A 111,936-nucleotide genomic window follows, 5' to 3' on the forward strand; every position below is an offset into this window, starting at 1 on the left:
GAGACCGTCGTCACCCCGGGCCTCTACGTCGACCGCGTGGTCTCCGTGGGTGAGCGTCGGTGGCTCCGCGAGGGAGCTTTCGTCGGCGGCGTCGACATCGAGGGTCGGGCTCTGGCCGAAGAAGGGGCAGCACAGTGACCACCCGCATCTCCCGCACGGATCTCGCCGCGCGCGTGGCATCCGACATCCCCGAAGGCGCCGTGGTGAACCTCGGCATCGGGGCGCCCACCCTCGTGGCCGACTACCTGCCCGCGGGTCTCGAGATCGTGCTGCACACCGAGAACGGCATGCTCGGAATGGGCCCCGCGCCCGAGCGTGGACGCGTCGACCCCGACCTCATCAACGCGGGCAAGCAGCCCGTGACCGCCCTCGCGGGGGCGGCGTACTTCCACCACGCCGACTCGTTCGCGATGATGCGCGGCGGCCACCTCGACGTCTGCGTGCTCGGTGCCTTCCAGGTGTCGGCGGGGGGAGACCTCGCCAACTGGTCGACGGGTGAGCCCGGGGCGATCCCCGCGGTCGGCGGGGCGATGGATCTCGCCATCGGCGCGAAGGACGTCTTCGTGATGACCGACCTGCTCACCAAGTCCGGCGATCCCAAGCTCGTCGCCGCGTGCACCTATCCGCTCACCGGCGTGGGCTGCGTCTCGCGCGTCTACACCGACCACGGCGTCTTCGACGTCACCGCCGAGGGCTTCCGCGTACGGGAGCTCTTCGGCGACAACACGCACGCCGAGATCGAGACCCTGCTCGGTCTCACCCTCATCGAACAGGACGCCTGACATGCCCGCTTCGTTCGTCTACGACGCCGTGCGCACCCCCTTCGCGCGCCACGGCAAGGCCTTCGCCGACGTGCGCCCCGACGATCTCGCGGCGACCGTCATGGCATCCGTCGTCGAGCGCACGGGAATCGACCCGGCCCGCATCGAGGACATCGTCTTCGGCGACGCCAATCAGGCCGGCGAAGACAACCGCAACGTGGCGCGCTTCGGTGCGCTGCTCGCGGGCTTCCCCTCGTCGGTGCCCGGCACGACCATCAACCGCCTGTGCGGTTCGTCTCTGGATGCCGTGATCCAGGGCTCGCGCGCGATCGAGGCCGGCGATGCCGAGGTGATCCTCGCGGGCGGCGTCGAGTCGATGACCCGCGCGCCCTTCGTGGTCGAGAAGAGCCCGCGGCCCTTCCCCGCCGCGAATCAGACGATGTGGAACACCTCGATCGGCTGGCGCATGACCAACCCGCGCCTGCGCACGGACTGGACGATCTCGAACGGCGAGAGCGCCGAGAAGCTCGCCGAGATCTACGACATCTCGCGCCAGCAGCAGGACGCCTTCGCCGCCCGCAGCCACCGTCTCGCGGCGGCCGCCTGGGCCGAGGGGCGCTTCGACGACGAGATCGTGCAGGTCGAGGGTCACGCGCTCGCCCGCGACGAGGGCATCCGCGACGACTCCACCGCCGACGTGCTCGCCGGGCTCCGCCCGGCGTTCCAGAAGGACGGCACGGTGACGGCGGGCAACTCCTCGCCCATCAACGACGGCGCTTCGGCCGTGCTGTTGGGCGCGGAAGGGGCACTGGATGCCGAGCCCCTGGCGCGCATCGCGGGCCGCGCCGCGTTCGGCAACGATCCCGACGTCTTCGGCATCGCGCCCGTCGAAGCGGCCAACCGCGCGGTCGCCCGCGCGGGCCGCACGTGGGCCGACGTGACCTTCGTCGAGCTGAACGAGGCATTCGCGTCGCAGTCGCTCGCGTGCGCGAAGCTCTGGACCGAGCTCGACCCGGAGCTGCTCAACGAGACCGGCGGCGCGATCGCCATCGGGCACCCGCTCGGCGCTTCGGGCGGACGCCTCATCGCCCGCGCCGCCCACGAGCTGAAGCGCCGCGGCGGCGGTGTCGCGGTGACGGCGATCTGCATCGGCGTGGGTCAGGGCCTCGCGGTGGTACTGGAGCGGTAGGGCCGCGCGCCTCGCTCGGGGTCGAGGGCGGTTCAGCCCGTCATGACTCGTCGGCCCAGCGGTCCCGCGGGCGATCGTCGTCACCGCACGGGGAACCGGGCTCGGACCACTCCAACTGAAAACCGCACTCCCGGCATTCATCGGCCCCGCCGCCCTCTTCGAGCAGCGGATGCATCGTCACGCCGCACGAGGGGCAGATCGGCTGCGCGCCGTCGTCGTAGGGGTCTCTGTAGGTCATGACCGTTCCGCTCGTCACCGTGGGTCGCGGGCATCGCCCGGCGTCGAGGATCACAACCCCGTCGCCCTTCGGCTTGTTCCTCGTCCACCGGGGTGTCGGTGGTCGCCGCTACGGTCGTCACATGGACGACCTCCCCGCCGCGCGACTCGGCCTCGGTCTCGCCGCCGTCGGCCGCCCGGCCTACATCACCACCGGGCGCGACGACGACCTGGGCGACCCGGCCGACCGCTCCGTCGAGGCCCTGCAGCAGCGCGCGCACGCGCTGCTCGACGAGGCGTGGTCCCTCGGCATCCGCGTCGTCGATGCGGCGCGGTCGTACGGCTACGCCGAGCGGTTCCTCGGCGCGTGGCTCGCGCGGCATCCCGAGCGGCGTGCCGAGCTCACCGTCGGATCGAAGTGGGGATACGCCTACGTCGGCGGGTGGCGAATGGATGCCGCCGTGCACGAGCGCAAAGAGCACTCGGTCGCGATGTTCGACCGGCAGTGGCCCGAGACCCTCGAGGCACTGGGATCGGCCCCCGATCTGTACCTCGTCCACTCCGTGACGCCCGAGAGCCCGGCGCTGAGCGACGCCGTCCTGCTCGGCCGACTGCGCGGGCTGGCGGGCAGCGGCGTGCGCGTGGGGCTGTCGACGAGCGGTCCGCATCAGTCACGCGTCGTCGATGCGGCCAGGGATCTGCCCGATTCGCCGTTCTCGGCCGTGCAGGCCACGTGGAACCTGTTCGAGCAGTCGGCGGCTCCCGGCCTCGCGCGCGCCCACGATGCGGGATGGACCGTGGTGGTGAAGGAGGCCCTGGCCAACGGCGAGCTCGCGACGACTCCCGCCGACCCCGACCGCGTGGTGGCGGCATCCGGAGTCTCTCCCGATGCCTTCGCGCTCGGCGTGGCACGGGCACAGCCGTGGGCCGACATCGTGCTGAGCGGGGCGAGCACGCCGGAGCAGCTCCGCCGCGGCGTCGCCGCGCGCCCGGTCGTTATCGACGAGGCCACGCGCCGAAGATGGGCGGTCGAGCCCGACGAGTACTGGCGACGCCGGTCGGAGCGCCCCTGGCGCTGATCACGGCGTGCTCCGGTCGCTGCCCGGGGCGTCGGACGGCGAGGGCGCGGCGCGGGTCGTGCGCGGCGGAGGGCCGGGCTCAGTCGGCGTCGACGATCATGTTGGTGATGCGGGCCGTGGCGACGAGCCGATCGTCGTCGTCGGTAACGCGGATGTCGTACGTCGCGACCCGACGACCCCGGTGCGCGGGCGTGGCGACCGCGTGGAGGGAACCGGACCGCACCCCGCGGTGATGCGTGATGTTCAGGTCGACGCCGACGCACACCTTGCCCAGGGTGCTCGCGTGGATCATCGCGGCCCACGAGCCGACGGCCTCGGCCAGGGCGGCGGTGGCGCCCCCGTGCAGACGCCCGAGTGATTGGGTGTTGCCGCGGACGGGCATGTCGGCCGCCACCCGTTCCGCCGACTGCGCGGTGATCGTGATGCCGAGGCGCTCGTCGAGCGCGCCGGGGACGATGGTCCAGGGGGTCATCGTTGTCTCCTTCCGCGTCGCCCTTGCTCGGGTCGCGCACCTCTGACACTATTACTGAACGCTCGGTTGGTAATAGTGCTGATCGAGTCTTCCCGCCCCTGCCCCACAGAACGATGGAGTTCTCATGGCCTCGCAGACCGCCGCAACCGTCCCCGCCACCGGGTTGAAACGCGAGGAACGGCGCGTCCTCGCCGGCACCCTCGTGGGCACCTCGATCGAGTGGTACGACTTCTTCATCTACGCCCAGGCGGCGGGCCTCGTGCTCGCGCCCCTGTTCCTGGCGCCCCTCGCGCAGTCCGATCCCGGACTCGCGCAGGTGCTGTCGTGGGCGACGATCGGCATCTCGTTCCTCTTCCGCCCCCTCGGCGCCGTCGTCGCGGGCTACCTCGGCGACCGCCTGGGGCGCAAGAAGATGCTCGTGCTGACCCTCATCATGATGGGTGTGTCGACGGCCCTCATCGGAGTGCTGCCCACGTATGCGGCCATCGGCATCGGCGCCCCCATCCTGCTCATCCTGCTGCGTGTGCTGCAGGGCTTCTCGGCCGGTGGCGAGTGGGGCGGCGCGGCTCTGCTCTCGGTCGAGCACGCGCCGGTGAACCGTCGCGGCTACTTCGGCGCCTATCCGCAGATCGGCGTCCCGATCGGCATGATCCTCGCCACGGCCACCCTGTGGATCCTCACCTCGTCGATGTCGGCCGAAGCCTTCCTCGCCTGGGGTTGGCGCGTGCCGTTCCTCTTCTCGATCGTGCTGATCGTCGTGGGCTACGTCATCCGCCGCTCAGTCGAGGAGAGCCCCGTCTTCGAAGACCTCGTGCGTCGCCGCAAGGAATCGTCGGCCCCGCTCGGCCAGCTGTTCCGCAAGAACTGGCGCCAGGTCGCCCTGACAGCTTTCGTCTTCATCGGCAACAACGCCGCCGGCTACCTGCTGATCGCCTTCTTCGCGACCTACGCGGTCACGGCGCTCGGACTCGAACGCCCCACCGTCCTGTTGGCGACGACCCTGGCATCCTTCGGCTGGCTCGTCTTCACCCTGTGGGGCGGCCGGCTCTCGGACCGCCTCGGACGCGTGCGCACCTTCCAGATCGGCTACCTGATCCTCGCGGTCTGGGCGGTGCCGATGTGGTTCCTCATCGACACCGGGAACATCGTCTGGTACTTCGTCGCCCTGTTCGTCATGACGCTCGGCCTCGGCCTGTCGTACGGTCCCCAGGCGGCGCTGTACGCCGAGATGTTCCCCGCGAACGTGCGGTACTCGGGCGTCTCGATCGGGTACGCCCTGGGGGCGATCATGGGCGGCGCCTTCGCCCCGATGATCGCCGAGGCGCTGTTGCGCTCCACCGGAGCGTCGTGGACCATCGGCCTCTACATCGCGGTGGCGGCCCTCGTCTCGCTCGCCGCGGTCTCGCTCATCAAAGAGACCAAGGGCGTCGACCTGCGGGCCTGACCCCGGATGCCGATCGAGGGGCCTCGCGCGCGGCGCGGGGCCCCTCCGGCGTGCGGTCTCAGTCCGTGCGCAGGCCGTCGAGGGCGATGCGCACGATGTCGGCGCCGAGACGGTCGCCGTCGACGCTCCCGCCGGGTCGGTACCACTCGACGACCGAGTTGATCATGCCGAACAGCAGTCGGGCGGCGACCGCGGCATCGACGTCGTCGCGCACCCCGCCCTCGGCTTGCGCGGCGGCGACGAGATCGGTGACGCGGTGGTCGAAGACGCGGCGGCGCTCGAGAGCGGCCCGCTCGACGTCGCCGTTGCCGCGCACCCGCAGCAGCAGGGTGACCGCGGGCAACTGCGCGACCAGCACGTCGGTGGCCCCCGTCAGAACGAAGCGCAGGCGATCGGATGCCGCGCCCTCGCGGGCGCCGGGCTGCTCGAGTACGGCCTCCAGCGCACCGAGAGCGGCGTCGAGGGCGACCGCCAAAAGCTCCTGCTTCGACGAGAAGTGGTGGTACAGCGCCGATTTCGTCAGGCCCAGGCGGCGTGCGATGTCGGCGACGCTCGTGGCGTCGTACCCCTGCTCGTTGAACAGCTGCACGGCGACGGCGAGAAGACCCTCGCGGTCGTAACCCGGGCGGCCGCGACGCGCGGGGGCGTCGGTGGACGCGGGGGTCGTCACGGGCTCGGCAGCGGTCACGGTTTCAGTGTGTCACTCCAGCAGGGCGGGGGAGTCCGCGTGCAGCAGGGCGCGAGCGGCGTTTCCGATCACGGCGCTGTAGGTGGGATAGGCGAAACGCACGCCCGCGAGGGTGGCGACGTCGATCCCCGCCGCCATCGCGGTCGTGACCGACTGGATGACCTCGACGGCGTTCTCGCCCACCGCGTGCGCACCCAGGATCAGCTCACGACGACGGTCGGCGATCAGCATGAGGAAGCCGCGCTCGCGGTCGTCGATCACCGCGCGGTCGAGGTCGGCGAAGTCCACGGTCGCCACGACGCACGCGGGGTCGCGATCGCGCACCTGCTCCTCGGTGAGACCGACGCCGGCGTAGTCGGGGTCGGTGAACCCGCCCGCCGGCAACAGGTGGTGAGGGGTACGCCGGTTGGCGCCGAGCACGGCGTTCTCGGCCGCGGCCTCGCCCTCGAACTGCGCCGCCTGCACGAGCATGTCGCGGCCGTTGGCGTCGCCGACGGCGAGGATGTGCGGCACGATCGTGCGGAAGTACCGGTCCACCGGGATCGCCGAGCGCTCGATGTCGACGCCGGCGTTCTCGAGCCCGAGGTCTTCCACGTCGGCCGGCCAGCCGGTGGCCATGATGACGACGTCGACCTCCAGCGAGTGCGATCCGTCGGCTTCGCGCCAGGTGAGCGCGAGGGACCCCTGGTCGGTGCGGTCGATCCGCTCGACCGTGTCGATCCCCGTTCGCACGTCGACGCCGTGGTCGGTGAGCGAGGCCGCGATGGCCTCGGAGATGCGCGCATCCGAGGCGACCAGCACGCGCGGAGCGACGTCGAGCAGCGTGACGTCCGAGCCGAAGGATCGGAACACCGTCACCAGCTGCGCTCCGGTGTTGCCGGCGCCGATGACGGCGACCCGGCGGGGGAGCTCGGCGAGCGAGAGCACGTCTTCCGGTACCGTGGCCAGCTCCGCGCCGGGGATCGGCAGTCGACGGGAGTGCCCGCCGACGCACACGAGGATGTTCTCGGCGCGGATGCGGCGACCGCTGTCGAGCACGAGCGTGTGCTCGTCGGCGAAGCGCGCGCGCCCCTCGTGCACGAGGTCGACACCGGCGGCGGCGAAGCGTTCGGCCTCGCGTTTGATGGAGCGCACGGCATCCACCCGCTCGTGCACGCGCGCCACCACGGCGGGCCAATCCACGCGCGGCTCATCGATGACGATGCCGTAGTCGTCGGCCGCGCGCGTCTCGCGCATGAGCCGCGCGGCCTTGGCGAGCACGCGGGTGGGGACGCACCCGGTGTTGACGCACGTGCCGCCCACGCGCCCGGCCTCGAGCACGACGACCGAGGCGCCCAGTTCGGCCGCACGCAGCGCCGCCGCGGTTCCCGCGGGACCGGCGCCGATCACGGCGATGTCGTAAGAGTCGGGCTCGTGGTCCACGGCATCCCCCGTCGGTGAGTGAGAGCACCAGTCAAGTGCGATCGACCCGGACGACGGTGGGGGTTGCGCGCGGGCTCAGAACCTTTCGTACAGATCGGTGGCGGTCAGGCCCGTTCCGCCGATCGCGCGCACGCCCGGAGCCGGGTGCAGTTCGAACGTCTCGCCGTCATGCAGCAGGACGGCGGTGTAGTCGCCACGGGTGTCGAGCTTGACCTCGAAGCGGCCGGTGTCCATGAGCCGCAGGGTGACCACCGCGCCGCTCCGGGCGAGGAAGTTCACTTCTTTCTCGTGCGCCGTCGGAAGGGGGATGATCGGCTCGTCGGCGTCCATGGTGCGAGTCTGACACGCGCCCGCCGGGCGGGGGCCAGACTCGCGCAGTCCCAGACCGTCGTGCTCACGTGGCCGCTGTCGGGCGGCGGCATCCCACCCTCCGGTGCGCTGCGCCGCCGTTCCCCCGGCCGCCGGCGACGCCCCCTCGAGGCGCCGCGCGGCGGTCGACCCGCCTCAGCGGTGGTCGCGCCAGGAGTGCTGCGGGTCGTACCCGAGCAGTCGCCGGGCCTTGTCGATCGACAGCAGCGTCGTGTTCTCGCCCAGGTCGCCGCGCGTTTCGACGCCGGGGAAGACCTCGTCGACGAGTTCGCCGTTGGGGCGGGTCATGACGGTGTCGGCCGCGGCGATGATGAACGTGTCGAAGCCGGCGGGCGCGTTCTCGAGCGCGCGCTGCACGGCCTGTGCGCCGTCGCGGGCGTCGATGTACCCCCACAGGTTCCACTTGCGGGTGCGGGCGTCGGCGTCGAAGGGGAACTCGGCGTAGTCGTCGGGGACCATGACGTTCGAGAACCGCAGCGCGGTGATCGAGAGCTCGGGGTGCCACCGCACGAGCTCGGTCGCCAGGTGCTCTTCGAGCGTCTTGACCAGCGAGTACACCGACTCGGGACGCGCCGGGTACTGCTCGTCGACGGGGATGTAGGGCGGCGGAACATCGAAGGGGAGTCCCAGCACGGTCTCGCTGGAGGCGTAGACGATCCTCTGGATGCCGAGCCGCAAGGCCGCCCAGAACACGTTGAACGTGCTCGTCATGTTGTTGTGGAACGTCGCGATGTCGGAGCGGATGCCGGGGGCGGGGATCGCGCCGAGGTGCACGAGCGCATCGAAGCCGTCGTGCTGGTCGTTCACCCCCGCGAGGGCGTCGATGACCTGGCCGTAGTCGGTCAGCTCGACCTGCACGAAGCCGGGACCGCGCTCGCCGCGCACGTCGAGACCGATGACCTCGTGGCCGGCGGCACGCAGTTCACGGGCGACGACGGTACCGAGTTTTCCGGATGAACCGGTGAGGGCGATGCGCATGGGGATCCTTCGTATCGGGAGACGGTGTCGCCCAAGGTAACGGCATCCGCCGACATCGACACGGGGGTGGCCGAGACGCGCGACGATGCGTAGGGCCCGCGAGCGATGCGCTCGCGGGCCCGTGGTGGCGTCAGTTGACGCGCGCCTCTTCCTGCTCGTCCTCGTCGTCGCCGGGGATGAACACGTCGACGACGGTCACGTTGACCTCGACCGCCTTCATGCCGACGATCTCGGTGATGGCCTGCTGCACGGCAGAACGCACGTTCGCGGCCACGCGCTGGATGCGCTCGGGGTAGTCGACCTGGATGGAGATGTCGGCGGCGACCTCGGTCTCGCCCACCTCGACGCTCACTCCCTGCGCGTAGTCCTTCGCGCCGACGGCCTGGCGGATGTTGCCGATGACACGGGCAGCGCCACCGCCGAGGGCGTGGACGCCCGGAACCTGCGCCGCGGCGATGCCGGCGACCTTGGCGACGACGGGGTCGACGATGACGGTGGTACCGCCGTCGCGGCGGGCGTCGGTGCGGGTGGCGGGCGTGGGGGTGTCGGTGCTTGCCATGAGGAACATCCTTTCGTCAAGATCACGGACCGAATCGGGTCCGGGGTGTTTCGCTATGGGGACGCGCTCGGTTCGGGAAACGTCACGAACATGAGGCTGAAAGTCTGCTGACAGGAACCGCGATGCCCTCTTTGTCTTCCGCCTCCGACGCGTTCCTCGCGTCACGCGCGGCCGACGGCGACCAGCTCGCCTTCGGGGTTCTCGTGCGTCGCCATGCGCCCTTCCTCGTCGCGTTCGCGACGCGCCTGACGCGCTCCCGGGCCGACGCCGACGATTGCGTGCAGGAAGCACTGATCACCGCATGGCGGCGCCTGCCCGACCTCACCGAGCCCGAGAAGGTGCGTAGCTGGCTGACCACGATCGTGTCGCGCAAGGTGACCGACCGCATGCGTTCACGCAAGATCTCGGAGCAGATCGACGAAGAGATGGTGTCGGCGGCAGACGACCCGGAGCGCGCAGTTGTGGCATCGTCGCAGATGGACGCGCTGAAGAAGGTGCTGGCGGATCTACCCGAAGAACTGCGCGTCGTGTGGGTGCTGCGCGAGATCGGCGGCCACAGTTACGACGAGATCGCCATCGAGGTGGGGCAGCCCGCGGCAACCGTGCGCGGCCGACTCGCCCGGGCGCGCAAGACCGTGTTGGACCGCATGCAGGAGTGGAGGTGACCGGATGAACGAGCACAGCGACGACATCGGGGGTTCGGGCTATTCGCTCGAGGACCTCTCCGCGTACCTGGATCGCGGCCGAGTGCCGCGGATCAACGCCATCGAACGGAACGCGGAGTGCCAGGCCATCCTGGCCTCCATGCAGCGCATGGGGCAGCTCTCGCGCGCGATCGTCGACGAGCAGGCCGCGGAACCGCTCGCGGAGTCCTGGTACGACGGCATCATGCGCGAGGTGATGCGGGAGTTCCGCGCCGGCCGCGACATCCCTCTGGCGCAGTCCGACGAGGGCGTCGAACTGGTGGTCACCGAGGGCGCGATCTACGAGCTCATCCGCTCGGTGGGCGACGGCATCGAGGGGCTCCTGGTGGGCCGCGTGCGTCTCGACCACGTCGAGCCCGGGGCGCCTCTCGACGTGCGGGTCACCGTGAGCGTGCGGTTCGGACGCGCGATGACCGAGGCCGTCGACGAGATGCGCGACGGCATCCGCTCGGCCATCGAACGGCACGGCGACCTGCGGGTCGGTCGTGTGGACGTCACCGTCGGCGACGTGCACCTCGACGAGGGAGAAGACGAATGACCGGGATCTCCGCCGCGGAACTCGCGCCGCGCATCGACCTCGCCGTCACGGCCGTCGAGGGCGTGCGGGAGAGCTATTCCGCACGTCCCGTGGTGACGCGGGCCTACGAGCACGTCGCCGACGTCGAGGGGTCTCTCGCCGAGGTCGAACAGGCCGGTGGGGCCCGGGCCATCACCGTCTGCGTCGGCGTCTCCGCCGACGACGACGCCGGAGCCGTGGCATCCGCCGTCGCGATCGCGGCGCGGGGGGCCGCGCGCGACGAGGTGCCCTCGACCGTCCGCGTGCGCGTCGCGCGACTCGTGGCGCCCGCTTCGTAGGACGTTCGCGGCCGCGTGTCGGCGGAGCGGCCTACGCTGGGGGGACCGCTCACACCTCCCGGAGGCCGTATGTCCACGCCGCCCCTCATCGCCGTCACCGGATCCACCGGAGCCGTGGGAGGTCGCGTCGCCCGCGACCTCGCCGCCCGCGGGATCCCGCAACGTCTGCTGGTGCGCGACGCCTCGCGCGCCCCCGCCCTGGCGGGCGCCGAGGTGCACGTGGCCCGGTATTCCGATGCGGATGCCGCCCGCGCGGCGCTGCAGGGCGTCGAAACGCTCTTCATGGTCTCGGCCTCCGAGACCGCCGACCGGGTCGAGCACCACCGCACCTTCGTTGAGGCCGCCGCGGCCGCGGGGGTCGGCTCGATCGTCTACACCTCGTTCTTCGCCGCCGCTCCCGACGCCGTGTTCACCCTCGGGCGGGACCACGCGGCGACCGAAGACATCATCCGCGCCTCCGGCATGCGGTGGACGTTCCTGCGCGACAACTTCTACATGGACATGATGGAGCTCTTCGCCGGCGACGACGGGGTCATCCGGGGTCCCGCGGGCGAGGGGCGATGCTCGCTCGTCTCGCGCGCCGACGTCGCGGCCACCGCGGTGTCGGTGCTGCTCGATCCCGCCGCCCACGCCGATGTCTCGTACGACCTGACCGGCCCCGAGGCGCTGACGATGGCCGAGGTGGCCGAGAAGATCTCGGCGGTCCGCGGGCACCCGGTGCGCTTCGTCGACGAGACGATCGACGAGGCGTACGCCTCGCGAGCCGCGTTCGGTGCGCCCCGCTGGCAGGTCGATGCCTGGGTGAGCACGTACACCTCGATCGCCGGCGGCGACCAGGCCGGGGTGTCCGGCGATGTCGAGCGGGTCACCGGCCGGCCGGCGCAGAGTTTCGAGGAGTTCCTCGGCGCCGTCTCCTGACGACGTGCGGGTCGGCTATGCTGGCCGCGTGCTGACCTGTCGCTGTTGTCGCTGAACGCCCTCGCGTTCTCTTTTCGACGACCCCGTCAGCCGCGCCCCCGGGCGCATCGACCCACCAGGACCCCACCGTGCGTTACGCCCAGAGCGTCGCCGACCTCGTCGGCAACACCCCCCTCGTCCGTCTGACCCGCGTCACCGAGGGCATCGCCGCCACCGTGCTGGCGAAGATCGAGTACTTCAATCCCGGCGGTTCGGCGAAAGACCGCATCGCCGCGAACATCGTCGACGCCGCCGAGCGCGACGGCTCGCTCCGCCCGGGCGGGGTGATCGTCGAACCGACCAGCGGCAACACCGGGGTCGGCCTGGCACTGGTCGCCCAGCAGCGCGGGTATCGCTGCGTGTTCGTGGTTCCCGACAAGGTCGCCGAAGACAAGCGCGCCGTGCTGCGGGCGTACGGCGCCGAGGTCGTGGTCACTCCCACGAACGTCGAGCCGGAGGACCCCCGCTCCTACTACAGCGTCTCCGACCGCCTGGTCCGCGAGATCCCGGGCGCCTTCAAGCCCAACCAGTACGGCAACCCGAACGGCCCGCGCAGCCACTACGAGACCACCGGTCCCGAGATCTGGCGCGACACCGACGGGCAGCTGACCCACTTCGTCGCCGGAGTCGGCACGGGCGGCACGATCAGCGGGTCGGGTCGGTACCTGCGCGAGGTCGCCGGCGACGGCGTGCGGATCGTCGGGGTTGACCCGGTGGGCTCGATCTACTCGGGCGGCGACATCCACGGCTACGACGTCGAGGGGGTCGGCGAGGACTTCTGGCCGACGGCCTTCGACCCCACCCTGGTCGACGCGTACGAGCGCGTCTCCGACGCCGAGTCGTTCGCGATGACGCGGCGCCTCGCCCGAGAAGAGGGACTTCTCGTCGGCGGCTCCAGCGGCATGGCCGTCGTCGGCGCCCTCCGCGTCGCGCGCGATCTCCCCGCCGATGCCGTGGTCGTCGTGATCCTCCCCGACCACGGACGCGGGTATCTCAGCAAGATCTTCGACGACGACTGGATGATCGAGCGCGGTTACGACGTTGCACCCGTGGCATCCCTTCTTCCGACCCCCACCGAGGAGCACTCCGCATGAGCACCCACGACGCCGCCCGCGGCTTCGACAGTCTCGCCGTCCACGCGGGCCAGGCGCCCGACGAGACCACGGGAGCGGTTATCCCGCCCCTCCACGTCTCGACCACTTTCGCCCAGGACGGCATCGGCGGACTCCGCGGCGGCTACGAGTACGGCCGCAGCGGCAACCCCACGCGCACGGCGCTCGAGACGCAGATCGCCGCCCTCGAGGGCGCGACCCGGGCCCTGTCGTTCGCCTCGGGTCTCGCCGGCGAAGACGCCCTGCTGCGCGCGGCCCTCGTGCCCGGCGACGAGGTGCTGCTCGGCAACGACGTCTACGGCGGCACGTACCGGCTGCTCGCCCGCGTGCTCGGGCCGTGGGGCGTGAAGCTGCGCGTGGTCGACATGAGCGACCTGGATGCCGTGGCGGCAGCGATCGAGGAACGCGCGCCGCGCATGGTCTGGGTCGAGACCCCCAGCAACCCGATGCTGCGCATCACCGACATCGCGGGTCTCGCCCGCCTCGGCCACGCGGCCGGCGCGCTCGTCGTCGTCGACAACACCTTCGCCTCGCCCGCGCTGCAGCGCCCGCTCTCGCTCGGCGCCGACGTCGTGGTGCACTCCGCGACCAAGTACCTCGGCGGGCACAGCGACGTCGTGGGCGGGGCCCTCGCCTTCGCCGATGCCGCCCTGGCCGAGAAGGTGCAGTTCCTGCAGTTCGCCGCCGGCGCGGTCTCGGGCCCGTTCGACGCGTACCTGACCACCCGCGGCATCAAGACCCTCGCCGTGCGTATGCAGCGTCACAGCTCCAACGCGCAGGCGGTGGCCGAGCACCTCGCCGGCCACGACCGCGTCGCGAAGGTGTACTACCCCGGACTCCCGTCGCACCCCGGGCACGAGCTCGCGGCGCGGCAGATGAGCGGCTTCGGGGGCATCGTGTCACTGGCCCTGGCCGACGGTGCGGCTGCTCGCCGCTTCGCCGAGTCCACGCGTCTGTTCACGCTCGCGGAGTCGCTGGGCGGGGTCGAGTCGCTGGTGAACTACCCGGATGCCATGACCCACGCCTCGGTGCGCGGAACCGAACTCGCCGTGCCCGACACGATCGTGCGGTTGTCGGTCGGCATCGAGTCGGTCGAGGACCTCGTGGCCGACGTGGATCGAGCGCTCGCCGCGCTCTGACCCCTGTGCGGTGCGTGAGGTGCCCATGTACGTCGTCGAAGCGACGAACATGGGCACCTCACGCGCGTGGGTGGCGGGGTCAGCGCTCGGCGCGGGCGAGGTTCTGCGTCAGCTTCTCTGCGGTCTGGCGCACGACGTACGCCGGCTGGTCGCGCTCGACGCGCCAGCTCTCGCTGAGCGGTCCGACGTTGACGGTGTCGAAGCCGAACTCGTCGTAGATGCGGGTCACGAGCGCGACCGCCTCGTCGGAGTCACCCGAGGTGGCGAGGGCGCGGCGCCCCTCGGTGCCGGCGGGGGAGCCGTCGGTGAGGATGTCGGCCGCGCGGATGTGGTTGAACGCCTTCACGACGGTCGACTGGGGAAGGTGCTCCTGAAGCATCTGCGAGGTCGTCGTCTGCTTGTCGTCGAGAGCCGCGATGTGGCCGTCGCGCTCGAAGTAGTAGTTGTTGGTGTCGAGCACGGTCTTGCCGGCCAGGGGAGCGACGGGCACGTCGGTGTACGCCTTCAGCGGGACGGTCACCACGACGATGTCGCCGGCCTCGGCCGCTTCCTGGGCGGTCGCGGCGCGCGCGCGGTCGCCGACGGTGGCGACGAGGTCGGTGAGGGTCTCGGGACCGCGCGAGTTGGCGATGACGACGTCGTAGCCGTTCTTCGCGAAGCCCTTCGCGAGGGCCGAGCCGATGTGTCCTGCTCCGATGATTCCTACTGTTGTCATGCACATCGGCAACGGGTCGACCGCCGAGCGCATTCCCGGACGGGGATCGCCTGACCATCAGCGGACTAAATAATTAGCAGTTCTAGATATTCGTGTCAACCGGTCGTCGTGCCGACATGCGGCCCAATAACGTCCTTCTTGTCGCACCCTCGCGAAAGAGGTCGCCGGCCGGTGTTCGGGTCACCGTCCTGCTGGACCTGCGAGGGCGACGGCCCCCGGTGGACGCGGCTTCGGACCACCGGGGGCCGCTTTCTTTCCCGGTGACGGTCGTCGGCGACCTACCCATGAGGTGGAAGACTGGTGCGTCGGCGAGGGTCCCCTCCCTCCCGTCCCGTTCGAGGAGCCGCATCCGTGACCACCGCCACGCGCCCACCGCACACCGCCCGTTTCTTCGCCGTGTGCATCGGGGTCGGTCTTCTCGCGGGCCTCATGTCGGGCCTGTTCGGTGTCGGCGGCGGCACGGTCATCGTGCCCCTGCTCGTGCTGCTGCTCGGCTTCGACCAACGCCTCGCCGCCGGCACTTCTCTCGCGGCCATCGTGCCGACCGCTTCGGTCGGCGTGATCACCTACGCGGTCGACGGGCACGTCGCGTGGCTGCCGGCGCTGATCCTCGCCGCGGGCGCCGTGGTCGGTGCGCAGATCGGCACGTGGCTCCTGCCGAAGCTGTCGCAGACGGCTCTGCGATGGTCGTTCGTGGTGTTCCTCCTCGCCGTGATCGTCAGCCTGTACTTCGTCATCCCCTCGCGCGACGCCGAGCTGGTGCTCACCTGGGTCACCGGGCCCGGGCTCGTCGTCCTGGGTGTGGTCACCGGCATCCTGGCCGGACTGCTCGGGGTGGGGGGCGGCATCATCGTCGTCCCCGCGCTGTTGCTGCTGTTCGGCACGAGCGACCTGATCGCGAAGGGCACCTCGCTGCTCATGATGATCCCGACCGCGATCTCGGGCACCGTCGGCAACCTGCGCCGTCGCAACGTCGATCTCGTCGCCGCCGTGTGCGTCGGTGCCGCCGCGTGCGCGACGACCGCCGTGGGGGCGCAGATCGCGAAGGCCGTCGACCCCTTCGTCGCCAACGTGCTGTTCTCGATCTTCCTCGTCTTCATCGCCTCGCAGATCGCGGTCAAGGCCGTGCGCGGGCGTCACCAGCGCTGAGCTCGATCGACCGCTCCGAGCGGGACGTTCGCCGAGCGCAGCCGACGCCCCGCCGTAGACTTGCCCCGTGCCCGTGAACCCCGAACTCGTCGGTCGAGCCTTCGCGCCGACCGCTCCCTATCTGGTCGGCCGTGAGAAGGTGCGCGAGTTCGCGCGTGCCGTTTTCGCCGACGCCCCGCAGCACTCCGACCCCGACGCCGCGCGCGCGCTCGGCTACGCCGACGTGGTCGCGCCGCCGACGTTCGCGATGGTCGTGCAGGACCTCACTCTCCAGCAGCTGCTCGGCGACCCCGACTCCGGCATCGAGCTGTCGCGCCTCGTGCACGCGGAACAGCGATTCCGCTACACGCGCCCGATCGTCGCGGGCGACGAGCTCGTCGCGACGCTGTCGGTCACCGGCATCCGTTCGATGGGGGGCAACGCCATGATCACCAGCGAGGCCGAGATCGTGGATGCCGCGGGCGCTCACGTGGTGACCACGACCAGCATCCTTCTCGCCGGGGAGGCCGGAGCATGAGCGGCTTCACCGTCGGCGAGGTCGTCGCCGAACGCTCGGTCCACCTCACGCGCGAGTCGCTCGTGCGCTACGCGGGGGCGTCGGGCGACTTCAACCCCATCCACTACCGAGACGATGTCGCCACCGCCGTCGGGCTCCCGGGCGTGCTCGCGCACGGCATGCTCACGATGGGGATCGCCGTCGGCACGCTCGCCGAGGCTCTGGGCGACAGCGGACGCATCGCCGACTACGGCGTGCGCTTCACGCGTCCCGTCGTCGTCGACCCCGAGACCGGCGCCGACCTGCACATCAGCGCCAAGGTGGGCGCCGTCGACGACGAGATCGCCCGCATCGACCTCACCGTGACGTTCGCCGAGACCACCGTGCTCGGCAAGGCGCAGGTGCGGGTGCGGGTGTCCTGATGCCCGACGTCGTTCCGATCCCCCTGTCGCAGCTCACGACGCTGCGCACCGGCGGTGCCCCCGCCCGCATGATCGAGGCGACCACCGCAGAAGAGCTCATCGCCAGCCTGCGTGCGGTGTGGGCCGATCGTGAGGCGTGGTTCGTGATCGGCGGCGGGTCGAACCTGTTCGTCGGCGACGACGCGTTCGAGGGCACCGTCATCCGCGTGCGCACCACCGGCGTCGAGGAGCTCCCCGGTTCGGGTCCCGACACGGTGCGCGTGCGCGTGCAGGCGGGCCATGACTGGGACGCGCTGGTCGCCGAGACCGTGGAGCGGGGTCTCGCGGGCATCGAGGCGATGTCGGGCATCCCCGGCACGGTCGGTGCCGCCCCCGTGCAGAACATCGGTGCCTACGGTCAGGAGATCGTGCAGACCCTCGTCGAGGTCGAGCTGATCGACGAGGCGACGGGTGAGGTGTCGGTCGTTCCCGCGTCCGAGCTGGAGCTCGGTTTTCGCACCTCGGTGCTGAAGCAGCACTACGGGTCGGTGCCGGATCGTTCCGCGGTGATCCTGTCGGTGACCCTCGAGCTCGAGCGCGTCGGCGACGGCGAGCGACCGATCACCGGTGAGCAGTTGCGCAACGCCCTGGGGCTCGAGGAGCGCGACGCGGTGTCGTTGCGCTGGATCCGCGATCACGTGCTCGCGACCCGTGCTCGCAAGGGCATGGTGCTCGACGCCGAAGACCCCGACACCTGGAGCGCGGGCTCGTTCTTCCAGAATGCGATCGTGTCGCAGTCCTTCGCGCGGACGCTCCCCGCGGCGTGCCCCCGGTGGCCGATGACCCCGGTGCTCGACCCGGTGACCGTGATCCCGCTCGCCGCGTTCGACGGCATCCTGCCCCCGCCGCCCGTGGAGCGGCACGAGGTCAAGGTGAGCGCGGCGTGGCTGATCGAGAACGCAGGTCTCGGCCGCGGGTTCCGCTTCCCGCGCTCGCGCGCCGGCCTGTCGACCAAGCACACGCTGGCGCTCACGAACCGTGGCGAGGCGACGGCCGCCGAGATCGCGGAGCTCGCCCGTTTCGTGCAGGGCCGCGTGCAGTCCGAGTTCGGACTGCTGCTGCAGCCCGAGCCGGTGCTGGTGAACGTCGAGCTGTAGCCGGCTCGGTGGCGCGAGGTCGGTATCGGCTGGCCCCGGGGTGAGTGACGGAGGGAGGAGCGGGGACGAGGGGAGGACGGATCGCGCGGTGCGATCCTCCGCCGGTCCCTGCTCCTCCGCTCGTCACGCCCGACGGCGCGCGGACGTCAGGAGAACAGGCGCTGGAGGCGCTGGACGCCCTCGAGCAGCTGCTCGTCGCCGAGCGCGTACGACAGGCGCAGGTAGCCGCTGGGGCCGAAGGCCTCGCCGGGCACCACGGCCACCTCGGCCTGCTCGAGGATGAGGTCGGCCAGCTCGAGCGAGGTGGTCGGGGTGACCCCGCCCCACTCGCGGTTCAGCAGTCCCTGCACGTCGGGGTAGACGTAGAACGCGCCGAGCGGGTTGGGCACCTCGACGCCGTCGATTTTCGACAGCTCCGACACGATCAGCCGACGACGACGGTCGAACGCCGCGCGGAACTGCTCGACCTCGTCCTGAGGACCGTTGAGGGCCGCGGCGGCCGCGCGCTGGGCGACGTTGTTGACGTTGCTCGACAGGTGCGACTGCAGGTTGGCGGCGAGCTTGATGGCATCGGCCGGTCCGACCATCCAGCCCACGCGCCACCCGGTCATGGCATAGGTCTTGGCGACGCCGTTGAGCATGATCGTCTGCTCGGCGAGCTCGGGCACGGCCTCGACGATCGAGACCGCGCGGACGCCCTCGTACGTGAGGTTCTGGTAGATCTCGTCGGTGATCACCCAGATGCCGTGCTCGAGAGCCCAGCGGCCGATCTCGGCGGTCTCTTCGGGCGTGTAGACCGAACCGGTCGGGTTCGACGGCGACACGAAGACGAGCACCGTCGTCTTGTCGGTGCGGGCGGCCTCGAGCTGGGCGACCGTGACCTTGTAGTCCTGGTCGGCTCCGGCGAACACCTCGACGGGCGTGCCGTCGGCCAGCGCGATGGCCTCGGGGTACGTGGTCCAGTACGGCGCGGGCAGCAGCACCTCGTCGCCGGGGTTCACCACGGTCTGAAACGCCTGGTACACGGCCTGCTTGCCGCCGTTGGTCACGACGACCTGCGTGGGGGCGACCTGCAGCCCCGAGTCGCGCAGCGTCTTGGCCGCGATGGCCTCGCGCAGCACCGGGAGCCCGGCGGCGGGGGTGTAGCGGTAGTTCGCGGGGTTCTGCAGCGCCTCGGCCGCGGCATCGACGATGAACGAGGGGGTGGCGAAGTCGGGCTCGCCCGCGGCATACGAGATGACCGGTCGGCCGGCGGCCTGGAGGGCCTTGGCCTTCGCGTCGACCTTGAGGGTCGCGGACTCGGCGATGGCGGACAGCTTGCGAGAGAGCGGGGCGCGGGAAGTCACGGTCCGAGCCTACTGTTCGCGCCCGCGCCCGACGAGAGGTGTGACGGCCCGCGAAGGTCGTCTCCGCCGGGAGCGGGGCCGCATCGCCGGAGTCCGGATGCCGAGCCGCCGACGCCCGCGCACAGGCCGACCCCGCGCACGGTCCGGCGCGGGCGCGCGCGTGGGCTAGCGTGGCGGGCGTGACAGCAGAACCCCTGGCGCCCCCGCGTATCCACCGTCGCGCGATCGGGGCCCTGCTGAAGCTGGGCCTGGCCAGCCTCATCGTCGGCGTCGCCACCGGTCTCGCCGTGCTCCTTCTCGTGTGGATCGTGCACACGATCGAGCACCTCGTCTGGGGCCACGAAGAGGGACCGTTCCTCGACGGTCTGGCGATGCCCGCCGTGTGGTGGCTGCCGATCGTCACGGTCGGCGGGGCCGGGGTCGTGGCGGCGCTCGGGTGGTACCTGCTCCGTCGCTTCGGACGCCGGCTCGCCACCGTCGAGCAGGGCGTCGACGGCGCGCACATGCCGTGGTGGGAAACGCTCGCCGACACGGTCATCCAGGTGACCTCGGTGGCCCTGGGCGCCTCGATCGGCAAAGAAGTCGCCCCCCGTGAGCTCTCGGCGATGGCGGGCTCGAAGGTGGTCCGCTGGTTCGGTCTCGATGCCCGGTGGGCCCGTATCCTCATCGCCGCCGCCGCCGGTGCGGGCCTCGCCGCCGTCTACAACGTGCCGCTGGCGGGGGCGCTGTTCACGCTCGAGATCCTGCTCGCGCAGTTCAGCGTCGGAGCGGCGGTCGTCGCCCTGTCGGTCAGTGCGATCGCGACCTTCGTGGCTCGTCCGCTCGTGGGCGACGAGTCGCTCTACCACGTGGCATCCGTCGAAGTGAACCCCTCGCTCGTGGTCGCGGCCCTGCTCATCGGCCCGCTGATGGGGTGGGGGGCGACGAGCTTCGCGACGGTCACGAAGAAGCTCGCGCGCTTCCGTCCCACCGGCTGGAAGCTGCTGGTCGTCCTGCCCCTGACCTTCGCCGCGGTCGGCGCGGTGGGGGCGTTCTTCCCGTTGATCCTCGGCAACGGTCGCGCGCTCGCCACGGCGGGGTTCGACCTGTCGCAGCCCGCGCTGATCCTGCTGCTGCTCGCCCTGCTCAAGTACGTCGCCACGACCGTGTCGCTCGGCTCGGGCGCGATCGGCGGCACCCTTCAGCCCTCCGTGGCGATCGGGGCGGCGCTGGGGGCCGCGGCCGCGGCCGGGTGGGCGTTCGTCTGGCCCGGAGCCGACGGCACGGCGCTGGCGATCGTCGCGGCGGCGGCGTTCCTGGCATCCAACATGCGCGCCCCCTTCACCGCGATCGCGCTGGTGATCGAGTTCACCGACACGGGTTTCACCCTGCTGCTGCCGATCTTCCTCGCGGTCGCGGGGTCTCTCGCCGCGTCGCGCCTGTCGTCGCGTGCGGGGCTGCGCCGCTTCGCGCCGATCGACCCGGCGCGTCCCTGAACCCGCGCGTCGCGCCGCGTCCGTCTCCACCGGTGCACGGCGATGCGCCCCTCCCGCGTGGGCGGAAGGGGCGCATGAACCCGGGCGTCAGTCGAGGTACTTCGCGTACGCCGGCAGGGTGAGGAACGCCGGGAACTCCGCGCGCAGCGCCACCTCGCGGAACACCTCGGCGGCGTCGTCGAAGCGGTCGCCGTCGAGGCGGTGCGCATCGTCGAGCACCTCGGTCACCAGCTGCTCGACGAACGACCGGGTGATCGCCGTGCCGTCGTCGGTCACGCGGTCCTGGTGGATCCACTGCCAGATCTGCGAGCGTGAGATCTCGGCGGTGGCGGCGTCTTCCATGAGGTCGTCGATCGCGACGGCCCCGAGGCCCCGCAGCCACGCCTCGATGTAGCGGATGGCCACCGAGACGTTGCCCCGCACCCCCGCCGTGGTGATGGGCAGGCCGATGCGCAGGTCGAGCAGATCGGCGGGCTCGACCTCCACGTCCTCGCGCAGGCGGTGCAGCTGATTCGATCCGTCGCCGAACGCGGCGTCGAACTCGGCGCGCGCCACCGGGATGAGGTCGGGGTGCGCCACCCACGTGCCGTCGAAGCCGTCTGCGGCTTCGCGACGCTTGTCGGCGGCGACCTTCTCGAACGCAGCCTCGGTCACCTCGGGGCGACGCCGGTTGGGGATGAACGCGCTCATGCCGCCGATCGCGTACGCGCCCCGCTTGTGGCAGGTCTGCACGAGCAGCTCGGTGTAGGCGCGCATGAACGGCACCGTCATGGTCACGTCGCTCCGCCCCGGGAGCACGAAGCGCGCCCCGCGGCCGCGGTAGGTCTTGATGATCGAGAAGATGTAGTCCCATCGCCCGGCGTTCAGGCCCGCGCAGTGGTCGCGGAGCGCGAACAGGATCTCCTCCATCTCGAACGCCGCCGGCAGGGTCTCGATGAGCACCGTGGCGCGGATGGTGCCGTGCGCGAGGCCCAGTCGCTGCTCGGTGAACGTGAACACGTCGTCCCAGAGCCGGGCCTCCTCGGCCGACTCGATCTTCGGCAGGTAGAAGTACGGTCCCCGGCCCGCGGCGATCAGCGCGTGGGCGTTGTGGAACACGTACAGGCCGTAGTCGACGAGAGAACCGGATGCCGGCAGCTCGCGGCCGGAGCGGTCGATGAACGTCACGTGCTTCTCGGGCAGGTGCCACCCGCGCGGGCGCATCACGATCGTCGGCGTGTGTGCGGCGGTGACCTCGTAGCGCTTGCCCTCGACGCTGGTGAACGACAGCTGTCCGCGGATCGCGTCGAACAGCGAGAGCTGCCCCCCGATGACGTTCCGCCAGGTGGGGCTGGTGGCGTCCTCCTGGTCGGCGAGCCAGACGCGGGCGCCGGAGTTGAGCGCGTTGATCGTCATCTTCGGGTCGGTGGGTCCGGTGATCTCGACGCGGCGGTCTTCGAGTCCCGGTCCCGCCCCGGCCACGCGCCACGACGGGTCGTCGCGGATGTGCGCGGTGTCGGCGCGGAAGTGGGGGTCGTCGCCCGTGCCGATCTCGAAGCGGCGACGCAGGCGCGCCGCGAGCCGGTCGTGACGACGGCGCGCGAAGCGGTCGTGCAGCTCGGTGAGGAAGGCGAGGGCGGCGGGGGTGAGGATCTCGCCGTCGCGTCCGTCGAGGGGCCGCTCGAGGCGCAGGTGCGGGGCGGATTCCGGAGGGTTCGGCATCCGGGATTCTTCGGTCATGGGCGGGGGAGAGGTGATCAGGGTCATGGTCCTGGCTTTCTGTGCGTTCCCCCGTCGCCCCTCTCCGCTGTCCTTCTCCACCGTCCCTCTCGGGTCGGTGAAGCCGTTGAGTGTCCAGGACACGCCGCAAAGGACGCGGCCGTTACGGCGGGTCTTGGACACTCAACGGGGATGGGGGACGGGGGATGGGGACGGGAGGCGAAGGGGCGGGGGTCAGTGGAACTGGGCGGTCTCGGTGGAGCCCGCGAGGGCGAGGGTGGCGCTGTCGGGGTTGAGCGCGGTGGAGACGACGTCGAAGTAGCCGGTCCCGGCTTCGCGCTGGTGGCGCGTAGCCGTGTACCCGTGGGCTTCGGCGGCGAACTCGGCCTCCTGCAGCTCGACGTACGCGCTCATGGCGCGTTCGGCGTAACCGCGGGCGAGGTCGAACATCGAGTGGTTGACGGCGTGGAAGCCGGCCAGCGTGATGAACTGGAAGGCGTAGCCGAGAGCGGCCAGGTCGGCCTGGAACGTGGCGATCTGCTCGTCGTCGAGGTGGCGCTTCCAGTTGAAGCTCGGCGAGCAGTTGTAGGCGAGCTTCTTGCCCGGGTAGCGGGCGTGGATCGCCTCGGCGAAGCTACGCGCGAGCTCGATGTCGGGCTCGCCCGTCTCGACCCAGATGAGGTCGGCGTAGGGCGCGAAGGCGAGGCCGCGCGCGATGACCGACTCGAGCCCCGGTCGCACCCGGTAGAAGCCCTCGCTCGTGCGCTCGCCGGTGAGGAACTCCGCGTCGCGCGGGTCGACGTCGCTGGTGAGCAGGTCGGCGGCCAACGCGTCGGTGCGTGCGATGATCACGGTCGACACTCCGGCGACATCGGCGGCCAGACGCGCGGCGTTCAGGGTGCGGATGTGCTGCTGGATCGGCACGAGCACCTTGCCGCCGAGGTGGCCGCACTTCTTCTCGCTCGCGAGCTGGTCCTCCCAGTGGATGCCGGCGGCCCCCGCCTGGATCAGCGACTGCGCGAGCTCGTAGGCGTTCAGCGGGCCGCCGAAGCCGGCCTCGGCGTCGGCGACGATCGGCGCGAGCCAGTCCTGGGTGATCTCCCCCTCGGCGCGCTCGATCTGGTCCTGTCGCAGCAGCGCGTTGTTGATGCGCCGCACGACCGCGGGCACGCTGTTGGCGGGGTAGAGGCTCTGGTCGGGGTAGGTCTGGCCCGCGAGGTTGCCATCGGCGGCGACCTGCCAGCCCGACAGGTAGATGGCCTTGAGGCCGGCGCGCACCTGCTGCACGGCCTGTCCGCCGGTGTAGGCGCCGAGGGCGCGGACGTACTCCTCGGTGTGGATGAGGTTCCAGAGGTTCTCGGCTCCGCGGCGGGCGAGGGTGGACTCCTCGCGGACGCTTCCGCGGAGGCGGACGACGTCCTCCGCCGAGAACGTGCGCTCGATGCCGTCCCAGCGGGGATCGTTCTCCCACGCGGTGCGGATCTCGTCGGCGGTCTCGGTCTGGTCGCCGGGGCGCAGGGGCTGCGGGGCGGGGGTGGCCTGGATCGTCATGAGCGTTCTCCTTCGGATGCCGGGGCTGCGGTGCCCCGTGGAGACCACTGTCCGCGAAGAACAACCCCGCCAATCGGAGTTTCTCGTGTGAAGATCGCGCGATCTTCTGTTCCAGTGAGAACATGGCGCATGGACACCGGCGTCTCCGCTTCTTCGGCATCCCTCCCATTCGACGATGACGAGGTGGACACCCTCACCATCGGTCGGCGCATCCGGCAGCTGCGCACCGCTCGCGGCATGACGCTCGACGACCTGGCCGCCGCGGTCGGTCGCGCGCCGAGTCAGATGTCGATGATCGAGAACGGCCGCCGCGAGGCGAAGGTCACGCTGCTGCAGGCGATCGCGCGGGCAGTGGGATGCACGCTCGACCAGATCCTGGATGCCGAGCCGCTGGACCCGCGCGCGACGCTGGAGCTGTCGGTGGAGCGCGCGATGCGCGGGCCCACCTTCCAGGCGCTGGGCATCGCCCCCTTTCGCGTCGCACGCGCGGTTCCCGACGAGGTGCTCGCGGCGATGCTGACGCTTCAGGGCGAGATCGAACGCCTCCGCGAGGAGCGGTCGGCGACGCCCGAGGAGGCGCGTCGGGCGAACGTGGCTCTTCGTCGTCTCATGCGCACGCAGGACAACCATTTCCCCGAGCTGGAGCGGGTGGCATCCGAGATGCTCGAGGCGATCGAGCACCCCGGCGGACCCCTCACGCAGCGCGGCGCGAGCGACATCGCCGCGCACCTCGGCTTCTCGCTGCACTACGTGCCCGACCTGCCGTCGTCGACGCGGAGCATCGCGGATGCCAAGAACGGGCGGCTCTACCTCTCGACCACCGTCGCGAAGGGCGACCCGCGGGCGGCGGTGCTGCAGGCACTGTCGAGCCGCATGCTCGGCCACGGCGAGCCGACGAGCTACGACGAGTTCCTCCGCCAGCGCGTCGAGACGAACTACCTCACCGGGGCGCTGCTCATGCCCGAGGCGCACGTCGTACCGGCGCTGCGCGAGGCGAAGGAGCGGCGCACGATCAGCATCGAAGACCTGCGCGACGCCTACTCGATGTCGTACGAGACCGCCGCGCACCGCTTCACCAACCTCGCGACGGTGCACCTCGACATCCGGGTGCACTTCTTGAAGGTGCACGAGTCGGGCACGATCACGAAGGCCTACGAGAACGACGACGTGAACTTCCCCACCGACCGGCTGGGCTCGATCGAGGGGCAGATGTGCTGCCGGCGGTGGACGAGCCGCGTCGTGTTCGACGAAGACGACCTCTTCAACCCGTACTACCAGTACACCGACACCGGCAACGGCACGTACTGGTGCACCGCGCGCGTGGAGCAGTCGAGCGAGGGCGCGCACTCGGTCAGCGTGGGCGTGCGCTTCGACGACACGAAATGGTTCCGCGGACGAGACACCCCCAACCGCGGGGTCTCGCGGCACGCGGTCGAGACGTGCTGCCGCCGCGCGCCCGCCGACCTCGAGGCTGCGTGGCGCGACAAGGCCTGGCCGAACGTGCGCACCCCGCGGACGCTGCTGGCGACCCTGCCGACCGGAGCGTTCCCCGGCGTCGACACGACGGAGTTGTACGAGTTCCTGGAGGCGCACGCGCCGCGCACGTGAGCGGGTGTGCACTGCACAGACTGAGGGCCATGCGGGGCGACATGCTCATGTCGCGCGCCGAGGGTCGGCGAGAGCGTCTGGACGGAAGGGGTTGAGATAAAACCTGCCAAGTGTATGGTTTTAGCTCAACGAGCTCCGTCCCCCCGGAGCGCTTTCGATGAGGAGAGCAGTCATGAAGCACACCCTCGCGGCCTCCGCCGCGATCGTCGGACTCGTCCTGGGCGGCCTCGCCGCCTCCGCGCCCGCGTTCGCCACTCCGCCCGACAAACCCGGTTCGCCCGGACACTCCGACCCGCCCGGTCACGCCGGTCCGCCGTCGCACGCCGGGCCCGGCGCCCGCGACCTCGCCCGTTACGCCGCCGACACGTGGACCTCCCTCGCCGCGATGGCCCACGAGAACACCGGCCTGCCCGACGACAACATCGGCGGCGCGCTCGATGCGGCCACGGCATCCGGATACACCTCGCCGACCAACATCGGCGGCTATCTCTGGTCGACGGTGACCGCCCGCGACCTCGGGGTCATCGGCGCCGACGAAGCGCGCGAACGCCTGACCGCCACCGTGTCGACGCTCGAGACGATGGAGCGCAACGACGGCAGCGGCATGTACTACAACTGGTACGCGCCCGACACCGGGGCCAAGCTCGAGATCTTCCCCACCTCGGGCGAGGTCATCCACCCCTTCCTCAGCACGGTCGACAACGGGTGGCTCGCCGCGGGCCTGCGGATCGTCCGCGAGGCCGAGCCGACGCTCGCCGGCCGCGCAGATGCGCTGTACCGCTCGATGGACTTCTCGGCGTTCTTCGATGCCGCGGGTGCCGCGGGACTCCCCGCGGGAACCAATCGCGGCGGCTTCTGGGAGGCCCCTCCCGGAGACGGCTGCGCCGTCGAGGCCCCCATGTACAACGACAGCGGCGAGCAGGCGTTCTACACCTGCCACCACTACGACACGACCGTGAGCGAGAGCCGCATCGCGACCTATCTCGGCATCTCCGAGGGCTCGATCCCGGCATCCGGTCTCTTCGGCACCCACCGCACGATGCCCGCCGGCTGCGACTGGGCGTGGCAGGAGCAACTGCCCACCGGCGAGACCCGCACCTACGACGGCGTCGACGTGTACGAGGGCGTGTACGCGTACGACGGCATGTCGTTCGTGCCGAGCTGGGGTGGCAGCATGTTCGAGGCGCTGATGCCCGACCTCCTCATCCCCGAAGCCGAGTGGGGTCCGCAATCCTGGGGCCTGAACCACCCGATCACCGTCGAGGTGCAGAAGCGTCACGGCCTGAACGAGGCCGGCTACGGCTCCTGGGGCTTCTCGCCCGCCAGCAACCCCTTCGGCGGTTATTCCGAATACGGTGTCGACATCGCCGGCATCCGCTCGGACGGATACACCTCGGACGCCGAGAAGACCGACGTCGACGTCGACCGTCCGGGCTGCGCGGAGGGGACGAACCCCGACCCGACCTTCGGTGACGGCGTCGTCACCCCGCACGCGGCCTTCCTCGCGCTGCCGTACGACCGCCCGGGCGTGCTGAAGAACCTGCGCGGCCTCGAGAAGATGGGCGCCTATGGCCCCGGCGGTTTCTTCGACGCGGTGGCGGTCGAGAGCGGAACGGTCGCCGAGCGGTACCTCTCGCTCGATCAGTCGATGATCATGGCGGCCATCGGCAACGCCCTGACCGGCGACAGCCTCAAGGACTACATGGTCGATGACAGGATGGAGCAGAACCTCACGCCCGCCATCGAACAGCAGGTCTTCGGCTCGTCGTGGGGCGATCGACGCCCCTGACGACGGACACGACCGCTGCCCGGTGCCCTGCGGAGGTGCCGGGCAGCGGTGCGTCCGGACAGGGGAGGGGATGCCGATGACCGACGCAGCAGCTCCGCGCGCGCGTCGCGGTAGTTACCCCAAGGGTCAACAGACCCGCCAGCGCATCGTCGACGAGGCCGTCGTGGTGTTCGGGCGTTCCGGTGTCACCGCGGGGTCGTTGCGCGAGGTCGCCACGCGCGTGGGCGTGACGCCCGCGGGACTCATGCACCACTTCGCCTCGAAGGAGGAGCTGTTCGCCGAGGTGCTGCGCCAGCGTGACGAGCGCGTCCGCGCCGCCGCCGGCGATCCGCGAGAGCACACCCTCGTCGAGCAGATGCAGAAGGTCGTCGCGCACAACGCCACGACCCGCGGGCTGACGTCCCTGTACACGCTTGTCGTCGCCGAGGCGGGCGACCCCGCCCATCCCTCCCACGAGGCGTTCGCCGAACGGTATCGCCGCAGTGCCGAGACCGCGGCCGACCTGTTGCGTGCGGGTCAGGCCGCCGGAGAGGTGAGGTCGGACATCGACCCCGCGCGGGCGGCGAGGTTGCTGAGCGCCGTCATGGACGGGCTGCAGCAGCAGTGGCTTCTCGATGACTCCGTCGACATGTCGGCGCTGTTCGCGGAGTTCGTGCGCGGGTATCTCCGGCCGCCCGCCTGAAAGCCGGCATCCGACGTCTGGTGATTCCGGCGGGCGCTGCCGCCGGGCCGCACCACCGCCCGTCCGCGTCTTGCGCAGCGCAGGTTATGCGCTTAAACTCACGGCAGACGTTCACACGAGCACCCGATGGAGGGTGCCTGGTTCGAGGAGGAACACGATGAAGAAGTCCCGATGGAGCGCAGTGGCCGTGGTGGCCGCGGCCGCGATCGTCCTCACCGGTTGCGGGCGCACCTCCGACACCGGTTCCGGTGCCGCCGAGGCCTCGACGATCGGCGACGCCGAGGCCCAGGGCACGCTCACGATGTGGGCGATGGGTGCCGAGGGCGAGGCGCTCCCGGAGTTCGTGAAGAGCTTCGAAGAGGCCAACCCCGGTGTGACCGTCGAGGTCACCCCCGTGCCGTGGGATGCCGCCTACAGCAAGTTCCAGACCGCCATCGCCGGCGGAAACACTCCCGACCTCGCGATGGTCGGCTCGACCTGGATGGCCGACTTCGGCGACGCCCTGCAGACGGTGCCCACCGACCTGTCGACCGACGGCATCTTCCCCGGGGCGATCGACTCGACCATGATCGACGACCGTGCGACCGGTGTGCCCTGGTACGTCGACACGCGCGTGCTCTACTACCGCACCGACATCGCGGCCCAGGCCGGCTGGACCACGGCTCCCTCCACCTGGGACGACCTGAAGAAGATGGCCGCCGACATGCAGTCGAAGGGCGGCGCCGACTACGGCATCCGTTTCCCCGCGGGCAACGACTCCTTCCAGGGCAATCTCTGGATGCCGTGGTCCAACGGCGCCGAGCTCGAAGACGGCGCGAAGTGGACTCTCGACACCCCCGAGACCGCCGAGGCCCTCGACTACTACCAGAGCTTCTACACCGATGGCATCGCCAACCCGGCCGCCGACCGCTCGGCCGGGGCGCAGGAGGCGGACTTCGTCTCGGGTGCGACGCCGATGCTCATCGACGGTCCCTTCCTCATCGGTCAGCTCGAAGAGCTCGGCGGAGCGGGCTTCAGCGACAAGTTCTCCACCGCCGTCCTGCCGAAGAAGGAGTCGTCGACCTCGTTCAGCGGTGGGGCCAACCTCGCCGTCTTCGACAACTCCGACAATGCCGCCAGCGCGTGGAAGCTCGTCGAGTGGTTGACCGAGCCCGAGACCCAGGCCGCCTGGTACGACGCCACCGGCGACCTCCCCGCCGTCCAGGCCGCCTGGGAGGCCGATGCCCTCGCCTCGTCCGAGACGCTCGCCGCATTCGGGACGCAGCTCGAGACCGCCAAGTCGGTCCCGGCCGTGACCACCTGGGTCCAGGTCGCCGCCGCCGGAGACGCCATGCTCGAGAAGATCCGTCTCGGCCAGCAGGCGCCGGCCGATGGCCTCTCAGAGCTCCAGGCGACCGCCGATCAGTTGGGCCTGGGCTGAGATCATGACGCAGGCAGTCGTGGGTGCGACCGGGCGGGCTCCGGCCCCCGGTCGCGCCCGCGCCGGTGGGGCGTCGAGTCGCCGCCGGCGTCAGGGATGGGTCGCGTGGGGCTTCGCCCTGCCGTTCGTCGCGGTCTTCGCGGTTTTCATGGTCGTGCCGATCGTGGGCTCCTTCGCCATGTCGTTCACCGACTTCACGGCGCGCGACATCCGCTCGCCGTTCGCGGTGAACTTCGTCGGGCTCGAGCAGTACGCGGGCGTCCTCTCGGACCCCGTCTTCCTCACGTCGCTGGGCGTGACCGCCACGTTCGTCCTCGTCGGCATCCCGGTGACCATGGCGGTCGCTCTCGCCCTCGCCCTCGCGCTGAACGCGAGCACGGGTCGCTTCGTCTCGGTGCTCCGCGTCGGCTTCTACGCGCCGGTCGTGACGAGCATCGTGGCCGTGGCCGTGGTCTGGCGCTACATCCTGCAGCCCGAGGGACTGCTCAACTCCGCGCTCGCGATCATCGGCATCCAGGGCCCCGACTGGCTCAATGACACGCGTACCGCCCTTCCCTCGCTCATCGCGATGGCGGTGTGGCGCAACGTGGGCACGCTCATGGTGATCTTCCTCGCCGGGCTCCAGGCCATCCCCACCGACGTCAAGGAGGCCGCCCTCATGGACGGCGCCTCGTCGTGGCGGCGTCTGACCTCGGTGACGCTCCCGCTGCTGCGTCCGACCCTGCTGCTGGGGGCGGTGCTCATCTCGGTGGGGTTCCTGCAGTTCTTCGAGGAGGCCTTCGTGATGACGCAGGGCGGCCCGCTCAACTCCACCCTCTCGGTGGCCTATTACACGTTCAAGCAGTTCGGTTTCGGACAGTACGGCGCGGCCTCGGCCGCCAGCTACCTGCTGTTCCTCGCGATCGCCCTGCTCAGCCTGGTGCAGTTCCGCGTGCTGCGCGCGAAGGACTGAAGGAGGATGCCATGACACTCACGTCTCCCGCGGCGCCGGCCGCCGTCGCCGAAGCGACTCGGCCGCCGCGCCGCCGCCGCGCTGACAAGCGCGTCACGCCCGGGCGCGCGCTCACGTACACGGTGCTGCTCGTCGGCCTGATCGTCTGGATCCTGCCCTTCGCGTGGATGCTGCTGGGGTCGGTCAAGACGCAGCGCGAGATCCTGCAGCGCCCGCCGACGTGGTGGCCCGAGCAGTTCACCTGGGACAACTTCGCCACCTGGTTCGGCCAGCTGAACTTCGGGCAGTTCTTCGGCAACAGTGTCCTCGTGGCACTGGTCACCGTCGCCGGCAACCTCGTGTTCTGCTCGATGGTCGGCTACGCGCTGGCGAAGATGGACTTCCCGGGCAAGAAGGCGCTGTTCGCCGTGGTCATGGTGACCCTGATGGTCCCGGGCGTCGTCACCTTCGTGCCGCTGTTCGTGATGGTGTCGTCGCTCGGTCTCGTCGACAGCTACGCCGCGCTCATCCTCCCGTTCGTCACCACTCCGCTGGGCGTGTTCCTCATGCGGCAGTTCATGCTCGGCATCCCGGATCCGCTGCTCGAGGCCGCGCGCATCGACGGCGCGGGCGAACTGCGGATCTTCGCCCGCATCGTCATGCCGCTGTGCGGGCCGCCGCTGGCGACCCTCGGCATCCTGACCTTCCTCGCCTCGTGGAACAACTTCCTCTGGCCGCTGGTCGCGGCCCAGACGGAGGCGAAGTACACCCTCCCCGTCGCGCTGTCGCTGTACTCGACGGGGCAGAACGCCACCGACTACGGCCTGCTGCTGGCGGGGTCGGTGCTGGTCATCGCGCCGATCATCCTGCTGTTCGTCTTCCTGCAGCGCTACTTCATCCAGGGCATCGCCTCGACCGGTCTCAAGTGATCCGGGGCCGCGCGCCCCGCCCGTGAGACCCGAGCCCTCGAAAGGACTCCCATGACCTCCCCCCGTTTCCTCACCGCGCCCGACGGAACGCGTTTCCGCGACCTCAACCACAACGGCGTGATGGACCCCTACGAGAATCCGCGCCTCGGCGTCGAGGAACGCGTCGACGACCTCCTCGGTCGCCTCAGCCTCGAGGAGAAGGCGGGGCTGATGTTCCAGACCGTCATCGAGGTCGGCGACGACGGCGAGGTGCTCGAGGCGCCCGGCAAGATCTCGAAGTCCCCGACGACCACGGTGGTCGTGCACAAGCACATGAACCACTTCAACGTGCACGCGATCCGCACCGCGCGTCAGGCTGCGACCTGGAACAACACCCTCCAGGCGCTCGCCGAGACGACGCCGCACGGCATCCCGGTCACCGTCAGTACCGACCCGCGGCACGCCTTCGTCGAGAACACCGGCGTGGCCTTCTCGGCCGGTCCCTTCTCGCAGTGGCCCGAGGGGCTCGGGCTCGCGGCCCTCGACGACGTCGACACCGTGCGCGCGTTCGCCGAGGTGGCACGCCGCGAGTACGTCGCGGTCGGCATCCGCGCCGCCCTCCACCCGCAGATCGATCTCGCCACCGAGCCGCGATGGGGTCGTCAGGCCCAGACCCTGGGTCAGGATGCCGAGCGGGTCACCGCCTTCACCGCGGCGTACCTGCAGGGCTTCCAGGGCGACGAGCTCGGACCCGGCAGCGTCGCCTGCACGACGAAGCACTTCCCGGGCGGCGGCCCGCAGCTCGGCGGTGAGGACGCGCACTTCCCGTACGGCCGCGAGCAGGTGTACCCGGGCGGGATGTTCGACTACCACCTCGAGCCGTTCCGCGAGGCCATCCGCCGGGGGACCGCCGCGATGATGCCGTACTACGGCATGCCGGTCGGACTCGAGCTCGATGGCGAGGGGATCGAGGAGGTCGGCTTCGGCTACAACCGCCAGATCGTCACCGGCCTGCTGCGCGAACAGCTCGGCTACGACGGCGTCGTCGTCACCGACTGGGAGCTCGTCAACGACAACCACGTGGGCGACCAGGTGCTGCCCGCCCGCGCCTGGGGCGTCGAGCACCTCACCGCGAGCGAGCGCATGGAGAAGATCCTGGATGCCGGCAGCGACCAGTTCGGCGGAGAGGAGTGCGTCGAGATGCTCCTGGATCTCGTGCGCTCGGGCCGGGTGAGCGAGGAGCGCCTCGACGACTCGGCGCGGCGTCTGCTGCGGGTGAAGTTCCAACTCGGGCTCTTCGATGACCCTTACGTCGACGTCGACGAGGCCGAACGCATCGTCGGCAACGCCGAGTTCCGTGCCCTCGGCGAGCAGGCGCAGGCTCGATCGCTGACGGTGCTCGTGAACGATGAGCGGGACGGCCGACCCGTCCTGCCGCTCGAGCCCGTGGGCGCCGTGTACGTCGAGGGCTTCCGCGCCGACGAGGTCGCCGAACTCGGTCGCACGGTGGCCGACCCCGCCCAGGCGGATCTCGCCCTCGTCCGCATCGGCGCCCCGTTCGACCCGCGCGACGACCTCTTCCTCGAAGCGTGGTTCCACCAGGGCTCGCTCGAGTTCGCGCCGGGGCTGGTGTACCGGTTGACCCGGATCGCGGCATCCTGCCCCCTGGTGATCGTGGTGAACCTCGACCGGCCCGCGATCCTCACGCCGTTCGTGGGTCACGCCGCGGCCATCGTCGCCGACTACGGCAGCTCGTCGACGGCGGTGCTCGACGCACTCACCGGCCGTGTCGCCCCCCGCGGTCGACTGCCGATCGAGATCCCCCGATCGATGGATGCCGTGCGTTCCTCCCGCGAGGATGTACCGTCGGACACCGGCGATCCCGTCTTCCCCGTGCACCATGGGCTGGACCTGGCGGGCGCGATGGCGACGGTGTCGCAGAGGGGGTAGGGCCGATCCGATGCCGGAGGAGCAACCGACGCGGCGGCCGACGGTGTACGACGTCGCGCAGGAGGCGAACGTCTCGATCGCGTCGGTGTCGTTCGCATTCCGCCGCCCCGACAAGCTCAGCGAGGCCACGCGCCAGCGCGTGCTCGACGCGGCACGGCGGCTGGGGTACGCGCCCAGCGGTGCCGCCCGCGGCCTCGCGCGCGGGCGCACCGGCATCCTCGGCCTGCACGCCTTCGACCTCCTGCTCGAGCGCGCCGACCCGCTGGCACAGCCGCTGAGCGGCATGCAGTCGCCGGCGCTCGACACCGGGGGAGTGATCGCCTGGGACCAGACCGACGACGACGTGCTGTCGGACCCGCGGGCGTTCCCCCTCTACGTCGACGAGGTGCAGCGCGGTTTCGAGCTGGAGTGCTGGGCTCTCGGGCGGCCGGTGATGCTCAGCAGTGGATCGGATGCCGATGTCTCGGTCGCCGACACGGTCGGTCGCGTCGACGGGCTGGCCATCTTCCCCTCGCCGCAGACCGCGCCGACTCTCGCACGTCACACGCCGAGCATTCCCATCGTGCTCTTCAGTGCCGCCCCGGCCGACGACCGGCACCACCGGGTGCGCGTCGACAACACCCTCGGCATGCGTTCGCTCGTCTCCCATTTGGTCGAGGAGCACGCGGCGACCGACCTCGCCTTCGTGGGGCGCCTCGAGGCGGAGGATGCCGTCGAGCGACGCGGTGCGATGAGCGCGGAGCTGCAGGCCCGCGGCATCCGTCCCCGCCCCGACTCCATCGACGCGACCGTGCGCGGCGAGGACGAGCTCGTGCCGCAGGTACGGGCGCTCCTGGCCGAGGGGCGCATGCCGCAGGCGTTCGTCTGCGCGACCGACCAGAACGCCTTCACCCTGCTCGACGTGCTTGCCGCCGAGGGGGTGCGCGTGCCCGACGAGGTGATCGTCACCGGCTTCGACGGCACGCTCGGCTCGCGCCTGACGATCCCGCCGCTGACCACGGTCCGCCAGCCGATGGAGGCGATGGGACGCGCCGCCGCGCGGATCCTCGCCGGCACCGCCGGTTCGCCGCCCGCGGGCGGGGTCTTCGACGTGGTGTTCGAGCCCCGCGTGCTCGTGCGGGCGAGCTGCGGCTGCTGATCGATCTGTCGGACGCCCGGGAGCGGACGCTTCGCCCGTGCGCGCACGCCCCGGGCCGCGCCGATCGCGTGGTCTCGCCACGATCGGGTGAGCTCTCGCGCACGGCGGGGGTCAGGCAGCGTTCCACCGCAGCCGCGGGGCGCCGAGTCCCGACCGCAGGGCGGCGGGGTCGGCGACGGGGAACATCGTGACGATGAGACCGTCGACCGCGTAGGCCAGGGCGGCGGCACCGTCGGGGAGCGGGTCGCCGAGAGCGATGCGGGTCGAGCGGCCCTCGACGGCCTCGTCGATCGCGTCGGCGCGGGAGAGAAGGGATGCCGCGGCGGCGGTGACGCGTGAGAGCAACGAGCCCGACGGGTCCCAGGGTGAGAACGCCCCGCCCTCGAGGCCGCAGGCGAGAGCCAGGTCGTCGGTGAGCCACCGTTCGCGCTTGAGGCCGTAGGGGGTGGGCGTGGTCGACAGCAGGTAGCCGTAAACGTGCAGCAGGCCGGCGTTACCGACGGGCCACGAGGCCTCGAGCTCTGCCCGCAGGTGCAGCTCGTCGAACAGTGCCCGGGAGAGCACCGCCTCCCCGACGTTCTCGTCGACCACCGTCGAGCGGCCCCACGCGGCGAACCGGCCCGCGGCGGCGTCCTCGGCGAGGGATGCCGCGAGCCACGGCAGAGACGAGATCGCCGACGAGGGGTCGAGGGCACCGAGCGCCGCGGCGGTGTCGAGAGCGGGGGAGGAGGTCACCGCTTCACGCTAAGCCGTGAGCCGGGGCGCACAGGAGCCGTTCATCCAGCGTTTACACGGCGTGGACATAGCGTCCATATTTGAGGTGCACCATGGACGCAACGTCCACGACAGGAGTTCCCCCGTGCCCCGCCCCGTCCTCATCTTCGACTTCGACGGTACCGTCGCCCTCGGCGACGGCCCCCTGTTGGCCTACGCCCGCGCGGTCGCCGTGCACACGGCATCCGCCGCCGACTTCGTCTCCACCGTCTCGGCCCACCTCGCCGCGCCCTCGGCCGACGTCATCGACGGGTACGATGCGGTCCGACGCCTCGCGCTCGACGCGGGGGTCGACGACGCCGCGCTGGCCTCGGCCTACTCGACGAGCCGCGCGCAGCTGGCGGGCCCCGATGCGCCCGTGTCGACCGCCGCCGAACTGGCCGGGTTCCTCGCCGAGGTGGATGCCGAGCGCCTGCTCGTCACGAACGCCCCGGCGACGCGACTCGACGAGGCGCTGGCCGCCATGGGCCTGAACGGCCTGTTCGACCGGATCGTCACGGACGCCGCGAAGCCCGCCGGTCTCGAACTGCTTCTCGATCAGCTCGCCGCCGGCACCCCGGTCCTCGCCATCGGTGACGTCTGGCGCAACGACCTCGCCCCCGCCCACGCCCGCAGTCTCGCCACCGCCCTGGTCGGCGGCTACGCCGATCCGGCCGCGGACCCCACCTTCCGTGCCGACACCCTCGATGAGCTGCTGCCCGCGCTCGCCGAGTGGGTCGGCGCCGCCCACGTCGACGCTCCCCCCGCCGATCACCTCCCCTCCCACGCCTGAACCCCACCCGAATCGCAGAGGAATCATGAACACTCGTCGCATCCGTCTCGCCGCGGCCTTCGCCACCGCCGCTCTCGCCTCGATCGCCCTGGCCGGCTGCTCCGGTACCGCGGGCGCCGCCTCCGAACCCGCCGCCGACCCCAGCTCGTTGGTGCTCGCCCTCGTCCCCTCTCAGGACCAGGCCAACCTCGTCGACACCGCGAAGCCCCTCACCGACATGCTCACCGAGAAGCTCGGCATCCCGGTCAGCGGTGTCGTGTCAAAGGACTACCAGGCCGCCGTCGAGGCGATGGGCGCGGGTCAGGCCCAGATCGGCTTCCTGCCCTCGCTGCAGCTGTGGCAGGCGAACGACCGATACGGTGCCTCGGTCGTGCTGCAGACCGAGCGCAACGGCAACATCACCTATCCGGGCCAGTTCATGACGAACGACCCCGACAAGTACTGCGACACCCCCGTGGTCGAGCGCGACGGCATGTCGTTCTGCAACGGCGCCGACGCACTGCAGGGACCCGCCGGTCTCGACAGCATCACCAAGATCGCCGGAGCCAAGGTCGCCGTCCTCGGCCCGGGATCGCCCGCCGGCTACATCTACCCGATGCTCGCGCTGAAAGAGGCCGGCGTCGACATCGACAGCGGCTTCCAGCAGGTGCCCGTCACGGCCAACGACGCCTCAGTGCTCGCGGTCTACAACGGCGACGCCGAGGTCGGGTTCAGCTTCTGGGACGCCCGCACCCTGGTGAAGAAGGACAAGCCCGACGTGGGCCAGAAGGTCGTCGTCTTCGGCCTCACCGCCGAGATCCCCAACGACGGCGTAGCCGTCTCGAAGGACCTCTCGCCCGAGCTGCAGCAGAAGATCTCGTCGGCGCTCGCCGAGTACTCCACCACCGACGAGGGCTCGGCGGCTCTGAAGGCCGTCTACTCGATCACCAAGCTCGCTCCGGCAGACCCCGCCTCGCTCGACGTCGTCGCCCGCGCCGCTCAGCAGCTCGGACTCCAGTGACGACCGGTTCGCTCACCCCGGGCGTCGAGGCGCAGGCCTCGGCGCCCTGGGGCATCCGTCTCGACGGCGTCTCGGTGCGCTACCCCAACGGCACCATGGGGCTGCGCGACGTGAGCGTCGACATCGCGCCCGGCGAGCTCATCGCCGTCGTGGGTCTCTCGGGCTCGGGTAAGTCCACGCTCATCCGCACGATCAACGGTCTGGTGCCCGCGACCTCCGGCGTCGTCGAGGTCGGCGGTCGCCGCGTCGACGGGGCCTCCGGTCGGCGCCTGCGCGAACTCCGTGGGCACATCGGCATGGTGTTCCAGAGCTTCAACCTCGCCGGGCGCACGAGCGTGCTCAACAACGTGCTGGTCGGGCGCCTCGCGCACACCCCGCTGTGGCGCACGCTCCTCGGCGCGTATCGCGAAGACGACCGACGCCTCGCCTTCGAGGCCCTCGACCGGGTCGGCCTGCTGCCCAAGGTGTGGGACCGCGCCTCGGCGCTGTCGGGCGGCCAGCAGCAGCGCGTCGCGATCGCCCGCGCGCTCACCCAGCAGCCCCGCATCGTGCTCGCCGACGAACCGGTCGCGAGCCTCGACCCGCCCACCGCCCGCGGCGTCATGGACGACCTGCGTCGCATCAACGTCGACCTCGGCATCACGGTGCTGGTCAACCTGCACCTGCTCGACCTCGCCCGCGAGTACGGCACGCGCATGATCGGCATGCGGGCCGGGGAGATCGTCTACGACGGGCCGGCGGCATCCGCCACCGACGCAGATTTCGCCCAGATCTACGGTCGCTCGGTGACCGCCGCCGACAGGCTCGAGCGATGACGGCGTTGAGCGTCCCCACCCGCCCGAAGGGCCGATGGATGCCGTGGACCGCCGCGGGCGTCGTCGTCGCGGTGACCGTCTTCATGTGCCTGCCGGTGGTCGGGGTGGGCCTCGACGTCGGGGCCATCGCCCGCAACTGGCAGCAGGGTGCTCTGCGGGTGGGCGAACTGCTCACGCCCGACTGGTCGTTCTTCCCGCGGACGGTCGGCCCCATCCTCGAGACGCTGCAGATGGCCGTCATCGGCACGGCGGTGGGGGCCGCGGTGTCGCTGCCCCTGAGCTTCTGGGCCGCTCGACCCACCAACCCCACGGGGTGGACGCGGTCGCTGGTGCGCGGCATCCTGAACGTCATCCGCGCCGTGCCGGAGCTCGTGTACGCCGCCGTGCTCGTCGCGATGGTCGGAGTCGGGGCTCTTCCCGGCATCCTGGCGCTGGTGCTGTTCAACGTCGGCATCATCGTCAAGCTCGTGTCGGAGTCGATCGATGCGAGCGACATCGGCCCGCTCGAGGCGGGACGGGCCGCGGGGGCGACGCAGACGCAGATCAACCGCGCGATCGCCCTGGCCGACACCTGGCCCGCGTTCGTGTCGCAGACGCTCTACGTCTTCGAGCTCAACGTCCGTGCCTCCACCGTGCTGGGCCTGGTCGGCGCGGGCGGCATCGGCCTGCTCATCGACGCCGTGCGCACCTTCTACCGCTACGACCAGCTGTCGCTCGTCATCGTCGAGATCCTCGTGATCGTCGTCGTGCTCGACGCCGTCAGCGACGCGATCCGCCGGAGACTCGTATGACCGCCCTCGCCCCCGCCCGCCCCGCGGCCCTCGACCTACCGCCCCGCCGTCGACGGCCCCTGCGCACCCTGTCGTGGCTGGTGGTCGGCGTCATCGTCGTCGCCGCGTTCTGGTCCGCCGACATCACGTGGTCGCGGCTCGGTGAACTGCCCGCCGAGATCGCGCGCTACCTCGGGCTCATGTTCGTCTCGCCGAACTGGGCCAAGCTCCCCGAGGCCCTCTGGCAGACCTGGCGCAGCGTCGAGATGGCGTGGATCGGCACCGTCCTCGGCATCCTGATCGCGACGCCCCTGTCGTTGATCTCGGCGCGCGGTTTCGGTCCGGCGCCGGTGCGCGCCGTGCTGCGCTTCGTCTTCTCGCTCGTGCGGGCCGTCCCCGAGCTCGTCTTCGCGATCATCATCCTCTCGGTGACGGGTCTCACCCCTCTCACCGGCGCTCTCGCCCTCGCGATCGGCGGGGTCGGAACCCTGGGCAAGTGGGGCTACGAAGCCGTCGAGAACGTCACCCCGGGGCCGATCGAGGCCGCCCGCGCGGCGGGGGGATCCACCGCGCAGGTGCTGCGGTGGGGTGTGTGGCCCCAGGCTGCTCCCACCTTCCTGTCCTTCTGGCTCTACCGCTTCGAGATCAACGTGCGCGCCTCGGCCGTGCTCGGGCTCATCGGAGTGGGTGGCATCGGCGACATGCTCACCTCGTACACCCAGTACCGTGAGTGGTCGACGGTCGGCATGCTCCTGATCGTCGTGGTCATCGTCACCGTCGCGATCGACGCGGTCTCGGCCCGCATCCGCCGCCGCATCATGGAGGGTCCTCGTGTCCGCAGCTGAGGTGCCCACGACCGCGCGGATCGCCGCGGTGCGCAACTCCCTGCAGCCCAGCGAACGCCGTGTCGCCGACCTCATCGTCGACGACCCGGATGCCGTGATCGAGCTGACCGCGCAGCAGCTCGCCGACCGCGTCGGGGTGGGACGGTCCACGGTCGTGCGCGCCTGCCAGACGTTCGGGTACCGCGGGTATCCGCAGCTGCGCGTGGCCCTCGCCGCCGAGCGCGGGCGTCGACCGGCGCCGACGACCGACGCGGGCGACGGCGCCCTGGGCGGCATCCGCTCGGCCATCGATCGCATCGCCGACGACCTTCGCGCGGCCACGAGCCTGCTGGATGCCGACGGGGTCGACGCCGCCGTCGAGGCGGTCGTGGGTGCGCGACGGCTGCTGGTGGTGGCGAGCGGCCTGTCGGCTCCGGTCGCGACCGATCTCGCGATGCGCCTGACCGCGGTGGGTCGCCCCGCCGAGACCCTCGGTGACCCGATCGGTCAGCAGATCGCCGCGCGGCACCTCTCGGCCGACGACGTGTGCGTCGTGATCAGCGGGTCGGGGGCAAACGAGGCGAGCCTCCGCGCGGCTCAGGCGGCGCGCGCCGCGGGCGCTCGAGTGATCGCGGTGACCTCGTTCATGGCGTCGCCCCTCACGGAGCGCGCCGATCTCTCGCTGGTGCTCGCCTCGGGCGGAACCTTCCGCGACGAGCTCGAACACACCTCGCGCATCGCGCACGCGGTCTTCGCCGAGGCCTTCGTCGACGCCGTGGCGCGCGCGCGGGCGGGGGAGGCCGATCTCTCGCGCGAGCGTGTGCTCGAGATCCTCTCCGACAACCTCGGCGACGCCGGCTGACCGCCGGTGCGGGGCATTCGTCCGGCCGACGTGACCCCGCGATCCGGGCGCCGGTGTACCGGCCGTCGGCGCCGCTACTCGGCCAGACGCAACGCCGTCCAGGTCTCCGCCCGCGCCGCGAACGACGACAGGTCGCGCCCGAGCACCCGTTCGGCCTGCGCGATGCGCGCGCGCACGGTGTGGCGATGGATGCCGAGAGCCTGAGCGGTCGCCTCGTGCGAGCAGTCGTGGGTGAGCCAGGCGTCGACGGTCTCGAGCAGTGCGGAGCCCTGCGCCTCGTCGTGCGCACGCAGGGGCGTCAGCACCCCCGCGGCGACGCTCCGGGCGGCTTCGGAGCCGAGCGCGGCGAGAAGTCCCGCCCGCGCCGTGTCGGCGAAGTCGGCGACCCCGGGGGTCGAGAGCCGCTCGCGCGCGGTCCGAGCCTGCGCGAGAGCGCTCGAGAACGCCTCGTACCCGGTCGGGGCGGAGCATCCGACGACGATCTCGAAGCGATCCGCGATCTCGTCGAGCAGTCCTCGAGCCGCGGCGGGCACGACCACGACGAACCCGTCGTCGCCCCGGCCGAAGAACAGCTCCCCCCGCCGTTCCGACGCACGCATCTCGAGCCACTCGGCCAGCGCACCGGAGCGCGCGGCCGTGGCGGGGGTGAGCGCCACCACCACGGGGGCCGTGGGAAGGGGGCCGAACAGATCCCGCGACGCGCGGCGGGCGAGAGCGGGGTCGTCGGTGCACAGCGACTGCACGAGTCCCGCGCGGAAGGTGCCGATCGCGCGGCCCAGCCCATCCTGCTGCTCGAGGACGAGGGCGGCCATCGCCACCACGGCCGTCACCACGCTGCGGGCCTCGTGGTCGAGGTCGTCGGCGGCGATCGCGAGAGCGCCGCGCAGATGCCCGCCCCGGCCGAGGGTCTGCAGGCTCACCGCGGTCCCGTCGATCCGCAGCGTCGACGCGGCGCGCGTGCCGCGGTGCAGCATCGTCGTCACCTCCGCCGTCACCGCGTCGAGCGCCGCAGGGGCGAGGGCGTCGACGGGGTACTCGGTGCGCACGGCCCCGGCCGCGTCGAAGAGGCCGACCCAGCAGTCGAGCTGTCGCGAGAGCTCGGCGAGGGTGGCGGCCAGACCGTCGGGGCGCAGCGCCGCCAGCGAGACGGCCCGCTGGGCGGCGAGCGACCAGCTGCGGCGGGCGTAGGCGTCGGCGGCGATCGCCTCGGCTCCGGCGCGGGCCACGGCGATGAACGGCGTGCGGTAGGGCACCTCGAACAGGGGCATCCCCGCCGCGAGGCAGGCGGCGGTCAGCCCCGCGGGGATGCCGTCGCGCACGACCTCGGTGCCGAATCCCAGCGCCCGCACCCCGCGGGCGAGCAGCCGCCCGACGTAGGCCTCGTAGTCGGCGGGGGTCACGTCGGCGAACTGGGTGCCGGTGGTCAGCAGCACCAGCCCCTCGCTGAGGAACGGAGTGGGATCGGCGAGGTCGCTGGAGTGCACCCATCGCACGGGGCGGTCCACGCTGCCGGCGGGAAGGGCGGCCTCGTCGACGATCAGGCCCAGGCCCAGGTCGGCTCGAGCCAGGAGGGCGCGCAGGCTCGGTGGGGCGACGGCGGTGTCGACCATGAGTCCTCCTGTACAAGACGTATACGACAGTGCCTGCGACTGTACAGGGGGGAGAGTGCGGGCCGAGACGCCGCGTCCGTAGCATCGCCGCCATGAGCCTCGACACCCTCCCCACCGTCGGCGGTCCGTCCCTCGTCCAGGAGCGCCGCCTCGTCACCGCCATCCCCGGCCCCCGCTCGCAGGAGCTCCTCGACCGCAAGGCCGCGGCCGTGGCATCCGGTGTCGGCCACACCGTCCCCATCCACGCGGTCGCCGCGGGCGGCGGAGTCGTCGTCGACGCCGACGGCAACTCCCTCATCGACCTCGGTGCGGGCATCGCGGTCACGAGCGTCGGCAACGCCCACCCCGCCGTCGTCAAGGCCGTCCAGGATCAGGTCGCCGCCTTCACCCACACGTGCTTCATGGTGTCGCCGTACGACTCGTACGTCGCCGTCGCCGAGGCGCTCAACCGGCTCACCCCCGGCGACCACGAGAAGAAGAGCGCGCTGTTCAACTCCGGCGCCGAGGCCGTCGAGAACGCGGTCAAGATCGCGCGCAAGCACACCGGCCGCCAGGCCGTCGTCGCCTTCGACCACGCGTACCACGGCCGCACCAACCTCACGATGGCGCTCACCGCCAAGAACATGCCGTACAAGAGCGGCTTCGGCCCCTTCGCCGCCGAGGTCTACCGCGCGCCCCTGTCGTACCCCTTCCGCGACGGATTGACGGGCCCCGAGGCCGCGGCCAAGGCCATCTCGCTCATCGAGAAGCAGGTCGGCGCCGAGAATCTCGCCGCCGTCATCATCGAGCCCATCCAGGGCGAGGGTGGCTTCATCGTCCCCGCCGACGGATTCCTCAACGCGATCGTCGACTGGTGCCACGACAACGGCGTCGTCTTCATCGCCGACGAGGTGCAGTCGGGCTTCGCCCGCACCGGCGCGATGTTCGCGAGCGAGCTGTTCGGCATCGTCCCCGACCTCGTCACCACCGCCAAGGGCATCGCCGGCGGGCTGCCGCTGGCGGCCGTCACCGGTCGCGCCGACATCATGGATGCCACCCACACGGGCGGTCTCGGAGGCACCTACGGCGGCAACCCGATCGCCTGCGCCGCGGCCCTGGCCTCCATCGACGCCTTCGAGAACGAGGGGTTCCTCGAGCGCGCGCAGCAGATCGGCGAGCTGCTCACGCGCCGTCTGCACGAGCTGCAGGCGAACGACCCGCGCGTCGGCGACGTGCGCGGCCACGGCGCGATGATCGCGGCCGAGTTCGTCGACCCCACCACCGGAGCACCCGACGCCGCCCTCACCTCGGCCGTGGCGAAGGCCGCGATCGCCGAGGGGGTGATCGTGCTCACGTGCGGTACTTACGGGAACGTCATCCGGTTCCTGCCGCCGCTGTCGATCGGCGACGAGCTGCTGAACGAGGGCCTCGACGTCGTCGCGGCCGCCCTGTCGCGCAACTGACACTCGTCCCGGCGGTGGCGCGGAGCAGCATGCACACACCCGCCGCCGTCGGGACCACCCACGACATTCCCGAGCGAACGACAAGTAAGGAAGCTTCCATGGACGAGATCACCCGAGACGTCGTCGTCATCGGAGCCGGCGCCGCCGGTCTCACCGCCGCCAACGACCTGCGCAAGGCCGGCCTCTCGGTCGCCGTCCTCGAGGCGCGCGACCGCGTGGGCGGGCGACTGTGGACCGACGTGGTCGAGGGCGCGATGCTCGAGCTCGGCGGTCAGTGGGTCTCGCCCGACCAGCAGGCGCTCATCGACACCGTCGAGGAGCTAGGGCTCACGACCTACAGCCGCTACCGCGAGGGCGACAGCGTGTACGTCGGAGCCGACGGCGAAGCGAAGCGCTTCACCGGCGAGATGTTCCCGGTGGCCGCCTCGACCGAGAAGATCATCGACGAGATCACCGTGCGCCTGGACGCCATGGTCGCCGAGATCGACCCCGACCGTCCCTGGGAGCACCCGAACGCCGCCGAGTGGGACACGGTCTCGTGGGACGCATGGCTGCGTCAGCAGACCGACGACGACGAGGCCGTCCGCAACCTCGCCTTCGCCACCGGCTCGGCGATGCTCACCAAGCCGACCCACACCTTCTCGCTGCTGCAGTCGCTGCTCATGGCGGCATCGGCGGGCTCGTACTCGAACCTCGTCGACGCCGACTTCATCCTCGACAAGCGCGTCGCCGGTGGCCTGCAGGCGGTGCCCGAACTGCTCGCCGAGCGTCTCGGCGACGACGTCTTCCTCAACCAGCCGGTGCGCCGCATCATCTGGGGTGCCGATTCGGCCACGCCCGACCGCGCTGCGGACTCGGCGACGGGGCAGCGGGTCGACGAGCTGCGCGCTCTGACCGCTCGCGTCGAGGCCACGAAGGCCTCCGCCGCGGGAGTCACCGTCATCGCCGACGGCCTGACCGTGCGCGCACGCTTCGCCATCCTGGCGCTCGCGCCCGTGCTCTACCCCCGCATCTCGTTCGAGCCGCCCCTGCCCCGGCTCCAGCACCAGATGCACCAGCACATCTCGATGGGCTTCGTCATCAAGGTGCACGCCGTCTACGAGACGCCGTTCTGGCGCGCGCAGGGTCAGTCGGGCACCGCGTTCAGCCCCTACGAGCTGGTGCACGAGGCCTACGACAACACCAACCACGGTGACGAGCGCGGCACGCTGGTGGGCTTCGTGTCCGACCAGAACGCCGACGACCTGTTCCGTCTGGGCGCCGAGGAGCGCAAGGAGCGCATCCTCGAGTCGCTCTCGCACTACTACGGGCCCGAGGCGAAGAACACGGTCGTCTACTACGAGAGCGACTGGGGCACCGAGGAGTGGACGCGCGGCGCCTACGCCGCGAGCTTCGACCTCGGCGGTCTCCACCGCTACGGCGCCGACCTGCGGGAGCCCGTCGGCGCGATCCACGTCGCGTGCAGCGACATGGCCGGCGCGGGCTACCAGCACGTCGACGGCGCGATCCGCCAGGGTCACCGCGCGGCGCAGGAGATCCTCGAGCGGACGCGCGGATGAGTTCCGCGATCGTCGTCGGCTACACCGCCACCGAGGCGGGTGCCGACGCCCTCGCCCTCGCGGCGCGGCTCGGGAACGCCCTCGACGCGCCCGTCCACGCGGTGATCGTGCTGCCCGCGGCCGAGAACAACGTCTCGATCCCCGCCGACGCCGGTTACGACCGGCTCGTCGCCGACACGGCACGCGACTGGCTGCGCGACGGTCTCGCGCGGGTCGGGGGATCCGGCATCCGGGGGCACGTGCGTCCCGCGCACGGGGTGGCAGCCGGACTCGTCGCCGCCGCCGAGGAGTTCGACGCGGGCCTCATCGTCGTCGGCACCGGAGGTGGGGGACCGCGCGGTCGGCACCGCCTCGGCACCACCGCCGAGGAGCTCGTGCACGCCGCTCCCGTCCCGGTGGCCCTGGCCCCCGAGGGCGCGCGCGACATCGCCGTCGACGCGGGTCTTCCGCGCATCACCGCGGCGATCGGCACGCGGCCGGGTGCCGACGTGCTGCTCGAGTCCTCGGCATCCCTGTCGGCCCGCGCGCAGGCACCGCTCCGGCTGCTCTCGCTCGCGGGCGTCGACCTCCCCGCCCGCGTCGACGCGGGGCTGACCCGTCTGACCGGACAGGCCCACGCCGAGGAGGTGCTCGAGACCGTTCGCGCCGCGCTCCCGCCCGAGATCGAGGCCCACGCGGTGGTGGGCGCCGGCTCCGACATCGAAGACGCCGTCGGGCGCATCGAGTGGATGCCGGGCGAGATCGCCCTGGTCGGCTCCAGCCGGCTCGCCCAGCCCCGGCGCCTGTTCCTCGGATCCACCGCAGGACGCATCCTGCGGGCCCTTCCCGTTCCCATGATCGTGGTGCCCCGCACCTCGGAGGCCCCATGACCACCTCTCGCAACGGCGCGAGCCCCGCACCCGACAGCCCCGTCACCACCGGCATCTCCAACAAGGGCCTGCGCGTCGGCTCGATCGGGATGATCGGCGCCGTCGTCATCGGCATCTCCACCATCGCCCCGGCGTACACGCTCACCGGGGCACTCGGTCCGACGGTCTCGGCGGTCGGGTTCCAGGTTCCCGCGATCATCCTCGTCGGCTTCATCCCGATGCTGCTGGTGGCCCTCGGCTACCGCGAACTGAACTCCCGGATGCCGGATGCCGGCACCTCGTTCACCTGGGCGGCGCGGGCCTTCGGCCCCTGGGTGGGCTGGATGGCCGGATGGGGTCTGGTGGCCGCCACCGTCATCGTGCTCTCCAACCTCGCCGGCATCGCGGTGGACTTCCTCTTCCTGCTGATCGCGCAGCTCAGCGGCAACGCCGAGATCGCGGAGCTCACCCGCGTCGTCCCGATCAACATCGCGGTGTGCCTGGTGTTCATGTTCCTGGCCACGGTGGTGTCGTACCGCGACCTGCAGACCACCCAGCGCCTGCAGTACGGCCTCGTCGGCTTCCAGATCCTCGTGCTGCTCGTCTTCGCGGGCGCGGCGGTCGTCGAGACGATGAACGGCAACGCCGTCGACCCCAGCCCCGTGCAGCTGTCGTGGTTCAACCCCTTCGAGGTGCCCTCGTTCAGCGCCTTCGCCGCCGGTCTGTCGCTGTCGATCTTCATCTTCTGGGGATGGGACGTCATCCTCACCATGAACGAAGAGACGAAGGACCCCGACCGCACCCCGGGCCGCGCGGCCACCGTCACGGTCTTCCTCATCGTGGCGCTGTACCTGGTGATCGCCGTCGCCCTGCTGATGTTCGCGGGAAACGGCACGGGGGAGCTGGGCCTGGGCAACCCCGACATCCAGGAGAACGTCTTCTTCCACCTCTCGGGACCCATCCTCGGGCCCCTCGCGTTCCTCGTGTCTCTCGCGGTCCTCACCAGCTCGGCATCCTCGCTCCAGGCCACCTTCGTGGGGCCCGCCCGGACCCTGCTGGCCATGGCGCACTACGACGCCCTGCCGAAGAAGTTCGCGAAGGTGAGCCCGCGGTTCTTCACCCCGGGCTACGCCACGATCGTCTCGGCGGTCGTCGCCTCGGCGTTCTACGCGATCATGCGCGTGCTCAGCGAGAACGTGCTGACCGACACCATCACGGCCCTCGGCGCGATGATCTGCTTCTACTACGGGCTCACCGCCTTCGCGTGCGTCTGGTACTTCCGCAAGCAGTGGTTCGACTCGGTGCGCAACGTCCTGCTGACGCTGCTGGCCCCGCTCGTGGGCGGGGGAATCCTCGCGGTGCTGTTCGTCACCACCCTCATCGACAGCGCGAGCCCCGACTACGGCTCGGGCTCGCAGATCGCCGGCGTCGGACTGGTCTTCGTCATCACCGTCGTGATCATCGTGGTCGGCGTGGTCCTGATGATCGCCCAGCGCATCGCCAGCCCCGCCTTCTTCCGCGGTGAGACGCTGGGACGCGAGGCGCCCGCCAGCGCCCGCCGTCAACGAAACGAAAAGGAGCACCATGAGCGACTACGCCGTCGTCAATCCCGCCACCGGTGAGACCCTCGCCGAGTACGACACGCTGTCCGACGAAGGAGTGCAGAGCGCGATCGCCTCCGCTCACGACGGTTACCGCGCGTGGTCGCGCACGGCCCCGGCCGAGCGCGCCGACGCCCTTCGCCGCGCGGCGCAGCTGCACCGCGACCGCCGCGACGACCTCGCCGCGATCATCGTGCGCGAGATGGGCAAGCCCCTCGAGGCGGCGCTCGGCGAGGTCGACTTCGCGGCCGACATCACCGAGTACTACGCCGACAACATCGACAAGATCACCGGCGACACCCCCATCGACATCCTCGGCGAGGGCTCCGCGGTCATCCGGCGCTCCGGTCTCGGCGTGCTGCTCGGCATCATGCCGTGGAACTTCCCGTACTACCAGGTCGCCCGTTTCGCCGCCCCGAACCTCGCGGTCGGAAACACCATCCTGCTCAAGCACGCCCCCCAGTGCCCCGAGTCGGCCGAAGCCCTGCAGTCGATCTACACCGACGCGGGCTTCCCCGAGGGCGCCTACGTCAACATCCGCGCGACCAACGATCAGGCGGCGACGATCATCGCCGACCGTCGCGTGCAGGGAGTGTCGGTGACGGGCTCCGAGCGCGCGGGCTCGGCCGTGGCCGAGCTGGCCGGCCGCCACCTCAAGAAGGTCGCGCTCGAGCTCGGTGGCTCCGACCCCTTCATCCTGCTCTCCACCGACGACCTCGACGCCGCCGTGCAGGCCGCGGTCGACGCGCGCCTCGACAACAACGGGCAGTCGTGCAACGGAGCGAAGCGGTTCCTCGTCGTCGACGACCTGTACGACGCGTTCGTCGAGAAGTTCTCGGCTGCGCTCGGCGAGGCCAAGGTCGGCGACCCGTTCGCCGACGACACCGTGCTCGGTCCGCTGTCGTCGCTGGCCGCGGCGGAACGCCTCGACGAGCAGGTGCAGCGAGCGATCGCCCAGGGCGCGACCGTCGAGGTCGGCGGCACCCGCGACGGCGCCTTCTACCCGGGCACCGTCCTCACCGGTGTGACGCCCGAGATGGACGCCTACGGCGAGGAGTTCTTCGGACCCGTCGGCACCGTCTACCGGGTCTCGGGCGAAGACGAGGCCGTGGCGATCGCCAACGACACCGGATACGGCCTGGGCTCGTACGTGTTCACCACGGATGCCGAGCAGGCCCAGCGCATCGCCGATCAGATCGAGGCCGGAATGGTCTACGTCAACGTCGTGCTCGCCGACTCGCCGGAGCTGCCGTTCGGCGGCGTGAAGCGCAGCGGCACCTCCCGCGAGATGGGCCTTCTCGCGGCCGACGAGTTCGTGAACAAGAAGCTCATCCGCACGGCCTGACCGATGTCGCGTCCCCCGGCCCGGTTCGCCTCGTCGGGGGACATGACATAGACTGGGGAGTGCAGTCGAAATCTGCATTCTTTCGCCGTGCCCCCGGGCACTCGGCATCCTCCCCGAGAGATTCCAGGCGTTCGCATGTCGGTTTCGAATCCTGGATCCCTCGGGATCTTAGGGCGGTAGCTCAATTGGCAGAGCAGCGGTCTCCAAAACCGCAGGTTGCAGGTTCGATTCCTGTCCGCCCTGCGCACAGCGCACGCTGGCACAGACAGAGACCTAGGTGGTTCGATGACGCAGGACGAGACGAAGGGCGAAGTCGTCGCTGATCGCGGCGCGCCCCGCGAGAAGAAGCTCAACTTCTTCGCGCGGATCGCTCTCTTCATCCGTCAGGTCTTCGCGGAACTCCGCAAGGTCGTCACCCCGACGCGGCAGGAACTGCTCAAGTTCACCGCCGTCGTCCTCGGGTTCGTTGTCGTCATGATGGCGATCGTCTACGGCCTCGACGTGCTGTTCGTGTGGATCACCACCGCCGTCTTCGGCGTCCCCGGTACCGCCGGCGCCTGACCGGCGTCTGGGCGGACGCGCGGCGCCAAGAGCGGCCGCCTCTGAACGGAAGAGATCACAGTGTCTGAAAGATATGTCGACGACGCCGATTGGGCCACCGCGGCCGAGCAGTCGAGCGAGGATGACGAAGCCCAGGAGGGCAACGTGCTGGCCTCGCAGGAGCACGCCTCCGACTCGGCCGAGCACGCTGCCATCCACATCGTCGACGACGAGACCGACACCGATGACGCCGACCTCGGCGACATCGACATCACCGACCCGGAGGCGGACGCGATCGTGAACGACGCTCTCGAGATCGACGAGACCAGCGAGGCCGAGGCCGCCGCCGAGGTGCTCAACGACGCCCTCGCCGAGGAGCAGGCCGAAGAGGACGCCGAGGCTGCCGACGAGGTCACCCCCTACGACGGTCCCGACGTCAACGGCGAGCCCGACGCCCCCGTGCTCGACCAGGACTTCGTCGACGAGGTCGCCGCCGCCGCCGGTGTGGTCGACGAGGTCGAGGCCTCCGAGTCGCCCGCCGACGCCGCCGAGGCCCCCATCGATCTCGATGACGCCGACGCCGAAGACGACGACGTCGACCCGTACGACGCTTTCCGCGCCGAGCTCCGCTCGCTCCCCGGCAAGTGGTTCGTCATCCACTCCTACGCCGGGTTCGAGCGCAAGGTGAAGGCCAACATCGAGCAGCGCAAGTCGACGCTCGAGGTCGAGGACGACATCTACCAGGTCGAGGTCCCCATGGAGGACGTCGTCGAGATCAAGAACGGCCAGCGCAAGATGGTCACGCGCGTGCGCATCCCCGGCTACGTGCTGGTGCGCATGGACCTCAACGAAGACACCTGGTCGGTCGTGCGTCACACGCCCGGTGTCACCGGCTTCGTGGGCAACGCCCACAACCCGACCCCCCTGCGTTTCGAAGAGGCCTTCAACATGCTGAAGAGCCTCGTCGAGGTCAAGGAAGCCGCTCCCTCGAAGTCGGGTGCCGCCAAGGGTTCGCCCACCACGGCGCGCGTCATCCCCGCCGAGGTCGACTTCGAGACCGGCGAGACCATCACGATCAAGGAAGGCTCGTTCGCGGGCCTACCCGGCACGATCAGCGAGATCAAGCCCGAGAGCGGCAAGCTCACCGTGCTCGTGTCGCTCTTCGAGCGCGAGACCCCGGTCGAGCTGTCGTTCGACCAGGTCACCAAGATGCTCTGACGCCTCCGGCGTCGCACGAACGCCCCGCTCGGCTCCGGCCGGCGGGGCGTTCGTCGTTCCGCGCACCGTCGCACCTCTCGCATAAACGCTGATCCTGCGCCTAAACGCGCTCCCTGACCGTTTATGCGCACGATCGGCGTTTATGCCCGGAGGAGGATCACCGCGAGCGCGGGTTTCGCCCCACCGACCCCAGGGCAGCGGGGTCTTCGCGGCGCGACGGCGCGAGCCCGGCAGCGGCGAGAGCCGCGCGTAGTCCGTCTGCGCCGAGCGCCCCCGCGTAATCCCACCGGGCGACACGCCAACCGGCACGCCGAAAGCTGTCTTCGCGGCGCTTCTCGGCGCGAACGGCCTCGGCGGCCGCGACGGGATCGTCGCCGCCGTACTTGAGCCACCCATCTGATTCGCCGATGACCTTCTGCTCCGGCCAACTGAAGTCCGAGCGATACGTCCGCCCCTCGAGACGATGCGTCATCTGGAGCGTCGGCGCGGGGAATCCGCACCACTCGATGACCGCTCGGCTCAGGGATTCTCCCGCGGACTCCGAGAGCGGGGTGGCCCGAGTCAGCACCCATTCCACGCGCTTCATCCGGAACGTGTTCCGTTGCGCCGCGGCGTGATCGATCACCTCGTCGCGCGAGAGCGAGGAGTCGCGGAGGGCCGCATCCGCGACGGCGAGGCCGAACGCCGGCGGCAGAACGCGCGCGAGATCGACGACCAGGTCTTCGGCGGTCGTGAGATGGATGCCGCCGACCCGCTGCACCGATCGCGCGTCGGCGCTCGTGTGCGCGGTGACATCGCCGTACGCCACCGAACGCGAACGCCGCGTATCGAAGATGTGGATGTTGGGAGGGTGGCCGAACGTCGTCAGCCCGAGCACCGATGCGGCCGACTCGTGCGAGAACACGGCATCGGCGCGAACGAGCGCAAAGGCGTGCACGCGGGCGAGGTACCGGTCCCAGGGGGCGAGCGCGTTCCATGCGTCCCGGGCGGCGTAGACGCCGGGCCGTACTTTGTGCAGGCTCGCATCGCGCGACGGGTACGGCGCGGTGCCCACCAGGCTCGACGCACGGAAGAGGTGCACCGGTGATCCACGCAGCGATCGGGGGATGGCATCCATTCGGCGAGGGTGGCAGGTCGGCCGGTAGGCGATGTGCGGCCTGTGGACAACTGCCACCCCTCCCGACGCATAAACGCCGATCCTGCGCATAAACGCGCTGCCTGACCGTTTATGCGCAGGATGAGCGTTTATGCAGGGGGTGCGGACCGGGCAGGGCCCCGAGACGGCGCATCGCGCGGATGGAGCCACCGATGACCGCGGCGGGGCGGCGACCCGAGAGACGTGACCGCGCGGGCGACTGCGCGGGCCAGGAGAAGACGCAGGATGCCGGCGCCATGGCGTATGATGAAAAGGTTGCTCGTGCGTCAGCGCGACGATGACCGCTGTCCGGAACCGCCGGATGCGCGGGAGAGAGGGAGCCGCAAGGCCCCCGCTCGAGAGAGGAAAAGGATATGGCACCCAAGAAAAAGGTGACCGGCCTGATCAAGCTCCAGATCAAGGCGGGCGCGGCCAACCCCGCGCCGCCCATCGGTCCGGCGCTCGGTCAGCACGGCGTCAACATCATGGAGTTCTGCAAGGCCTACAACGCGGCGACCGAAGCCCAGCGCGGCAACGTCATCCCCGTTGAGATCACGGTCTACGAAGACCGCAGCTTCACGTTCGTCCTGAAGACCCCGCCCGCGGCGGAGCTCATCAAGAAGGCGGCCGGCCTGGCCAAGGGCTCGTCGACGCCTCACACGGTCAAGGTGGGCAAGCTCACCAAGGACCAGGTTCGCGAGATCGCCACCACGAAGCAGCCCGACCTGAACGCGAACGACATCGAGGCCGCCTCGAAGATCATCGCCGGCACCGCCCGTTCCATGGGCATCACGGTCGAGGACTGAGGGAGATAACAATGGCTACCAAGTCCAAGGCATTCCGCGCCGCTGCTGAGAAGATCGCGGCCGACACGTTCTACACCCCGACCGAGGCCGTCGCCCTCGCGAAGGAGACCGGCTCGAAGAAGTTCGACTCGACCGTCGAGGTCGCGCTGAAGCTCTCGGTCGACCCCCGTAAGGCAGACCAGATGGTCCGCGGCACGGTCATCCTGCCCCACGGCACGGGCAAGACCGCGCGCGTCATCGTCTTCGCCAACGGCCCCGCGGCCGAAGCGGCTCTCGCCGCCGGCGCCGACGAGGTCGGTGGCACCGAGCTCATCGAGAAGGTCGCCGCCGGCTACACGTCGTTCGACGCGGCCGTCGCCACGCCCGAGCTCATGGGCCAGGTCGGACGCCTCGGTAAGGTCCTCGGACCCCGCGGCCTCATGCCGAACCCCAAGACCGGCACCGTCACCCCCAACCCGGCCAAGGCCGTCGAGGAGATCAAGGGCGGAAAGATCGAGTTCCGCGTCGACAAGCACGCCAACGTGCACTTCGTCGTCGGCAAGGCGTCGTTCTCGGCCGAGCAGCTCGACGAGAACATCGCCGCCGCGCTCGAGGAGATCGTCCGCCTCAAGCCGTCGAGCTCGAAGGGCCGTTACATCCAGAAGGGTGCGGTGTCGACCACGTTCGGCCCCGGCATCCCGCTGGACGTCAACGTCCTCGCCTGACATCCGTCACCGAAAGCCCCGCTGCGCCTCGTGCCGGCGGGGCTTTCGCGTGCACGGACGTGCAACACGGCGTCATCCGGGAAGAGTCCGGCGGGTGAACGTGTTGTGCTGAGGGGCGCTACGTGTGCCCTCCCCCCATCACTTGTCCCCACATCACCCATGTCAGGAACAGCTATGCCCCGTCGTCGTTTGACCGTCCTCGCCGCCACCCTGGGGCTCAGCGCCCTCGCGCTGACCGCCTGCAGCGGCGGTGCGTCGTCCGAGGCGACGCCCGGAGCGGGAGCCGATCTCGGCCTCATCTCGGACGGCACCCTCACCGTCGCCACCGAGGGCACCTACCGCCCGTTCTCGTTCCACGAGGGCGCGGGCGATCTGACCGGTTTCGACGTCGAGATCGCGAAGGCCGTCGCCGACAAGCTGGGTCTGCAGGTCAAGTTCCAAGAGACCCAGTGGGACGCGATCTTCGCGGGCCTGGATGCCGGTCGTTTCGACGTCATCGCCAACCAGGTGTCGATCAACCCCGAGCGCCAGGAGAAGTACACCTTCAGCGCGCCGTACACGGTGTCGCGTGGCGTGATCGTCACGAACGAGGACGACAGCGCGATCTCGAGCTTCGCCGACCTCTCGGGCAAGACCACCGCCCAGTCGCTCACGAGCAACTGGTACGAGCTCGCCACCGACAGCGGCGCGCAGGTCGAGGCCGTCGAGGGTTGGGCGCAGGCCGTCGCGCTGCTGAAGCAGGGTCGCGTCGAGGCCACCATCAACGACCAGCTGACCTACCTCGACTACGAGAAGACCAACAGCCCGACGGGTCTGAAGATCGCCGCCGAGACCGACGACACCTCCGAGAGCGCCTTCGCGTTCAAGAAGGGTCAGGACAAGCTCGCCGAGGCCGTCGACGGCGCCCTCGAGGAGCTGCGCGCCGACGGCACGCTCGCCGAGATCAGCCAGAAGTACTTCGGCGCCGACGTCACCCAGTAACACCCGGCTGTAAACCCCCGCGGATCGTCCGCCTTCCCCCTCTAGCGTGGGAGGCGGACGGTCCGCGTCGGCGTGTGCGAACGCGCGCGCGAGGAGTCGGGCCCCGAGCCCACCGGAGAAAGGAGGCCCATGAACGACATCTGGACGCTGATGCTCGACTCGTTCTGGCCCATGCTGCTGGCGGGCCTCACGGGCACCATCCCCTTGTCACTGGCCTCGTTCGCGATCGGGCTCGCTCTGGCACTCGCGATGGCCTTGCTGCGTCTGTCGCGCAACGTCGTGTTCTCGGGCTTCGCGCGGTTCTACATCTCGGTCATCCGCGGCACGCCGCTGCTGGTGCAGCTGTTCGTGATCTTCTACGGCCTTCCCGCGATCGGTGTCGTCATCGACCCGTTCCCCGCGGCCGTCATCGCCTTCTCGCTGAACGTCGGCGGCTACGCGGCCGAGGTGATCCGCGCCGCGATCCTGTCGGTCCCGCGCGGGCAGTGGGAGGCGGCGCACACCGTCGGCCTCTCGCACCGCAAGACGCTGACCCGCATCATCCTCCCGCAGGCCGCGCGGGTGTCGGTCCCTCCGCTGTCGAACACGTTCATCTCGCTCGTGAAGGACAGCTCGCTGGCGTCGCTCATCCTCGTGTCGGAGCTGTTCCGCCAGGCCCAGAACATCGCCGCGTTCTCGTACGAGTTCATGGCGGTGTACCTCGAGGCCGCGCTCATCTACTGGCTGTTCTGCCTGGTGCTGTCGTTCGGGCAGAACGCTCTCGAGAAGAGATTGGACCGCCATGTCGCCCACTGACGCCCCGTTGTTGCAGGTCACGGGTCTCGAGAAGAGCTTCGGCGACAACCGCGTTCTCGACGGCGTCGACCTGTCGGTGCGGCGCGGTGACGTGCTGGTGCTGATCGGTCCCTCGGGGTCGGGCAAGACGACGGTGCTGCGCTGCCTGAACGGTCTCGAGACCCCGGATGCCGGCGTGGTGGCGTTCGACGGCGGTCCGGTCGTCGATTTCTCGGCGCCCAAGGTGTCGAAGGTCGATCGCACGGCTCTGCGCGACCGATCGGCGATGGTGTTCCAGCACCATAACCTCTTTCCGCACCTCACGGTGCTGCAGAACGTCACCGAGGGGCCCATCCAGGCGCACGGCGTGCCGAAGGCCGACGCGATCGCACGCGCCGAGACTCTCTTGGCCCGTGTCGGACTCGCCGAGAAGCGTGACGCCTATCCGTCGGAGCTCTCGGGCGGCCAGCAGCAGCGCGTCGGCATCGTTCGGGCCCTGGCGCTGCAGCCGCAGCTGCTGCTCTTCGACGAGCCGACGAGCGCTCTCGACCCCGAACTCGTCGGCGAGGTGCTGACGGTGCTGCGGGAACTCGCGAACGAGGGCTGGACGATGGTCATCGTCACGCACGAGCTCGGTTTCGCCCGCGAGGTCGCCGACGAGGTCCTGTTCTTCGACGAGGGCGTGATCGTGGAGCGGGGCGCCCCCGCGGATCTGCTCCGCGCGCCGAAGAAGGAGCGCACGCGTCGCTTCCTGAACCGCCTGCTGCACCCCCTCGACGGCCCCGATCCGACCGGGACGTCCGAACTCCCGGAGTAGCGTGGATCCATGCGCCGCCTCGAGAACCTGCTCGGCATCGATTCGCCCGTCGTTCTCGGCCCCTTCGGCGGGCTGTCGTCGATCGCGTTGACGGCCGCGGTCAGCGACGGGGGAGGCCTCGGCTCGTTCGGCCTCTACGGATACACGCCCGAGCGCATCCGCGACACGATCGTCGCCCTGAGGGCGGCCACGCGGCGTCCCGTGGCGGTGAACCTGTGGCTGCCGCGCGGAGACGAGGTGACTCCGACCGACGTCGACATCGCGCCGTTCGTGCGGGCCGCCGAGCCGCTGTTCGCCGCCGCGGGCATCGCCCCGCCCGCCGTTCCCGCCGCGTTCCTCACGCCGATCGCCGACCAGCTCGAGGCCGTCTTCGACGCGCGCCCCGATGTGCTGAGCGTCGTGTACGGGATCCCGGATGCCGAGACCCTCGCCCGCGCGCGAGCTCTCGGCATCCGCGTGATCGGCACCGCCACCTCGGTCGCCGAGGCGGCGGCGCTCGGGGATGCGGGGGTCGACGCCGTCGTCGCGACGGGGGCCGAGGCCGCGGGGCACCGTGTGTCGTTCCTCGCCGACCCGGCCCACTCGCTCGTGGGCACGTTCGCGCTGGTGCCGCAGGTCGTCGACGCGGTGAGTGTCCCCGTCATCGCGGCGGGCGGTGTGGCCGATCGCCGCGGAGTCGCCGCGGCGTTCGCGCTGGGGGCCGACGGCGTGCAGGTCGGGACGGCGTTCCTGCGCACGAGGCAGTCCGCCGCGACCGCGGGGCACCGCGCGGCGATCGCCGCCGCGGCCGACACCGACACGGTGCTGACGCGCGCGATGAGCGGGCGGCTGGCGCGCGGCATCCCGAACCGGGCGATGCGCGAGCTCGAGGCCGGCGGCATGATCGCCCCGTTCCCCGCGCAGAACTGGCTCACCGGTGCGTTCCGCGCGGCGGCCACGGCGTCGGGAGACGCCGACCTGGTGTCGCTGTGGGCGGGACAGGCCGCGGGCCTCGCGCGTCTCGACGACGCCGCCGACGTGCTGGCGGAGCTGCGGGCGGGCGTGCCGGTCTAAGCCGTCGCGCGGATCTCGAACCCGCGCGGAGCCGCGCCGCCGCCCTCGTGCACGTCGACCCCGTCGACCCGGGCCGACGGGGGACCCGCCTGGGCCCACGCCAGGACGGCGTCGACCGTCGCGTCGTCACCCTCGACGAGGGCTTCGACCGAGCCGTCGCGGCGGTTGCGGGCCCAGCCGCGGGCCCCGAGCCGCTCGGCCTCGGCCTGGAGCGCATAGCGGAAGCCGACACCCTGCACGCGGCCGTGCACCCTGATCGTCACCGTTCGCATCGGGCCATTCTCGTGCACGCGGTGCCCGTCGGTCCACGCGCGCCGGCTCAGTGCGGCAGCACGAGCGAGATCGCGATGGCGAACATCACGACCGCGATGATCGCGTCGAGGATGCGCCAGGCGCGGGGCGTGTCGAGCCACCGGCCGAGGTACCGCGCTCCGAAGCCGAGGAGCGAGAACCACGCGAGGCTGGCGAGGCACGCGCCGATCGCGAACGCCCACCGCCCGTCGCCGTGCGTGGTCGCGACCGAGCCGAGAAGGAACACCGTGTCGAGGTAGACGTGCGGATTGAGCCAGGTGAGGGCGAGGCAGGTGAGCACGGTCGCGGCGAGCGTCGTGCGTGCGGGACGGGCCTTCACGGCCGTGCGCCCGGTGTCGGCGGGCGACGCGGATGCCGCAGGGGCGGCGTCGACGCGCAGGGTCTCGCCGCTCGGACGCAGCGCCCGCCGGGCTGCCAGCAGGCCGTACCCGACGAGGAACGCCGCGCCCGCCCACCGCACCACGACGATGAGCCACGGGACCGCCTGCAGCACGAGGCCGACGCCGGAGACGCCGAGCAGGATCAGCACGGCATCCGATACCGCGCACACCGCGACCACGGCGAGCAGATGTTCGCGCCGGACGCCCTGGCGCAGCACGAAGAGGTTCTGCGCGCCGATGGCGACGATGAGCGAGAAGCCGAGGCCGAGGCCGGCGAGGAGGGGGGTGAGCACGTCTCGACGCTAAGGCGACGTTCTCGAGAAGACCAGCTCAAGATTCTGATGGACCATTAGCATCGCTTCATGTCGATTCCACTCGATCTCGCCCGCACCCTCGCCGTCGTCGTCGAGGAGGGGACCCTCGATGCGGCGGCACGGCGTCTGCACGTGACCCCCTCCGCGGTGAGTCAGCGCGTGCGGGCCCTCGAAGACCAGCTCGGACGCGTCGTCCTGGTGCGATCCAAGCCCGTGCGCACGACCGAGGCGGGCGACGCCGTCGTGCGCCTCGCACGCCAACTCGCGCTGCTCGAGCACGACGCTCTGGCGGCGATCGGCGCGGAGGGCGGGGTCGTGGCATCCCTTCCCCTGGCGGTGAACGCCGACTCGATGGGCACGTGGTTCCTGCCGCCGCTGGCCCGGGTGGCCGAGCGACGCGCGGTGGTGTTCGACCTGCACCGCGACGACCAGGACTTCACGGTGGGCCTGCTCGAGTCGGGCACGGTCATGGCGGCGGTCACGTCGCGTGAGACCCCGCTCGCCGGGTGTCGGGTACGACCTCTCGGTGTGCTGCGGTACGAGGCGGTGGCGACGGCGGGGTTCTCGCGCCGCTGGTTCCCCGAGGGTGTGGATGCCGCGGCTCTCGCCGCGGCGCCCGTCGTCGACTTCGACCGTCGCGACGACCTGCAGACGCAGTGGCTGGCGCGCCGGGGCGTGGCGGCGGCAGCGCCCCCGCGGCATCGGGTTCCGGCATCGCAGGACTTCGCCACCGCGGTCGAGCTGGGGCTCGGGTGGGGGTTGCTGCCGAGCTTCCAGTCGGCGGCGGGGCTGGCCGACGGATCGCTCCTCCACCTCGGCGACGACCCCCTCGACGTGCCGCTGTACTGGCAGCAGTGGAACCTCACCTCGGACCTGCTCGACGACGTGGCCGACGAGGTCGTGGCCGAGGGACGGCGCGTGCTGGCGGCGGGGTGAGCTCAGTCGTCGCTGACGTGCAGCACGATCTTGCCGCGGGTGTGCCCGCGTTCGAGTTCCGTGTGTGCGGCGGCGACGTCGTCGAGGTCGAAGACCCGGTCGATGAACACGCGGACGGCGCCCGAGTCGAGCAGGCGACCGATGGTGGCGAGGGCGGCGCCGTCGGGGATGGTCTTGTAGTCGGTCGATCGGATGCCGCGGGCCGAGGCCGCCTCGCGGAAGCCCGGCCAGGCTCCGGTGGGCACCTCGATCAGCAGCCCACCGGGGCGCAGCACCTCGAGCGAGCGCGTGCCGGTGTCGTCGGCGACGTTGCCGATGAGGTCGATCACGACATCGACCGGCGAGACGACGTCTTCGAAGCGGGTCGAGGTGTAATCGACCACCTCGGCGGCGCCGAGCTCGCGGAGCCACTCGAGGTTGCGGCTGGAGCCCGTCGCGATGACGTGCGCGCCGAAGTATGCGGCGAACTGCACCGCGAAGTGCCCCACCCCTCCGCTGCCGGCGTGCACGAGGATGCGCTGGCCCTGGTGGGCGAGCGCGGTCTCGACGACCAGCCCCCAGGCGGTCAGGGCGGCGACGGGCACACCCGCGGCCTCGACGTGCGAGAGGGCAGCGGGCTTGCGCGCCAGCGACAGGGTGGGCACGACGACGTACTCGGCGTAGGCCCCCGGGGTGCGGGGGGCGGCGGCCATGCCGTAGACCTCGGTGCCGACGGGGAACGGGTGCGCATCGAACGGCGCGCGCACCACCACCCCGCTGACGTCGAGACCCAGCACGGCGGGCCAGGAGTCGATCGCGCCCGACAGGCCGCGTCCGGCGCGGGTCTTGGCGTCGATCGGGTTGATGCCGGCGGCCACGACCCGCACCAGCACCTCGCTCAACACGGGAGAGGGGACGGCGACGTCGGCGAGGTGCAGCGCGTCGGCCGGGCCCGGAGCGTCGAACACCGCCGCCCGCATCGTCTCGGGGACCGCCGGTGCGGGTTCGATGGCGGTCTCGGGACGCGTCGATCGGGATCTCATCGGGCGCTCTCTCTCGCGTGCGGTCGCATGCACGGCGACTCCGCCGCGACGCGACCAGTCAATCGCGCCATTGTCTCCGCGGTGTTACACCCGGGTCACCGTGTCGCGAAGGCTAGAGATCCTGTGCGGGGGACTCGCCGACCGCGAGCGCGTGCAGAAGCGTCGACAGGTGGCGGATGTCGGCCACCGACCAATCGGCCATCGCCTCGAACAGGCGACTCTCGTGCGGAGCGCGGGCGTCGGCGAGCCGCGTGTGCCCGACCTCGGTCACCGCGATGAGGCGCGAGCGGCGATCGTTCGGATCGGGCGTGCGGGTCACCAGGCCCAGCTCCTCCAGCTCGCTGATCGAGCGGCTGAGGAAGCCCTTGTCGGCCGAGAGACGCTCGGCGAGAGCCGAGAGCGTGAGCGGGCCGAACCGGCTGACCACCGAGAGGGCCTTGAAGGTGGCCGGGAGCATCCCGGGACTCACGCGTTCCGCCGCTTCGGAGACGAAGCGGCGGAACACGGTCATGAGCTCCGAGAACGACGACTCCAGGGCCTGGACGGCCTCGCGGCGGTCATCGTTCGATTCGCTCATCACGTCAGTCATCCTCTCCCATCCCGGCGCCACGGCGTGCGCGGCGCGAGGCAGCGGCATCCGGGGTCGTGATGGATCCCGTCGCGGCGAGCGTCGCCATGCCGGCGGGAACCGAGACGGTGGCGAAGTCGGCCTCGCTCGCGGCGACGCGCTCGGTCGTCGTCATGCGGGTGAGGGGGCGGTTGGGGAGGAACAGGATGGCGATGAGGCTGACCACCGCCACCGGAACGGCGATGAGGAACGAGTGCGCGATCGACTGCGCGTAGATGTCCTCGACGATGACGCGGACGGTGTCGGGGAGGGCCGACACCTGCGGGATGGTGCCCGACTGCAGGGACTGGGCCACCGCGGCGCCGTCGGCGCCGAGACCCATGATCGCGGTCTTCAGCTCGTCGGCTCGGTCGGTGAACAGGCTCGCCGCCATGCTCGCGAGCGCGGCTCCCATGACCGACACACCGATGGTGCCGCCGAGGCTGCGGAAGAACGTCACGCCCGAGCTCGCCGCGCCCATCTGGGTGGGGTTGGCCGTGTTCTGCACGATGAGCACGAGGTTCTGCATCGTCATGCCGACACCGGCGCCGAGCAGGGCCATGTAGACCGAGACCAGCGCGAAGTTCGTGTCGTAGTGGATCGTCGACAGCAGGAACGACCCGGCGATCAGCAGCACACCACCGGCGATGAGGAACGGCTTCCAGTGCCCGTGACGCGAGATGAGCGCGCCCACGACGATCGACGAGATCAGCAGACCCGCGATCATCGGGATGGTCATGACGCCGGCCTCGGTGGGCGTGGCTCCCCGCGCCATCTGCATGTACTGGCTCAGGAAGACGGAGGTGCCGAACATCGCCAGTCCCGTCGCGATCGACGCGATCGTCGCCAGGGTGAAGGTGGCGTCGCGGAACAGGGTGAGCGGCACGAGGGGCTCGGAGGAACGCAGCTCGACGACGACGAACAGCACGGCGGCGAGCACGGCTCCACCGACCATGACGGCGGTCTCGACGCTGGCCCAGTCGAAGGTCTTTCCGGCGTTGGTCACCCAGATGAGGATGAGCGAGACCGCGGTCGACAGCAGCACGATGCCCAGGTAGTCGATCTTCACCTTGCGCTTCGCTCGAGCCGGCAGGTGCAGGGTGCGCTGCTGGATGAGCAAGGCCACGACGGCGAAGGGCAGGGCGACGAAGAAGTTCCAGCGCCAGCCGAAGGCGTCGGTGATGACGCCGCCGAGCAGCGGCCCGCCGACCGTGGCCACGGCCATGACCGCCCCGAACAGGCCCATGTACCGGCCGCGCTCGCGCGGGCTGATGATGTCGGCCATGATGACCTGGCTGAGGGCGGCGAGACCGCCGGCACCCAGGCCCTGCACGGCGCGGAAGGCGATCAGCATGTTCGTGTCCTGCGCGAAGCCGGCGGCGGCCGTAGCGAGCACGAAGATCGCGATGGCGATCTGGATGAGCAGCTTGCGGTTGAACAGGTCGGCGAGCTTGCCCCAGATGGGGGTCGAGATCGCGGTGGTGAGCAGGGTCGCGGTGATGACCCAGGTGTAGGCGTTCTGGTCGCCCGACAGGTCGTGCACGATGACCGGCAGCGACGTCGAGACGACGGTCGAGGCGAGCATCGACACGAAGGTGCCGAGCAGAAGCCCGATGAGGGCGGGGAGCACGCGCCGCTGGGTGGGCGTGTCTGTGGTGGGGGAGGTGGTCATGCGGAACTCCACGGAGGGGACGGATGCCGCGACGACGATGGCGCGTTAGTTGACTAACGTCAACGATACGCCTAATGCTTGACTTGCGTCAACTATTAATCGAGGAGCGCCAGGGCGCGGTACCTCTCGGTCGGTTCCGCCCGCACGGGTTCGGGGCGCGGCTGACGCGTCTGCATGGTGCGGTGGTAGAGCTCGTCGATGAGCGAGGTCGCCAGGCCCACGAGCTTCGCGATCTCGCGTTCGTCGCGGTCGACCCACTGGCAGCGCGGTTCGTCGCCGACGGGGACGAAGGCGTCGTGCTGCTCCCAGGCGACGAGCGTGCGTTCCGCGCCGAGCACGTGCTGCTGCCACCAGATCTGGCGCATGTACGTGCGGGGGATCGAGCGCCACGCCTTGTTCGTCGTCTTGATCTCGGCGAGCACGATGCGCCCCTCGCCGTCGACGACGACGCCGTCGGGGGTGGCCAGGTGACGCTTCTCGACGACCGCGTGATACAGCGCCGACGAAGGGCGGATGCCGTGGGTCGCCGCGACCCACGCGGCGATCTCGGGTTCGCGCCGACGGCCGTGCGCGGTGAAGGCGTTGCCCGAGAAGTTCGAGCCCATGAGCTTGGCATCCGCGGCGCGCGAGATGGCGTTGTGGCTCGTCAACGTGGCGACGTCGGTGGCCGTGATCCCGCGCGAACGGGCCCGGATCCAGGCGACCCGATCCCGCGAATCGGCGACGATGCGGGCGTCGAGGTCGGCGCTGCGAGAGGCGACGAGCTCGGGGGACATGCGTTCGACCCTAACCCCGCGCGCCCGTGGATCGGATGCGAACCCCGGCGCGTCGGCATCCGGGGTCTTGTCCTCGAAGTAAGGGTGACCTAAGTTGATCGTCATGAGTTCGGATGCCGTTTCGCTGCGCCGCCCCGACGGGGGCCGCTGGTGTGATCTCGAGGGTGCTGTGCTGCTCGGTGGTGACGCCCGGAACCTCCCCGAGATGCGGCGTATCGCCGCCGCCCTCTCGCCCGCCGCGCACCTGACGGTGCTGGTCGAGGTGTGCGGGTCGGATCAGATGGGCGTCATCGATGCTCGCGAGGGGCGGGTGAGTTGGCTCGACCGCTCGCTCGAGGATGGGCTGCGGCCGCGCGGAGAGCGTCTCGCGCAGGCGATCCACGCCTGGTGCGCCGAGTGGGCCTGCGGAGACGACCCGGTGTGCACCGTCTGGCTCGGCGCCCGCACGCCCTCGCGCATCGTGCGGATGACCCGGGCCCTGCTGCCCGAACCGCGCGTGTCCTGACGCGGCGTGCGGCTGGCGCGGCGTCGGGGCTCTCCTCGGCGGGGGCGCGGTGGCGGAGGTTCGGCGAGGGCGCGGGTGGGGACGCACGCGATCGCCGAGGACGCACTCGATCGTTGCCCATGCGATGCGTCATCGTCGATCGAGTGCGTCCTCGTGAGGGTCGGTGGGTCTCCTGGCGCGCGCGCCTGTGGAAAGACACCGACGCCCGGACGTCGGAGTCGGCAGTGTGGACGCATGCAGGCGGAATCACCGATCGAACTCGCTCGGCGGTCGCTCTTCTCCAGATCGGAACTACGCGAGCGCGGTGTGTCCGAATCGGAGCTGAGGAAGGCCGGCGACGGCGGCGCGTGGTCACGAATCGAGCCCGGGGTGTACATCGCCCGCGACGAATGGGCAGCAGCGCGGCCAGCCGACCGCCACCGCTTCGCGATCCTCGCCGCCGTCCGCAGGGCGCGCGATGCCGGCGGGGTGGTCTCCCACCTCTCGGCGGCCGTTCTGCACGGTCTGCCGCTCTACCGCTTCCGCGGCGGACCCGTGCACGCGATGGTTCCGCGCTCCGCCCATCCGCCGAGTGGTCGCGCACTGCGCCGGCACACAGGCGCCCTCGACCCCCAGGATGTCGTCGTCGTCGACGGGATCCGCTGCACCTCGCTCGGGCGCGAGCGCGTCGTGAGCGCGCGGGGTCGACGCGGGGTGCGCGAGGCCGCCTGGGTCATCGAGTTCGCCGATGGAAGGGCGGAGTTGCCGGGTGAGAGCGTGAGTCGACTGCAGCTGCACCGGCTCGGTTTCCGCGACATCGACCTGCAGGTGGCGGTGGAGGGCCCGCGGGGGTCCGCGTATTTCGTCGACATCGCGCTGCGTGACGTGCGGACGTTCTGGGAGTTCGACGGTGAGGTGAAGTATCGGGACCCCTCCCTCCGCAGAGGTCGTTCCGTCGAAGACGTCGTCCTGGACGAGAAGCGACGCGAAGACTGGATCCGCGGTGTCACGCAATGGCGATTGTGTCGCGGCGGCTTCGCCGACATCGCCTCGCCGGAGGCGCTCGCCGCCCGCCTGGCGGCGTTCGGGGTGAGGCCGCCGAGATGATCGGCGAGGACGTACTCGCTCGTCGAGGACGCATCGGTTCGGCATCGATCGGATGCGTCCTCGACGAAGCAGTGCGTCCTCGGTGCTCGAGCGTCGCGGGGCGAGCGGGCGGGCCGGCGGGGCGGGGCAGGGCGAGCGAGGCGGGGCGCGGCGGGGCGGGCGGCGGGCGGGCGGATTGGCGAAGGGAGTCGGCGTCGGGTACAGTGGGGGCAAGCCAAAGACCGTCGGTTATCGGAGTGCTCGCATTCTGATCGAAGCGTCTGCTGAGAAGCAGAGAACCTACGCAGGTCACTTGAACTCCTCCCGATCGGGAATCCGAGCTCCGTGCGCCTGCGCCGGAGCTCTTCTTTTTTGCCCAGACCCCGGTGTCTTCGGCCGGCGCCCCGTCATCGCGGAGCGCCTCGTATACACAAGGAGTGGCCATGGCGCAGAAGGATGCATCGGTCGCCGAGCTCACGAAGCATTTCGAGAACTCGACCGCCGTTCTGCTGACCGAGTACCGCGGTCTGACGGTTGCCCAGCTCAAGCAGCTGCGCAACGACATCCGTCAGGACGCGGATTACGCCGTGGTGAAGAACACGCTGACCAAGATCGCCGCGGCAAACGCGGGGGTCACGGGACTGGATGACGAGCTCAAGGGCCCGTCTGCCATCGCGTTCGTGCACGGCGACCCCGTCGCCGTCGCGAAGGGCCTGCGTGCCTTCGCCAAGGCTAACCCTCAGCTCGTGGTGAAGGGCGGCTACTTCGATGGCGCCGCTCTGACCGCGGATGAGGTCAACAAGCTCGCCGATCTCGAAAGCCGTGAAGTCCTGCTGGCGAAGCTCGCCGGTGCGATGAAGGCAACGATGACCAAGGCGGCATACGTCTTCCAGGCGCTTCCGTCGAAGGCCGTTCGCACGGTCGACGCGCTGCGCGAGAAGCAGGACACCGCGGCCTGACCCGGCCCGGCTGATTAACCCGATCAAGGAGATACAATATGGCTAAGCTCAGCACCGAAGAGCTTCTCGCGGCGTTCAAGGAGCTCACGCTCATCGAGCTGTCCGAGTTCGTCAAGGCGTTCGAGGAGACCTTCGACGTCACCGCTGCCGCCCCCGTCGCGGCTGCCGGCCCCGCCGCCGGTGGCGCTGCCCCCGCCGAAGAGGTCGAGGAGAAGGACTCGTTCGACGTCGTTCTCGAGGCCGCCGGCGACAAGAAGATCCAGGTCATCAAGGTCGTCCGCGAGCTCACCTCGCTCGGCCTCGGCGAGGCCAAGGCCGTCGTCGACGGTGCTCCCAAGGCCGTGCTCGAGGGCGCGAACAAGGAGACCGCCGAGAAGGCCAAGGAGGCCCTCGAGGCTGCCGGCGCTTCGGTGACCCTCAAGTAATAACGCTTCNGTCGCGATCGGTCGGAAACACTTCGCGCCGACGGCTTCACCGTTCACACGATGGCAACGAATGAAGCCTGGGAATTCCTGATGAGGTCGTCTACGGTCGAAGAGACCCCCCGTCGATCCCCCCACCCGACGATGACCGTCGGATTCGCAGGAGACCCATGTCCCCCATGCCTTCTCAGCGTCCCTCGGGCCGCACCGCGACCGCGCTGAGCGCGGCGGTGGCCGCCGCCCTTCTGGGTTCCGCCCTGGTTGCCCCGGCTGCTTCGGCGGCCCCGATCGACCCCGCGGCGCCCTCGCTGCCGGTCGTCGAGACGGCTGCCCCCGACGCGTCGGACACCGCCGCCCCCGGCGACGTCAAGCCGCAGCCGGACACCGCAGAGACCGCCTCGCCCGCCCCCACGCCGACGGATCCGACGACGCAAGAGACGGCGGCTGCCGAGCCTCCCGCCGCCGGAGTGGCCGCGGCGGCGGAGGTCACCGCCATCCGCGACATCCAGGGCGAGGGCGACACCACCCCGCGGGACGGGCAGTCCGTCACCACGCGCGGCGTCGTGACCGCCGCGTACCCGACCGGCGGGTACGACGGATTCTTCCTGCAGACCGCGGGCACCGGTGGCGACCTGGGGGCCGATCACACGGCATCCGACGCGATCTTCGTCTACGGCTCCCGCGCGGTGGCCGAGGTGGCGGTCGGCGACCACGTCGAGGTCAGCGGAACCGCGAGCGAGTACAACGGCCTCACCCAGATCGTCTCGGACTCCGACCTCGTCACGGTGCTGACCGACGCGGCCGAGCCCGTCACCCCGGCGACCGTCGCGTGGCCGCGGACCGACGAGGAGCGCGAGCGCCTCGAGGGGATGCTGCTGGCACCCCAGGGCGACTTCACCGTCACGAACACCTACAGTACGGGCCAGTACGCCGAAGTGGGCCTGGCCGCGGGCACCACTCCGCTGCTCGCCCCCACCGAGGTCGCGCGCCCGGGCACCGCCGAGTTCGACGACGTCGTGGCCGACAACGCCGCCCGCGCCGTGGTCCTCGACGACGGAGCGTCGCTGAACTTCCAGCGCTCGGCCACCGATGTGCCGCTGCCGTACCTGTCGCTCACCGACCCGGTGCGCGTCGGCGCTCCGGCGTCGTTCACCCGGCCGGTCGTGCTCGACTTCCGTAACGACGCGTGGAAGTTCCAGCCCACCGGGCAGCTCACCATCGACAACGCCGCCGACGTGCAGCCGGCGACCTTCGAGAACACGCGCACCGCGCGGCCCGCCGACGTCGGCGGCACCGTACAGGTGGCCAGCTTCAACGTTCTGAACTATTTCACCACCACCGCCGAGGACGTCGGCTGCGACTCGGTCTACACCGACCGCGAGGGCAACCCGATCACGGCCAACCGCTGCGCCGAGCCGGGCCCGCGCGGAGCGGCCAACGACGAGAACCTCCAGCGCCAGCAGGCGAAGATCGTCGCCGCCCTGAACGCCCTCGACGCGGAGGTGGTCTCGCTCGAAGAGATCGAGAACTCCGCCGCTCTCGGGAAGGACCGTGACGAGGCGCTCTCGACCCTCGTCGGGGCGCTCAACGCCGACCTGGGCGAGGACGCCTGGGCGTTCGTCGCGTCGCCGACCGCGCTGCCGGCGTCGGAGGACGTCATCCGCACCGCCTTCATCTACAAGCGTGCGGCGGTCGCGCCGGTCGGCGACAGCGTCATCCTCGACGACCCCGCGTTCGCCAACGCGCGACAGCCGCTGGCCCAGGCCTTCGCGGCCGCCGGCGACGACGAAGCGTCGTTCCTCGCGATCGTGAACCACTTCAAGTCGAAGAGCGACAGCGATCCCGCAGCCTCGGGCGACAACGCCGACGGCGACCAGGGCGCCTTCAACGGCGACCGCGTGCGTCAGGCGCAGGCGCTCGTCGACTTCGCCGCCGCGCGCACCGCGGACACCGGCGTCGACGAGGTGTTCCTGCTCGGCGACTTCAACGCGTACACGCAGGAGGACCCGATGCAGGTGCTCCGCGACGCGGGGTACGCCGATCTGGGGTCCACGACCGGCAAGTACACGTACTCGTTCAGCGGTCAGTCCGGCTCGCTCGACCACGTGCTGGCGTCTCGGGCCGCGCAGGAGCTCGTCACGGGCACCGACGTCTGGAACATCAACGCCGGTGAGGCTCTCGCGCTGGAGTACAGCCGGTACAACGCCAATGTGCGCAACTTCTACGACGCGTCCCCCTACCGCTCCAGCGACCACGATCCCGTGGTCGTCGGGCTCGACCTGTCGGGGACGACCGAGCTGAACCTGCTCAACATCAACGACTTCCACGGGCGCATCGACACCAACACCGTGAAGTTCGCCGGCACGATCGAGCAGCTGCGGGCCGAGAAGGGCGAGCAGCGGTCGCTGTTCCTCTCCAACGGTGACAACATCGGCGCGTCGCTGTTCGCCTCGGCCAACGCCGACGACGCGCCCACGATCGACGTGCTCAACGCGCTCGGGCTCGCGGCATCCGCCGTCGGCAACCACGAGTTCGACAAGGGCATCGACGACCTGACCGGCCGGGTCACCGAGCGTTCGGCGTTCGCGTACCTGGGGGCGAACGTCTACCGGGACGGTCGACCGCTGCTGCCCGGCTACGAGATCGTCGAGGTGAACGGACTGCGCGTCGGCGTCGTCGGCGCGGTGACCGAGGAGACGGCGTCGCTCGTCAGCCCCGGAGGGATCGAGGGCCTGGAGTTCCGCGAGCCCGTGGCCGAGGTGAACCGCGTGGTCGCCGAGATCCGCGATCAGGTCGACGTGCTCGTCGCCGAGTTCCACGAGGGCGCGGCCCAGGGCGACGCGGCGGGGACCACCCTCGACGACGCGATCGCCGCGGGCGGGGCGTTCGCCCGCATCGTGACCGGGACCGATGCCGACGTGGATGCCATCTTCACCGGCCACACGCACGAGGAGTACGCGTGGGAGGCCCCGGTTCCCGGCGGTGACGGGACGCGTCCCGTGCTGCAGACCGGCAACTACGGCGAGAACATCGGCCAGGTCGTACTGACGATCGATCGCGAGAGCGGCGACGTCGTCGACCACGAGGCTCGCAACGTTCCGCGCCTGGCGGCCGAGGTCGTCGAGGACGACCCCGAGCAGACCGCCGAGAACAGCGCCGCCCTCGACGCCGACCTCATCGCGACGTACCCGCGGGTGGCCGAGGTGGACGACATCGTCGACCGTGCCCTGGCCGAGGCCGACCTCGTCGGTTCGCGCCCGGTGGGATCGGTCACGGCCGACATCACCACCGCCTTCCTCGGCGGGGCGTACGTCGACGGCGTGTACACGGGCGGCCAGCGCGACGACCGGTCGAAGCAGTCCGCGCTCGGCAATCTCGTCGCCGACGCGCTGCTCGACACGCTCGACGACCCCGCCCGCGGCGGGGCCGACATCACCGTGGTCAACCCGGGCGGCCTGCGCGCCGAACTGCTGCGCGGCGACGACGGCGTGATCACGTTCGCCGAGGCGAACGCGGTGCTGCCGTTCGTGAACAACCTGGGCACCACAACCCTCACCGGCGATCAGCTGCGCCGCCTGCTCGAGCAGCAGTGGGGCGACGAAGCGGGCCGTGCCGCGACGCTGGCGCTGAGCGTGTCCGAGAACCTGCGCTACACCTACGACGCCACTCGGGCGCCGGGGCAGCGCATCTCGGGCCTCTGGGTCGACGATGTCGCGGTGGATCCCGCGGCGTCGTATCGCGTCGGCTCGTTCAGCTTCCTGCTGCAGGGCGGTGACGCGTTCACCGTGTTCGACGAGGGCACGGAGCCGCGCGACTCGGGTCTCATCGACCGCGACGGCTGGATCTCGTACCTGTCGGCCCATCCGGGCCTCGCGCCGGACTTCGGTGCCCGCGCGGTCGAGGTGACGGGTGCGCCGACCGAGGTCGTCCGTGGCGCCGAGACGTCGTTCACGGTCTCGGGGCTCGACCTGACCTCGCTCGGCAGCCCCGCCGCCACCGAGGCCACGGTGACGGTCGGTGCGGGAGAAGCCCAGACGGTGCCCGTCCGCGACGGCGTCGCCCAGGTCACCCTCACGGTGCCCGTGGACGCCCCCGCCGAGGTCGGCATCCGCCTCGTCACGGCCTCGGGCTCGACGGCCACGGTGCCCGTGCGGGTCGTGGACGGTGCCGATGACGCCCCCTCGGGTCCGGGGGACTCCGGCGGCGGCGAGGCCGGCCCGGGCGCTCCCGGATCGCTTCCGCGCACCGGTGCGGACACGGCGTGGATGGGCGGCGGCGTGCTGGCGGCCCTCGCGCTCCTGGGCGTCGGTGTGGTGCTGCGTCGTCGCGGAGTGCGCCGGGCGGACTGAGCCGAAGAAGCACGGGACCCCGGATGCCACGGCATCCGGGGTCCCGTGCTGTCAGGCGGGGCGCGGGGGAGCGGTGGAGGAGCGCACCACCAGGCGGGTCGCCGCCTCGGTGCGTCGCGGGGGCTCGCTGGTGCCCTCGATCATCGACAACAGCATGCGCGTCGCCTCGACGCCCTGGTCGAGCGGGAACTGCTCGACGGTGGTGAGGGCGAACATCTCGGCGTAGTCGTGGCCGTCGATGCCGACGACGCTGAGCTGCGTCGGAACGGAGATGCCCATGCGACGCGCGGCGATGATGACGCCGATGGCGACCTCGTCGCACGCGGCGACGACGCCCGTGGGGCGGGAGGCGGCGTCGGCGAGGAACGAGGCGGCGGCCGCGTACGCGTCGGTGATGGTCAGCGTGGACGGGACGTTGCGGATGCGGACGGCGAGTCCGTGGTCGTTCATGGCCTTGCGGTAGCCGATGGAACGCTCGTCGACGTCTTTCGCGGGGGCATCGCTGGGCGGCGTGCTGCCGACGAACGCGATGTCGGTGTGTCCCAGGGCGATGAGGTGCTGCGTGATGATGCGCGTGATGGCGATGTTGTCGAGGCCGAGGGTGGGAACCCCGGCGAGGGCGTTGCCGATGCTCACGACGGGTTTGCCGATGTTCGCGAGGCGTTCCAGATCGGCGTCGTCGGGTTCGAGGGCGACGGCGATGATGCCGTCGAAGCGCTTTCGGGCGAGGTAGGTGGAGTACAGGCTCTCGCGGTCGTTCGATCCGGGTTCGGCGACGTACAGGGTCACGTCGTACCCGCGGGGGATGAGGGTGCGCTCGACGCCCTCGACGATCGCGCCGAAGTACCAGCGGTTGACCTTCGGCACGATCAGGGCAATGGTGCTCGTGCGGCCGGTCGCCAGACTCACGGCGCTCGTGGAAGGGACGTAGCCGAGCGACTCCGCGGCGTCGGCGACGCGCCGACGCGTGTCGTCGGAGACGTAGCCGCCGCCGGTCAGTGCTCGGCTGGCGGTCGACTTGGACACGCCGGCCAGGCGTGCCACATCGGCGATTCCGCTCATCGTGTGTTCCTCGGGGTCCGATCGACATCGGTGTCGACGTCGAAGAAGAGTATCCGACAACGCGCTTTTGTGGAACCGGTTCCCCGCGGTGCTTCACCCCGGCGCTTCGCGTTTTTCCGCCAGTTATGCGTTCGTGATCTTTCGGCGTTGCGTCTCGTCGGGTTCTCGCTTACGGTGATCTGGAATCGGTTCCTGACAGGTTCCGATGCACCATTTGAACTCGAAGAGGAGAGACCACATGGGTATGTCACAGCGGTATCGCCTGCTGGCGCCCGTCGGGCTGCTGGCGGTCGGTGCGATTGCTCTCGCGGGCTGCGCCGAAGGCGACAGCAGCGGCGGCGGGAGCGGATCCGGGGGCGAGACGACCGTCCGCATCTCCGGCGGCATCACCGGCACCGAGGCCGACGCGCTGAACCAGAGCTTCGACCAGTTCACCGCGGACACGGGCATCAAGGTCGTCTACACCGGCGACAAGAGCTTCGAAGGCAACGTCGTGACCAAGGTCTCGGGTGGCGACGCCCCCGACATCGCGATCGTCCCGCAGCCGGGTCTGCTCAAGACCCTGATCGGCACCGGCGAGGTCCAGAAGGCGTCCGACGCCGTCTCGAGCAACGTCGACGAGTACTGGGGCGAGGACTGGAAGTCCTACGGCACCGAGGACGGCACGTTCTACGCCGCTCCCATGCTCGCCAACCTCAAGGGCTACGTCTGGTACTCGCCGGCGAAGTTCAAGGAGTGGGGCGTCGAGGTTCCCAAGACCTTCGACGAGCTGCTCACGCTCACGCAGACCATCCAGCAGAAGTCGGGCTCCGCACCCTGGTGCGCGGGCTTCGCCTCGGACGCTGCATCGGGCTGGCCCGGAACGGACTGGATCGAGGACATGGTCCTGCGTCAGTCCGGCCCCGACGTGTACGACCAGTGGGTGGCGAACGAGGTCACCTTCACCGACCCGCAGATCAAGGATGCCTTCGACGCCGTCGGCTCGATCCTGCTCAACCCGTCGTACGTCAACGCCGGTTTCGGTGACGTCAAGAGCATCAACTCGACCGCGTTCGCCGACGTCGCCGCCAAGGTGGCCGACGGCAGCTGCGCGATGACCCACCAGGCGTCGTTCCTCTCGGCGAACTTCCTCACGGTCACGAACGCGGCGGGCGAGACCCCCACGATCGCCCCCGACGGCGATGTGTACGCGTTCCTGCTTCCGGGCGTGAAGGAAGGCGAGCTGGCGGTCGAGGGTGGCGGCGAGTTCGTCGCAGCCTTCTCCGACGACGAGAGCGTTCAGAAGGTCGCCGAGTTCATGTCGACCCCCGAGTTCGCGGATGCCCGCGTCAAGCTCGGCGGCGTCATCTCGGCCAACAAGGGCGCCGACCCGTCGCTCGCCTCCAGCGAGTTCCTCACCGAGGCGATGAAGACGCTGCAGGACCCGAACACCACGCTGCGTTTCGACGCGTCCGACCTCATGCCGGCCACCGTCGGTTCGGGTTCGTTCTGGAAGGGCATGGTCAGCTGGATCGACGGCACGCCCACCGACGAGGTGCTCAGCAACATCCAGGCCGGCTACGACAACTAGCCGTTCCTGACGAGACCGATGGGCCGTCCGCGATGCGGGCGGCCCATCCGGTCCCGTCCTTCATCATCGCCCTCTCGCTCGGGCGTCAATCGATGAGCACGAAGGCGTGTTCGGGAGGGAAGTCATGACCGATATCAAAAACGCGGAGAAGGCGCCGGCGGCCTCGCCGGCGGGCCGGACGAAAGCGACACCGTCGCGCGGCTCCGCGCACAACCACCGGACCACGGTCATCGTGGTCTCCGTCGCCCTCATCCTGGCGGTGGCGCTCTTCCTCTTCATGGTGACGCGTCCCGCGGCAGAGACGCGACCCACCACCCTGGGCTTCTCGCTCAACAGCTTCTTCACCTGGCTGGGCGGACTCAACCCGCTCGCGCAGATCCCGCTCGTCCTCCTCGCCTTCGGCGTCGTCGTCGGACTGCTGCTGCTGCTCATCGAGTACGCGCCACGCGCGGGCAAGGGCTACTTCTGGCTCCGCCTGGTGGCGTGCTTCGCCATCCCGGTGATCGCCTTCATGCTGCTGCGTCCGTACCAGAACGCCGTGATCTACGTGCTCGGCATCGCGGTGCTGCTCGGCGCCGTGCTCTTCTACGCGGACTACCGGTCGCGTCAGGGGGCCGGGTACCTGTTCCAGCTCATCCTGTTCGCCGCCCCGGCGTCGATCCTGCTGCTGCTGGGGCTCGTCTACCCCGCTATCACCACGTTCTTCCAGTCGTTCTTCGACAAGACCGGTGACAACTTCGTCGGGTTCGAGAACTACATCTGGACCTTCACGAACCCCGAGGGCTTCTGGTCGGTCATCAACACGCTCATCTGGGTGCTGCTGGCGCCGACCATCGCGACGGCAATCGGACTCGCATACGCGGTCTTCATCGACCGCGCGGCCGGTGAGAAGTACCTCAAGGTCCTCATCTTCATGCCGTTCGCCATCTCGTTCGTCGGTGCCGGCATCATCTGGAAGTTCGTCTACGACTTCCGCCAGGACAACCAGATCGGCATCTTGAACGCCATCGTCACGGCGTTCGGCGGTCAGCCGGTGTCGTGGCTGTCGGCGGCGCCGCTGATCAACACCCTGCTCCTGGTCGTGGTCTTCATCTGGAGCCAGACCGGCCTCGCCATGGTCATCCTCTCGGCGGCCATCAAGGCCGTTCCGACGGAGCAGATGGAAGCGGCAGAGCTCGACGGCGCGAGTGCCTGGGAGCGGTTCATCAACGTCACCGTCCCCGGCATCCGTTCGTCGCTGATCGTGGTGCTGACCACGATCGCCATCGGTGCGCTCAAGATCTACGACATCGTCGCGGTCATGACCGGTGGACGCAACGACTCGACCGTCCTCGCCTTCGAGATGGTCAACCAGCAGCAGCGGTTCCAGAGCTACGGCCACTCCGCGGCGCTGGCCGTGGTGCTGTTCCTCTTCGTGCTGCCGCTGATCATCTTCAACGTGCGCCAGATCCGGAAGCAGAGGGAAGTGCGATGACCATCGGAGTAGATGTCGTCGAGCCGATCGTCGATTCACGTTCGGCCCGCCAGGTCGAGCGCGACACGCGCCGGCACGAGAAGACGGCGCAGAAGCGCCTCACGTCCAAGGGCGCGACGATCGCGGCCGTCGTCATCGCGTTCTTCTGGACGATCCCGACGTTCGGCCTGTTCATCACGTCGTTCCGCCCCGGCTCCGACACGCAGTCGACCGGTTGGTGGACGGTGTTCACCGACCCCAGCTTCACGCTCGAGAACTACCGGCTCGCGCTGACCTCGGGCGGTACCGCCCTGACGCTGGCGTCGTCGTTCCTGAACTCGCTGGCGATCACGATCCCGGTGGTGCTGTTCGCCCTCGCGATCGCGTCGCTCATCGCCTACGCCTTCGCGTGGATCGACTTCAAGGGCCGCAACTTCTTCTTCATCTTCATCTTCGCGTTGCAGATCGTGCCGCTGCAGATGGCTCTCGTGCCGCTGTTGACGCTGTTCTCGCGCGGACTGACGATCAACGAGGTCACGATCTTCCCGGGCTTCGACCTTCGCGGGGTGGAGCACAGCTTCGCCACCGTGTGGATCGCGCACGTGATCTTCGCGATGCCCCTGGCGATCTTCCTGCTGCACAACTTCATCGCCGAGATCCCGGGTGAGGTCATCGAGGCGGCTCGCGTCGACGGCGCCGGACACGGGCAGATCTTCTTCCGCCTGATCCTGCCGCTCGCGGCTCCCGCTCTGGCGTCGTTCGCGGTGCTCGAGTTCATCTGGGTGTGGAACGACCTGCTGGTGGCGACGATCTTCGCGCCATCGTCCTCTCTGCCTCTGACGCAATCGCTGAATTCGCTGTCGGGCACCTGGGGCGACCAGTGGTTCCTGCAGTCGGCGGGAACGTTCATCTCGATCCTCGTTCCGCTGCTGGTGTTCTTCCTGCTGCAGCGCTTCTTCGTGCGCGGCCTGCTGGCGGGTGCGACGAAGGGCTGAGCCCGACTCCGGCGAAGGGGCGCGGCATCCATTCGGGTGTCGCGCCCCTTCGGCGTTTCGGGCGGATGCCGTGCCGTCCGCCGCCCGCCGCCCGCCGCCCGCCGCCCGCCGCCCGCCGCCCGCCGTGCGCCGCCCGCCGTATAAACGCTGTTCCTGCGCATAAACGCGGCGACGGAGCGTTTATGCGCAGGAACAGCGTTTATGGCGGTGGGCCGGGTGTGCGCGAGGCGCGGGTGCCCGACGCGGCGGCGCGGGGCTGCTGCGCGGGACGGCTGCGCGGGACGGCTGCGCGGGACGGCTGCGCGGGACGGCTGCGCGGGACCGCTGCGCGGGGCCGCTGCGCGGGGCCGCTGCGCGGGGCTGCGGCGCGGCGGCGGACGGAAACGGCGCCGACCGGGAGCGGCGGGAACACCGAGCGCACCCCGTGTCCGCAGCCGATCGCGGCGCGGCTCAGACCGACGGACGGCCGTGCGTCAGGCGCTGCAGCCGAGGCGTGACTGGATGTCGCGCATCGCGTCGATCTCGGCGGACTGACCGCTCACGATCGTGCCGGCCACCTCGGCCACGCGGGGCTCGTCGCCGAGCTCGATGACGGCCTGCGCCATGGGGATCGCGCCCTGGTGGTGGCGGATCATCAGCTCGAGGAACAGGCAGTCGGCGGGTTGCCCGTCGAGGGTGCGGAGTCGGTCGAGCTGCGCGTCGGTGGCCATGCCCATCTCGCCGAGCAGCTGCTCCTGCGTGAGGGCGGAGGTGTCGCCGTGGCTGTGCTCGCCCGACTTCTCCATCCACGTCATCAGCGGCTGATCCGAGGCTTGGGGCAGCCCCCACTCGACGAGCCAGCCGTACATCTCGCCCCGCTGACCGGACTGCGTGGTCGCGATGTCGTACGAGAGGGCGCGCAACTCGTCGTCGGCGGTCTTGCGGTAGATCTCCATGGCCATGAGGACCGCCTGGGTGTGGTGCACCTGCATGTCGCGGGCGAAGCCGGCGTCGGCGGAGGTCGTCGAGGGGTGCGCCGGCGCGGCCGTCGCGCCGAACGCCGTGAAGCGTCCGATCGCGAAGGCCACGGCGACGACCGCGACGGCGATGAGGGCGACGACGGCCCACCGGACCGCGGGGCGTGCGACCGGGGCGTCGTCGGTCATCAGGCCTTGCCCGGACCTTCCACGCCACCCGAGCACGCGGCGTTCGGCTCGGGGGCGTTCTGGCTGCGCCAGAACTCGGTGAAGAACTCCCCGATGCGCGGGTCACTCGGATCGTCGAGCTTCAGCTGGTGGTTCCAGGCGCTGACGGCGACGGGGGTGTCCATGTCGGGGTACGGCGAGAGGATCGCGTAGCTCGAGGGCAGAACCGCCTTCAGGGCGTCGATGCCGGCCTCGTCCACGCGGGCGGGGTCGTAGGTCACCCAGATGGCGCCGTGCTCCATGGAGTGCACGGCGTTCTCGTTCTGCTGGGGCTCGGTGTAGACGCCGCAGTTGAGCCAGATCGGGTTGTGCGGGCCGCCGGCGGGAGGGGTCTGGTCGTAGGTGACCGCATCTTGCACGTGATCGGAGCGGTTCTCGAAGGTCTGCACCCCGTCGATCTCGCGCCCGGTGCTGTTGCCGGCCTGGTAGCTCGTGGGGGGCTCGGGGGCGAAGGCGAAGGATGCCACGACCAGGCCGATCACCGCGAGGGCCGCCGTGGAACCGACGACCCACCAGACCAGCTTTCCGCGCTTTCGGCGCGCCATCTGCTTCTGGTATTCGGCGAGCTTCTGCTGCCGTTTCTGCTCGCGCTGCTGCTTGACGGTGAGGTCGATGTCGGCCTGCTTCGCGGGGTTGCCGCTCGCGCGCTTGTCGGAGGGGGAAGTCATGCGCTGTGTTCTGTCTCTCTTCGGGGCGGGACACATCGGCATGCGCCGACGATCCCAGCCTATTCGGGTGAATGGGCCGGTGGCCTGGGAGGAACCCGCGAGCCGGGATGGTGGCGCACGGGGTGGGACGCTAGTATTAACGACGTCGAATCGATTCGAGGTTCGACGATCCCCCCTTTTTTTCTCAGCCCGACTCGTTCGGGCTGTCCGTGTTGCGAAACGAAACTGACGCGTGCTCGATACTGCTTCCCACCCCGTGATCCCCGCAGCGGCTGCCGCCGCGCAGACCCCCACCGGCGCCATCCGCGCGCTGGGCAAGAACCCCGCCACCGCACCGATCGTGCTGCACCCGGGCGACGCGATCCCCGCGTCGCGCCGCGTGCTGTACATCATCGTGCTCGGCGCACTGACGGCCCTCGGCCCGTTCACCATCGACCTCTACCTGCCGGCGTTCCCGGTTCTCGAGGCCGACTTCCAGACCTCGGCGGCGGCGATCCAGCTGACCCTCACGGGCACGATGATCGGCTTCGCCCTCGGCCAGCTGATCGTCGGGCCCCTCAGCGACAAGGTCGGACGCCGTCTTCCCCTTCTGTCGGTGACCGCCCTGCACGTGGCCGCGAGCATCTTCGCCGCCCTCGCACCGACGCTCGAGACGCTCTCGATCGCGCGCGTGCTGATGGGCGCGGGCGCCGCCGCCGGCGGTGTCGTCGCCGCGGCGATCATCCGCGACCTCTTCGGGGGGCGCCGCCTGGTAGTCATGCTCTCGCGCATGGCGATGGTGTCGGGCGTCGCACCCGTGCTGGCTCCGCTCGCGGGTTCCGCGCTGCTGCTGGTGATGAACTGGCGGGGCATCTTCGTCGTGCTCGCCGTGTACGGCGCGGTCATGCTCGTGTCGGCCATCCTGTTCGTGCCCGAGACCCTTCCGGCGGCCCGCCGCGGCGGCCCGGGAGCCACCACGGTGTGGCAGCGGTACGCGAGCGTCTTCCGCGACCGCGTCTTCATCGGCGTGCTGATCATCGGGGCGATGACCTTCAGCGGTCTGTTCTCGTACCTCTCGGCGTCGTCGTTCCTGTTCCAGGTGACCTACGGCTTCAACGCCCAGCTGTACGGCGTGCTGTTCGCGGCCAACTCGGTCGGCGTGGTCGTCGGCGTGCAGGTCGCGTCACGTCTCGCGGCCCGCTTCGGCCCCCAGTGGGTGATGGCCTTCTCGACCGCGGTGCTCGTGCTCGCCGGGGGAGCCATCGTGGTGACCGACCAGCTGGGACTGGGGCTGTGGGGGACCATCGTGCCCCTGTTCTTCTTCATGACCGCGTGCGGCTTCACCTTCCCGTGCGCACAGGTGCTCGCCCTCGACCGGCACGGCAAGGCCGCGGGGACGGCGCAGTCGATCATCGGCGCGGCCAACTTCGGCATCGCCGGCATCATCTCGCCCCTCGTCGGGCTGCTGGCCACCGGATCGGGCATCACCGCCACGACCATGGCATCCGTGATGCTCGGGTGCGCGGTCATCGGCGTGATCTCGCTCTGGGTGCTCGTGCGCCCGCGCACGGTCGAGCGCCTCGCACCCTGACCTCCCGGTTACATCCCGCCGACACCGGCGGCCGCGAACAGTAGCAGAGCGGGCGTCGGTGTTCCGCGGGGCCTCGGCGAGCGGCATCATGGGTCAATGGATGCCGCTGCGACCGACGACCCTGTTCTCGATGCGCGCCCGCAGCGGTTCCGCGCCGTCGTCGGAGTGGTGCTGGTGGCTGTGGCGTGCGGCCTGGGGGCGTGGGTGTACTTCCGCGGTCCGAGCCCGTTCGCGGTGGACGTCTGGTGGAACCAGTTGTTCGCGGCGGCTCCGTCGCAGCCGCTGTTCGTCTTCGCGCTCGCGATGGACCAGGTGGGCGGTCACCTCACCGCCGTGCTGATCATTCCGCTCGGAGGGGCGCTCGTGCTCTTCCTGTCGCGGCGGCGATGGTCGGCACTGTACTTCCTGACCGCGTCGGCGGGCAGCGCCCTGTTCGTGCAGGTGCTGAAACAGACCTTCGGTCGTGCCCGTCCCGAAGACATCCTCATCCTCAGCGACTACGGCTCCTTCCCCTCGGGTCATACCGCGAACGCCGCGACGATCGCGGTCGTCGCCGCGGTGATCTTCCCCCACGCGTGGGTGCGCGTGGTGGGCGTGGCCTGGATCGTGCTGATGGCGTTCAGCCGCACCTACCTGCACGCGCACTGGCTGTCGGACACCCTGGGTGGCGCGCTGGTGGGAGCGGGGGCGGCGCTCATCCTGGCCGCCGCGTTCTCGCGGTTGCGGTACCGCGACGCCGACCGGCTCGTGATGAGACGCGCGCGCCGGGCGGATGTCGGGACGCGGGGCGCGTCGTAGGCTGACGCGCATGAGCGCCGCCGCTGACGAGACCCCCGCTTTCTCCGACGCCGACGCCGAGGTCGCCCGTCTGAGGGCCGAGGCCGATGCCGCCGAGGCCGAGCTGCGACTCGCCCGTGCGCGCGCCGACCTGGCCGCGGCCGAGGCGACGGCTGCCCGTGCGCGCGCGGCGGCGGCGTCGGCGCGGCCGGCGGGGGAGCCCGCGGCGGCGCCCGAGATCGTGCCGACGACGACGGCACCCGCTCCGGCCGGCTCTGCGGCGACCGGGCGGTCCGACCCCTCCGCGTCGCCCCACGCCGCCCCGCCCGCGAACACCTCGGTCGGGTCCGCCGCGTCGGGGCCGCTGTCCGATGCCCAGGTCGCCGCCGTCGCCGCGGGCTACACCGCCGACGGCGCGACCCTCGACCTCGGCGTGCTGATCAACGGCGGGCCGGTGGCATCCGTTCCCGTGCGCATTCCGCTGGCGATGACGAACCGCCACGGCCTGGTGGCCGGCGCCACCGGCACGGGCAAGACGCGCACCCTGCAGTTGCTCGCCGAGCAGTTATCCGAGAACGGGGTGCCCGTGTTCGCCGCCGACATCAAGGGCGACCTCTCGGGTCTGGCCGCCCCCGGGACGCCGAGCGAGAAGCTCGCCGCGCGGACCGCCGCCCTCGGCCAGGACTGGTCGGCGCGGGCGTTCCCGACCGAGTTCTTCGCGCTCGGCGACGACGTGGGCGCGGGCATCCCCGTGCGGGCGACGGTCTCGGGCTTCGGACCGCTGCTGCTCAGCCGGGTGCTGGGCCTGAACGCGACGCAGGAGTCGAGCCTGGGACTGGTGTTCCATTACGCCGACGAGAAGGGCCTCGCCCTCGTCGACCTGTCGGATCTGCGGGCGGTGCTGCTCCATCTGACCGCAGACGAGGGCAAGGCCGAGCTGAAGGGCATCGGCGGGTTGTCGGCCGCGACGGCGGGAGTGATCCTGCGCGAGCTCATCGCGTTCGCCGCGGCGGGCGCCGAGACCTTCTTCGGCGAGCCCGAGCTCGACGTGAGCGTGTTCCTGCGCACCGATGCCACGGGTGCCGGCATCGTGAGCCTGCTCGAAGTGCCCAACGTGGCCGCGCGACCCGAGCTGTACTCGACGTTCCTCATGTACCTGCTCGCGGAGCTGTACGAGACGCTCCCCGAGGTCGGCGATCTCGACAAGCCCAAACTCGTGTTCTTCTTCGACGAGGCGCACCTGCTGTTCCGCGACGCGTCGAAGGCGTTCCTCGCCGCGATCACCCAGACGGTGCGGCTGATCCGCTCGAAGGGCGTCGGGGTCTTCTTCGTGACCCAGACGCCGAAGGACGTTCCCGGTGACGTGCTCGCCCAGCTCGGCTCGCGCGTGCAGCACGCCCTGCGGGCCTTCACCCCCGACGATGCGACGGCGCTGCGGGCCTCGGTGCGCACGTACCCCGACTCGGGCTACGACCTCGAACGCGTGCTGCAGGAGCTCGGCACGGGCGAAGCGATCGTCACCGTCATGAGCGAGCGCGGGGCGCCCACCCCGGTCGCCTGGACACGCCTGTTTGCCCCGCGGGCGTCGATGGCGCCGATCAGCGCCGACGCGATGGCCGCGGCGGTCTCGGCATCGCCACTGTTCTCGACCTACGGCACCCCCGTCGACCCCGAGTCCGCGCGCGAGATCCTCGGCGCGCGCCTGCAGGCCGCGGCCGACGCGCAAGAGGCCATCGAGCGGGCGAAGAAGGCCGCCGCCGACGAGGCCGAGTTCGCGAAGCAGAAGGCCGCGATAGACAAGGCCCGCGCCGACGCGCAGAAGAAGGCGCAGCGCGAATACGACCGGATCCTCAAGACCACCGCGGCCCCGCGCCGCCGGGCGAGCACCCCGACGGCGCCTCTCGACGATCTGCTGGGGCGCGGGGCGACGAAGAGCATCGTGTCGGGGGTCATCCGCGGACTGTTCGGCAACGGGCGTCGGCGCTGAGCGTGTGCCCGGTCGAGCGGCGTCGTGCCACCGACCCGGGAAGAGCAGAACGGGGAGGGATGCCGTGAACTCCGGCATCCCTCCCCGTTCCGGCGCGGCTACGAGCGGCGGATCTGCAGCGGCATGGTCGAGGTGTCGATGAGCGGGTCGTCGTCCTGCCGCTCGACGAGGGCCTCGGCCTCGGCCGTGGTCTCGACGGTGGGCATCGATCCGAGCAGCGGTCGGCGGGCCGTCTCGCGCATGGACAGAAGGGCGACCAGCCCCAGAGCGGCGAAGAACATGATGTAGAACGCCGGCATGAGGGTGTTGCCGGTCAGGTCGATGAGCGCCTGACTGAACAGCGGGGTGGTGCCGCCGAACAGCGACACGGCGATGTTGTAGGCGACGGCCATCGCCCCGAACCGCGACGCGGTGGGGAACAGGGCCGGCAGAGCGGATGCCGAGATGGCGACGTAGAACGCCACCGGCACCGCCGCCATGCACAGGGCGATCATCACCGCCCACAGCTCACCGATCTGCATGATGAGGAACGCCGGAACCAGCAGCACCAGGGCGGACCCCGCGGCGATGGCGTACACGGGCTTGCGGCCGATCCGATCGCTCAGGCGACCGATCAGGGGGAGGGCTGCCGACATGACCAGCAGAACCGGCACGGTCGCCACCGCGGCCGACAGGTTGGATACGCCCACCTCTTTCTCGAGGTAGGTCGGCATGTAGCTGGTGAGGGCGTATCCGGCGGTGTTGGTGGCGGCGACGAGGGCGATACCGATCAGGAGCGCTCTCCAGTGGTGCCGCACGATGCCGATCAGACCCTGGCGGGCCATCGGGTCGTCCGCGTCGATCTCGGCCGAGCCGGTGTGCTCGAAGGCGGGCGTCTCGGGAATGCGTAGACGGAAGTAGATCGCGACGATTCCGAGCGGGATCGCCAACAGGAACGGGATGCGCCACCCGTAGTCGACCATGGCGTTCTCACCCGAGATCGAGGTGGTGATCGCGGTGGTGATCGCCACGGCCGAGGCGCCGGCGGCGAAGCCGACGTACGACCCGACATCGAGCCACGACGACCAGAATCCGCGCCGGCGGTCGGGTGAGAACTCCGAGACATAGGTGGTCGCCCCGGCGTACTCGCCGCCGGTCGAGAAGCCCTGCACCATCTTGAGCAGGTACAGGGGGACGATCGCCCACAGCCCGATCTGCGCGGAGGTGGGGAGGATGCCGATGAGCGCGGTGGCCGCGGCCATCATCGCCATCGTGAGGAACAGCACTTTCTGGCGGCCGATGCGATCGCCCAGCGGGCCGAGCACGAAACCGCCGAAGGGGCGGACGAGGAAGGAGATGGCGAAGCCGAGGAGCGTGACCAGCAGGTTCCAGGGGGCGGGGACGTCGGAGGCGAAGACGACGGTGAGCGCGACGGCGAGGTAGCCGTAGATACCGAAGTCGAACCACTCCATGAAGTTGCCGACGACGGTGCCGCCGATGGCGGTGCGGACGCGCTTCTTGTCGATGACGATCACGTCGTCGACCTCGAGCCGTGCGGCTCCGGATGCCGAGGGGGGTTTCTCGTTCATCGGTCCAGCTTCACTCGGATCGGCTTTCGTTTCCAGTCCGGGCGCTGCGCGAGAGCGTGTGTTAGCGGAAGGTCAGCACCCGATCGCCCCACCCGCGGCGGGGCGTGCGTCGAGCGGACCGCAACGAACCGGCGGCACGCGCTCACCCTCGCGTCCGTCAAGCCCCCGGCGATGTCGGATGCCGCGCGTACCGTGGCGGGCATGACCGAGCTCTCCGCCCCCACCGGCCGCGAAACCGCGCTCGTCGCCCAGCCCCGGCCCGACGGCTCGGCCCCTCGCGCCCTGGTGTTGGGTGCCACCGGATATCTGGGCGGTCGACTCGTTCCCCGACTGCTCTCGGCCGGCTACCGCGTGCGCGTGATGGCGCGCGATCCGCGCCGCGTCGAGGCGTTCCCCTGGGGTGACGAGGTCGAGACGGTCGCCGGCGACGCGACCGACGCCGATGCGGTCCGCAGCGCCGTCGAGGGCGTCGACGTGCTCTACTACCTGATCCATTCGATGGGCAGCGGCCGCGACTTCGAGGCCACCGACCGGCGCGCGTCGCAGACGGTCGCCGACGCGGCGGCGGCGGCCTCGGTGTCGCGCATCGTCTACCTCGGCGGACTGCACCCCGACGACGCCACGCTGTCGGCGCATCTGCGCTCGCGCGTCGAGGTGGGCGACATCCTGCTGGCCAGCGGTGTGCCCACGCTCGTGCTGCAGGCGGGCGTCGTCATCGGCTCGGGCTCCGCCTCGTTCGAGATGGTGCGCCACCTCACCGACGTGCTGCCGTACATGCCGGCGCCCAAATGGGTGCGCAACCACATCCAGCCGATCGCCGTGCGCGACGTGCTGCACTACCTGCTCGGAGCCGCTCGGGTCGCGCCCAACGTCAACCGCGCCGTCGACATCGGCGGCCCCGACGTGCTGCGATACGGCCAGATGATGAACGGCTACGCCCTCGAGGCCGGCCTGCACCAGCGCGCGATCGCGTCGCTGCCCGTGCTCACCCCTCGACTCGCGTCGCACTGGGTCAATCTCGTCACCCCCATCCCGAAGGCCATCGCGCGGCCCCTGGTCGAGTCGCTGCAGAACGACTGCGTCGTGAAGGACCGGGCGATCGACGACCTGGTGCCGCGTCCCGAGGGGGGTCTGCTGCCGTACCGCGACGCCGTCCGCCGCGCCCTCGGACGCGTGAACGACGACGCCATCGAGACCAGCTGGCAGGATGCCGAGGTCTCGGGCGTTCCGAGCGACCCGCTGCCGAGCGACCCCGACTGGGCCGGACGCCTGGTGTACACCGACGAGCGCACCATGACGACGACGGCGAACTCCGCGCAGTTGTGGTCGGTCATCGAGGGCATCGGTGGCGAGAACGGCTGGTACTCCTCGCCCCTGCTGTGGGCGATCCGCGGGTGGATGGACCGCCTGGTCGGTGGGGTGGGCCTCGCCCGCGGTCGCCGCAGCCGCTCGGTCGTGACCGTCGGCGACGCGCTCGACTTCTGGCGCGTCGAGGCCATCGAGCCCGGCCACCTGCTGCGCCTGCGCGCCGAGATGAAGGTGCCCGGGGGAGCCTGGCTCGAACTGCGCGCGACCCCCGAGGGCGACGGAGCGCGCTTCGACCAGCGCGCGCTCTTCTTTCCCACCGGTCTCGCCGGGCGCCTGTACTGGCTGGCCGTGCTTCCCTTCCACGGCCTCATCTTCAGCGGTATGGCCCAGCGCATCACCGCTGCTGCCGAGCACGTGCAGCGCGATAATCCGGAGCCGAAGGCCGAGGCGGGTCGCCTCGCGCCCGAGGTCCCCGAGGTCGAGACGGTCTGACGATGCTCTCGTGCGCGTCTCGCGTCTCGTCGCGCTCGTCGGGGTCCGCCCCTCGGGCGTCTGACCTAGGCTGATCCCGTGCCGCACGTCGCCCGGGTGATCACCGTTTCCGACCGCTCCGCCGCGGGCCTGCGCGAAGACCGCGGCGGCCCGCTCGCCGTGTCGCTGCTGCGCGAGGCCGGGTTCATCTGCGCCGACGCGGTCGTCGTGCCCGATGGGGCTGACAGCGTCGAGGCCGCGCTGCGCGCCGCCGTCGCCGAGGGGCCGGGACTCATCATCACCACGGGCGGCACGGGCATCGCGCCGCGCGACCGCACGCCCGAGGGCACCGCCCGGGTGCTCGATCGTGAGCTGCCCGGTATCGCTGAAGAGCTGCGTCGCCGGGGCCTCGCCGACACCCCCCTGTCGGTCATCTCGCGCGGGCTGGCGGGGATCGTCGACCCCGGGGTGCTCGTCGTCAACCTTCCCGGATCCACGCGCGCCGTGGCATCCGGAATCACGGTGATCGCCGAGATCGCCCCGCACGTGCTCGACCAGCTCGCCGGAGGAGACCACGCATGAGTGCCGTCCGCATCGCCCGCCTGTCGGAGCAGCCGCTCGACCTCGACGTGCACCTCGATGCCGTCGAGGACCCCTCGTCGGGTGCGGTGACCACCTTCGTCGGGCGCGTCCGCGACACCGACCCCGATGCCTCCGACGCGGTGGTCGCCCTGGAGTACAGCGCGCACCCCGACGCCGAGCAGGCTCTTCACCGCATCGCCGAGGACGCCGCGGCCGGCACCGACGCGATCGTCGCCGTCAGCCACCGCGTCGGGCGACTGGGCGTGGGCGATGCGGCGGTGATCATCGCCGTGGCATCCGGTCATCGGGCCGCGGCGTTCGAGGTGTGCCGCACGGTGATCGAGACGATCAAGACCGACCTTCCCGTGTGGAAGCGTCAGGTCGAGGCCGACGGCACCACGGAGTGGAAGGGTCTGGGCGGTTAGGTATCAGATCTGATACCCTCTGGGTATGAGTATGGATCTGCCCCCGGGACTGGCGGAGGTGCTCGACTCCGCGGTGCGGCTGCAGGAGCTCGTTCCGGATGCCGTCCTGGTCGGCGGGTCTGCGGCGGCCTCGTACGCGCGGCACCGCATGTCGACCGACCACGATCACGTGCTCGCGGACCTGCAGGACCGGTTCGACCTCGTCCTCGATGCGTTGGAGCGTGACGGTGACTTCGTGCTCAATCGCGCTGTCCCGGGCAAGATCATTCTCGGCGAATTGGGCGGTATCGAGGCGGGCGTGCGGCAGCTCATCCGGCGTCGGCCGTTGGAGATGCAGCGAGTGACGCTCCCCTCCGGGGGAGGGATCACGGTCCCGACGGTCGCCGAGATCGCCCGCATCAAGGGTTTCCTCATCGTCAAGCGCAATCAGATGCGCGACTACCTCGACGTCGCTGCCCTCTCCGGCGCGTTCGGAGACACCGAGATCGGCGGCGTCCTCGCGGGCATCGACGAGTACTACACCGACCCCTCGCATCCCGAGGATCGTCCCGTGCAGGCCCAATTGGCGCGTCAGCTCGCCTCACCGGCCCCGAAAGACCAGCGGGCGATCGCGGGACTCGCCGCCTACAAGGGATTGGTGCCTCGATGGCGTGACTGGGACGACGTCGTCACCGAGTGTCGCGCTCTCTCCGTCCACCTGATCTGATCGGAGCCGTCATGCCTCTGCGTTTCCGCAACATCGACGCGACCCCTGACGATCCCGTCGAGGCGTGGGGGGTCGAGGGGATGCTGGCCGCGATCGATCGGGGATACGCGGCCGACTGGCGAAAGCTCATCGAGGCGGCGGCGGACGACCCTGCTCTGCGCGCGATCTACGACGACACGCGCGAGGTCGCGGAGTCGGAGGCGACGGTGGCACTGCTCGACGCGGCGCTCGCCGCCCGCACCCGCTCTTCGGAGGAGGAGGCGCGGGAGCGTCTGCGGGCGGCCTTCCGAGCGACGCGTCTCACGCAGGCACAGCTCGCCGCCCGGCTGGCGACGTCGCGACCGCGCGTGACGTCGTATCTGAGTGGCGCGGTGACGCCGTCGATGGACGTGTTGGTCGCCGTCGAGGGGATCGCCCGGGAGCGGACCACGCCGTCACTGGTCGCGCATCTCGAACTGGTGTGAGCCAGACCTCGGCGCTTGTGGCGTCGTGGGGTGCGCTCAGCCGCCCGCGAAGGGCGGCAGCACGTCGACGTGGGTCGCGCCGGTGAGCGCCACGTCATCGTCGTGGCGCGTCCCGTCGACGAGCACGGCGCAGCGATCCAGGATGCCGACGAGGGCGGGGTGGGCGGCGGCGATCGCCGTGCGCAGCGCGACCAGGGTCGTCTCGGCGCGGTCCTCGGCATCCGTGCCGGCCGCCTCGGCGGCGGCGGCGAAGTAGCGCACGCGGACGCTCATGCGGGCGTCCCGTCCGCGGCATCCGACTCGCCCGGACGCCGCCAGTCGCCCGACTTGCCGCCGGTCTTCGACACGATGCGCACGTTCTCGATGAAGGTGCCCTTATCCATGCCCTTCACCATGTCGACGATGGCGAGGGCGGCGACCGAGACGCTCGTGAGCGCCTCCATCTCGACGCCGGTGCGGTCGGCGGTGCCGACGGTGGCCTCGATCTCGACGCCGTCGTCGGTGATCTCGAGCTCCACCGAGGCGCGGTGCACGCCGATGACGTGGGCCAGCGGCAGCAGAGCCGGAGTCGACTTGGCGGCCTGGATGCCGGAGATCCGCGCCACGGCCAGCACATCGCCCTTGGGGGTGGTGCCGTCGCGGAGGGCCGCAACCACCTCGGGTGCGCACCGCACGAAGCCCCGCGCGGTCGCCGAGCGCACGGTGGGCTGCTTGAGCGTGACGTCGACCATGCGGGCGTGGCCCGTGGCATCCAGGTGGGTGAAGGTCATGGAATCAGCATGACATCGAGCGGGTCGCCCACGGCGACGGCGGACACGTCGGCGGGGACGATCGCGAAGGCCTCGGCGCGCGCGAGCGAGGCCGCGAGATGCGATCCCGACCCTCCGGCCGTGGCCGGGCGCACGGTCCCGGCGACCAGATCGACCGCGGCGGGGAGGTACTGGCGGCGTCCAGGCGGAGTCGTCCAGCTCTCGGATGCCGTGAGGCGGGCGAGGCGTCGGTCGACGTCGGCGCGCCCCTGGAGCGCCAGGAGCGCGGGGCGGACGAACACCTCGAACGACACCGCGACGCTGACGGGATTACCGGGCAGGCCGAAGACGAGGCGGCCGTCGGGCAGGACGCCGAACGCCTGCGGCTTACCGGGCTGCATGGCGACCCTGTCGAAGGCGATGCGGTCGGCGAGTGCCAGCCGTACGGGCTCGTAGGCGCCCGCGCTCACTCCGCCGGTGAACACGACGACATCGGCGCGCGCCGCGCGGGCGAGCACGGCGTCGATGCCGGCGGGGTCATCGCCGATGCGGTCGACGAGGTCGATCTCGGCGTCGGCCTCGGTGACGAGCGCGGTCAGCAGCGTCGCATTGGAATCGGGGGTCTGGCCGCGTTCTGGCGCTGCACCGGGGGCGACGAGTTCGCTGCCGGTCGACACGATCGCCACGCGGGGGCGGCGGGCGACCGACACGGTGTCGACGCCGGCGGCGGCCGCCGCGGCCAGGGCGAAGGCGCCGAGACGCTCGCCGGGCGAGAGCACGATGTCACCCGCGCGCGTATCGCCGCCGCGGCGACGGATGAAGGCGCCCGCCGCGGCGGGACCCCGGCGCACCTCGACCGAGCCGAGCGAGTCGGCGAGGCCCCCGGCCGTGTCCTCGAACGGCACGATGGCGTCGGCGTCGGCGGGAACGGCCGCGCCCGTCATGATGCGCGCGGCCTCACCCGTCGCGAGCGTCGGGTCGTCGGCGGTGCCGGCCGGCAGATCGGCCACGACCCTCAGGGTCACCGGGGTCTCGGCATCCGCCCCCTCGACGTCGGCGAAGCGCACGGCGAAGCCGTCCATCGACGAATTGTCGAAACCGGGCAGGTCGTGGGCGGCGAGCACGGGCTCGGCGAGGGTGCGTCCGGCCGCGGCAGCCAGCGGCACCTCTTCGGCGGGAAGCAGCGCGACGGCGGCGAGTACGCGGTCGCGGTGCTGTTCGACGGTGAGCAGCGGGGTCATCGGGGCCTCCGGGATCTGGGCGAGACGGGTCACGGGTGCCGCGCGGGCACGAGCGGCAGGACGTCGTGACGCGCGCGGAGCGCGTCGATCACGACGAGTCGGCCGAGGAGCGGTTCTCCGGCGCCGGTGATCAGCTTGATCGCCTCGGTCGCGAGCAGCCCGCCGACCTGCACGCAGAGAGAGCCGAGCACGCCGACCTGCGCGCACGTGGGCGGTTCTCCGGCCGAGCCGGGAGGGAACAGATCGCCGAGCACCACGGGCACGTGGCCCTCGGGTGGGGCCGACCAGAACACGGTCACCTGCGCCGCCCACTCCTGCACGGCTCCCCAGACGAGGGGAATGCCGAGGGACTCGGTCGCGGCGGCGACGGCCTCGCGCGTGTCGAAGGTGTCGCTGCCGTCGACGACGAGATCGGCGCCCTCGAACAGCTCGCGGGCATTGTCGGGGGTCAGCCGTACGGTGTGCTCGCGCACGACGGTGAGGGGGGAGAGGTCGCGAACGGCGCGGGCGGCGGATGCCGTCTTGGCGGTGCCGATGTCGTCGACGCGGTGCATCAGCTGACGCTGCAGGTTGGTGCGCTCCACGACGTCGTCGTCGATGACGATGAGTTCGCCGACACCGGCGGCCGCGAGCGACAGCAGCACGGGGGAGCCGAGACCGCCGGCGCCGACGACGGCGATGCGGGCGGCCGCCAGACGCCGCTGTCCCTCCTCGCCGATGCCGAGCAGCACGGCGTGGCGGGCGGTGCGGATCAGCTCTTCGGGGGCGAGGGATGCCACCGGCTCGACGAGCGGCTTCATCCGCCGATCGCGCTCATCGTGCGCTCGGGCTGCACGAAGTCGGCTCGTGCCAGACCGACCGTGTCGGAACCGTGAGCGCGGGGCTTGGCCCACATCGCGTCGCGCCACACCTGCGCGAGGCCCTCGTCGTCGGCGCCGTCGCGCAGCACGCTCAGCAGGTCGGTCTCTTCGTGCGAGAACAGGCACGAGCGGATGCGGCCGTCGGCGGTGACGCGCGTGCGCGAGCAGGCGTTGCAGAACGGCTCGGTGACCGACGAGATGATGCCGACGTGACCGGCCAGGGTGGTCTCACCGTGGCGGCGCACCTCCCAGCGCTCGGCGGGCGCGGCACCGCGGCCGCGGGGATCGGCCGACAGCTCGAAGGCCTCGCCGATCGCGGCCCGGATGTCGCGGGCGGGAATGACGTTCGTCGCGGTCCACGAGCGGTCGCCGTCGAGGGGCATGTCCTCGATGAAACGCATCTCGAAGCCGTTCGACACCGCCCACTCGACCAGCGGCACAACCTCGGTGTCGTTGATGCCGCGCAGCAGCACGGCGTTGATCTTGATCGGGCCGAGGCCCGCGGCGCGGGCGGCCTGCAGGCCCGCGAGCACCTTGTCGAGGTGGGGGCGGCGGGTGAGAGAGGCGAAGGTCTCGGCGTGCAAGGTGTCGAGCGACACGTTGAGGCGGGTGAGGCCCGCGTCTTTCAAGGCCTGCGCGCGGCGATCGAGACCGACCGCGTTCGTGGTCAGCGCGATCGGCAGGTCGGGATTGTCTTCGCGGATGCCGGCGATGATGAACTCGAGATCCTTGCGCACGAGCGGCTCGCCGCCGGTGATGCGCAGCTCTTCGGCGCCCAGCGACTGCACGGCGACGCGGACGATCCGGCGGATCTCGTCGGTCGTCATGAGCTGCGACTGGGGGAGCCAGGGCATCCCGTCGGCCGGCATGCAGTACGTGCAACGCAGGTTGCACTTGTCGATGACCGAGACGCGCAGGTCGCGGGCGGTGCGACCGAAGCGGTCGAGCAGCCCGCCCTCTTGCGGGGCGCCGGTCGCGCGGACGGCGCCGGGTTCGCGTTGCGGCTCTGCCGTGCGCGACGATCCCGTGCGTGGTTCGCCCGCGCGCGGTGCGCCGGTGGCGCGGATCGCGCCCAGCTGGCCCGCCGGGGCGCCCGCGGTCACGGTGGCGCCGAGCGGTACGACGACCGGACCCGGCCTCGTGGTGGTGTGCTCGGCATCCATGAGTCGAGCCTAAGCGCGCGGGGGCGGGGGAGGGCGGTGCGGGGCTACGGGGAATCTCCTGGCGGGACAGCTCCGCGAACGGCGCGGGCGATACGGTCGTCGCATGCCGAACACCTTCCGCATCGCCACGGCCGCGCGCCTGCTCGGCGTCAGCGACGACACCGTCCGCCGCTGGATCGACCAGGGCGTGCTGCCGACGACGGGTGCCTCGCCCGTCGAGATCCCGGGGGCGGCCCTCGCGGAGCGGGCCGTGGCGCTCGCCGACGAGCCCGACGACCCGACCGGGGTCGCCTCGAGCGCGCGCAACCGCTTCGTCGGCATCGTCACGCGCGTGCGGATCGACGGCGTCATGGCGCAGGTCGACCTGCAGTGCGGGCCGCACCGCGTGGTGTCGCTGATGTCGGCCGAGGCGGCGGAAGAACTGGCGCTCGCCCCGGGGTCGCTCGCGGTGGCCTCGGTGAAGGCGACGGTCGTGACCGTGGAGGCTCCGCGGGCGTGAGGCGGCGGCCTCGCCGAGCGCCCGACGCGGGCGTGGCTGGCCGGGGTCGACGGGCGGCCGAGCGGGCGTGACTCGCCGGCCTCGACGGGCGGTCGACGCGGGCCGAACTCCTGAGTTTCGGGGCGCGGCACCTCGGATGCCGCCTGCAAGCAGCCGGGACGCCGCATTTCTCAGGAGTTCGGCCCGGGCGATGGCGGGGACTCGAGCGGGTGGAAGGCGGCAATGCGGAGAAAATAGGCCGGATGATCCGCGGATGAGGGCACAATGGAGGTCGCGGGCCGCCGGCGCCGCCGAAAGGAACACCGTGCGCCGCCCCCTTCGCCTTCTCGTCGTCCTCGCCGCTGCCGCCCTGCTCGCCGCCTGCGCGAGCCCGACGGCATCCCCCGCCCCCGCGGCATCCGGGTCCGCCGCGTCCGCAGCCACGCTCGACGGAACCGTCGAGGTGTACGCCGCCGCCTCGCTGCAGCGGTCGTTCGACGAGATCGCCACGGCCTTCGAGGCCGCCCACCCCGGGGTCACTGTGAGCGCCGTCTACGACGGATCGAGCACCCTCGCCACGCAGATCGGCGAGGGCGCGCCCGCCGACGTCTTCGCCTCGGCCGACGAGAAGAACATGGCGAAGGTGACGGATCAGGCCCCCGACCCGCAGCTGTTCGCGGGCAACACGCTCGTCATCGCGGTGCCCACCGGCAACCCCGGCGCGGTGTCGACCCTCGCCGACCTCGCGCGTGTGACCACGGTGCTGTGCGCCCCCGAGGTGCCGTGCGGCGCGGCGTCGGCGACGCTGCTGTCGAACGCAGGCGTCACGGTGACGCCCGCCAGCGCCGAGCAGAACGTCACCGCCGTGCTCACCAAGATCGCCGCCGGCGAAGCCGATGCCGGACTCGTCTACGCCACCGACGTGGTCGGCCGGGATGACGTCGAGGCCATCGTGCCCGAGGGCGCCGACGCCGTGGTGAACCGCTACCCGATCGCCGCCCTCGCCGACGCCCCGAACCCCGACGCGGCCGCGGCGTTCGTCGCCTTCGTGCTCTCGAACGACGGTCAGCGGATCCTCGCCGACGCCGGGTTCCGCGCCCCGTGAGAGCGGCGGGCTATGTTCCGCGCTGGCTGATCGTTCCGGCGGTCGTCGGGCTGCTGTTCCTGCTCGTGCCCCTGACCGCGCTCATCGCCCGGGTGCAGTGGGCGACGCTCTGGAGCGACGTGACCTCGGCGGCCGCGCTTTCGGCGCTCGGCCTGTCGCTGGGCACGGGGGCCGTGGCCACCGTGCTGTGCGCGATCGTCGGCATCCCCCTGGCGCTCGTGATCGCGCGGAGCCCCGCGCGCACGGCGGCGCTGCTGCGAGCGCTGGTCACCGTTCCGCTCGTGCTGCCGCCCATGGTCGGCGGCGTCGCCCTGCTGTACCTGTTCGGCCGAAACGGGTGGTTCGGTGCGCTCGGACTGCCGTTCACCACCCCCGCCGTCGTGCTCGCGCAGGTGTTCGTGGCCCTGCCGTTCCTCGTGCTCGCGGTCGAGGGGGCTCTGCGCAGCACCGGTGTCGAGTTCGAGCGGGCGGCGGCGTCTCTCGGGGCGAGCCGCGCGACGATCCTGCGCCGGATCACGCTGCCGCTGGCCGCCCCCGGCATCGTCGCGGGGATCGTGCTGTGCTTCGCTCGCGCGATCGGCGAGTTCGGTGCGACCGCGTTGTTCGCCGGGAACCGCCCCGGGGTCACGCAGACGATGCCGCTAGCGATATACACGGCGTTCAACGGCGCGGGCGTCTCGCAGGGCACCGCGGTCGCCCTGTCGCTGCTGCTGCTGATCACGGCGGTCGCGGTGCTATTGCTCGTGCGCGGGTGGCGGCCGGGGGTGGGGCGATGACGGCTCGGGATGCCGCGGTGCTCCGCGCCGAGGTGCGCGTGCGCCGCCGTGACTTCGACGTCGACATCGCGCTCGACGTCGCCGCGGGCGAGACCGTGGCCGTGATGGGCCGGAGCGGCGCGGGCAAGTCGACGCTGCTGGGTGCGCTCGCGGGTCTCACCCCGCTCGACGGCGGCGAGATCGCGGTGGACGGGCGCGTGCTCGATCGAGCCCCGGGGCTCCGCACGGCGCCGATGCACCGAGGCATCGTGCTGCTGGGGCAGGACGCGCGGCTGTTCCCGCATCTGACCGCCCGCGAGAACGTCGCCTTCGGCCCACGTGCGGCCGGGGTCTCGGCATCCGTCGCCCGCTCCGGCGCCGACGAATGGTTGGCTCGCGTGGGGCTCCCGGGGGCGGGGGACCGGCGCCCCGTGGAATTGTCGGGCGGCGAACAGCAGCGCGTCGCCGTTGCTCGGGCGCTCGCCGCCGAACCGCGGGTCGTGCTGCTCGATGAGCCGCTCGTGGCGCTCGACGCGGTGACGGCCTCGGAGATCCGCGCGATGCTGCGTGAGCACCTCGCCGGAGTGACGGCCGTCGCGGTGACCCACGACGCCGTCGATGCCGCGGCCCTGGCCGACCGGCTCGTGATCGTCGAGCGCGGACGCGTGACGCAGGCCGGGCCCGTGCGCGAGGTGTTGACCGCTCCGGCGACCGACGTCGCGGCACGGATCGCGGGCCTGGAACGGCTCGTCGGGGTGGCCCAGGGGGGAGCGTTCGTGCGGGGCGGGGTGCGATTGACCGCATCGGATGCCGCGTCTCGCGCGCTCGCGGGCGTCGACGGCACGCCGCTCGCGGCGGTCTTCCGCGCGGTAGACGGGCGTCTCGGCGAGGGCTTCCGGGCGACCGTCGCCCACCTGGAGGCGACGCCGACGGGCGTGCGGGTCGTCACCGATGCGGGAGCCGTCGAGGTCACGCCGGAGGCCGCGGGCAGGCTGGGCCCGGGCGACGTGGTGTCGATGAGCGTCGCGCCCGAGCGGGTGCGGTTCGTTCCGGCGCCGTCAGAGGGCGCTCACGAGAACCGGGGCGGTCGCTGACGAGCGCGCTCCCTGACACCCGGGACCATGCGCCCGCCCGCCAGGCGCACCTCGCGGTCGACCAGCCCGGCGGGCACCTCGACGTGCGACACGAGCACCACGGCGCGATCGCGTCCGACGGCGCCGAGCAGATCGTGCAGCAGGGCATCGGATGCCGCGGGGTCCACGCCCGCGGTCGGCTCGTCGAGCACGAGCACGGGGAAGCCGCGCAGCAGCGCCCGCGCCAGCGCCAGGCGCTGCGCCTGCCCGCCCGAGACCAGCGCCCCGCGATCGCCGACACGCGCGTCGAGCCCGCCCCGCTCGGCGACCCAGTCGTCGAGGCCGACGCGGGTCAGGGCGGCCCGGAGGTCGTCGTCGGTGGCGGTGTCGCGGGCGAAGAGCAGGTTCTGGCGTACGGATTCGTCGAACAGATGAGGGGACTGCTCGACGAGACCCACCGTGCGGCGCAGGTCGTCGCCCGACAGGGTGCGCACGTCCACTCCGCCGATCTCGTATGTCCCCGCGACGTCGAGGAATCGGACGAGCACGTGCGCGAGCGTCGTCTTGCCGGCCCCGCTCGGCCCGCTGACGAGCACGCGCTCGCCCGGGGCGACGTGCAGCGAGACGTCGTGCAGCCGCCCGGCGTCGGCATCGGTGTCGCCCCGCGCGGGCCAGTGCGCCGAGACGCCGACGAGGGAGAGGCCCGAACCCAGCGCCGGTGCGGAGCCCGTGGCGGCCGGCTCGTCGCGGGGAAGGGCCTCGGGCACGCCGTCGGGCACGGCCTCGGCGATGCGCTCCGCGGCGCGCCGGACCTGCCGCCACGAGGCCAGTGCCAGCGGCACGGGACCGAACACCTCGAACACCGCCATCGGCAGCAGGACGACCACGGCGAGGCCCGGCCTTGACAGGGTGCCGCCGGTCACCGCGGGGGCAGCCACCAGCAGGGCAGCCACCGAGGCGAGTCCCGCGAGCACCGAGACGGCCCCCGCGGTGAGTCCCTGCGCCCCACCCCGGCGCACGACGGCACGGCGCAGCGCCCGGTCTGCCCGGCTGATGCGCTCGCGGGCGGCATCCGCTGCCCCGTAGGCCGTCAGCACGTCCAGGTTCGTCAGCAGGTCGTGCAGGGCGTCGGCGACATCGGCGCGGAGCGGCGAGATCGAGCGCTCGGCGCGGGCCCCCGCGACCCACCCCACGGCGACGGCCACGGCGAAGGCCGCGGCGAGGCAGGCGAACAGCACCAGGGCGGCCGGCCACGACACGAGGGCCACGAACACCACGGCGGCCAGGGCCGTCAGCACCGCGGTCGCCAGCGGCAGCACGACGCGCAGCGGCAGGTTCTGCAACTCCTCGACGTCGTCGACGACGCTGGAGAGCAGTCCGCCGCGGCGGGCGCGGCCGAGACCGTCGGGGGCGAGGGGCACGAGGTCGCGCACGAGTTCGGCGCGCACCCCGGCCAGCTGGTGAAGAGCGGCGTCGTGCCCGCTCAGCCGTTCGAGGTAGCGGAACACTCCGCGCGACAGCGCGAAGGCCCGCACGCCCACGACCGCCAGCGACAGGTACATCACGAGGGGCTGCTCGGCCGCCCGCGCGATCAGCCACGCGCTCGCCGCCAACAGCGCGATCGCGCTCGCCGCCGACCCGAAGCCCGACAGCACGGCCGGAGCGAAGCGCCGCGGCGACGGCAGGGCGGATCGCAGGATCCCCCGCACCCGGTCGTTCACGACCGCACCGCCCGACTCACGCGCGAGTCGCCAGGATTCGTCGCCGCGACGAGCGCGGAAGCGACAGATCCTGGCGACTCACGCGGGGGGTCCACCTCGACCACGCGGTCGGCGATCGCGCGCGCCGACCGGCGGTGCGAGACGAGCAGCACCCCGCGGCCGGCGTCGGCCTCGTGGCGCAGCATCGCCCACAGGTGCGCCTCGGTCGTGGCATCCAGGGCGCTCGAGGGCTCGTCGAGCACGATGAACGGCGTCCCCACGACCCGTGCCCGGTACAGCGCCCGGGCGACGGCGACGCGCTGCGCCTGCCCGCCCGAGAGTCCCGCGCCGTTCGCGCCGAGCGGGGTGGCCGGGTCGAGGTCGGCGGCCCCCGCGTCGTCGAGGGCGAGACGGATCGCCGCGGCATCGGGGGTCGAGCCCAGGGCCACGTTCTCGCCGACGGTGCCCGTCACGAGTCCCGGCCGCTGCCCGGCCCACGAGACGCTGTCGAGGGCGTGCGGTACGGGGGTCCCGTCCAGGCTCACCTCACCGTCGTGGTCGGCGAAACCGAGCAGGGCCGCGATCAGGCTGGACTTGCCGACACCGCTCGGCCCCGACACGACCACCACCTCGCGCGGCCCCACCGACAGCGACACCCGCGGCGAGCGGTGCCCCTCGCGGTGCACGCGCACCCCCTCGAGCGCGAGCGTCGTCCCGCGCGCCGGGGTGACGGCATACGGAACATCGGCGGCGTGCGCGGCGTCGAGGGCGTCGAAGATCTGCTCGGTCGCCGCGACCCCCTCGCTCGCGGCGTGGAACTGCACGCCCACCTGCCGCAGCGGCAGGTACGCCTCGGGGGCCAGCAGCAGCACGAAGAGCCCGACGAGCAGGCTGAGGTCGCCCGCGAGCAAGCGGAAGCCGATGGTGACGGCGATGATGGCGACCGAGATGGATGCCAGGAACTCCAACGCGAAGCCCGAGAGGAACGACACGCGCAGCACCGTCATCGTCTCGCGCTTGTAGTCGCGCGTGACCGTCTCGATCGTGTCGGCGGCCCGGTGCTGGCGGCCGAACACCTTCAGGGTGCCGAGCCCCTCGACGGTGTCGGCGAAGCGCGCGGCGAGGCGACCGAGAGTGCGGTACTGCTTCTGCTGCACGCCGCGGGTCGCAAGGCCGATGAGCACCATGAACAGCGGGATCAGGGGAATGGTCAGCACGACCGTGAGGCCCGACAGCGGGTCGGCCAGGGTCATCGCGCCGATGAGGATCGGCAGGGTGATCACCGTCGCGACCAGCTGGGGCAGGTAGCGCCCGAAGTACGCGTCGAGGGCCTCCAGGCCGTGCCCCGCCGTCAGGGCGAGGCTCGCCGAGTTGCGCTGCGAGAGCCATGCCGGGCCGAGGCGCGCGACCGCCGCGACCAGCGACTGCCGCAGCTGCAACGAGGCCGCCGCGGCTCCGCGCGCCGACACCCGCTCGGAGGCGGCGATCAAGAGCCCGCGCAGCAGGGCGAGCGAGGCGGCGATCCCCACGTGGCCCCAGAGCTCCGCCAGCGGTCGGCCCTCGATCGCGCCGACGAGGGCGGCGGTGAGCGCCCCCGCGAAGCCGATGATCACGCCCGTCTGGGCGAGGACGATCGCCGCCGTGACCGCGAAGAAGCGGCGCGAGGCGGTGGCGTGGCGCAGCAGCCGGGGATCGACGGGTTTCAATGCGCCACCAGCGCGGCCTTCTCGATGCGCGCGCGGGTCACGCGCTTGCGGAACACCCAATACGTCCAGCCCTGGTAGGCGAGGATCAGCGGCAGGAAGATCAGTGCCGCCCAGCTCATGATCGTCAGGGTGTAGTCGGTGCTCGAGGCGTTGTCGATCGTGAGGCTCGATCCGGCCGCCAGGGTCGAGGGCATCACGTTGGGGAACAGCGCGAAGAACAGCGTCGCGACGGCGGCGACGATCGTGACCGCGCCGAGGGTGAACGCCGTCCCCTCGCGGTCGCGGAGGTTCGCGACCCACGCGCCGATGAGCGTCAGAGCGGCGACGCCCGCGAGGGCGACGACCCCGAGCAGCAGGGGTGCCTGGGCGTTCGCGGCGTTCACGATCGTCCACCCGAGGAACAGCGCAGCGAGGGCGATGGTCGCGAGCCCCGCCTTCTTCGCGAGCGACCGGGCGTCGGCGCGCACCTGCCCGTCGGTCTTCAGCGCGACGAAGAACAACCCGTGCAGGAAGAACAGGCTCAGCGTCGTGAGTCCGCCCAGGATGCCGTAGGGGTTCAGCAGGGTCAGCACGGTGCCGACGTACTCGTGGTCGGCGTCGAGGGGCACGCCCTGCACGATGTTCGCGAACGCCACGCCCCAGAGGAAGGCGGGCAGTGCCGAGCCGATCTCGATCATGCGGTCGAACGAGCGCTTCCACCGCAGGGAGTCGCGCTGGTGGCGGTACTCGAACGAGACGCCCCGGGCGATGAGGGCGAGCAGGATCGCCAGGAGAGGCAGGTAGAAGCCGCTGAACAGCGTCGCGTACCACTCGGGGAACGACGCGAACAGGGCGGCGCCGGCGACGATGACCCACGTCTCGTTGAGGTCCCATACGGGACCGATCGTGTTGATGATCTGCCGGCGGGCGATGTCGTCCTTGCCGAGGAAGGGGATCGACATGCCCACGCCGAAGTCGAAACCGTCGAGCACGAAGTAGCCGACGAAGAGGAAGGCGACGATCCAGAACCAGAGGTATGCGAGGTCCATGAGGGGCTCCTAGTAGACCGTGGTCGGGGTGTTCTCGACGGAGTCGTCGTGCACGGCGTCCGGGTCGGGCAGAGGATCGGGACCCTTCTGCGCGTACTTCTTGATGAGTCCGAACTCGACGACGGCGAGGCTGGCGTACACGAGGGTGAAGGCGACGAGCGAGATGAGCACGCTCCAGCCCGGCACGCTGGGCGAGACGCCGTCCTGCGTGAGCATGAGACCGAACACGATCCAGGGCTGACGGCCCATCTCGGTGAACACCCACCCGACGAGGCTCGCGAGCATCGGCAGGGGAGCGGCCCAGATCGCGACGCGCCACATCCAGGGTGCGACCGGGCGGGTGGCCTTCTTGCGCGTGACCCAGAGGCCCACGACGCTGACCAGCGCGGCGATACCGCCGAGGGCGATCATCCAACGGAACGCCCAGTAAGTGACCCACAGCACGGGCGCGAAGTTGCCGTCGACCTGGTCGGCGAACTGCGGGAACATCTGCTGGCTGTACAGCGTGTTCAAGTCGTTGATGCCCTCGACGCAGCCGTCGAGCGAGTGCGTCGACAGGATGCTGAGCAGGAACGGCACCCGTATCGAGAACAGCTCGCTCGTACCGTCGGGGGTGCCGAGCGTGAAGATCGAGAACGAGGCATCCTGACCGCAGACGGTGTGGAACGTCGCCTCGGCGGCGGCCATCTTCATCGGCTGCGTCGCGACCATGACCAGGCTGAGCTGATCGCCGACGACGGCGACGAGGACGAACGACACGAGCGTGGACCACAGGCCGAAACGCAGGGTCTTGCGCATCATGTCGGTGTTCTGGCCGCGGGCCATGTGCCAGGCCGAGATGGCGACGACGATCATGGCGGCGAACATCCAGCCCGCGAAGATCGTGTGCGGGAAGGCGGCGAGGGCGACCGGGTTGGTCAGCAGTGCCCAGAAGTCCACGAGTTCGGCGCGATGCCCCTCGGCGGACATCTGATACCCGACCGGGTTCTGCATGAAGGCGTTGGCGGCGATGATGAAGTACGCCGAGAGGGTGGCGCCGATCGTCGCCATCCAGATGCTGGCGAGGTGGGCGAGGCGGGGGAGCTTGTCCCACCCGAAGATCCAGAGGCCGATGAACGTCGCCTCGAGGAAGAAGGCGAGCAGCCCCTCGAACGCGAGGGGGGCGCCGAACACGTCGCCGACGAAGCGTGAGTACGCCGACCAGTTCATGCCGAACTGGAACTCCTGCACGATCCCCGTGACGACGCCCATGGCGAAGTTGATGAGGAAGATCTTGCCGAAGAAGCGCGTGATGTGCAGCCAGCGCACGTCCCCGGTGCGGTACCAGACCGTTTGGAAGATGGCCACGACCAGCGACATCCCGAGCGTGAGCGGAACGAAGAGGAAGTGGTACAGGGTCGTCAACCCGAACTGCCAGCGGGCGAGAGCCAGGGGGTCGAGCCACTCCATCAGGAGCCTCCGATCAAACCGGATTGTGTGGTCAGACCACATGCTACGCCGGGCTCCGGAGCGCCGTTCGGGGTTGCCTCGGCGTCGAACCATATACTGAGCAAGTCATTTTCGAGCCAGCCGGGAGGCCGCCGTGTCGGTACGTCAGAGCCTGCTCGCGATCCTCGATCGCGGCGCCTGCTACGGCTCTCAGCTGCGCGCGGAGTACCACCGGCGCACCGGCGCCATGGTCAACGTCGGGCAGGTCTACACGACCCTCGAACGCCTCGAACGCGACGGTCTCGTGGTCGGCCGCGGCCTCGACGACGAGGGGCGCATGCTGTGGGAGCCCACCGAGGCCGGACGCCTCGAAGCGCGCACCTGGCTGTCCACCGCGTCGCAGATCGAGAAGCGCGACGAGGTCGCCCTCAAGATCGCGCTGGCCGTCACCCTTCCCGGCGCCGACGTCGACGGCATCCTCTCGGCTCAGCGCGCGGCTGTGCGGCAGGCGCTCGCCGACCCCGAAGCGCCGAGCGAGACGACGGATGCCGTGTCGGCGGCCATCGTGCGCGCCGCACGACGCGCCCGGCTCGACGCCGACCTGCGCTGGCTGGACGACGTCGAAGAGCTCACGCGCGGGAGCGCTCCGTTCGCGCTATCGGCCGATCGGCCGCGACGCGGTCGGCCCGCGCGCTCCGCGCTCTGACCCGCGAGTATCCCCGTCCGGGCCTTTCGTCAAGCCCGCGGTGCGTCACCGGGTCGCGTCGCAGTCTGGAGGGACGCGGACGACCCAAGGAGCACTCGCATGGTCATGGAAGCACCTCTCACCAGCCGAGGGTCGACGAAGAAGGCCGCCGCGAACGCCTCTTCGCCCGTCACGCCCCCCGCCTTCACAGAGATCCCGTGGACGCGCATCGACCTCGACCTGTATGAGGTCGCCCGCGACGGGTACATCGTCGGCTACGTCGAGGTCGTCGGAGCGGTCTTCGTGGCCCTGGGCGGCTCGCGGTACGACCGCGCTGTCGAGGTTTCGCAGAACGTCACGTTCCACGCCGCCGTCGACGCGCTGCTGCGGCGCGTGCTCTGACCTCGCCCTCGAGAGAGCGGTCTCAGCGGGCGAGCGTGTAACCCGCCTCGTCGATCGCGGCGGCGAGTTGAGCTTCGTCGACGGCGCCCGTCGAGGCGATGCGCACGAGCGATTCCCCTCCGACGTGCAGCTCGACGTCGACCACCTCGACGCCGTCGAGGGCGGAGAGCTCTTCGGTGACCGCGCGCACGCAGTGGTCGCACGTCATCCCCTCGACGCGCAGGGTGTCGGCGGCCGCCACGGAAGCAGCGGAGACGGCGGAGGCGGCGGGCGCCGACGCGTGTCCGCAGCCGCAGCCCGAGCCGCAGCCGCCCGCGTTCGTCGGGGACAGGCCGAGGTCGAGGCGTCGTTCGGTCATGGGGGTCTCCTTCGATGGGGCGCTCACGGCGCGAGGGTCGTTGCGGCGGACGGGGCGGAGGTCGCGATCGCGGTCGCGGTCGCGGTCCCGCCGACGGGGCCGCGGAGTCGGCGCTCGGCACGATCGGAGAGGTGCGCTCCGCCCGCGTCGCTCATGAGCGGACCAGACGCGCGATGGCCTGGTTCGCCTCTTTCAGCTTCTCTTCGGCGACGGGGCCGCCCTGTTGGGCCGCCTCGGCGACGCAGTGCGACAGGTGGTCGTCGAGTAACGAGAGGGCGACGTTCTCGAGGGCCTTGGTGACCGCCGACACCTGCGTGAGGATGTCGATGCAGTACTGGTCGTCGTCGACCATGCGGGCGATGCCGCGCACCTGTCCCTCCGCGCGGCGCAGGCGCTTCAGGAGATCGTCTTTGTGCCCCTCATATCCGTGCATGTGTCGATGATACCCCCGTGGGGTATGCCTAGCACGGCGTCCCCCACTGTCAACCCCCTCGGCAGCGAGGCAGGCGTGACGGATCGTGGAAACTCCAGGAGGTCGACATGTTCTCTCGTCGCACCGGTGGTGGTCAGCGATGACCGCCGATCCCTTCCCCACCGGCCCCCACCGTCCCGTGCGCATCCCGCACCTGCCCCCGTTGCGCTCGCAGCGGCGAGAATCGGAAGATGACGAGAACCCTGGCGGCGCTTCCCGGCGCGGCACGGAAGCTGTGTCTCAGCCGAAGAAACGGCGAGATCTGCACCCGTGAAGCCGGCCACCGAGGCCTCCACCACCGCCGTGGTGGGCGCCTGTTGTGGAGCGACCTGCAGGCCGATCCGCCCGAGTGCGCGGGCGCGGGGACCCCGGCCGAGGCCGCCCCTCCGTTGCCCGACGGGTACCCCGGCGGCCGGGCGCTCTGCCCGGTGTGCTGGGCGTTCGTCGATCTCGAGGACGGGCGCCTCGCCCCGCACGATTCCTGGCGCGGAGACGAGAGCCGCGGCGAGGCCGACCGGCGGCGGGAGTGGTTCAACACCGTCGGGTGGTGACGCCCACGCTCCTCATCCCCGGCGGCGCGACCTCGCGCTCACGCCGGCGACGCCACGAGTGACGCCCGCCCGTCGACCACCTCGACCGTCGCATCCAGTGCACCCGCGTGCACGAGGTCGTGCGTGACGAGCAGCGTGGCCGTGTCGCGTTCGCGGGTGAGACGCGAGAGGAGTGCCATGATCTCGGCGCCTCGAGCGCTGTCGAGGGCGCTCGTCGGCTCGTCGACGAGCAGCACCCGCGGCTCGTGCACGAGGGCACGCGCGATCGCGACGCGCTGACGCTGGCCACCCGAGAGCTGCGCGGGGCGGCGATCGGCGTGGTCGCCGAGGCCGACGGCATCGAGCAGCTCATCGACGCGGCCGCGCACGGCGGCCCGCCGCGCGCGCCGCCCTCGCCCGCCGAGCTCGGCCATCACGCAGAGCTGCTCGCGCGCGGTGAGGGCGGGGAGCAGTTGCGGCTGCTGGAACACGATGCCGATGCGCGCGCGTCGCAGCGCCGTGCGGCCCGCGGCGCTGAGCCCGGTGGCATCCACCCCGTCGACGACCACGCGTCCGGTGTCGGGTCGCGCGAGGGTCGCGGCGAGGGCGAGCAGGCTCGATTTGCCCGACCCCGACGGGCCGGTGATCCCGGTCACGAGCCCGGGGCGCCCCTCGAGCGAGACGTGGTCGACCGCGGTGACGCGGGAGTCGCCGTCGGGGTAGGTGAGGGTGACGTCGTCGAGAAGGATCATCGAGTGCTCCCGAGAGCGGTGAGGGGGTCGGATGCCGTGACGATGCGCAGCGACACGGCTGCGCCGAGCACGCCGAGCGCGATCATGACGAGCGCCGGGGCGAGGGTGGTCAGCGGACTGAGGACGAAGGGCAGCGCACCGCCCGCGAGCGCACCGAGTGCCGCGGTGAGGCCGATGCCGACTCCGACGCCCGCGACCAGCACGATCAGCGCCTGTCCGAGCGCATCGCGGAGGAGCATCGCGGTGCTCGCCCCCAGTGCCTTCAGCACGGCGACGTCGGCGGCCCGCTGCATCGTCCAGACGGTGAAGAACGCGCCGACCACCAATGCCGAGACCGCGAACAGCATGGCGATCATGAGGGCGAGCGAGCCGATCTCGGAGCGGAACGTCGGCAGCGCGGTGAGGCTGGCGAGGGGAGTGGATGCCATGGTGCCGGTGGCGGCCGAGGTGGCCGCCCAGTCGGGCGTCCCCGACACCGCGAGCACGGTCGCGTCGCCCTGCCCGCCCAGCCGGCGGTCGATGTCGGCCCACGCGGCGGGGGTCATCGCCACCACGGGGGAGTGGCTGTACCAGGAATCGCCGGTGACCTCGTCGACCCGGTAGGGGGAACCCGAGATCGTCACGTCGTCGCCCGCGGTGGCGCCGAGCGCTTTCGCGGCCCCCGCCGACAGCACGACGTCACCGTCGGCGGTCGGCGAGACGCCGGCCGCGTCGAGCCCGAACAGGGCCACGCCGCCGCTGCCGCCCGGCCCCGCGGCGCGGGTCTGCACGATTCCGACCGGTGTGACCGCCTGCACGCCCGGCGTCGCCGTCCAGGCGGCGACGGTGGCGTCGCCGATGCTCGAGTCGGCGAAGGTCGCCGCGGCGCCTCCGACCGGCTGCAGCACGAGCCGATCGCCCGGCAGGGCCAGCACCGCCGAGACGTTCTGCGCGGCGAGGCCGCCGGTGAGCCCCGAGAGGAAGCCGACGAGCAGGGTGATGAGGGCGACGACCGCCCCGATGAGGGCGAATCGCCCGCGGGCGAACCGAAGATCGCGCCATGCGACGTACACGTCGCCTCCTTCCGCCGGCGGATCTCCCCGGCTCCTTCCACTGTCGCCGTGGCGCGGCAGCGGGTCATCGGCGGCCGGGACGAACTCCCTCTCCACCTTTCGGATGATCCGCCCGTGGCGCGGCATCCGTAGCCTGGAGATCGACATGCCCCACCGCACCCTCGCTCCCGTCTTCGCGGGCCTGCGCGCCGGACTCCACGCCCTCTTCGGCGGCCTGCTGGCGCTGGTCGTCGTGCGCGTGCTGCTGACGAACGGGCCGGTGCTCGCCCTGGTCCTGGCCGGGCTGCTCGGCGCGGTGTACCTCTCGGGGCTCTGGCTCGCACGGGGTGGGCGCTCCCGCGCCGCAGTCGTATGGTTGGCGGCCCTCACCGTCGTCTGGGCGGCGCTGGTCTGGCTCGTCCCCGAGGCGGCCTACCTCGTCTTCCCGCTGTTCTTCCTGTACCTGCACCTTCTGCCGGGCGTCGCGGGACCCCTCTCCGTCATCGGCACCACGGCGCTGACGATCGCGGCCTTCGCCGTGCACGGCGGCCTCACCGTCGGCGGCGTGGTCGGACCCGTCGTCGGAGCCGGAGTCGCACTGCTGATCGGCCTCGGCTACTCGGCACTCGAGCGGCGCGCGGCCGAGCGCGAGGCCCTCATGGCCGAGCTGCTGGCGACCCGCGACCGGCTGGCCGCCGCCGAGCGCGAGCAGGGCACTCTCGCCGAGCGCGCCCGCCTGGCACGCGAACTGCACGACACGGTCGCCCAGGGGCTCTCGAGCATCCAGATGCTGCTGCACGCCGCCGAGCGAGCCGATGCCGAGGGGCCGGGCATCGCGCACGTGCGCCTCGCGCGCCAGACCGCGGCCGACGGCCTGGCCGAGACGCGGCGGTTCATCCGCGAGCTCGCGCCGCCGAGCCTCGATCGGGGACTCGGCTCCGCCCTCGAGCGTCTCGCCGCCGGCTGGGGCGCCCGCGAGCACATCCCCGTCGACGTCGATGTGGATGCCGCGGTGTCCCTGCCGATGGACGCGCAGACGGCGCTCCTGCGCATCGCCCAGGGCGCTCTCGCCAACGTCGCCCAGCACGCCCGCGCCCACCGGGTCGGCATCCGACTGAGCGGCGACCGGGGGACCGCGCGTCTGACGATCACCGACGACGGGGAGGGGTTCGATCCGCGCGGCGCCGAGGACGCGGCATCCAGTACCGACTCGTTCGGCCTGCGCGCCATGGGCGAGCGGGTCGACCAGCTTGACGGGCGACTCGACGTCGACAGCGTCGCGGGCTCCGGAACGACGATCACCGTGACGCTGCCGGGGGCGACGCCGTGATCCGCGTGCTCATCGCCGACGATCACCCCGTGGTGCGCGCGGGCATGCGGGCGCTGCTCGATGCCGAGAGCGACATCGACGTGGTGGGCGAGGCCGCCACGGCCGACGAGTCCGTCGCCCTGGCCGACACCCTCGCTCCCGAACTCGTGCTGATGGACCTGCAGTTCGGTGACCGCGCGGCCGGTGCCGACGCGACACGGCGGATCCGCGCGCTCGCCGCACCCCCGTACGTGCTCGTGCTGACCAACTACGACACCGACGGCGACATCCTCGGCGCCGTCGAAGCGGGGGCCAGCGGCTACCTGCTCAAAGACGCCCCTCCCCACGAACTGCTCGCCGGAGTGCGAGCCGCGGCCGCCGGCCAGAGCGCCGTGGCCCCCGCGATCGCCGGGCGCCTGCTGGCGCGACTGCGCGAACCCCGCGTGACGCTGTCGGTGCGTGAGATCGAGGTGCTCCGACTCGTCGCGCGCGGGGCCTCCAACGCCGACGTGGCCGCGCACCTGCACATCACCGACGCCACGGTGAAGTCCCATCTCGCGCACGTGTTCTCGAAGCTGGGCGTCTCGTCGCGCACCGCCGCGGTCTCGAGGGCGCGAGCCCTCGGCATCGTGCGCTGACCGGGTTCGCCGCGTCGCGGCACGTACGATGGGCGACATGATCCGGGTGCGTGTGGTCGGTGTGGCCCTCGACCCGGCCCAGCAGCACGTCATCCTGTTGAAGCCGGTCGACACCGCCACCGACGGCGACCTGGTGCTGCCGGTGTGGATCGGCGCCCAAGAGGCGATGTCGATCCTCGTCGCGATCGAGGGCACCGGGAGTCCCCGTCCCCTCGCGCACGACCTGACCACGGCCATGCTCGGCGAGCTGTCGGCCTCGGTCGAGCGCGTCGAGGTCACGCACCTCGACGCGGGCACGTTCCACGCCCGCGTGCTGCTCGCGACGCCCGCGGGACCGCGCACCTTCGACGCCCGCCCGTCGGATGCCATCGCGCTCGCCGCCCGTTCCGGCGGGTCGATCTGGGTGGCCGCCGATGTGCTCGCCGAGGCCGGCGTGCCCGACGACGCGGTCGAGATCGAGCCGTCCGCCGAGGACGACCGGGTCGAGGAGTTCCGCCGATTCCTCGACGACGTCGACCCCGACGATTTCCAGGGCTGACACATCGACCGAGCGGCGCCGGGCGCTCCTAGACTCGCGGAGGGGCCGCCCGCGCGGCCGTGATCCACGAGGAACGGGGAACCAATGCAACTCGCCATGGTCGGGCTCGGACGAATGGGCGCCAACATCGTCCGCAGGCTCATGAAAGACGGTCACGACTGCGTCGTGTTCGACGTGAATCAGGATGCCGTGGCCGCCCTCGTGGCCGAGGGGGCGACCGGCGCCACCAGCATCGCCGACCTCGCCTCGAAGCTGACCAAGCCCCGTGCCGTCTGGCTGATGATCCCCGCCGGCCTCACCGGCTCGGTCGTCGACCAGGTCGCCGAGGTCTTCGAGCCCGGCGACATCATCATCGACGGCGGCAACTCGAACTACCGCGACGACGTGCGTCGCGCCGCCAAGCTGAACGACTCCGGCATCCACTACGTCGACGTCGGCACCAGCGGCGGCGTCTTCGGGCTCGAGCGCGGCTATTGCCTCATGGTCGGCGGCCACGACGAGGCCGTCGCGCACCTCGAGCCGGTGCTGCGCACCATCGCCCCGGGACCGGGCGAGGTCGAGCGCACGCCCGGCCGCACCGGCGACTTCTCGACCGAGGAGCGCGGCTACCTCCACTGCGGGCCCTCGGGCGCCGGGCACTTCGTCAAGATGGTCCACAACGGCATCGAGTACGGCATCATGGCCGCGCTCGCCGAGGGCCTGAACGTGCTGAACAACGCCGACGCCGGGTTGCACCAGGGGGAGCACTCCGCCGAGGTGGCGCCGCTGGAGGAGCCCGAGTTCTACCAGTTCGACATCGACACCGCCCGCGTCACCGAGCTGTGGCGTCGAGGCTCGGTCATCTCGTCGTGGTTGCTCGACCTCACCTCGGCCGCTCTCACGCAGAACCCCACGCTCGACGGCCTGGCCGGCCGCGTCTCGGATTCGGGTGAGGGCCGCTGGACGGTCAAGGCGGCCGTCGACACCGGCGTTCCCGTGCCGGTGCTCGCCGCGTCGCTGTTCGAGCGTTTCGCCTCGCGGGGCGAGGACCACTTCGCCAACCAGGTGCTCTCGGCGATGCGTCTGCAGTTCGGCGGGCACCAGGAGCTCCCCGCCGGCGACGTGCTCGAGGCGGGCCAGAAGAAGGCCGAGAGCGGAACGAACTGACCCGCTTCGCCCGGTCAGCGGGCCGGGTCAGCGGGTCAGCGTGATCTGACAGATGTGCAGGCCCTCGCCGTCGGTCCAGACCTCGACGGCGGGGGCGACGCACGGCCCGCTCTCGGCGGTGAGCAACTGCACCGCGCCCTCTTCGTACTGCGCGTACGGACCCACGGTTCCGCGGACCGGGGTGGAGATCCCCGAGGGGAGCGTCCCGGTCGTCGCGAGGGCCTCCATGAGCGGCACGCTCGCGGTCTCGGTGTAGTGCGACGCCGCGTCGTAGTCGCGGCAGTTGGCCGTGTCGTCGGCGCCGACGGGGAACCCCGTGCCGAGGCAGTAGCCGCCGACCGGCATGTCGGGGAGGGAGCCGTTCTCGGTGCGGTACTTCTCGAAGACCTCCTGCCACTGCACGAGGCGCCCCGTAGCCTCGGCGTTCGGATCGGACTGCTGCGCCGACAGGAACCACGCCAGAAAGGCGAGTGCGCCGACGACGAGGACTCCTCCGACGGCCAGCGCGGTGACGGCGGCGGGGTGAAGGCGGGCGGAGGACTTCGTGGGCGTCGACATGGAGCGGACTTTCTCGAGGGACGCCGCAGCGCCGAGCGGGGGAGGAACGACCGGTGTAGGTTGCCACGCGGGCACGATCGACCCTCGCGACGGATGCGCCATCGCGCGCGGTATCGCCCGCGGGTTCACCTGCCGGTTCATCCGTTCGCCGTGCGGGGGACAGACGCGTCGCCGGCGCGGGGGAGACTAGAGGGATGAGCAGTTCCGCGTCGTCCTCGTCCTCCGACCGTTACGTCGTCGCCACCGACGGCGCGTGCAAGGGCAATCCCGGCCCGGCCGGCTGGGCGTGGGTCGGCGAAGACGGCCACTGGGCGGCCGGATCCATCCCCGAGGGGACCAACAACATCGGCGAGCTGCTGGGCCTGCTGCACGCGATCACCGACCACACCGACGTGCGGGAGCTCGTCGTGCAGGCCGACTCGAAGTATGCGATCGACACGTACTCGTCGTGGATGGACGGCCACCGGCGACGCGGCTGGGTCACGAGCGCGAAGAAGCCGGTGGCCAACCGCTCGATCCTCGAGGCCCTCATCGTCGCGCGTGACGCCCGACGCGAGGCGGGCATGCCCGACGTCGTCCTCGAACACGTCCGCGGTCACAGCGGGCACGTGCTCAACTCCTGGGCCGACGAGCGCGCGGTGCGCGCGTCGCAGCACGCCGCGAAGGGCGAGGAACTCGTCTGGACGTCGCTGCGCGGCCTCGACCGCCTCGAAGTCTCATCGGCGCCGCCCCGCTCGGCGGCGGATCGCAAGGGGCGCTGACGCCGCACTCTTCAGATCCGGCCACCTGACCGTTCCGGCCGCGAGGGGTCTTCGGCGTTCTCCCGCCGGGCGCGGCGCCGGGGCGCGGGTCAGGGCACGGGCGTGCCCGGGCGGGCTGCCGTCAGTACGACTTCGCGGCCAGCGACGGATCCTTGGCGATCTGGGTCTTGAGCACCTTCTCGCCCGCGAAGAGGGTGTCGCCGGACAGGTCGCCGAAGGCGAAGGGCGCGCGCATGTGCCAGATCGAGGCACCCGTGCACCACCGTGATCGCAGCGGTGCCCGCAGCACCGAGGTGTACAGCAGCGCCTGGACGTCGTGGTTCGCCGCCCCCGTGGGAGGGGTGCTGCCCTCTTGCTGCGCGAGCCCGTCGACCCTGGGCTGCGCCCCGACCTCGGTGATGAGGAAGGGCATGCGCAGCTGGTCGCAGACGGCTTCGAGCTTGCCGAGGTGGTCGTCGGTTCGTCCGCCCGCTCCGCGCCACCCGGCGACGAGCTCGTCGACGGTGATGTTGGGGGCGTCGGGAGTGTAGACCTTGTCGGTCAGGCGGATCCACGAGTTGATGCCAAACACGTCGAGAAGCTGCGCCATGTGCGGGGTCTTCTGGGGCAGCCAGTAGGTGTACAGAAGGAACAGCTCGAGGGTCGTGAACGCCGCGGTGAGCTTGATGGCGGGGTGAGCGGCGCGCACCTTCGCCAGCATCGGCACCCACCGCCCGTACTCTTCGGCGGTGGTCTGCGCCGGCTGTTCGCACGCCACCGACAGGTACTCCACGTCGTTGTCGGTGCACAGCTGCGCGAAGTGCGACAGCTGGTCGGCCCAGCTGTCGAAGAAGGCGTCGACCGAGGCCGGGGTGTAGTTCGCTCGATAGAAGCTGTCGCCGTCCTTCACCGTGGCGATGTGCGGCTTGACGAGGGTGATGCGCACACCGCGGTCCTTCGCCAGCGCGAAGACGGCGTCGATGCGTTCGTCGGAGACGCGGGTGAAGGTCGTCGAGTCGGGGTCGGGGATGTAGCAGAGGATGACGAGCGTCGCGTTGGCGCCGAGCGCGGCGATGCGGTCGAGTTCGCGCGCGGTGACCCTGAGCGGCGTCGTCGCATCGAGGCTGAGCGAGATGCTGAGATCGCGCTTGATCTCGCCGACCGCGCCCGCGAAGGCCTGTCGGCGGCGGTTGTCGCCGTGGCGCACCTCGACCTCGAAGGCGTACGGTCCGGTGTCGGTGAGCCTGCCCGCCAGGGTCGATCCCGCGATGGCGAGACCGGCCGGCAGAACGCCGCGGGTCACCGCGATCGTCGCGTCGTCGGCGGGCGACAGCGAGCGTCGCACCGTATCCCAGACGTGCAGGTCGAGATCCTTCGTCGACGGGGTCGTCGCGTTCGCCGTCGGGCTCGGGGAGTGCGTGGCGCCCGAGGCGGAGGGCGTCGGGGCATCGGGTGCCCCGTGCGTCATCACCTTCGCCGCGGCGACCGATCCGGCGCCGAGTCCGATGATGCCGAGCGCCCCGAAGAGCACGCTGCGTCGTGTCAGCTCCACGCGGGCTCCCCTCTCGATGCGATGGCGTCGTCGACCGATGAAGGGGTGGTGCGTGCGCGCGGTTCGGCTCGCGCGACTCCCCGGCTTCCAGGGTACGGGGCCGCGCGGTCGCGACCCCCTCCCCTCGACGCGTTCCGGGCCGACTCACGTGGATTCTGCGGGGAGGACTCCGCGTCGAAGACGCACCCACCCCCGCCGCGGCGGGCCGAACTCCTGAGAAATGGGAGGCCGAGGCCGACTCCGCCGCGAATCGACGCGCCGCGCGCTGCGCCGCCGTCGCGATTCTCAGGAGTTCGGCCCGCACCGGCACGGCAACCCGGCCCGGCAACCCGGCTCGGCAACCCGTGGTTACGCTGGAACGACCCGCCGGCGCACCGACACCGGCGTGGCAGAGAGAGTCCGATGTCTTCCCGCACCACGACCGTCCGTTCCCTCCGCACCGCGTCGCTGGCCATCGCCGGCATCGGGGCGTCGATCTCGATGGGATCGCTCGGATCGTGGTGGACACCGGTGATCCTGCTCATCGCCACCGCCGGGGCGCTGCTGGTGATCTGGCGCACCGACGGCGCCCTGGTGGGATCGCGAGCCGTCGTGCCCGTGCTCATCGTCGTCGTCGCCCTGACCGCGGCGGGCCTGCTCGCGCTCACCGGTGCGCTGCCGTCGGAGTGGATGTGGGCGGCGCTCGGCGCCTACGCCGTCGCCTGGGGCGAGTACCTCGTGTCGCAGACCATCGCGCGCTCCCGCGGCGTGACCGCACGCTGAGCGGCCCGTCCCGCGCGCGCAGAAACGTCGAAGGGCCCGGATGCCGTGATCGTGGCATCCGGGCCCTTCGGCGTCGCTGAGGTCAGACGCGGGCTGCGGCCGTGGTCGGCTGCCAGCCCAGGGCCGGAGCGACGTACTTCGCGAAGTTCTCGACCAGGCGCAGGTTGAACTCGACGCCCATCTGCGACGGGATCGTCAGCATGAGCGTGTCGGCGCTCATGACGGCGGCGTCGTTCTGCAGCTGCTCGATGAGCTTCTCGGGAGGCGCGGCGTAGGTCTTGCCGAAGGTCGAGCGCATGCCGTCGATGACGCCGATCTGATCGGAGCCCGCCGAGCCGCCGAAGTACATCTCGTCTTCGGCGGTGACGATCGGGAAGATGCTGCGGCTGACCGAGGTGCGGGGCTCACCGGCGTGGCCGGCCTCGCGCCAGGCGGCGCGGAACGCGTCGAGCTGCTGAGC

Annotated in this window: 113 protein-coding genes and 1 tRNA gene (2 of these 114 only partly in view); 74 read left to right on the forward strand and 40 right to left on the reverse strand. The window is 71.0% G+C overall.

Annotation, left to right across the window (positions count from 1 at the left end):
• The 3 genes in view from IFU40_RS12165 to IFU40_RS12175 are tightly spaced (at most 1 nt apart) and all read left to right on the forward strand, a layout consistent with a single transcriptional unit that may run on beyond the window.
• Positions 1–138: the 3' portion of a 3-oxoacid CoA-transferase subunit A gene (locus IFU40_RS12165; RefSeq protein WP_191926499.1), read on the forward strand. 609 nt of this gene lie to the left of the window's left edge; only the last 138 of its 747 coding nucleotides appear in the window; the start codon falls outside the window, past its left edge; its stop codon occupies positions 136–138.
• Positions 135–782: a 3-oxoacid CoA-transferase subunit B gene (locus IFU40_RS12170; RefSeq protein WP_070409381.1), complete on the forward strand. Its 648-nt coding sequence runs from the start codon at positions 135–137 to the stop codon at positions 780–782. The genes IFU40_RS12165 and IFU40_RS12170 overlap by 4 nt, the downstream gene beginning before the upstream one ends.
• A 1-nt stretch (position 783) precedes the next feature.
• Positions 784–1,950 (forward strand): thiolase family protein, encoded by a 1,167-nt coding sequence (locus IFU40_RS12175; RefSeq protein WP_191926500.1) that lies wholly within the window; start codon positions 784–786, stop codon positions 1,948–1,950.
• 40 nt (positions 1,951–1,990) lie between these two features.
• Here the strand turns inward: IFU40_RS12175 and IFU40_RS12180 are convergent, their stop codons facing one another.
• Positions 1,991–2,188, reverse strand: a complete 198-nt coding sequence (locus tag IFU40_RS12180) for a zf-TFIIB domain-containing protein (RefSeq protein ID WP_191926501.1) — start codon at positions 2,186–2,188, stop codon at positions 1,991–1,993.
• Positions 2,189–2,309: 121 nt separating this feature from the next.
• Between IFU40_RS12180 and IFU40_RS12185 the strand changes: the two genes are divergently transcribed.
• The gene (locus tag IFU40_RS12185; RefSeq protein WP_191926502.1) at positions 2,310–3,245 is read left to right on the forward strand and encodes an aldo/keto reductase; all 936 of its coding nucleotides are present in this window, start codon (positions 2,310–2,312) and stop codon (positions 3,243–3,245) included.
• 79 nt (positions 3,246–3,324) lie between these two features.
• Here IFU40_RS12185 and IFU40_RS12190 read toward each other — a convergent pair whose 3' ends face one another.
• Complete coding sequence (locus tag IFU40_RS12190; protein ID WP_070409384.1) at positions 3,325–3,717, reverse strand: PaaI family thioesterase; 393 nt, start codon at positions 3,715–3,717, stop codon at positions 3,325–3,327.
• A gap of 124 nt (positions 3,718–3,841) precedes the next feature.
• Here IFU40_RS12190 and IFU40_RS12195 point away from each other — a divergent pair, with 124 nt between their 5' ends.
• Entirely contained in the window at positions 3,842–5,161 is a 1,320-nt protein-coding gene (locus IFU40_RS12195) for an MFS transporter (RefSeq protein WP_070409385.1), read from the forward strand.
• 58 nt (positions 5,162–5,219) lie between these two features.
• On the opposite strand, the gene IFU40_RS12200 is transcribed toward IFU40_RS12195, so the two are convergent.
• From IFU40_RS12200 to IFU40_RS12220, 5 genes are all read right to left on the reverse strand, one after another.
• Positions 5,220–5,849, reverse strand: a complete 630-nt coding sequence (locus tag IFU40_RS12200; RefSeq protein WP_055938683.1) for a TetR/AcrR family transcriptional regulator — start codon at positions 5,847–5,849, stop codon at positions 5,220–5,222.
• A 12-nt stretch (positions 5,850–5,861) separates the two neighbouring features.
• Positions 5,862–7,271 (reverse strand): dihydrolipoyl dehydrogenase family protein, encoded by a 1,410-nt coding sequence (locus IFU40_RS17090; protein WP_342343522.1) that lies wholly within the window; start codon positions 7,269–7,271, stop codon positions 5,862–5,864.
• 75 nt (positions 7,272–7,346) lie between these two features.
• The gene (locus tag IFU40_RS12210; protein WP_055938680.1) at positions 7,347–7,601 is read right to left on the reverse strand and encodes a hypothetical protein; all 255 of its coding nucleotides are present in this window, start codon (positions 7,599–7,601) and stop codon (positions 7,347–7,349) included.
• 174 nt (positions 7,602–7,775) lie between these two features.
• Complete coding sequence (locus tag IFU40_RS12215) at positions 7,776–8,618, reverse strand: NAD-dependent epimerase/dehydratase family protein (RefSeq protein ID WP_191926503.1); 843 nt, start codon at positions 8,616–8,618, stop codon at positions 7,776–7,778.
• Between the two features lie 130 nt (positions 8,619–8,748).
• A complete protein-coding gene (locus tag IFU40_RS12220; RefSeq protein ID WP_055838946.1) occupies positions 8,749–9,177 on the reverse strand; it encodes an Asp23/Gls24 family envelope stress response protein in 429 nt (142 codons plus the stop codon).
• Between the two features lie 122 nt (positions 9,178–9,299).
• Here IFU40_RS12220 and IFU40_RS12225 point away from each other — a divergent pair, with 122 nt between their 5' ends.
• The 6 genes from IFU40_RS12225 (at position 9,300) to IFU40_RS12250 (ending at position 13,944) form a co-directional block, all read left to right on the forward strand.
• The gene (locus tag IFU40_RS12225; RefSeq protein ID WP_191926504.1) at positions 9,300–9,842 is read left to right on the forward strand and encodes an RNA polymerase sigma factor; all 543 of its coding nucleotides are present in this window, start codon (positions 9,300–9,302) and stop codon (positions 9,840–9,842) included.
• Positions 9,843–9,846: 4 nt separating this feature from the next.
• Positions 9,847–10,419 carry a hypothetical protein gene (locus IFU40_RS12230; RefSeq protein ID WP_070409390.1) on the forward strand — a complete coding sequence of 191 codons (573 nt, stop codon included), beginning with the start codon at positions 9,847–9,849 and terminating at the stop codon, positions 10,417–10,419.
• Positions 10,416–10,736, forward strand: a complete 321-nt coding sequence (locus IFU40_RS12235; RefSeq protein ID WP_055838936.1) for a hypothetical protein — start codon at positions 10,416–10,418, stop codon at positions 10,734–10,736. Before IFU40_RS12230 ends, IFU40_RS12235 begins: the two co-directional genes overlap by 4 nt.
• Before the next feature lie 69 nt (positions 10,737–10,805).
• A complete protein-coding gene (locus IFU40_RS12240; RefSeq protein WP_191926505.1) occupies positions 10,806–11,654 on the forward strand; it encodes an SDR family oxidoreductase in 849 nt (282 codons plus the stop codon).
• A gap of 128 nt (positions 11,655–11,782) precedes the next feature.
• Positions 11,783–12,787, forward strand: coding sequence for a pyridoxal-phosphate dependent enzyme (locus IFU40_RS12245; protein ID WP_191926506.1), 1,005 nt, complete (start codon positions 11,783–11,785; stop codon positions 12,785–12,787).
• Complete coding sequence (locus IFU40_RS12250; protein ID WP_191926507.1) at positions 12,784–13,944, forward strand: cystathionine gamma-synthase; 1,161 nt, start codon at positions 12,784–12,786, stop codon at positions 13,942–13,944. Before IFU40_RS12245 ends, IFU40_RS12250 begins: the two co-directional genes overlap by 4 nt.
• Before the next feature lie 79 nt (positions 13,945–14,023).
• Here the strand turns inward: IFU40_RS12250 and IFU40_RS12255 are convergent, their stop codons facing one another.
• Positions 14,024–14,659, reverse strand: a complete 636-nt coding sequence (locus IFU40_RS12255; protein ID WP_191926508.1) for an NADPH-dependent F420 reductase — start codon at positions 14,657–14,659, stop codon at positions 14,024–14,026.
• Between the two features lie 351 nt (positions 14,660–15,010).
• On the opposite strand from IFU40_RS12255, the gene IFU40_RS12260 reads away from it, so the two are divergent.
• From IFU40_RS12260 to IFU40_RS12275, 4 genes are all read left to right on the forward strand, one after another.
• A complete protein-coding gene (locus IFU40_RS12260; RefSeq protein WP_055838922.1) occupies positions 15,011–15,808 on the forward strand; it encodes a sulfite exporter TauE/SafE family protein in 798 nt (265 codons plus the stop codon).
• 67 nt (positions 15,809–15,875) lie between these two features.
• Positions 15,876–16,325, forward strand: coding sequence for an FAS1-like dehydratase domain-containing protein (locus tag IFU40_RS12265; RefSeq protein WP_055838919.1), 450 nt, complete (start codon positions 15,876–15,878; stop codon positions 16,323–16,325).
• On the forward strand, positions 16,322–16,726 hold the full coding sequence (locus tag IFU40_RS12270) for a MaoC/PaaZ C-terminal domain-containing protein (RefSeq protein WP_191926509.1): 405 nt from the start codon (positions 16,322–16,324) through the stop codon (positions 16,724–16,726). Before IFU40_RS12265 ends, IFU40_RS12270 begins: the two co-directional genes overlap by 4 nt.
• The gene (locus IFU40_RS12275; protein ID WP_191926510.1) at positions 16,726–17,862 is read left to right on the forward strand and encodes a UDP-N-acetylmuramate dehydrogenase; all 1,137 of its coding nucleotides are present in this window, start codon (positions 16,726–16,728) and stop codon (positions 17,860–17,862) included. The genes IFU40_RS12270 and IFU40_RS12275 overlap by 1 nt, the downstream gene beginning before the upstream one ends.
• Before the next feature lie 146 nt (positions 17,863–18,008).
• On the opposite strand, the gene IFU40_RS12280 is transcribed toward IFU40_RS12275, so the two are convergent.
• A complete protein-coding gene (locus tag IFU40_RS12280; RefSeq protein ID WP_191926511.1) occupies positions 18,009–19,208 on the reverse strand; it encodes an aminotransferase class I/II-fold pyridoxal phosphate-dependent enzyme in 1,200 nt (399 codons plus the stop codon).
• Positions 19,209–19,387: 179 nt separating this feature from the next.
• Between IFU40_RS12280 and IFU40_RS12285 the strand changes: the two genes are divergently transcribed.
• Positions 19,388–20,683: a chloride channel protein gene (locus tag IFU40_RS12285; RefSeq protein WP_070409395.1), complete on the forward strand. Its 1,296-nt coding sequence runs from the start codon at positions 19,388–19,390 to the stop codon at positions 20,681–20,683.
• 87 nt (positions 20,684–20,770) lie between these two features.
• Here IFU40_RS12285 and aceB read toward each other — a convergent pair whose 3' ends face one another.
• Both aceB and aceA read right to left on the reverse strand, forming a co-directional pair.
• A complete protein-coding gene (gene aceB / locus IFU40_RS12290; RefSeq protein WP_191926512.1) occupies positions 20,771–22,429 on the reverse strand; it encodes a malate synthase A in 1,659 nt (552 codons plus the stop codon).
• A gap of 186 nt (positions 22,430–22,615) precedes the next feature.
• Complete coding sequence (aceA, locus tag IFU40_RS12295; RefSeq protein WP_191926513.1) at positions 22,616–23,932, reverse strand: isocitrate lyase; 1,317 nt, start codon at positions 23,930–23,932, stop codon at positions 22,616–22,618.
• Between the two features lie 129 nt (positions 23,933–24,061).
• On the opposite strand from aceA, the gene IFU40_RS12300 reads away from it, so the two are divergent.
• The 8 genes from IFU40_RS12300 (at position 24,062) to IFU40_RS12335 (ending at position 34,358) form a co-directional block, all read left to right on the forward strand.
• Complete coding sequence (locus tag IFU40_RS12300) at positions 24,062–25,540, forward strand: helix-turn-helix transcriptional regulator (protein WP_194717088.1); 1,479 nt, start codon at positions 24,062–24,064, stop codon at positions 25,538–25,540.
• A 172-nt stretch (positions 25,541–25,712) separates the two neighbouring features.
• Complete coding sequence (locus tag IFU40_RS12305; RefSeq protein WP_191926514.1) at positions 25,713–27,329, forward strand: glucoamylase family protein; 1,617 nt, start codon at positions 25,713–25,715, stop codon at positions 27,327–27,329.
• Positions 27,330–27,405: 76 nt separating this feature from the next.
• On the forward strand, positions 27,406–28,011 hold the full coding sequence (locus tag IFU40_RS12310) for a TetR/AcrR family transcriptional regulator (protein ID WP_191926515.1): 606 nt from the start codon (positions 27,406–27,408) through the stop codon (positions 28,009–28,011).
• Positions 28,012–28,168: 157 nt separating this feature from the next.
• Complete coding sequence (locus IFU40_RS12315) at positions 28,169–29,431, forward strand: extracellular solute-binding protein (protein ID WP_191926516.1); 1,263 nt, start codon at positions 28,169–28,171, stop codon at positions 29,429–29,431.
• A gap of 4 nt (positions 29,432–29,435) precedes the next feature.
• The gene (locus IFU40_RS12320) at positions 29,436–30,383 is read left to right on the forward strand and encodes a carbohydrate ABC transporter permease (RefSeq protein WP_191926517.1); all 948 of its coding nucleotides are present in this window, start codon (positions 29,436–29,438) and stop codon (positions 30,381–30,383) included.
• 11 nt (positions 30,384–30,394) lie between these two features.
• The gene (locus IFU40_RS12325; RefSeq protein ID WP_191926518.1) at positions 30,395–31,291 is read left to right on the forward strand and encodes a carbohydrate ABC transporter permease; all 897 of its coding nucleotides are present in this window, start codon (positions 30,395–30,397) and stop codon (positions 31,289–31,291) included.
• 51 nt (positions 31,292–31,342) lie between these two features.
• A complete protein-coding gene (locus IFU40_RS12330; protein WP_191926519.1) occupies positions 31,343–33,220 on the forward strand; it encodes a glycoside hydrolase family 3 protein in 1,878 nt (625 codons plus the stop codon).
• A gap of 10 nt (positions 33,221–33,230) precedes the next feature.
• On the forward strand, positions 33,231–34,358 hold the full coding sequence (locus IFU40_RS12335) for a LacI family DNA-binding transcriptional regulator (protein WP_191926520.1): 1,128 nt from the start codon (positions 33,231–33,233) through the stop codon (positions 34,356–34,358).
• 111 nt (positions 34,359–34,469) lie between these two features.
• On the opposite strand, the gene IFU40_RS12340 is transcribed toward IFU40_RS12335, so the two are convergent.
• The gene (locus IFU40_RS12340) at positions 34,470–35,093 is read right to left on the reverse strand and encodes an amino acid deaminase (RefSeq protein ID WP_191926521.1); all 624 of its coding nucleotides are present in this window, start codon (positions 35,091–35,093) and stop codon (positions 34,470–34,472) included.
• A 124-nt stretch (positions 35,094–35,217) separates the two neighbouring features.
• On the opposite strand from IFU40_RS12340, the gene IFU40_RS12345 reads away from it, so the two are divergent.
• The 6 genes from IFU40_RS12345 to IFU40_RS12370 are packed head-to-tail and all read left to right on the forward strand — an operon-like array spanning position 35,218 to position 40,175.
• Positions 35,218–35,904: an HAD family hydrolase gene (locus IFU40_RS12345; RefSeq protein ID WP_191926522.1), complete on the forward strand. Its 687-nt coding sequence runs from the start codon at positions 35,218–35,220 to the stop codon at positions 35,902–35,904.
• 25 nt (positions 35,905–35,929) lie between these two features.
• Positions 35,930–36,904 (forward strand): phosphate/phosphite/phosphonate ABC transporter substrate-binding protein, encoded by a 975-nt coding sequence (gene phnD / locus IFU40_RS12350; RefSeq protein ID WP_191915937.1) that lies wholly within the window; start codon positions 35,930–35,932, stop codon positions 36,902–36,904.
• On the forward strand, positions 36,901–37,719 hold the full coding sequence (gene phnC, locus IFU40_RS12355; protein WP_055838883.1) for a phosphonate ABC transporter ATP-binding protein: 819 nt from the start codon (positions 36,901–36,903) through the stop codon (positions 37,717–37,719). The genes phnD and phnC overlap by 4 nt, the downstream gene beginning before the upstream one ends.
• Positions 37,716–38,510, forward strand: a complete 795-nt coding sequence (gene phnE / locus IFU40_RS12360) for a phosphonate ABC transporter, permease protein PhnE (RefSeq protein WP_055838880.1) — start codon at positions 37,716–37,718, stop codon at positions 38,508–38,510. Before phnC ends, phnE (IFU40_RS12360) begins: the two co-directional genes overlap by 4 nt.
• Positions 38,507–39,334, forward strand: a complete 828-nt coding sequence (gene phnE, locus IFU40_RS12365; protein ID WP_191926523.1) for a phosphonate ABC transporter, permease protein PhnE — start codon at positions 38,507–38,509, stop codon at positions 39,332–39,334. The genes phnE (IFU40_RS12360) and phnE (IFU40_RS12365) overlap by 4 nt, the downstream gene beginning before the upstream one ends.
• Positions 39,321–40,175, forward strand: a complete 855-nt coding sequence (locus IFU40_RS12370; RefSeq protein WP_070409405.1) for a MurR/RpiR family transcriptional regulator — start codon at positions 39,321–39,323, stop codon at positions 40,173–40,175. The genes phnE (IFU40_RS12365) and IFU40_RS12370 overlap by 14 nt, the downstream gene beginning before the upstream one ends.
• Positions 40,176–40,249: 74 nt before the next feature.
• On the opposite strand, the gene IFU40_RS12375 is transcribed toward IFU40_RS12370, so the two are convergent.
• The gene (locus IFU40_RS12375) at positions 40,250–41,785 is read right to left on the reverse strand and encodes a PucR family transcriptional regulator (protein ID WP_191926524.1); all 1,536 of its coding nucleotides are present in this window, start codon (positions 41,783–41,785) and stop codon (positions 40,250–40,252) included.
• A gap of 92 nt (positions 41,786–41,877) precedes the next feature.
• On the opposite strand from IFU40_RS12375, the gene gabT reads away from it, so the two are divergent.
• From gabT to nusG, 8 genes are all read left to right on the forward strand, one after another.
• The gene (gene gabT / locus IFU40_RS12380; RefSeq protein WP_191926525.1) at positions 41,878–43,227 is read left to right on the forward strand and encodes a 4-aminobutyrate--2-oxoglutarate transaminase; all 1,350 of its coding nucleotides are present in this window, start codon (positions 41,878–41,880) and stop codon (positions 43,225–43,227) included.
• Positions 43,228–43,325: 98 nt separating this feature from the next.
• The gene (locus tag IFU40_RS12385) at positions 43,326–44,786 is read left to right on the forward strand and encodes a flavin monoamine oxidase family protein (protein WP_191926526.1); all 1,461 of its coding nucleotides are present in this window, start codon (positions 43,326–43,328) and stop codon (positions 44,784–44,786) included.
• Positions 44,783–45,655 carry a universal stress protein gene (locus IFU40_RS12390; RefSeq protein WP_191926527.1) on the forward strand — a complete coding sequence of 291 codons (873 nt, stop codon included), beginning with the start codon at positions 44,783–44,785 and terminating at the stop codon, positions 45,653–45,655. Before IFU40_RS12385 ends, IFU40_RS12390 begins: the two co-directional genes overlap by 4 nt.
• A complete protein-coding gene (locus IFU40_RS12395) occupies positions 45,652–47,256 on the forward strand; it encodes an APC family permease (protein ID WP_191926528.1) in 1,605 nt (534 codons plus the stop codon). Before IFU40_RS12390 ends, IFU40_RS12395 begins: the two co-directional genes overlap by 4 nt.
• On the forward strand, positions 47,219–48,580 hold the full coding sequence (locus tag IFU40_RS12400) for an NAD-dependent succinate-semialdehyde dehydrogenase (protein WP_191926529.1): 1,362 nt from the start codon (positions 47,219–47,221) through the stop codon (positions 48,578–48,580). Before IFU40_RS12395 ends, IFU40_RS12400 begins: the two co-directional genes overlap by 38 nt.
• A gap of 170 nt (positions 48,581–48,750) precedes the next feature.
• Positions 48,751–48,823, forward strand: a tRNA-Trp gene (locus tag IFU40_RS12405).
• Between the two features lie 42 nt (positions 48,824–48,865).
• The gene (secE, locus tag IFU40_RS12410) at positions 48,866–49,141 is read left to right on the forward strand and encodes a preprotein translocase subunit SecE (protein WP_055838856.1); all 276 of its coding nucleotides are present in this window, start codon (positions 48,866–48,868) and stop codon (positions 49,139–49,141) included.
• 60 nt (positions 49,142–49,201) lie between these two features.
• Positions 49,202–50,338, forward strand: a complete 1,137-nt coding sequence (gene nusG, locus IFU40_RS12415; RefSeq protein ID WP_191926530.1) for a transcription termination/antitermination protein NusG — start codon at positions 49,202–49,204, stop codon at positions 50,336–50,338.
• A 157-nt stretch (positions 50,339–50,495) separates the two neighbouring features.
• On the opposite strand, the gene IFU40_RS12420 is transcribed toward nusG, so the two are convergent.
• Positions 50,496–51,455: a type IV toxin-antitoxin system AbiEi family antitoxin domain-containing protein gene (locus tag IFU40_RS12420; protein ID WP_191926531.1), complete on the reverse strand. Its 960-nt coding sequence runs from the start codon at positions 51,453–51,455 to the stop codon at positions 50,496–50,498.
• Between the two features lie 392 nt (positions 51,456–51,847).
• On the opposite strand from IFU40_RS12420, the gene rplK reads away from it, so the two are divergent.
• The 6 genes from rplK (at position 51,848) to IFU40_RS12450 (ending at position 56,608) form a co-directional block, all read left to right on the forward strand.
• A complete protein-coding gene (gene rplK, locus IFU40_RS12425; protein ID WP_055838847.1) occupies positions 51,848–52,279 on the forward strand; it encodes a 50S ribosomal protein L11 in 432 nt (143 codons plus the stop codon).
• Between the two features lie 11 nt (positions 52,280–52,290).
• Complete coding sequence (gene rplA, locus IFU40_RS12430) at positions 52,291–52,983, forward strand: 50S ribosomal protein L1 (RefSeq protein ID WP_055838843.1); 693 nt, start codon at positions 52,291–52,293, stop codon at positions 52,981–52,983.
• A gap of 174 nt (positions 52,984–53,157) precedes the next feature.
• Complete coding sequence (locus IFU40_RS12435; protein ID WP_055838840.1) at positions 53,158–53,964, forward strand: amino acid ABC transporter substrate-binding protein; 807 nt, start codon at positions 53,158–53,160, stop codon at positions 53,962–53,964.
• 129 nt (positions 53,965–54,093) lie between these two features.
• The gene (locus IFU40_RS12440; protein WP_055838837.1) at positions 54,094–54,759 is read left to right on the forward strand and encodes an amino acid ABC transporter permease; all 666 of its coding nucleotides are present in this window, start codon (positions 54,094–54,096) and stop codon (positions 54,757–54,759) included.
• A complete protein-coding gene (locus IFU40_RS12445; protein WP_274605366.1) occupies positions 54,746–55,555 on the forward strand; it encodes an amino acid ABC transporter ATP-binding protein in 810 nt (269 codons plus the stop codon). The genes IFU40_RS12440 and IFU40_RS12445 overlap by 14 nt, the downstream gene beginning before the upstream one ends.
• A 9-nt stretch (positions 55,556–55,564) precedes the next feature.
• Positions 55,565–56,608 carry an NAD(P)H-dependent flavin oxidoreductase gene (locus IFU40_RS12450; protein ID WP_191926532.1) on the forward strand — a complete coding sequence of 348 codons (1,044 nt, stop codon included), beginning with the start codon at positions 55,565–55,567 and terminating at the stop codon, positions 56,606–56,608.
• Here the strand turns inward: IFU40_RS12450 and IFU40_RS12455 are convergent.
• Positions 56,605–56,880: an acylphosphatase gene (locus IFU40_RS12455; RefSeq protein ID WP_070409413.1), complete on the reverse strand. Its 276-nt coding sequence runs from the start codon at positions 56,878–56,880 to the stop codon at positions 56,605–56,607. The genes IFU40_RS12450 and IFU40_RS12455 overlap by 4 nt on opposite strands.
• A gap of 47 nt (positions 56,881–56,927) precedes the next feature.
• Complete coding sequence (locus tag IFU40_RS12460; protein ID WP_191926533.1) at positions 56,928–57,593, reverse strand: LysE family transporter; 666 nt, start codon at positions 57,591–57,593, stop codon at positions 56,928–56,930.
• A 69-nt stretch (positions 57,594–57,662) separates the two neighbouring features.
• Here IFU40_RS12460 and IFU40_RS12465 point away from each other — a divergent pair, with 69 nt between their 5' ends.
• Positions 57,663–58,550, forward strand: coding sequence for a LysR family transcriptional regulator ArgP (locus IFU40_RS12465; RefSeq protein WP_191926534.1), 888 nt, complete (start codon positions 57,663–57,665; stop codon positions 58,548–58,550).
• A 2-nt stretch (positions 58,551–58,552) separates the two neighbouring features.
• Here IFU40_RS12465 and IFU40_RS12470 read toward each other — a convergent pair whose 3' ends face one another.
• From IFU40_RS12470 to IFU40_RS12485, 4 genes are all read right to left on the reverse strand, one after another.
• Positions 58,553–59,572, reverse strand: a complete 1,020-nt coding sequence (locus IFU40_RS12470; RefSeq protein ID WP_191926535.1) for an NADP-dependent oxidoreductase — start codon at positions 59,570–59,572, stop codon at positions 58,553–58,555.
• Between the two features lie 112 nt (positions 59,573–59,684).
• Entirely contained in the window at positions 59,685–60,149 is a 465-nt protein-coding gene (locus tag IFU40_RS12475) for a MarR family winged helix-turn-helix transcriptional regulator (protein WP_070410006.1), read from the reverse strand.
• A gap of 4 nt (positions 60,150–60,153) precedes the next feature.
• The gene (locus IFU40_RS12480) at positions 60,154–61,851 is read right to left on the reverse strand and encodes an MDR family MFS transporter (RefSeq protein WP_191926536.1); all 1,698 of its coding nucleotides are present in this window, start codon (positions 61,849–61,851) and stop codon (positions 60,154–60,156) included.
• Between the two features lie 95 nt (positions 61,852–61,946).
• Positions 61,947–62,627 carry a YqaJ viral recombinase family protein gene (locus tag IFU40_RS12485; RefSeq protein ID WP_191926537.1) on the reverse strand — a complete coding sequence of 227 codons (681 nt, stop codon included), beginning with the start codon at positions 62,625–62,627 and terminating at the stop codon, positions 61,947–61,949.
• Positions 62,628–62,730: 103 nt separating this feature from the next.
• Here IFU40_RS12485 and IFU40_RS12490 point away from each other — a divergent pair, with 103 nt between their 5' ends.
• The 5 genes from IFU40_RS12490 to IFU40_RS12510 all read left to right on the forward strand — a co-directional run bounded on the left by IFU40_RS12490 (position 62,731) and on the right by IFU40_RS12510 (position 69,927).
• Positions 62,731–63,132, forward strand: coding sequence for a hypothetical protein (locus IFU40_RS12490; protein ID WP_191926538.1), 402 nt, complete (start codon positions 62,731–62,733; stop codon positions 63,130–63,132).
• A gap of 369 nt (positions 63,133–63,501) precedes the next feature.
• Positions 63,502–64,218 carry a hypothetical protein gene (locus IFU40_RS12495; protein ID WP_191926539.1) on the forward strand — a complete coding sequence of 239 codons (717 nt, stop codon included), beginning with the start codon at positions 63,502–63,504 and terminating at the stop codon, positions 64,216–64,218.
• A 422-nt stretch (positions 64,219–64,640) separates the two neighbouring features.
• Positions 64,641–65,156, forward strand: coding sequence for a 50S ribosomal protein L10 (gene rplJ, locus IFU40_RS12500; protein WP_055838805.1), 516 nt, complete (start codon positions 64,641–64,643; stop codon positions 65,154–65,156).
• Between the two features lie 38 nt (positions 65,157–65,194).
• Entirely contained in the window at positions 65,195–65,581 is a 387-nt protein-coding gene (gene rplL / locus IFU40_RS12505; protein WP_055838803.1) for a 50S ribosomal protein L7/L12, read from the forward strand.
• Between the two features lie 176 nt (positions 65,582–65,757).
• A complete protein-coding gene (locus tag IFU40_RS12510) occupies positions 65,758–69,927 on the forward strand; it encodes an ExeM/NucH family extracellular endonuclease (protein WP_249404223.1) in 4,170 nt (1,389 codons plus the stop codon).
• Positions 69,928–69,978: 51 nt separating this feature from the next.
• Here IFU40_RS12510 and IFU40_RS12515 read toward each other — a convergent pair whose 3' ends face one another.
• Positions 69,979–70,989, reverse strand: coding sequence for a LacI family DNA-binding transcriptional regulator (locus IFU40_RS12515; RefSeq protein ID WP_055938591.1), 1,011 nt, complete (start codon positions 70,987–70,989; stop codon positions 69,979–69,981).
• 238 nt (positions 70,990–71,227) lie between these two features.
• On the opposite strand from IFU40_RS12515, the gene IFU40_RS12520 reads away from it, so the two are divergent.
• The 3 genes from IFU40_RS12520 (at position 71,228) to IFU40_RS12530 (ending at position 75,007) form a co-directional block, all read left to right on the forward strand.
• Positions 71,228–72,559, forward strand: a complete 1,332-nt coding sequence (locus tag IFU40_RS12520; RefSeq protein ID WP_055938588.1) for an ABC transporter substrate-binding protein — start codon at positions 71,228–71,230, stop codon at positions 72,557–72,559.
• A 124-nt stretch (positions 72,560–72,683) separates the two neighbouring features.
• Positions 72,684–74,033 (forward strand): carbohydrate ABC transporter permease, encoded by a 1,350-nt coding sequence (locus IFU40_RS12525; protein ID WP_082516622.1) that lies wholly within the window; start codon positions 72,684–72,686, stop codon positions 74,031–74,033.
• Entirely contained in the window at positions 74,030–75,007 is a 978-nt protein-coding gene (locus IFU40_RS12530; protein WP_070409421.1) for a carbohydrate ABC transporter permease, read from the forward strand. The genes IFU40_RS12525 and IFU40_RS12530 overlap by 4 nt, the downstream gene beginning before the upstream one ends.
• Before the next feature lie 473 nt (positions 75,008–75,480).
• Here the strand turns inward: IFU40_RS12530 and IFU40_RS12535 are convergent, their stop codons facing one another.
• Together IFU40_RS12535 and IFU40_RS12540 are read right to left on the reverse strand one after the other, a co-directional pair.
• Entirely contained in the window at positions 75,481–76,152 is a 672-nt protein-coding gene (locus IFU40_RS12535) for a DUF305 domain-containing protein (protein ID WP_191926540.1), read from the reverse strand.
• Positions 76,152–76,859 (reverse strand): DUF3105 domain-containing protein, encoded by a 708-nt coding sequence (locus tag IFU40_RS12540; protein WP_055838789.1) that lies wholly within the window; start codon positions 76,857–76,859, stop codon positions 76,152–76,154. Before IFU40_RS12540 ends, IFU40_RS12535 begins: the two co-directional genes overlap by 1 nt.
• A gap of 232 nt (positions 76,860–77,091) precedes the next feature.
• Between IFU40_RS12540 and IFU40_RS12545 the strand changes: the two genes are divergently transcribed.
• From IFU40_RS12545 to IFU40_RS12555, 3 genes are all read left to right on the forward strand, one after another.
• The gene (locus IFU40_RS12545) at positions 77,092–78,429 is read left to right on the forward strand and encodes a multidrug effflux MFS transporter (RefSeq protein ID WP_191915955.1); all 1,338 of its coding nucleotides are present in this window, start codon (positions 77,092–77,094) and stop codon (positions 78,427–78,429) included.
• 96 nt (positions 78,430–78,525) lie between these two features.
• Positions 78,526–79,227 carry a phosphatase PAP2 family protein gene (locus IFU40_RS12550; RefSeq protein WP_191926541.1) on the forward strand — a complete coding sequence of 234 codons (702 nt, stop codon included), beginning with the start codon at positions 78,526–78,528 and terminating at the stop codon, positions 79,225–79,227.
• Positions 79,228–79,237: 10 nt separating this feature from the next.
• Complete coding sequence (locus IFU40_RS12555; RefSeq protein ID WP_191926542.1) at positions 79,238–81,193, forward strand: helicase HerA-like domain-containing protein; 1,956 nt, start codon at positions 79,238–79,240, stop codon at positions 81,191–81,193.
• A gap of 98 nt (positions 81,194–81,291) precedes the next feature.
• Here IFU40_RS12555 and IFU40_RS12560 read toward each other — a convergent pair whose 3' ends face one another.
• On the reverse strand, positions 81,292–82,761 hold the full coding sequence (locus tag IFU40_RS12560; protein ID WP_191926543.1) for an MFS transporter: 1,470 nt from the start codon (positions 82,759–82,761) through the stop codon (positions 81,292–81,294).
• Positions 82,762–82,962: 201 nt separating this feature from the next.
• On the opposite strand from IFU40_RS12560, the gene IFU40_RS12565 reads away from it, so the two are divergent.
• From IFU40_RS12565 to IFU40_RS12585, 5 genes are all read left to right on the forward strand, one after another.
• Entirely contained in the window at positions 82,963–84,561 is a 1,599-nt protein-coding gene (locus tag IFU40_RS12565; RefSeq protein ID WP_055838780.1) for an SDR family oxidoreductase, read from the forward strand.
• A 78-nt stretch (positions 84,562–84,639) separates the two neighbouring features.
• Positions 84,640–85,122, forward strand: a complete 483-nt coding sequence (locus IFU40_RS12570) for a molybdopterin-binding protein (RefSeq protein WP_191926544.1) — start codon at positions 84,640–84,642, stop codon at positions 85,120–85,122.
• A complete protein-coding gene (locus IFU40_RS12575) occupies positions 85,119–85,547 on the forward strand; it encodes a molybdenum cofactor biosynthesis protein MoaE (protein ID WP_055838775.1) in 429 nt (142 codons plus the stop codon). Before IFU40_RS12570 ends, IFU40_RS12575 begins: the two co-directional genes overlap by 4 nt.
• A gap of 25 nt (positions 85,548–85,572) precedes the next feature.
• Positions 85,573–86,253 (forward strand): hypothetical protein, encoded by a 681-nt coding sequence (locus IFU40_RS12580; protein ID WP_191926545.1) that lies wholly within the window; start codon positions 85,573–85,575, stop codon positions 86,251–86,253.
• Between the two features lie 11 nt (positions 86,254–86,264).
• The gene (locus tag IFU40_RS12585) at positions 86,265–86,717 is read left to right on the forward strand and encodes a helix-turn-helix domain-containing protein (RefSeq protein WP_191926546.1); all 453 of its coding nucleotides are present in this window, start codon (positions 86,265–86,267) and stop codon (positions 86,715–86,717) included.
• Between the two features lie 36 nt (positions 86,718–86,753).
• Here IFU40_RS12585 and IFU40_RS12590 read toward each other — a convergent pair whose 3' ends face one another.
• From IFU40_RS12590 to moaA, 5 genes are read right to left on the reverse strand one after another with little or no spacing between them, the layout of a single operon-like run.
• A complete protein-coding gene (locus IFU40_RS12590) occupies positions 86,754–86,990 on the reverse strand; it encodes a MoaD/ThiS family protein (protein WP_055838773.1) in 237 nt (78 codons plus the stop codon).
• Entirely contained in the window at positions 86,987–87,487 is a 501-nt protein-coding gene (gene moaC / locus IFU40_RS12595; RefSeq protein WP_055838771.1) for a cyclic pyranopterin monophosphate synthase MoaC, read from the reverse strand. The genes IFU40_RS12590 and moaC overlap by 4 nt, the downstream gene beginning before the upstream one ends.
• Positions 87,484–88,707, reverse strand: a complete 1,224-nt coding sequence (locus tag IFU40_RS12600) for a molybdopterin molybdotransferase MoeA (protein WP_191926547.1) — start codon at positions 88,705–88,707, stop codon at positions 87,484–87,486. Before IFU40_RS12600 ends, moaC begins: the two co-directional genes overlap by 4 nt.
• A 29-nt stretch (positions 88,708–88,736) precedes the next feature.
• Entirely contained in the window at positions 88,737–89,507 is a 771-nt protein-coding gene (locus IFU40_RS12605) for a HesA/MoeB/ThiF family protein (RefSeq protein WP_191926548.1), read from the reverse strand.
• Positions 89,504–90,730 carry a GTP 3',8-cyclase MoaA gene (gene moaA / locus IFU40_RS12610; protein ID WP_191926549.1) on the reverse strand — a complete coding sequence of 409 codons (1,227 nt, stop codon included), beginning with the start codon at positions 90,728–90,730 and terminating at the stop codon, positions 89,504–89,506. Before moaA ends, IFU40_RS12605 begins: the two co-directional genes overlap by 4 nt.
• Positions 90,731–90,833: 103 nt before the next feature.
• On the opposite strand from moaA, the gene IFU40_RS12615 reads away from it, so the two are divergent.
• The 4 genes from IFU40_RS12615 to IFU40_RS12630 all read left to right on the forward strand — a co-directional run bounded on the left by IFU40_RS12615 (position 90,834) and on the right by IFU40_RS12630 (position 94,162).
• Positions 90,834–91,229, forward strand: coding sequence for a TOBE domain-containing protein (locus IFU40_RS12615; protein WP_055838769.1), 396 nt, complete (start codon positions 90,834–90,836; stop codon positions 91,227–91,229).
• 304 nt (positions 91,230–91,533) lie between these two features.
• Complete coding sequence (gene modA / locus IFU40_RS12620; protein WP_191926550.1) at positions 91,534–92,313, forward strand: molybdate ABC transporter substrate-binding protein; 780 nt, start codon at positions 91,534–91,536, stop codon at positions 92,311–92,313.
• Entirely contained in the window at positions 92,310–93,089 is a 780-nt protein-coding gene (gene modB / locus IFU40_RS12625; RefSeq protein WP_070409429.1) for a molybdate ABC transporter permease subunit, read from the forward strand. The genes modA and modB overlap by 4 nt, the downstream gene beginning before the upstream one ends.
• Positions 93,086–94,162: a sulfate/molybdate ABC transporter ATP-binding protein gene (locus tag IFU40_RS12630; protein ID WP_191926551.1), complete on the forward strand. Its 1,077-nt coding sequence runs from the start codon at positions 93,086–93,088 to the stop codon at positions 94,160–94,162. Before modB ends, IFU40_RS12630 begins: the two co-directional genes overlap by 4 nt.
• On the opposite strand, the gene cydC is transcribed toward IFU40_RS12630, so the two are convergent.
• From cydC to IFU40_RS12650, 4 genes are read right to left on the reverse strand one after another with little or no spacing between them, the layout of a single operon-like run.
• The gene (gene cydC / locus IFU40_RS12635) at positions 94,138–95,862 is read right to left on the reverse strand and encodes a thiol reductant ABC exporter subunit CydC (protein ID WP_191926552.1); all 1,725 of its coding nucleotides are present in this window, start codon (positions 95,860–95,862) and stop codon (positions 94,138–94,140) included. The two genes, IFU40_RS12630 and cydC, sit on opposite strands and share 25 nt — an antisense overlap.
• Positions 95,859–97,547, reverse strand: coding sequence for a thiol reductant ABC exporter subunit CydD (cydD, locus tag IFU40_RS12640; RefSeq protein WP_191926553.1), 1,689 nt, complete (start codon positions 97,545–97,547; stop codon positions 95,859–95,861). Before cydD ends, cydC begins: the two co-directional genes overlap by 4 nt.
• Entirely contained in the window at positions 97,544–98,575 is a 1,032-nt protein-coding gene (cydB, locus tag IFU40_RS12645) for a cytochrome d ubiquinol oxidase subunit II (RefSeq protein WP_191926554.1), read from the reverse strand. The genes cydD and cydB overlap by 4 nt, the downstream gene beginning before the upstream one ends.
• A 9-nt stretch (positions 98,576–98,584) precedes the next feature.
• On the reverse strand, positions 98,585–100,024 hold the full coding sequence (locus IFU40_RS12650; protein ID WP_055838752.1) for a cytochrome ubiquinol oxidase subunit I: 1,440 nt from the start codon (positions 100,022–100,024) through the stop codon (positions 98,585–98,587).
• A 133-nt stretch (positions 100,025–100,157) separates the two neighbouring features.
• Here IFU40_RS12650 and IFU40_RS12655 point away from each other — a divergent pair, with 133 nt between their 5' ends.
• A complete protein-coding gene (locus tag IFU40_RS12655) occupies positions 100,158–100,709 on the forward strand; it encodes a helix-turn-helix transcriptional regulator (protein WP_191926555.1) in 552 nt (183 codons plus the stop codon).
• 99 nt (positions 100,710–100,808) lie between these two features.
• A complete protein-coding gene (locus IFU40_RS12660; RefSeq protein ID WP_191926556.1) occupies positions 100,809–101,090 on the forward strand; it encodes a hypothetical protein in 282 nt (93 codons plus the stop codon).
• A 22-nt stretch (positions 101,091–101,112) separates the two neighbouring features.
• Here the strand turns inward: IFU40_RS12660 and IFU40_RS12665 are convergent, their stop codons facing one another.
• Together IFU40_RS12665 and IFU40_RS12670 are read right to left on the reverse strand one after the other, a co-directional pair.
• A complete protein-coding gene (locus IFU40_RS12665) occupies positions 101,113–101,448 on the reverse strand; it encodes a heavy-metal-associated domain-containing protein (protein WP_191926557.1) in 336 nt (111 codons plus the stop codon).
• A gap of 151 nt (positions 101,449–101,599) precedes the next feature.
• Positions 101,600–101,881: a metal-sensitive transcriptional regulator gene (locus tag IFU40_RS12670; RefSeq protein ID WP_055838744.1), complete on the reverse strand. Its 282-nt coding sequence runs from the start codon at positions 101,879–101,881 to the stop codon at positions 101,600–101,602.
• Between the two features lie 230 nt (positions 101,882–102,111).
• Between IFU40_RS12670 and IFU40_RS12675 the strand changes: the two genes are divergently transcribed.
• Positions 102,112–102,471, forward strand: coding sequence for a hypothetical protein (locus IFU40_RS12675; protein WP_235560572.1), 360 nt, complete (start codon positions 102,112–102,114; stop codon positions 102,469–102,471).
• Between the two features lie 38 nt (positions 102,472–102,509).
• Here the strand turns inward: IFU40_RS12675 and IFU40_RS12680 are convergent, their stop codons facing one another.
• Complete coding sequence (locus IFU40_RS12680) at positions 102,510–103,202, reverse strand: ABC transporter ATP-binding protein (RefSeq protein ID WP_191926558.1); 693 nt, start codon at positions 103,200–103,202, stop codon at positions 102,510–102,512.
• Positions 103,199–104,254, reverse strand: coding sequence for an ABC transporter permease (locus IFU40_RS12685; protein ID WP_191926559.1), 1,056 nt, complete (start codon positions 104,252–104,254; stop codon positions 103,199–103,201). The genes IFU40_RS12680 and IFU40_RS12685 overlap by 4 nt, the downstream gene beginning before the upstream one ends.
• Before the next feature lie 145 nt (positions 104,255–104,399).
• Between IFU40_RS12685 and IFU40_RS12690 the strand changes: the two genes are divergently transcribed.
• The 4 genes from IFU40_RS12690 (at position 104,400) to gnd (ending at position 107,864) form a co-directional block, all read left to right on the forward strand.
• Positions 104,400–105,563, forward strand: a complete 1,164-nt coding sequence (locus IFU40_RS12690; RefSeq protein WP_191926560.1) for a sensor histidine kinase — start codon at positions 104,400–104,402, stop codon at positions 105,561–105,563.
• On the forward strand, positions 105,560–106,180 hold the full coding sequence (locus IFU40_RS12695) for a response regulator (protein WP_191926561.1): 621 nt from the start codon (positions 105,560–105,562) through the stop codon (positions 106,178–106,180). The genes IFU40_RS12690 and IFU40_RS12695 overlap by 4 nt, the downstream gene beginning before the upstream one ends.
• Positions 106,181–106,217: 37 nt before the next feature.
• A complete protein-coding gene (locus IFU40_RS12700; RefSeq protein ID WP_055939407.1) occupies positions 106,218–106,718 on the forward strand; it encodes a bifunctional nuclease family protein in 501 nt (166 codons plus the stop codon).
• Positions 106,719–106,802: 84 nt separating this feature from the next.
• Complete coding sequence (gene gnd, locus IFU40_RS12705; RefSeq protein ID WP_055838724.1) at positions 106,803–107,864, forward strand: phosphogluconate dehydrogenase (NAD(+)-dependent, decarboxylating); 1,062 nt, start codon at positions 106,803–106,805, stop codon at positions 107,862–107,864.
• Positions 107,865–107,891: 27 nt separating this feature from the next.
• Here gnd and IFU40_RS12710 read toward each other — a convergent pair whose 3' ends face one another.
• Entirely contained in the window at positions 107,892–108,422 is a 531-nt protein-coding gene (locus tag IFU40_RS12710; RefSeq protein ID WP_191926562.1) for a hypothetical protein, read from the reverse strand.
• Positions 108,423–108,616: 194 nt separating this feature from the next.
• Here IFU40_RS12710 and IFU40_RS12715 point away from each other — a divergent pair, with 194 nt between their 5' ends.
• Positions 108,617–109,183, forward strand: coding sequence for a ribonuclease H family protein (locus IFU40_RS12715; protein ID WP_191926563.1), 567 nt, complete (start codon positions 108,617–108,619; stop codon positions 109,181–109,183).
• Positions 109,184–109,304: 121 nt separating this feature from the next.
• Here the strand turns inward: IFU40_RS12715 and IFU40_RS12720 are convergent, their stop codons facing one another.
• On the reverse strand, positions 109,305–110,714 hold the full coding sequence (locus IFU40_RS12720; protein WP_191926564.1) for a hypothetical protein: 1,410 nt from the start codon (positions 110,712–110,714) through the stop codon (positions 109,305–109,307).
• Positions 110,715–111,116: 402 nt separating this feature from the next.
• Between IFU40_RS12720 and IFU40_RS12725 the strand changes: the two genes are divergently transcribed.
• A complete protein-coding gene (locus tag IFU40_RS12725) occupies positions 111,117–111,476 on the forward strand; it encodes a hypothetical protein (RefSeq protein ID WP_191926565.1) in 360 nt (119 codons plus the stop codon).
• An 82-nt stretch (positions 111,477–111,558) separates the two neighbouring features.
• On the opposite strand, the gene IFU40_RS12730 is transcribed toward IFU40_RS12725, so the two are convergent.
• Positions 111,559–111,936 carry the 3' end of an LLM class flavin-dependent oxidoreductase gene (locus IFU40_RS12730; RefSeq protein WP_191926566.1) on the reverse strand. Its footprint extends 663 nt past the window's final position, so 378 of the gene's 1,041 nt are visible here — the last part of the coding sequence; the start codon falls outside the window, past its right edge — the gene reads right to left on this strand; the stop codon is at positions 111,559–111,561.

The organism is Microbacterium sp. CFBP 13617 (assembly GCF_014839445.1).
In the GTDB taxonomy this organism is placed as follows: domain Bacteria; phylum Actinomycetota; class Actinomycetes; order Actinomycetales; family Microbacteriaceae; genus Microbacterium.

Coding starts and splice junctions, on each gene's coding strand:
- IFU40_RS12435 (WP_055838840.1), top strand. CDS start 53,158: ATGCCCCGTCGTCGTTTGACCGTCCTCGCCGCCACCCTGGGGCTCAGC.
- IFU40_RS12235 (WP_055838936.1), top strand. CDS start 10,416: ATGACCGGGATCTCCGCCGCGGAACTCGCGCCGCGCATCGACCTCGCC.
- IFU40_RS12390 (WP_191926527.1), top strand. CDS start 44,783: ATGAGTTCCGCGATCGTCGTCGGCTACACCGCCACCGAGGCGGGTGCC.
- IFU40_RS12440 (WP_055838837.1), top strand. CDS start 54,094: ATGAACGACATCTGGACGCTGATGCTCGACTCGTTCTGGCCCATGCTG.
- rplK (WP_055838847.1), top strand. CDS start 51,848: ATGGCACCCAAGAAAAAGGTGACCGGCCTGATCAAGCTCCAGATCAAG.
- IFU40_RS12220 (WP_055838946.1), bottom strand. CDS start 9,177: ATGGCAAGCACCGACACCCCCACGCCCGCCACCCGCACCGACGCCCGC.
- moaC (WP_055838771.1), bottom strand. CDS start 87,487: ATGACCTTCACCCACCTGGATGCCACGGGCCACGCCCGCATGGTCGAC.
- IFU40_RS12565 (WP_055838780.1), top strand. CDS start 82,963: ATGACCGAGCTCTCCGCCCCCACCGGCCGCGAAACCGCGCTCGTCGCC.
- IFU40_RS12400 (WP_191926529.1), top strand. CDS start 47,219: ATGAGCGACTACGCCGTCGTCAATCCCGCCACCGGTGAGACCCTCGCC.
- IFU40_RS12195 (WP_070409385.1), top strand. CDS start 3,842: ATGGCCTCGCAGACCGCCGCAACCGTCCCCGCCACCGGGTTGAAACGC.
- IFU40_RS12330 (WP_191926519.1), top strand. CDS start 31,343: ATGACCTCCCCCCGTTTCCTCACCGCGCCCGACGGAACGCGTTTCCGC.
- IFU40_RS12690 (WP_191926560.1), top strand. CDS start 104,400: ATGCCCCACCGCACCCTCGCTCCCGTCTTCGCGGGCCTGCGCGCCGGA.
- IFU40_RS12175 (WP_191926500.1), top strand. CDS start 784: ATGCCCGCTTCGTTCGTCTACGACGCCGTGCGCACCCCCTTCGCGCGC.
- IFU40_RS12520 (WP_055938588.1), top strand. CDS start 71,228: ATGGGTATGTCACAGCGGTATCGCCTGCTGGCGCCCGTCGGGCTGCTG.
- IFU40_RS12275 (WP_191926510.1), top strand. CDS start 16,726: ATGCCCGACGTCGTTCCGATCCCCCTGTCGCAGCTCACGACGCTGCGC.
- aceA (WP_191926513.1), bottom strand. CDS start 23,932: ATGACGATCCAGGCCACCCCCGCCCCGCAGCCCCTGCGCCCCGGCGAC.
- rplJ (WP_055838805.1), top strand. CDS start 64,641: ATGGCGCAGAAGGATGCATCGGTCGCCGAGCTCACGAAGCATTTCGAG.
- IFU40_RS12590 (WP_055838773.1), bottom strand. CDS start 86,990: ATGAGCGTCCGCGTGCGCTACTTCGCCGCCGCCGCCGAGGCGGCCGGC.
- IFU40_RS12670 (WP_055838744.1), bottom strand. CDS start 101,881: ATGCACGGATATGAGGGGCACAAAGACGATCTCCTGAAGCGCCTGCGC.
- IFU40_RS12480 (WP_191926536.1), bottom strand. CDS start 61,851: ATGACCACCTCCCCCACCACAGACACGCCCACCCAGCGGCGCGTGCTC.
- IFU40_RS12315 (WP_191926516.1), top strand. CDS start 28,169: ATGAAGAAGTCCCGATGGAGCGCAGTGGCCGTGGTGGCCGCGGCCGCG.
- IFU40_RS12240 (WP_191926505.1), top strand. CDS start 10,806: ATGTCCACGCCGCCCCTCATCGCCGTCACCGGATCCACCGGAGCCGTG.
- IFU40_RS12320 (WP_191926517.1), top strand. CDS start 29,436: ATGACGCAGGCAGTCGTGGGTGCGACCGGGCGGGCTCCGGCCCCCGGT.
- phnD (WP_191915937.1), top strand. CDS start 35,930: ATGAACACTCGTCGCATCCGTCTCGCCGCGGCCTTCGCCACCGCCGCT.
- IFU40_RS12615 (WP_055838769.1), top strand. CDS start 90,834: ATGCCGAACACCTTCCGCATCGCCACGGCCGCGCGCCTGCTCGGCGTC.
- IFU40_RS12230 (WP_070409390.1), top strand. CDS start 9,847: ATGAACGAGCACAGCGACGACATCGGGGGTTCGGGCTATTCGCTCGAG.
- IFU40_RS12300 (WP_194717088.1), top strand. CDS start 24,062: ATGGACACCGGCGTCTCCGCTTCTTCGGCATCCCTCCCATTCGACGAT.
- IFU40_RS12375 (WP_191926524.1), bottom strand. CDS start 41,785: ATGGTCGACACCGCCGTCGCCCCACCGAGCCTGCGCGCCCTCCTGGCT.
- IFU40_RS12250 (WP_191926507.1), top strand. CDS start 12,784: ATGAGCACCCACGACGCCGCCCGCGGCTTCGACAGTCTCGCCGTCCAC.
- moaA (WP_191926549.1), bottom strand. CDS start 90,730: ATGGATGCCGAGCACACCACCACGAGGCCGGGTCCGGTCGTCGTACCG.
- IFU40_RS12665 (WP_191926557.1), bottom strand. CDS start 101,448: ATGACCGAACGACGCCTCGACCTCGGCCTGTCCCCGACGAACGCGGGC.
- IFU40_RS12325 (WP_191926518.1), top strand. CDS start 30,395: ATGACACTCACGTCTCCCGCGGCGCCGGCCGCCGTCGCCGAAGCGACT.
- phnE (WP_055838880.1), top strand. CDS start 37,716: ATGACGGCGTTGAGCGTCCCCACCCGCCCGAAGGGCCGATGGATGCCG.
- IFU40_RS12715 (WP_191926563.1), top strand. CDS start 108,617: ATGAGCAGTTCCGCGTCGTCCTCGTCCTCCGACCGTTACGTCGTCGCC.
- IFU40_RS12210 (WP_055938680.1), bottom strand. CDS start 7,601: ATGGACGCCGACGAGCCGATCATCCCCCTTCCGACGGCGCACGAGAAA.
- IFU40_RS12335 (WP_191926520.1), top strand. CDS start 33,231: ATGCCGGAGGAGCAACCGACGCGGCGGCCGACGGTGTACGACGTCGCG.
- IFU40_RS12450 (WP_191926532.1), top strand. CDS start 55,565: ATGCGCCGCCTCGAGAACCTGCTCGGCATCGATTCGCCCGTCGTTCTC.
- IFU40_RS12270 (WP_191926509.1), top strand. CDS start 16,322: ATGAGCGGCTTCACCGTCGGCGAGGTCGTCGCCGAACGCTCGGTCCAC.
- rplA (WP_055838843.1), top strand. CDS start 52,291: ATGGCTACCAAGTCCAAGGCATTCCGCGCCGCTGCTGAGAAGATCGCG.
- IFU40_RS12550 (WP_191926541.1), top strand. CDS start 78,526: ATGGATGCCGCTGCGACCGACGACCCTGTTCTCGATGCGCGCCCGCAG.
- IFU40_RS12395 (WP_191926528.1), top strand. CDS start 45,652: ATGACCACCTCTCGCAACGGCGCGAGCCCCGCACCCGACAGCCCCGTC.
- IFU40_RS12585 (WP_191926546.1), top strand. CDS start 86,265: ATGCCTCTGCGTTTCCGCAACATCGACGCGACCCCTGACGATCCCGTC.
- IFU40_RS12680 (WP_191926558.1), bottom strand. CDS start 103,202: ATGATCCTTCTCGACGACGTCACCCTCACCTACCCCGACGGCGACTCC.
- IFU40_RS12185 (WP_191926502.1), top strand. CDS start 2,310: ATGGACGACCTCCCCGCCGCGCGACTCGGCCTCGGTCTCGCCGCCGTC.
- phnE (WP_191926523.1), top strand. CDS start 38,507: ATGACCGCCCTCGCCCCCGCCCGCCCCGCGGCCCTCGACCTACCGCCC.
- IFU40_RS12225 (WP_191926504.1), top strand. CDS start 9,300: ATGCCCTCTTTGTCTTCCGCCTCCGACGCGTTCCTCGCGTCACGCGCG.
- IFU40_RS12555 (WP_191926542.1), top strand. CDS start 79,238: ATGAGCGCCGCCGCTGACGAGACCCCCGCTTTCTCCGACGCCGACGCC.
- IFU40_RS12490 (WP_191926538.1), top strand. CDS start 62,731: ATGAGTTCGGATGCCGTTTCGCTGCGCCGCCCCGACGGGGGCCGCTGG.
- IFU40_RS12580 (WP_191926545.1), top strand. CDS start 85,573: ATGAGTATGGATCTGCCCCCGGGACTGGCGGAGGTGCTCGACTCCGCG.
- IFU40_RS12525 (WP_082516622.1), top strand. CDS start 72,684: ATGACCGATATCAAAAACGCGGAGAAGGCGCCGGCGGCCTCGCCGGCG.
- IFU40_RS12455 (WP_070409413.1), bottom strand. CDS start 56,880: ATGCGAACGGTGACGATCAGGGTGCACGGCCGCGTGCAGGGTGTCGGC.
- IFU40_RS12700 (WP_055939407.1), top strand. CDS start 106,218: ATGATCCGGGTGCGTGTGGTCGGTGTGGCCCTCGACCCGGCCCAGCAG.
- IFU40_RS12510 (WP_249404223.1), top strand. CDS start 65,758: ATGCCTTCTCAGCGTCCCTCGGGCCGCACCGCGACCGCGCTGAGCGCG.
- IFU40_RS12190 (WP_070409384.1), bottom strand. CDS start 3,717: ATGACCCCCTGGACCATCGTCCCCGGCGCGCTCGACGAGCGCCTCGGC.
- IFU40_RS12305 (WP_191926514.1), top strand. CDS start 25,713: ATGAAGCACACCCTCGCGGCCTCCGCCGCGATCGTCGGACTCGTCCTG.
- IFU40_RS12600 (WP_191926547.1), bottom strand. CDS start 88,707: ATGACCCCGCTGCTCACCGTCGAACAGCACCGCGACCGCGTACTCGCC.
- IFU40_RS12605 (WP_191926548.1), bottom strand. CDS start 89,507: ATGAAGCCGCTCGTCGAGCCGGTGGCATCCCTCGCCCCCGAAGAGCTG.
- IFU40_RS12310 (WP_191926515.1), top strand. CDS start 27,406: ATGACCGACGCAGCAGCTCCGCGCGCGCGTCGCGGTAGTTACCCCAAG.
- IFU40_RS12180 (WP_191926501.1), bottom strand. CDS start 2,188: ATGACCTACAGAGACCCCTACGACGACGGCGCGCAGCCGATCTGCCCC.
- IFU40_RS12560 (WP_191926543.1), bottom strand. CDS start 82,761: ATGAACGAGAAACCCCCCTCGGCATCCGGAGCCGCACGGCTCGAGGTC.
- IFU40_RS12650 (WP_055838752.1), bottom strand. CDS start 100,024: ATGGAGTGGCTCGACCCCCTGGCTCTCGCCCGCTGGCAGTTCGGGTTG.
- IFU40_RS12575 (WP_055838775.1), top strand. CDS start 85,119: ATGAGTGCCGTCCGCATCGCCCGCCTGTCGGAGCAGCCGCTCGACCTC.
- IFU40_RS12660 (WP_191926556.1), top strand. CDS start 100,809: ATGGTCATGGAAGCACCTCTCACCAGCCGAGGGTCGACGAAGAAGGCC.
- IFU40_RS12530 (WP_070409421.1), top strand. CDS start 74,030: ATGACCATCGGAGTAGATGTCGTCGAGCCGATCGTCGATTCACGTTCG.
- IFU40_RS12470 (WP_191926535.1), bottom strand. CDS start 59,572: ATGAGATCCCGATCGACGCGTCCCGAGACCGCCATCGAACCCGCACCG.
- IFU40_RS12445 (WP_274605366.1), top strand. CDS start 54,746: ATGTCGCCCACTGACGCCCCGTTGTTGCAGGTCACGGGTCTCGAGAAG.
- IFU40_RS12535 (WP_191926540.1), bottom strand. CDS start 76,152: ATGACCGACGACGCCCCGGTCGCACGCCCCGCGGTCCGGTGGGCCGTC.
- IFU40_RS12710 (WP_191926562.1), bottom strand. CDS start 108,422: ATGTCGACGCCCACGAAGTCCTCCGCCCGCCTTCACCCCGCCGCCGTC.
- cydB (WP_191926554.1), bottom strand. CDS start 98,575: ATGGACCTCGCATACCTCTGGTTCTGGATCGTCGCCTTCCTCTTCGTC.
- IFU40_RS12630 (WP_191926551.1), top strand. CDS start 93,086: ATGACGGCTCGGGATGCCGCGGTGCTCCGCGCCGAGGTGCGCGTGCGC.
- gnd (WP_055838724.1), top strand. CDS start 106,803: ATGCAACTCGCCATGGTCGGGCTCGGACGAATGGGCGCCAACATCGTC.
- IFU40_RS12475 (WP_070410006.1), bottom strand. CDS start 60,149: ATGAGCGAATCGAACGATGACCGCCGCGAGGCCGTCCAGGCCCTGGAG.
- gabT (WP_191926525.1), top strand. CDS start 41,878: ATGAGCCTCGACACCCTCCCCACCGTCGGCGGTCCGTCCCTCGTCCAG.
- IFU40_RS12420 (WP_191926531.1), bottom strand. CDS start 51,455: ATGGATGCCATCCCCCGATCGCTGCGTGGATCACCGGTGCACCTCTTC.
- IFU40_RS12215 (WP_191926503.1), bottom strand. CDS start 8,618: ATGCGCATCGCCCTCACCGGTTCATCCGGAAAACTCGGTACCGTCGTC.
- IFU40_RS12255 (WP_191926508.1), bottom strand. CDS start 14,659: ATGACAACAGTAGGAATCATCGGAGCAGGACACATCGGCTCGGCCCTC.
- secE (WP_055838856.1), top strand. CDS start 48,866: ATGACGCAGGACGAGACGAAGGGCGAAGTCGTCGCTGATCGCGGCGCG.
- IFU40_RS12725 (WP_191926565.1), top strand. CDS start 111,117: ATGTCTTCCCGCACCACGACCGTCCGTTCCCTCCGCACCGCGTCGCTG.
- IFU40_RS12485 (WP_191926537.1), bottom strand. CDS start 62,627: ATGTCCCCCGAGCTCGTCGCCTCTCGCAGCGCCGACCTCGACGCCCGC.
- IFU40_RS12465 (WP_191926534.1), top strand. CDS start 57,663: ATGTCGATTCCACTCGATCTCGCCCGCACCCTCGCCGTCGTCGTCGAG.
- rplL (WP_055838803.1), top strand. CDS start 65,195: ATGGCTAAGCTCAGCACCGAAGAGCTTCTCGCGGCGTTCAAGGAGCTC.
- aceB (WP_191926512.1), bottom strand. CDS start 22,429: ATGACCCTGATCACCTCTCCCCCGCCCATGACCGAAGAATCCCGGATG.
- IFU40_RS12675 (WP_235560572.1), top strand. CDS start 102,112: ATGACGAGAACCCTGGCGGCGCTTCCCGGCGCGGCACGGAAGCTGTGT.
- IFU40_RS12515 (WP_055938591.1), bottom strand. CDS start 70,989: ATGAGCGGAATCGCCGATGTGGCACGCCTGGCCGGCGTGTCCAAGTCG.
- IFU40_RS12385 (WP_191926526.1), top strand. CDS start 43,326: ATGGACGAGATCACCCGAGACGTCGTCGTCATCGGAGCCGGCGCCGCC.
- IFU40_RS12540 (WP_055838789.1), bottom strand. CDS start 76,859: ATGACTTCCCCCTCCGACAAGCGCGCGAGCGGCAACCCCGCGAAGCAG.